Annotated in this window: 112 protein-coding genes and 1 pseudogene (2 of these 113 running past the window's edge); 57 read left to right on the top strand and 56 right to left on the bottom strand. The window is 60.4% G+C overall.

Features of this window, described 5'->3' with window-relative positions; genetic code table 11:
* Both J4E08_RS05980 and J4E08_RS05975 read right to left on the bottom strand, forming a co-directional pair.
* Positions 1-343 carry the 5' portion of a c-type cytochrome gene (locus tag J4E08_RS05980; protein ID WP_349537702.1) on the bottom strand. The gene continues 65 nt to the left of window position 1, outside the view, so 343 of the gene's 408 nt are visible here — the first part of the coding sequence; the start codon lies at positions 341-343; its stop codon lies beyond the left edge, outside the window.
* Between the two features lie 72 nt (positions 344-415).
* The gene (locus J4E08_RS05975) at positions 416-1,888 is read right to left on the bottom strand and encodes a bromoperoxidase (protein WP_349537701.1); all 1,473 of its coding nucleotides are present in this window, start codon (positions 1,886-1,888) and stop codon (positions 416-418) included.
* 258 nt (positions 1,889-2,146) lie between these two features.
* Here J4E08_RS05975 and J4E08_RS05970 point away from each other — a divergent pair, with 258 nt between their 5' ends.
* Positions 2,147-4,189, top strand: coding sequence for a S8/S53 family peptidase (locus J4E08_RS05970; protein WP_349537700.1), 2,043 nt, complete (start codon positions 2,147-2,149; stop codon positions 4,187-4,189).
* A gap of 66 nt (positions 4,190-4,255) precedes the next feature.
* Here the strand turns inward: J4E08_RS05970 and J4E08_RS05965 are convergent, their stop codons facing one another.
* Entirely contained in the window at positions 4,256-5,107 is an 852-nt protein-coding gene (locus J4E08_RS05965; RefSeq protein WP_349537699.1) for a phosphatase PAP2 family protein, read from the bottom strand.
* A gap of 132 nt (positions 5,108-5,239) precedes the next feature.
* On the opposite strand from J4E08_RS05965, the gene J4E08_RS05960 reads away from it, so the two are divergent.
* The 3 genes from J4E08_RS05960 to J4E08_RS05950 all read left to right on the top strand — a co-directional run bounded on the left by J4E08_RS05960 (position 5,240) and on the right by J4E08_RS05950 (position 10,191).
* The gene (locus J4E08_RS05960; RefSeq protein ID WP_349537698.1) at positions 5,240-5,416 is read left to right on the top strand and encodes a hypothetical protein; all 177 of its coding nucleotides are present in this window, start codon (positions 5,240-5,242) and stop codon (positions 5,414-5,416) included.
* A 274-nt stretch (positions 5,417-5,690) separates the two neighbouring features.
* Positions 5,691-7,160, top strand: a complete 1,470-nt coding sequence (locus J4E08_RS05955) for a transcriptional regulator (protein WP_349537697.1) — start codon at positions 5,691-5,693, stop codon at positions 7,158-7,160.
* A 241-nt stretch (positions 7,161-7,401) separates the two neighbouring features.
* Positions 7,402-10,191, top strand: coding sequence for a Hint domain-containing protein (locus J4E08_RS05950; protein WP_349537696.1), 2,790 nt, complete (start codon positions 7,402-7,404; stop codon positions 10,189-10,191).
* On the opposite strand, the gene J4E08_RS05945 is transcribed toward J4E08_RS05950, so the two are convergent.
* From J4E08_RS05945 to J4E08_RS05935, 3 genes are all read right to left on the bottom strand, one after another.
* A complete protein-coding gene (locus J4E08_RS05945) occupies positions 10,188-11,429 on the bottom strand; it encodes a lytic murein transglycosylase (protein ID WP_349537695.1) in 1,242 nt (413 codons plus the stop codon). The two genes, J4E08_RS05950 and J4E08_RS05945, sit on opposite strands and share 4 nt — an antisense overlap.
* Before the next feature lie 1,512 nt (positions 11,430-12,941).
* Positions 12,942-13,778, bottom strand: coding sequence for an efflux RND transporter periplasmic adaptor subunit (locus J4E08_RS05940; RefSeq protein WP_349537694.1), 837 nt, complete (start codon positions 13,776-13,778; stop codon positions 12,942-12,944).
* Positions 13,779-14,022: 244 nt separating this feature from the next.
* Positions 14,023-14,211, bottom strand: coding sequence for a PLD nuclease N-terminal domain-containing protein (locus J4E08_RS05935; protein ID WP_349537693.1), 189 nt, complete (start codon positions 14,209-14,211; stop codon positions 14,023-14,025).
* A 564-nt stretch (positions 14,212-14,775) separates the two neighbouring features.
* Here J4E08_RS05935 and J4E08_RS05930 point away from each other — a divergent pair.
* A complete protein-coding gene (locus tag J4E08_RS05930) occupies positions 14,776-15,549 on the top strand; it encodes a translocase (RefSeq protein ID WP_349537692.1) in 774 nt (257 codons plus the stop codon).
* A gap of 25 nt (positions 15,550-15,574) precedes the next feature.
* Positions 15,575-17,140 carry a phosphate ABC transporter substrate-binding/OmpA family protein gene (locus tag J4E08_RS05925; protein ID WP_349537691.1) on the top strand — a complete coding sequence of 522 codons (1,566 nt, stop codon included), beginning with the start codon at positions 15,575-15,577 and terminating at the stop codon, positions 17,138-17,140.
* Here the strand turns inward: J4E08_RS05925 and radC are convergent.
* The 4 genes from radC to dnaK form a co-directional block, all read right to left on the bottom strand.
* Entirely contained in the window at positions 17,137-17,901 is a 765-nt protein-coding gene (gene radC / locus J4E08_RS05920) for a RadC family protein (RefSeq protein ID WP_349537690.1), read from the bottom strand. The two genes, J4E08_RS05925 and radC, sit on opposite strands and share 4 nt — an antisense overlap.
* 35 nt (positions 17,902-17,936) lie before the next feature.
* On the bottom strand, positions 17,937-18,560 hold the full coding sequence (locus tag J4E08_RS05915; protein WP_349537689.1) for a DedA family protein: 624 nt from the start codon (positions 18,558-18,560) through the stop codon (positions 17,937-17,939).
* Positions 18,561-18,663: 103 nt separating this feature from the next.
* Positions 18,664-19,809, bottom strand: coding sequence for a molecular chaperone DnaJ (gene dnaJ / locus J4E08_RS05910; protein ID WP_349537688.1), 1,146 nt, complete (start codon positions 19,807-19,809; stop codon positions 18,664-18,666).
* Positions 19,810-19,906: 97 nt separating this feature from the next.
* Positions 19,907-21,832 (bottom strand): molecular chaperone DnaK, encoded by a 1,926-nt coding sequence (gene dnaK / locus J4E08_RS05905; RefSeq protein ID WP_183962619.1) that lies wholly within the window; start codon positions 21,830-21,832, stop codon positions 19,907-19,909.
* A 293-nt stretch (positions 21,833-22,125) separates the two neighbouring features.
* Between dnaK and J4E08_RS05900 the strand changes: the two genes are divergently transcribed.
* Positions 22,126-22,725: an alpha-ketoglutarate-dependent dioxygenase AlkB gene (locus J4E08_RS05900; RefSeq protein WP_349537687.1), complete on the top strand. Its 600-nt coding sequence runs from the start codon at positions 22,126-22,128 to the stop codon at positions 22,723-22,725.
* Here the strand turns inward: J4E08_RS05900 and J4E08_RS05895 are convergent.
* Together J4E08_RS05895 and J4E08_RS05890 are read right to left on the bottom strand one after the other, a co-directional pair.
* Positions 22,722-23,339, bottom strand: coding sequence for an SH3 domain-containing protein (locus J4E08_RS05895; protein WP_349537686.1), 618 nt, complete (start codon positions 23,337-23,339; stop codon positions 22,722-22,724). The genes J4E08_RS05900 and J4E08_RS05895 overlap by 4 nt on opposite strands.
* Positions 23,336-24,166: an ABC transporter permease gene (locus J4E08_RS05890; RefSeq protein ID WP_183962617.1), complete on the bottom strand. Its 831-nt coding sequence runs from the start codon at positions 24,164-24,166 to the stop codon at positions 23,336-23,338. Before J4E08_RS05890 ends, J4E08_RS05895 begins: the two co-directional genes overlap by 4 nt.
* A gap of 151 nt (positions 24,167-24,317) precedes the next feature.
* On the opposite strand from J4E08_RS05890, the gene cysQ reads away from it, so the two are divergent.
* The 8 genes from cysQ (at position 24,318) to J4E08_RS05850 (ending at position 34,137) form a co-directional block, all read left to right on the top strand.
* On the top strand, positions 24,318-25,115 hold the full coding sequence (gene cysQ, locus J4E08_RS05885; RefSeq protein WP_349537685.1) for a 3'(2'),5'-bisphosphate nucleotidase CysQ: 798 nt from the start codon (positions 24,318-24,320) through the stop codon (positions 25,113-25,115).
* Positions 25,115-26,362 (top strand): glycosyltransferase family 2 protein, encoded by a 1,248-nt coding sequence (locus tag J4E08_RS05880; RefSeq protein WP_349537684.1) that lies wholly within the window; start codon positions 25,115-25,117, stop codon positions 26,360-26,362. Before cysQ ends, J4E08_RS05880 begins: the two co-directional genes overlap by 1 nt.
* Positions 26,363-26,516: 154 nt before the next feature.
* Entirely contained in the window at positions 26,517-27,413 is an 897-nt protein-coding gene (gene galU / locus J4E08_RS05875) for a UTP--glucose-1-phosphate uridylyltransferase GalU (RefSeq protein ID WP_349537683.1), read from the top strand.
* 12 nt (positions 27,414-27,425) lie between these two features.
* Entirely contained in the window at positions 27,426-28,412 is a 987-nt protein-coding gene (gene galE / locus J4E08_RS05870) for a UDP-glucose 4-epimerase GalE (RefSeq protein ID WP_349537682.1), read from the top strand.
* A 372-nt stretch (positions 28,413-28,784) separates the two neighbouring features.
* A complete protein-coding gene (locus J4E08_RS05865; RefSeq protein WP_349537681.1) occupies positions 28,785-29,945 on the top strand; it encodes a glycosyltransferase in 1,161 nt (386 codons plus the stop codon).
* 51 nt (positions 29,946-29,996) lie between these two features.
* Positions 29,997-31,007 (top strand): glycosyltransferase family 2 protein, encoded by a 1,011-nt coding sequence (locus J4E08_RS05860; protein WP_349537680.1) that lies wholly within the window; start codon positions 29,997-29,999, stop codon positions 31,005-31,007.
* Complete coding sequence (locus tag J4E08_RS05855) at positions 31,004-32,704, top strand: DUF5927 domain-containing protein (protein WP_349537679.1); 1,701 nt, start codon at positions 31,004-31,006, stop codon at positions 32,702-32,704. The genes J4E08_RS05860 and J4E08_RS05855 overlap by 4 nt, the downstream gene beginning before the upstream one ends.
* A 5-nt stretch (positions 32,705-32,709) precedes the next feature.
* On the top strand, positions 32,710-34,137 hold the full coding sequence (locus J4E08_RS05850) for a sulfotransferase family 2 domain-containing protein (protein WP_349537678.1): 1,428 nt from the start codon (positions 32,710-32,712) through the stop codon (positions 34,135-34,137).
* Positions 34,138-34,319: 182 nt separating this feature from the next.
* Here J4E08_RS05850 and J4E08_RS05845 read toward each other — a convergent pair whose 3' ends face one another.
* From J4E08_RS05845 to J4E08_RS05820, 6 genes are all read right to left on the bottom strand, one after another.
* A complete protein-coding gene (locus tag J4E08_RS05845; protein WP_183962608.1) occupies positions 34,320-34,784 on the bottom strand; it encodes a PTS sugar transporter subunit IIA in 465 nt (154 codons plus the stop codon).
* A 54-nt stretch (positions 34,785-34,838) separates the two neighbouring features.
* The gene (gene hpf, locus J4E08_RS05840; protein WP_349537677.1) at positions 34,839-35,405 is read right to left on the bottom strand and encodes a ribosome hibernation-promoting factor, HPF/YfiA family; all 567 of its coding nucleotides are present in this window, start codon (positions 35,403-35,405) and stop codon (positions 34,839-34,841) included.
* Between the two features lie 290 nt (positions 35,406-35,695).
* Positions 35,696-36,454: an LPS export ABC transporter ATP-binding protein gene (gene lptB, locus J4E08_RS05835; RefSeq protein ID WP_183962606.1), complete on the bottom strand. Its 759-nt coding sequence runs from the start codon at positions 36,452-36,454 to the stop codon at positions 35,696-35,698.
* A complete protein-coding gene (lptA, locus tag J4E08_RS05830; protein ID WP_183962605.1) occupies positions 36,454-36,945 on the bottom strand; it encodes a lipopolysaccharide transport periplasmic protein LptA in 492 nt (163 codons plus the stop codon). Before lptA ends, lptB begins: the two co-directional genes overlap by 1 nt.
* Complete coding sequence (lptC, locus tag J4E08_RS05825; protein WP_349537676.1) at positions 36,942-37,556, bottom strand: LPS export ABC transporter periplasmic protein LptC; 615 nt, start codon at positions 37,554-37,556, stop codon at positions 36,942-36,944. Before lptC ends, lptA begins: the two co-directional genes overlap by 4 nt.
* A gap of 9 nt (positions 37,557-37,565) precedes the next feature.
* Positions 37,566-38,180: a ribonuclease D gene (locus tag J4E08_RS05820; RefSeq protein WP_349537973.1), complete on the bottom strand. Its 615-nt coding sequence runs from the start codon at positions 38,178-38,180 to the stop codon at positions 37,566-37,568.
* Positions 38,181-39,044: 864 nt separating this feature from the next.
* Here J4E08_RS05820 and J4E08_RS05815 point away from each other — a divergent pair.
* Positions 39,045-39,734 carry a sugar transferase gene (locus J4E08_RS05815; RefSeq protein ID WP_349537675.1) on the top strand — a complete coding sequence of 230 codons (690 nt, stop codon included), beginning with the start codon at positions 39,045-39,047 and terminating at the stop codon, positions 39,732-39,734.
* 382 nt (positions 39,735-40,116) lie between these two features.
* On the opposite strand, the gene J4E08_RS05810 is transcribed toward J4E08_RS05815, so the two are convergent.
* Both J4E08_RS05810 and J4E08_RS05805 read right to left on the bottom strand, forming a co-directional pair.
* Positions 40,117-40,668: an NADPH-dependent FMN reductase gene (locus J4E08_RS05810; RefSeq protein WP_349537674.1), complete on the bottom strand. Its 552-nt coding sequence runs from the start codon at positions 40,666-40,668 to the stop codon at positions 40,117-40,119.
* 93 nt (positions 40,669-40,761) lie between these two features.
* Positions 40,762-41,427 carry a YiaD family glycine zipper/OmpA-like lipoprotein gene (locus J4E08_RS05805; RefSeq protein ID WP_349537673.1) on the bottom strand — a complete coding sequence of 222 codons (666 nt, stop codon included), beginning with the start codon at positions 41,425-41,427 and terminating at the stop codon, positions 40,762-40,764.
* Positions 41,428-41,703: 276 nt separating this feature from the next.
* Between J4E08_RS05805 and J4E08_RS05800 the strand changes: the two genes are divergently transcribed.
* The 6 genes from J4E08_RS05800 to J4E08_RS05775 all read left to right on the top strand — a co-directional run bounded on the left by J4E08_RS05800 (position 41,704) and on the right by J4E08_RS05775 (position 47,691).
* Positions 41,704-42,003 (top strand): SH3 domain-containing protein, encoded by a 300-nt coding sequence (locus J4E08_RS05800; RefSeq protein ID WP_349537672.1) that lies wholly within the window; start codon positions 41,704-41,706, stop codon positions 42,001-42,003.
* A gap of 239 nt (positions 42,004-42,242) precedes the next feature.
* Complete coding sequence (locus J4E08_RS05795; RefSeq protein WP_349537671.1) at positions 42,243-44,735, top strand: TonB-dependent receptor; 2,493 nt, start codon at positions 42,243-42,245, stop codon at positions 44,733-44,735.
* 99 nt (positions 44,736-44,834) lie between these two features.
* Entirely contained in the window at positions 44,835-45,518 is a 684-nt protein-coding gene (locus tag J4E08_RS05790; RefSeq protein WP_349537670.1) for a Fe2+-dependent dioxygenase, read from the top strand.
* Positions 45,518-46,384: a tonB-system energizer ExbB gene (gene exbB, locus J4E08_RS05785; RefSeq protein ID WP_349537669.1), complete on the top strand. Its 867-nt coding sequence runs from the start codon at positions 45,518-45,520 to the stop codon at positions 46,382-46,384. Before J4E08_RS05790 ends, exbB begins: the two co-directional genes overlap by 1 nt.
* Positions 46,385-46,387: 3 nt before the next feature.
* Complete coding sequence (locus J4E08_RS05780; RefSeq protein WP_349537668.1) at positions 46,388-46,840, top strand: biopolymer transporter ExbD; 453 nt, start codon at positions 46,388-46,390, stop codon at positions 46,838-46,840.
* Positions 46,837-47,691: an energy transducer TonB gene (locus J4E08_RS05775; protein ID WP_349537667.1), complete on the top strand. Its 855-nt coding sequence runs from the start codon at positions 46,837-46,839 to the stop codon at positions 47,689-47,691. Before J4E08_RS05780 ends, J4E08_RS05775 begins: the two co-directional genes overlap by 4 nt.
* Here J4E08_RS05775 and J4E08_RS05770 read toward each other — a convergent pair.
* Entirely contained in the window at positions 47,684-48,766 is a 1,083-nt protein-coding gene (locus tag J4E08_RS05770) for an alpha-hydroxy acid oxidase (RefSeq protein ID WP_349537666.1), read from the bottom strand. The two genes, J4E08_RS05775 and J4E08_RS05770, sit on opposite strands and share 8 nt — an antisense overlap.
* Before the next feature lie 146 nt (positions 48,767-48,912).
* Complete coding sequence (locus tag J4E08_RS05765; RefSeq protein ID WP_349537665.1) at positions 48,913-49,752, bottom strand: methylated-DNA--[protein]-cysteine S-methyltransferase; 840 nt, start codon at positions 49,750-49,752, stop codon at positions 48,913-48,915.
* A gap of 306 nt (positions 49,753-50,058) precedes the next feature.
* Here J4E08_RS05765 and nth point away from each other — a divergent pair, with 306 nt between their 5' ends.
* The 3 genes from nth (at position 50,059) to J4E08_RS05750 (ending at position 53,033) form a co-directional block, all read left to right on the top strand.
* A complete protein-coding gene (nth, locus tag J4E08_RS05760; protein WP_183962594.1) occupies positions 50,059-50,703 on the top strand; it encodes an endonuclease III in 645 nt (214 codons plus the stop codon).
* The gene (locus tag J4E08_RS05755; RefSeq protein WP_349537664.1) at positions 50,700-51,689 is read left to right on the top strand and encodes an adenosine kinase; all 990 of its coding nucleotides are present in this window, start codon (positions 50,700-50,702) and stop codon (positions 51,687-51,689) included. The genes nth and J4E08_RS05755 overlap by 4 nt, the downstream gene beginning before the upstream one ends.
* A gap of 156 nt (positions 51,690-51,845) precedes the next feature.
* The gene (locus J4E08_RS05750; protein ID WP_349537663.1) at positions 51,846-53,033 is read left to right on the top strand and encodes a S8 family serine peptidase; all 1,188 of its coding nucleotides are present in this window, start codon (positions 51,846-51,848) and stop codon (positions 53,031-53,033) included.
* On the opposite strand, the gene J4E08_RS05745 is transcribed toward J4E08_RS05750, so the two are convergent.
* The 5 genes from J4E08_RS05745 to J4E08_RS05725 all read right to left on the bottom strand — a co-directional run bounded on the left by J4E08_RS05745 (position 53,030) and on the right by J4E08_RS05725 (position 58,275).
* Positions 53,030-53,623 (bottom strand): ferric reductase-like transmembrane domain-containing protein, encoded by a 594-nt coding sequence (locus J4E08_RS05745; RefSeq protein WP_349537662.1) that lies wholly within the window; start codon positions 53,621-53,623, stop codon positions 53,030-53,032. The genes J4E08_RS05750 and J4E08_RS05745 overlap by 4 nt on opposite strands.
* Positions 53,624-54,112 (bottom strand): twin-arginine translocation pathway signal, encoded by a 489-nt coding sequence (locus tag J4E08_RS05740; protein WP_502949245.1) that lies wholly within the window; start codon positions 54,110-54,112, stop codon positions 53,624-53,626.
* Between the two features lie 79 nt (positions 54,113-54,191).
* Positions 54,192-56,987, bottom strand: coding sequence for a DNA polymerase I (polA, locus tag J4E08_RS05735; RefSeq protein ID WP_349537661.1), 2,796 nt, complete (start codon positions 56,985-56,987; stop codon positions 54,192-54,194).
* A gap of 545 nt (positions 56,988-57,532) precedes the next feature.
* Positions 57,533-57,712, bottom strand: a complete 180-nt coding sequence (locus J4E08_RS05730; protein ID WP_183962588.1) for a zinc-finger domain-containing protein — start codon at positions 57,710-57,712, stop codon at positions 57,533-57,535.
* 194 nt (positions 57,713-57,906) lie between these two features.
* Positions 57,907-58,275: a histidine triad nucleotide-binding protein gene (locus J4E08_RS05725; RefSeq protein WP_183962587.1), complete on the bottom strand. Its 369-nt coding sequence runs from the start codon at positions 58,273-58,275 to the stop codon at positions 57,907-57,909.
* Between the two features lie 156 nt (positions 58,276-58,431).
* Between J4E08_RS05725 and J4E08_RS05720 the strand changes: the two genes are divergently transcribed.
* Positions 58,432-59,115, top strand: a complete 684-nt coding sequence (locus J4E08_RS05720) for a phosphatidylserine decarboxylase (protein ID WP_349537660.1) — start codon at positions 58,432-58,434, stop codon at positions 59,113-59,115.
* Positions 59,116-59,118: 3 nt separating this feature from the next.
* Entirely contained in the window at positions 59,119-59,883 is a 765-nt protein-coding gene (gene pssA / locus J4E08_RS05715) for a CDP-diacylglycerol--serine O-phosphatidyltransferase (RefSeq protein ID WP_183962585.1), read from the top strand.
* A 48-nt stretch (positions 59,884-59,931) separates the two neighbouring features.
* On the opposite strand, the gene J4E08_RS05710 is transcribed toward pssA, so the two are convergent.
* Complete coding sequence (locus J4E08_RS05710; protein ID WP_349537659.1) at positions 59,932-61,509, bottom strand: DUF5928 domain-containing protein; 1,578 nt, start codon at positions 61,507-61,509, stop codon at positions 59,932-59,934.
* A 161-nt stretch (positions 61,510-61,670) separates the two neighbouring features.
* On the opposite strand from J4E08_RS05710, the gene J4E08_RS05705 reads away from it, so the two are divergent.
* Positions 61,671-62,489 carry a sulfotransferase family protein gene (locus J4E08_RS05705; protein ID WP_349537658.1) on the top strand — a complete coding sequence of 273 codons (819 nt, stop codon included), beginning with the start codon at positions 61,671-61,673 and terminating at the stop codon, positions 62,487-62,489.
* A 101-nt stretch (positions 62,490-62,590) separates the two neighbouring features.
* Here J4E08_RS05705 and rpiB read toward each other — a convergent pair whose 3' ends face one another.
* From rpiB to J4E08_RS05690, 3 genes are all read right to left on the bottom strand, one after another.
* Positions 62,591-63,040 (bottom strand): ribose 5-phosphate isomerase B, encoded by a 450-nt coding sequence (rpiB, locus tag J4E08_RS05700; protein ID WP_349537657.1) that lies wholly within the window; start codon positions 63,038-63,040, stop codon positions 62,591-62,593.
* An 80-nt stretch (positions 63,041-63,120) separates the two neighbouring features.
* Complete coding sequence (locus tag J4E08_RS05695; protein WP_349537656.1) at positions 63,121-64,524, bottom strand: aspartate aminotransferase family protein; 1,404 nt, start codon at positions 64,522-64,524, stop codon at positions 63,121-63,123.
* 221 nt (positions 64,525-64,745) lie between these two features.
* Positions 64,746-65,405, bottom strand: coding sequence for a GntR family transcriptional regulator (locus J4E08_RS05690; protein WP_349537655.1), 660 nt, complete (start codon positions 65,403-65,405; stop codon positions 64,746-64,748).
* Between the two features lie 122 nt (positions 65,406-65,527).
* On the opposite strand from J4E08_RS05690, the gene J4E08_RS05685 reads away from it, so the two are divergent.
* From J4E08_RS05685 to J4E08_RS05655, 8 genes and pseudogenes are all read left to right on the top strand, one after another.
* Positions 65,528-66,613, top strand: coding sequence for a polyamine ABC transporter substrate-binding protein (locus J4E08_RS05685; RefSeq protein WP_349537654.1), 1,086 nt, complete (start codon positions 65,528-65,530; stop codon positions 66,611-66,613).
* Between the two features lie 206 nt (positions 66,614-66,819).
* Positions 66,820-67,005 carry a hypothetical protein gene (locus J4E08_RS05680; RefSeq protein ID WP_349537653.1) on the top strand — a complete coding sequence of 62 codons (186 nt, stop codon included), beginning with the start codon at positions 66,820-66,822 and terminating at the stop codon, positions 67,003-67,005.
* Positions 67,006-67,088: 83 nt separating this feature from the next.
* Positions 67,089-67,274: a hypothetical protein gene (locus J4E08_RS05675; protein ID WP_349537652.1), complete on the top strand. Its 186-nt coding sequence runs from the start codon at positions 67,089-67,091 to the stop codon at positions 67,272-67,274.
* A 613-nt stretch (positions 67,275-67,887) separates the two neighbouring features.
* Positions 67,888-68,664: pseudogene (locus J4E08_RS24485) on the top strand (ABC transporter ATP-binding protein); the annotation flags it as partial.
* Positions 68,665-68,802: 138 nt separating this feature from the next.
* Positions 68,803-69,306, top strand: coding sequence for a TOBE domain-containing protein (locus J4E08_RS24480; RefSeq protein ID WP_502949252.1), 504 nt, complete (start codon positions 68,803-68,805; stop codon positions 69,304-69,306).
* Between the two features lie 191 nt (positions 69,307-69,497).
* Positions 69,498-70,412: an ABC transporter permease subunit gene (locus tag J4E08_RS05665; protein ID WP_349537971.1), complete on the top strand. Its 915-nt coding sequence runs from the start codon at positions 69,498-69,500 to the stop codon at positions 70,410-70,412.
* A 61-nt stretch (positions 70,413-70,473) separates the two neighbouring features.
* Entirely contained in the window at positions 70,474-71,292 is an 819-nt protein-coding gene (locus tag J4E08_RS05660) for an ABC transporter permease (RefSeq protein ID WP_349537650.1), read from the top strand.
* Entirely contained in the window at positions 71,289-72,587 is a 1,299-nt protein-coding gene (locus J4E08_RS05655; protein WP_349537649.1) for an NAD(P)/FAD-dependent oxidoreductase, read from the top strand. The genes J4E08_RS05660 and J4E08_RS05655 overlap by 4 nt, the downstream gene beginning before the upstream one ends.
* A gap of 75 nt (positions 72,588-72,662) precedes the next feature.
* Here J4E08_RS05655 and J4E08_RS05650 read toward each other — a convergent pair whose 3' ends face one another.
* From J4E08_RS05650 to mbfA, 5 genes are all read right to left on the bottom strand, one after another.
* Positions 72,663-73,577, bottom strand: coding sequence for a DMT family transporter (locus J4E08_RS05650; RefSeq protein WP_349537648.1), 915 nt, complete (start codon positions 73,575-73,577; stop codon positions 72,663-72,665).
* Between the two features lie 358 nt (positions 73,578-73,935).
* The gene (locus tag J4E08_RS05645; protein WP_349537647.1) at positions 73,936-74,325 is read right to left on the bottom strand and encodes a hypothetical protein; all 390 of its coding nucleotides are present in this window, start codon (positions 74,323-74,325) and stop codon (positions 73,936-73,938) included.
* A gap of 28 nt (positions 74,326-74,353) precedes the next feature.
* Positions 74,354-75,130 (bottom strand): DUF6478 family protein, encoded by a 777-nt coding sequence (locus tag J4E08_RS05640; RefSeq protein WP_349537646.1) that lies wholly within the window; start codon positions 75,128-75,130, stop codon positions 74,354-74,356.
* A 109-nt stretch (positions 75,131-75,239) separates the two neighbouring features.
* Entirely contained in the window at positions 75,240-76,010 is a 771-nt protein-coding gene (locus tag J4E08_RS05635) for a dihydroxy-acid dehydratase (RefSeq protein ID WP_349537645.1), read from the bottom strand.
* Between the two features lie 123 nt (positions 76,011-76,133).
* The gene (gene mbfA, locus J4E08_RS05630; RefSeq protein WP_349537644.1) at positions 76,134-77,108 is read right to left on the bottom strand and encodes an iron exporter MbfA; all 975 of its coding nucleotides are present in this window, start codon (positions 77,106-77,108) and stop codon (positions 76,134-76,136) included.
* Positions 77,109-77,290: 182 nt separating this feature from the next.
* On the opposite strand from mbfA, the gene J4E08_RS05625 reads away from it, so the two are divergent.
* The 5 genes from J4E08_RS05625 (at position 77,291) to J4E08_RS05605 (ending at position 80,154) form a co-directional block, all read left to right on the top strand.
* Complete coding sequence (locus tag J4E08_RS05625; RefSeq protein ID WP_183962568.1) at positions 77,291-77,470, top strand: hypothetical protein; 180 nt, start codon at positions 77,291-77,293, stop codon at positions 77,468-77,470.
* A 79-nt stretch (positions 77,471-77,549) separates the two neighbouring features.
* A complete protein-coding gene (locus tag J4E08_RS05620) occupies positions 77,550-78,200 on the top strand; it encodes a TetR/AcrR family transcriptional regulator (RefSeq protein ID WP_349537643.1) in 651 nt (216 codons plus the stop codon).
* 48 nt (positions 78,201-78,248) lie between these two features.
* Positions 78,249-79,079, top strand: a complete 831-nt coding sequence (gene fghA, locus J4E08_RS05615; protein ID WP_349537642.1) for an S-formylglutathione hydrolase — start codon at positions 78,249-78,251, stop codon at positions 79,077-79,079.
* Positions 79,079-79,534, top strand: a complete 456-nt coding sequence (locus tag J4E08_RS05610; protein WP_183962565.1) for a YaiI/YqxD family protein — start codon at positions 79,079-79,081, stop codon at positions 79,532-79,534. Before fghA ends, J4E08_RS05610 begins: the two co-directional genes overlap by 1 nt.
* Entirely contained in the window at positions 79,534-80,154 is a 621-nt protein-coding gene (locus J4E08_RS05605) for an HAD family hydrolase (RefSeq protein WP_349537641.1), read from the top strand. The genes J4E08_RS05610 and J4E08_RS05605 overlap by 1 nt, the downstream gene beginning before the upstream one ends.
* A gap of 190 nt (positions 80,155-80,344) precedes the next feature.
* On the opposite strand, the gene J4E08_RS05600 is transcribed toward J4E08_RS05605, so the two are convergent.
* A complete protein-coding gene (locus J4E08_RS05600) occupies positions 80,345-81,592 on the bottom strand; it encodes an MFS transporter (protein WP_349537640.1) in 1,248 nt (415 codons plus the stop codon).
* 147 nt (positions 81,593-81,739) lie between these two features.
* On the opposite strand from J4E08_RS05600, the gene zapE reads away from it, so the two are divergent.
* On the top strand, positions 81,740-82,804 hold the full coding sequence (gene zapE / locus J4E08_RS05595; RefSeq protein WP_349537639.1) for a cell division protein ZapE: 1,065 nt from the start codon (positions 81,740-81,742) through the stop codon (positions 82,802-82,804).
* Between the two features lie 70 nt (positions 82,805-82,874).
* Here the strand turns inward: zapE and J4E08_RS05590 are convergent, their stop codons facing one another.
* From J4E08_RS05590 to accD, 6 genes are all read right to left on the bottom strand, one after another.
* On the bottom strand, positions 82,875-83,447 hold the full coding sequence (locus J4E08_RS05590) for a LysM peptidoglycan-binding domain-containing protein (protein WP_349537638.1): 573 nt from the start codon (positions 83,445-83,447) through the stop codon (positions 82,875-82,877).
* 210 nt (positions 83,448-83,657) lie between these two features.
* A complete protein-coding gene (locus J4E08_RS05585; protein ID WP_349537637.1) occupies positions 83,658-84,257 on the bottom strand; it encodes a LysM peptidoglycan-binding domain-containing protein in 600 nt (199 codons plus the stop codon).
* Between the two features lie 28 nt (positions 84,258-84,285).
* Positions 84,286-84,858 carry a rhodanese-like domain-containing protein gene (locus J4E08_RS05580; protein WP_349537636.1) on the bottom strand — a complete coding sequence of 191 codons (573 nt, stop codon included), beginning with the start codon at positions 84,856-84,858 and terminating at the stop codon, positions 84,286-84,288.
* Positions 84,859-84,988: 130 nt separating this feature from the next.
* Positions 84,989-85,363 (bottom strand): hypothetical protein, encoded by a 375-nt coding sequence (locus tag J4E08_RS05575; protein WP_344716577.1) that lies wholly within the window; start codon positions 85,361-85,363, stop codon positions 84,989-84,991.
* A 99-nt stretch (positions 85,364-85,462) separates the two neighbouring features.
* Entirely contained in the window at positions 85,463-86,737 is a 1,275-nt protein-coding gene (locus J4E08_RS05570; RefSeq protein WP_349537635.1) for a bifunctional folylpolyglutamate synthase/dihydrofolate synthase, read from the bottom strand.
* Positions 86,738-86,758: 21 nt separating this feature from the next.
* Positions 86,759-87,697: an acetyl-CoA carboxylase, carboxyltransferase subunit beta gene (gene accD / locus J4E08_RS05565; protein ID WP_349537634.1), complete on the bottom strand. Its 939-nt coding sequence runs from the start codon at positions 87,695-87,697 to the stop codon at positions 86,759-86,761.
* A gap of 233 nt (positions 87,698-87,930) precedes the next feature.
* Between accD and J4E08_RS05560 the strand changes: the two genes are divergently transcribed.
* On the top strand, positions 87,931-88,881 hold the full coding sequence (locus J4E08_RS05560; protein WP_349537633.1) for a hypothetical protein: 951 nt from the start codon (positions 87,931-87,933) through the stop codon (positions 88,879-88,881).
* Between the two features lie 60 nt (positions 88,882-88,941).
* Here the strand turns inward: J4E08_RS05560 and J4E08_RS05555 are convergent, their stop codons facing one another.
* Together J4E08_RS05555 and J4E08_RS05550 are read right to left on the bottom strand one after the other, a co-directional pair.
* Positions 88,942-89,841 carry a CPBP family intramembrane glutamic endopeptidase gene (locus tag J4E08_RS05555; RefSeq protein ID WP_349537632.1) on the bottom strand — a complete coding sequence of 300 codons (900 nt, stop codon included), beginning with the start codon at positions 89,839-89,841 and terminating at the stop codon, positions 88,942-88,944.
* Positions 89,838-90,797, bottom strand: a complete 960-nt coding sequence (locus J4E08_RS05550; protein ID WP_349537631.1) for a fatty acid desaturase family protein — start codon at positions 90,795-90,797, stop codon at positions 89,838-89,840. Before J4E08_RS05550 ends, J4E08_RS05555 begins: the two co-directional genes overlap by 4 nt.
* Positions 90,798-90,973: 176 nt before the next feature.
* Between J4E08_RS05550 and J4E08_RS05545 the strand changes: the two genes are divergently transcribed.
* Together J4E08_RS05545 and J4E08_RS05540 are read left to right on the top strand one after the other, a co-directional pair.
* Positions 90,974-91,459 carry a hypothetical protein gene (locus J4E08_RS05545; RefSeq protein WP_349537630.1) on the top strand — a complete coding sequence of 162 codons (486 nt, stop codon included), beginning with the start codon at positions 90,974-90,976 and terminating at the stop codon, positions 91,457-91,459.
* Between the two features lie 51 nt (positions 91,460-91,510).
* Positions 91,511-92,446: an AEC family transporter gene (locus J4E08_RS05540; protein ID WP_183962551.1), complete on the top strand. Its 936-nt coding sequence runs from the start codon at positions 91,511-91,513 to the stop codon at positions 92,444-92,446.
* 5 nt (positions 92,447-92,451) lie between these two features.
* Here the strand turns inward: J4E08_RS05540 and J4E08_RS05535 are convergent, their stop codons facing one another.
* Positions 92,452-94,107, bottom strand: a complete 1,656-nt coding sequence (locus tag J4E08_RS05535; RefSeq protein ID WP_349537629.1) for a Y-family DNA polymerase — start codon at positions 94,105-94,107, stop codon at positions 92,452-92,454.
* A 177-nt stretch (positions 94,108-94,284) separates the two neighbouring features.
* On the opposite strand from J4E08_RS05535, the gene J4E08_RS05530 reads away from it, so the two are divergent.
* A complete protein-coding gene (locus J4E08_RS05530) occupies positions 94,285-94,587 on the top strand; it encodes an I78 family peptidase inhibitor (RefSeq protein WP_349537628.1) in 303 nt (100 codons plus the stop codon).
* Between the two features lie 9 nt (positions 94,588-94,596).
* Here J4E08_RS05530 and J4E08_RS05525 read toward each other — a convergent pair whose 3' ends face one another.
* On the bottom strand, positions 94,597-95,040 hold the full coding sequence (locus tag J4E08_RS05525; RefSeq protein ID WP_349537627.1) for a hypothetical protein: 444 nt from the start codon (positions 95,038-95,040) through the stop codon (positions 94,597-94,599).
* A 179-nt stretch (positions 95,041-95,219) separates the two neighbouring features.
* On the opposite strand from J4E08_RS05525, the gene J4E08_RS05520 reads away from it, so the two are divergent.
* The 5 genes from J4E08_RS05520 (at position 95,220) to serB (ending at position 99,774) form a co-directional block, all read left to right on the top strand.
* Positions 95,220-96,347, top strand: coding sequence for an S-(hydroxymethyl)glutathione dehydrogenase/class III alcohol dehydrogenase (locus tag J4E08_RS05520; protein ID WP_183962548.1), 1,128 nt, complete (start codon positions 95,220-95,222; stop codon positions 96,345-96,347).
* A gap of 468 nt (positions 96,348-96,815) precedes the next feature.
* Entirely contained in the window at positions 96,816-97,577 is a 762-nt protein-coding gene (locus tag J4E08_RS05515) for a potassium channel family protein (protein ID WP_183962547.1), read from the top strand.
* Entirely contained in the window at positions 97,574-98,050 is a 477-nt protein-coding gene (locus J4E08_RS05510) for a GNAT family N-acetyltransferase (RefSeq protein ID WP_349537626.1), read from the top strand. Before J4E08_RS05515 ends, J4E08_RS05510 begins: the two co-directional genes overlap by 4 nt.
* Before the next feature lie 69 nt (positions 98,051-98,119).
* The gene (locus J4E08_RS05505; protein WP_183962545.1) at positions 98,120-98,821 is read left to right on the top strand and encodes an NYN domain-containing protein; all 702 of its coding nucleotides are present in this window, start codon (positions 98,120-98,122) and stop codon (positions 98,819-98,821) included.
* A gap of 98 nt (positions 98,822-98,919) precedes the next feature.
* Positions 98,920-99,774 carry a phosphoserine phosphatase SerB gene (gene serB, locus J4E08_RS05500; RefSeq protein WP_349537625.1) on the top strand — a complete coding sequence of 285 codons (855 nt, stop codon included), beginning with the start codon at positions 98,920-98,922 and terminating at the stop codon, positions 99,772-99,774.
* Between the two features lie 159 nt (positions 99,775-99,933).
* Here serB and J4E08_RS05495 read toward each other — a convergent pair whose 3' ends face one another.
* Positions 99,934-100,926, bottom strand: coding sequence for an asparaginase (locus J4E08_RS05495; protein ID WP_349537624.1), 993 nt, complete (start codon positions 100,924-100,926; stop codon positions 99,934-99,936).
* A 218-nt stretch (positions 100,927-101,144) separates the two neighbouring features.
* On the opposite strand from J4E08_RS05495, the gene J4E08_RS05490 reads away from it, so the two are divergent.
* The 4 genes from J4E08_RS05490 (at position 101,145) to J4E08_RS05475 (ending at position 104,695) form a co-directional block, all read left to right on the top strand.
* The gene (locus tag J4E08_RS05490; protein WP_183962543.1) at positions 101,145-101,672 is read left to right on the top strand and encodes an invasion associated locus B family protein; all 528 of its coding nucleotides are present in this window, start codon (positions 101,145-101,147) and stop codon (positions 101,670-101,672) included.
* Positions 101,673-101,678: 6 nt separating this feature from the next.
* Positions 101,679-102,566 (top strand): 2-dehydro-3-deoxygalactonokinase, encoded by an 888-nt coding sequence (locus J4E08_RS05485; RefSeq protein ID WP_349537623.1) that lies wholly within the window; start codon positions 101,679-101,681, stop codon positions 102,564-102,566.
* Between the two features lie 189 nt (positions 102,567-102,755).
* Entirely contained in the window at positions 102,756-103,430 is a 675-nt protein-coding gene (locus J4E08_RS05480; protein WP_349537622.1) for an ABC transporter ATP-binding protein, read from the top strand.
* The gene (locus J4E08_RS05475; protein WP_349537621.1) at positions 103,427-104,695 is read left to right on the top strand and encodes an FtsX-like permease family protein; all 1,269 of its coding nucleotides are present in this window, start codon (positions 103,427-103,429) and stop codon (positions 104,693-104,695) included. Before J4E08_RS05480 ends, J4E08_RS05475 begins: the two co-directional genes overlap by 4 nt.
* 376 nt (positions 104,696-105,071) lie before the next feature.
* Here J4E08_RS05475 and rlmN read toward each other — a convergent pair whose 3' ends face one another.
* The 7 genes from rlmN to J4E08_RS05440 form a co-directional block, all read right to left on the bottom strand.
* Positions 105,072-106,256 (bottom strand): dual-specificity RNA methyltransferase RlmN, encoded by a 1,185-nt coding sequence (rlmN, locus tag J4E08_RS05470; RefSeq protein ID WP_183962539.1) that lies wholly within the window; start codon positions 106,254-106,256, stop codon positions 105,072-105,074.
* Between the two features lie 102 nt (positions 106,257-106,358).
* Entirely contained in the window at positions 106,359-107,078 is a 720-nt protein-coding gene (locus J4E08_RS05465; RefSeq protein WP_349537620.1) for a gamma-glutamyl-gamma-aminobutyrate hydrolase family protein, read from the bottom strand.
* Entirely contained in the window at positions 107,075-108,010 is a 936-nt protein-coding gene (locus tag J4E08_RS05460; RefSeq protein ID WP_349537619.1) for an amidoligase family protein, read from the bottom strand. The genes J4E08_RS05465 and J4E08_RS05460 overlap by 4 nt, the downstream gene beginning before the upstream one ends.
* Positions 108,011-108,110: 100 nt before the next feature.
* On the bottom strand, positions 108,111-109,139 hold the full coding sequence (locus J4E08_RS05455) for an AI-2E family transporter (protein WP_183962536.1): 1,029 nt from the start codon (positions 109,137-109,139) through the stop codon (positions 108,111-108,113).
* Positions 109,140-109,142: 3 nt separating this feature from the next.
* On the bottom strand, positions 109,143-109,796 hold the full coding sequence (locus tag J4E08_RS05450; RefSeq protein WP_349537618.1) for a hypothetical protein: 654 nt from the start codon (positions 109,794-109,796) through the stop codon (positions 109,143-109,145).
* Positions 109,780-110,193: a phage holin family protein gene (locus tag J4E08_RS05445; RefSeq protein WP_349537617.1), complete on the bottom strand. Its 414-nt coding sequence runs from the start codon at positions 110,191-110,193 to the stop codon at positions 109,780-109,782. The genes J4E08_RS05450 and J4E08_RS05445 overlap by 17 nt, the downstream gene beginning before the upstream one ends.
* 89 nt (positions 110,194-110,282) lie before the next feature.
* Positions 110,283-110,591 carry a hypothetical protein gene (locus J4E08_RS05440; RefSeq protein ID WP_183962533.1) on the bottom strand — a complete coding sequence of 103 codons (309 nt, stop codon included), beginning with the start codon at positions 110,589-110,591 and terminating at the stop codon, positions 110,283-110,285.
* A gap of 179 nt (positions 110,592-110,770) precedes the next feature.
* Between J4E08_RS05440 and J4E08_RS05435 the strand changes: the two genes are divergently transcribed.
* Positions 110,771-110,941 (top strand): DUF1328 domain-containing protein, encoded by a 171-nt coding sequence (locus J4E08_RS05435; RefSeq protein WP_349537616.1) that lies wholly within the window; start codon positions 110,771-110,773, stop codon positions 110,939-110,941.
* A gap of 142 nt (positions 110,942-111,083) precedes the next feature.
* The gene (locus J4E08_RS05430; protein WP_349537615.1) at positions 111,084-112,247 is read left to right on the top strand and encodes an HWE histidine kinase domain-containing protein; all 1,164 of its coding nucleotides are present in this window, start codon (positions 111,084-111,086) and stop codon (positions 112,245-112,247) included.
* 69 nt (positions 112,248-112,316) lie between these two features.
* Here J4E08_RS05430 and J4E08_RS05425 read toward each other — a convergent pair whose 3' ends face one another.
* Positions 112,317-112,692 carry the 3' portion of a response regulator gene (locus J4E08_RS05425; RefSeq protein ID WP_349537614.1) on the bottom strand. Its footprint extends 434 nt past the window's final position, so the window shows 376 of its 810 coding nt (coding positions 435-810); its start codon lies off the right edge, out of view — the gene reads right to left on this strand; the stop codon is at positions 112,317-112,319.

Genomic DNA, 112,692 nt, shown 5'->3' with positions numbered 1-112,692 from the left:
CCACCCGGCCCGTTGGAGTTTTGATCGGGACGTCCAGAACGCCCTCGAAGTAGTCGCCATAGACCGGCATCGGAGAGCCGTGGCTGACAAGCGGATCACGCCCGTCGATCCGTTTCACCACACGCTCCAACGGAAATTTCCCACCGTTCTGAATTGTCAGTTCGGTCAGGTTCACAGGCTTTTGGATCAGCGCACCGGCCATGGGCCCGTTGCCCATACCCTCGAGCCCGTGACAGGTGGCGCAATGCGTCTGGTAATGCGCGCGTCCGAGATCCGCGTCCTGTGCAAGCACTGGTCCCGCGAGACACATGAACGCTGCGAAAAGTATTTTGAATGTTGGCATGGCATCCTCCTGTCGGGTGCCTGCTCGTTATTGCATGGACCAAGGCGTCAAACCCTGACCTGCATCAAGGTGTCAGACAATCGCCATCAGGTGCTTGGGCCCGCAAGCCTCCTGCTGCGACCACGGCAGCGGGCCGCTCTCTCCATAAAGCTTTGCCACCCCACGCCCGAACTGGCGCGGCTGTGCCACGATGTGCCGCGGCTTGCCGTCGAATGCAGTGAAGTCCAGCGTGGCAGGGCGATTGTCTGCCTCCAGCATGTCGCGCAGCAGGTGCAAGGCGATCATCTCACCCGCGCGAAGATCGCGCAGGTTTTCCACCGGGTGATAGCCCCCGGACACGACACGGGCGAGGCTCATATTGGCCACCAGCATGTCGGCCTCCTGCGCCAGGTCCATAGCGGAGCCTTGCGTGCCGACGCCCTCACAATGCACAGGGCGCGCGGTATCGAAAACGGCCTTCATCAGTGTCGCCATCGCCCCGGCAACGGCCAGATGCGGTGCACAATCGGACGCCATCATGTACTGACGGTCGGCTTCAACCAATGGCAGGAAGAGGCTGTTCTGAAAGCGTTGTTGCTTTTGTCGCAGAGAGGCATTCGTGCGACTGACCCAGTGCAACAGGTTGGGCGACGCCGCCGCCAATTCATCTGCCGCCGCCCGCACCGACGCGGAAGAGGGCGCATCACCCCGTTCCTCGCGGGCCAGCCAGACTGTCATCCGGGCGGCCGTGACGCCGGGTCTTGGCAACCTGCCGGGCGCGCGGGCCTGCATCAATGTGGCGCGGGTCGCCCGCCCCTCTGCCTGCGCCATCAGAGACATCAAGCGTCCGCCCCGCCACGGCGTATCCCCGTGACATAGGCCGCCATCAAAGGTCGCACCGTTTGCCAGCGCCGCAAGGGTCGCATTGTGAAAGGGCCGCGCGGGCTGCAAGTGGTGCAAACGTTCGGCCATATCGTCCAGGCTTTGCAAACGCGGTTCTGGCATGACGATATCCCCGGGCATGCAGAGCCCAGCGCCGCTGTGCCGGCCACACCACTCAAGCCATGCCGACATAGGCGCTTCGTTGTGGGGCGGGCGCTGCGCCGGGTCGCGGTCGGCCACCGCGTGATCGGCCTGCCACAGCGCCGAAAGACGCGCCGCGCCCATGGACGCCACACCACCACGAAACAGAGTGTTCAGCGTCAACTGCCCTTCGCCGTTCCACCGCAACGAACGGCGCTCCTGCGCAGTGGCAGACAAGTCCCGTGCCGGAAGCTGGCCTGCGTCGTACCAGGCAAGCGACCGCAACTCGCACAGCAGTTCGTGCAACGTAAAACTGATCGCCGCATCCACACGAACCTTGCAGTGCGGATCCTGCAAATCGGCCAGCCGCTGCTTGCGGAGCAACGACATGGCAAAAATCTCGGCCATCTCTGCCGCCAGCTCAGCGGCGGACATCTCCGGGACGGTCAGCGGCGCGAGGTCCACTTGCGGAACGGCGCAGGCGCCACCGCCTTCGATAACCCGGAAGGGGCGTTCGCTATCTGTCGTCTGCGTGCTGGTCATGTGATCCCCCAAAGGACGATTGCGCTATGCGCCTTGTGACGTTGCGTTAAAATTACATTGAGAGGCCTGCGTGATTGCAGCGTGATCAAAAGAGGGCTTCAGCGTGAATCCGTCTCATCGTGAGCAGGAACCGTCACCGCAAACGGTGCAAACTGCCGTGAATTCTGCGCAAATGGTCAAGACATCCCAGAGGCTTGCTTGACCGATGCCCTCGAACCGCCTTTGCTTGCCTTATTTTGTGACAACGGGGAATTACGCATGGCTTCCTACCCATATTTCAAGTGGACCGCCCCGCGCGCTGCACATTTCAAAGATTCCTACCTCGACTGGTCGCGCCTTCTCACAAAGCGCGCTGACGCCTTGCATCCAGCGCGGCCCGACGGCGGCACCGACTATGAACCGATCTTTATCCGGCTCTTGGGCGACACCCCGGAAGCTGCGCGCACAGCGTTCAAAGCAGCCGTGGCGCAGGACAGCACCCTGCTGATGGACCCCCACGAGGCACAGGCGCTGGACGCGCGCATTGACGACCCGAACATGCTGAGCGGCGTGCCGGACGAATACGCGCTTTACCGTCGTGTCGGGACACCGGACACGCAGCACGCCGCCTTGTTCGAGGTCTTGGACACCGGCGTGCCGATCCGCCTCGACGATACGCCCAGCGCCCCAGGCCCCAAGTCGTCGCCTCAGTCCGCCACACACAGCCCCGGCACGCCCATCGTGGCGATCATCGACGATGGCATCGGCTTTTTGAACCAGCGGTTTCGGCGCGGCACAGAGACGCGCTTTCACGCCATCTGGCTACAGGCACTGGAAAGCCGCAGCGCCGAGGGCGGCGTGCTTTCCGGTTTGGTCCTGAACGCCGACGATATCGAGCCGCTGCTGGCCGAGCGGGAAACCAAGGTCTACGGAGCCCTCGACACCTATCTCAACAGCCCCATTGGACGGGTCTCGCGCGCGCATGGCACCCATGTTCTGGACCTTGCCGCCGGGGCCGATCCGAACAGCGGCGACCCGGTCGCGGACTGGCCTTTGCTGGCGGTCCAACTCCCGGCGGAGACAGTGGATGACACCTCTGGCGTCTGGTTCGAAAGCTATGTTCTGCAAGGGCTTCGCTGGATTTTGCGTCAGGCGGCGAGCGTCGATCCCTCCGCGCCGGTCATCGTGAACCTGTCTTTGGGCGTGTCGGCGGGACCAAAAGATGGATCGCGCTTTGTCGAATGCCAATTGGCCCGCGAAGCCGAACGCTGGGAGGCCGCGACCGGCCAGCCCGTGCGCCTCGTCTGGTCCTTTGGCAACGGCTACCGCGCCGATCTGAATGCACGCTGGGAACTGCCCGGTTCGGCAGAGGTCACTGTGCGTGCCTTGCCCGACGACATGACGTCCAGTTACGTAGAACTGCATCTGCGGGACGCCGCGAGCAGTGCGTTAAGCTTGAACATCACCACGCCCGATGGCACCGCCTCTGGCCCGCTGAGCGTGGCGGAGGGGGAGGTCTGCTCCCTCGAAAATGCCCATGGGGACGTGGTAGCCCGCCTGTATCATCAGCCCTCTCGCGATCAGGGCGAAGGGGTGGTCGAAGCGGCACATTATGTCCTGGCCTTCGCACCGACGGTCGCCCGGAAAACAGGCGAACCCGTCGCACCTCCGGGCGCATGGACGATCGCGGCAGAGGCTGACGTGCCCGGCGAACTTCTGGTCCAAATCCAGCGCGACGACAGCCTGCCGGGCAGCGCGCTGCGCGGACGTCAGGCGCATTTCGACCATGCAGGGTCGTATGACTGGAACGCCTTCACGGCCGACTACACCCGCCCCGGTCCCAACGGCCCCGTCTGCCGCGACGGCAGTCACAACGCCTTGTGCACCGCGCAGGCGCGGCAAGTTGTGACGGTGGGTGCCGCGATGTACACCGGGCGTCTTGCAGGTCAGACGCCGGAAAACTACGAGCCCGCCGTTTATACCGCGCAAGGGGCAAGTTGGGGTCTGGTCGGGCCGACCGTCTCTGCCCCCGTTGAAATCGGCAGAGCCTCTGGCGGCATGGCTGCAACCGGATTGCTGTCTGGTCAGCGCGCGCGCATCGGCGGTACCAGTGCAGCCGCAGGCCGTGTGACCCGGGCCTTGGCCTTGTCCGCAGGGCGGCTGCAAGAAAACCTGTTCAAGTCAGAGAGCACACAACTGGACGATTTCGACCCTGACGTGCTCGATCTTTTTGCAGTGCCGGACACGCAGGCGGACCGGCTTGGCGCCTATGTCGTCGTCCCTCTGCCAGCCCGCAGCAAAGCGCAAACAGAGACCGCCTGAAGCGACAACCGGGGCGCCGTGCCTGCGCCCCGGTTTTTTTTTGCCGCGTTCAAACGGTGGTTGGATTCACCATTCGGCTTTGGCCTCTTGCCACATGTCACGCAGCCATGCCGGAACAAGATTGGGATCTAGCGAAACGGTGCTGGTTTCGATGACATTGGCATCCTTGAACGCATCCGACAGCAGGGCCAGGGTGAAATCGCCCTCATATGTGTCGCCGTGATACAGGCGTGCAGTTGTTTCCGTTTCACCGTCAAGCAAGCGGACCAATGCTTCGGCCAGTGTGACGCCCATCACCGCACCCGCCATGCTGTCGCTTGGGAAATGGACCCCGGCTATGGTGCGGTTCATGGCGATACGTTCTGCGTGGCGGAACAGTTCGTTGCCGTTGGCAATCTCTTCGGCGGGGTTGAAGCCTCGGTTATAGAACAGCCTTGTCAGCAAAGTGGCAGAGGCAAAGCTCTCGGTCGCGTGACCTGAGGGCCAAGTGCCGTGCGGCGGGGTCTGAATGATTGGCTGAACTTTGCAGGACATGGCAATCGGACGCGCCGCATCGAAGCCATGCTTTAACGGCATCTCCAGAGCGGTACACAGTCGGTAGATCGCCTGATTCAGGCAGAGTGTCCACTTTGTGGCATCCGGGGCCATGTAGCCGACCAACGCAAAGAAGCTCTGGACGTCGCCGGTCTGCATGATGATCTCGTTGAGCCGATCGGCACGCAGGTCAGCATAAGTGCGCAGCCACGGAAGTTGCTTTTCAGCAAGGAACGCGTTGGAGGGCTTTTTCAGCGTGACCACGGTTTGCCCGGCCACCGACACCCGCCCTTCGGTGTTTGCGGCTGTGCCGTCGTCGAGCGCGACACCGGAGAGGGTGTTCAGCACAGTGTCCAGAACGGCGCGCCGCTGCGAGGACCCCATGGCTTTCAAAGCGGACCAGCTTGACCGGTTGGCATTCATCGGTTCGCGGTCAGCGCTGCCATCCCAGAAGCCCACAGTCCCATCGCGCGCAGCTCCCAAAGCCGATCCGGAAAACCCGGTGTCGGGCCCGCCTTGGTGGTTCTCGGTGGACTGGTGGTTTTGGTGGTTCTGATGATTTTGGTGATTCTGATGGTTCTGATGGTTCTGATGGTTCTGATGGTTCTGATGGTTCTGATGGTTCTGATGGTTCTGGTGATTTTGATGGTTGTCGAGACCGAACAAACTCATGGCAAAAGTCCTTCCATATAAACGCTGCCATGTTGGCCAGCACCACAGTGTGCGTCAAAAGCTGTCGCTTGACGCTAAGACTATTTACGGAAAATTTACGCCTGTTGCGAGGTTGAAGGTCCGATGCTAGCTTCCTTAAGGTAATTCGGAGGTTGACATGGCGGGGTACAGGCAGAATCTGTTCAAGATTAACGTGCTCGGGCCGTTGCGGTTAACCTCAGTCACGGGTGTGGACCGGACCCCTAAGGGGGCGAAAAATCAGGCTCTCGTCGCGCTCCTTGCGCTCAGTCCCGGCATGGAACGTCCACGCCGCTGGCTGGAAGACAAGCTTTGGTCCAGCTTCGGTCCTGAACAAGCCAGCGCCAATCTGCGACAAGCCTTGTCAAAGCTTCGCACCGCTCTTGGCGAGGATGCCGACCTTTTGCAGACCGACCGTGCCAGTATCGGTCTGGATGAGGCTCGCCTCCGCGTCGATCTGCTTGAAGAAGTGGTGCCCGGGAACGAGCGTATCGAGCTGCTCGAAGGGCTGGATGCTCGAGATCCGGAATTCGAAGATTGGCTGAGACAGGAGCGCGCGCAGCTCCAGGCGATGATCGCGCGGGCCGGGCCAAAAGAGATTCGCGGTATTCTGATTACGTGTCGCGTGGATGAGACAGCGCCAGGTCGTGACCGCATGACCTGCGATGTGCTGTCCAATCAGATCGGCGAGAATATATCAGAGCAAGTCCGCGCATGGCGACAGGCCGATCCGGACATGATCGGCTCAACGGATGCGCCACAATCAGATGTCATGATCCAAAGCCAGCTGGTGCATGAAGGCAATGGCCACATGCTGTTCATCAAAGCCATTCACCAACCGACGGCCCGCATTTTGTATTCGAAATTGCAGCGTATCGACCGGCTTGAGGCGATCATGCAATCGGAAACCGAAATCGCGCGGACTGTGTTCGAGGCCGCAGATCAGATCGTCGGGAAATTGCCGCACGTGCTGGCCAAGGACCGGCCAGAGACGCGCTCGACCGCGCTGTCACGTCTGGGCCTTTATCGTATGTTCAGCTTTGATCAGGACGCGCTGCGCGAGGCCTATGGGCTGATGGATCAGGCCTTTCGTCATGATGAGAACGGTCTGTATCTGGCATGGAGCAGTCTGATTCGCCTGACGCAAATGATGGAATTGGCAGAGGCCGATCAGGCCGCGCTGATGGAAGAGGCGGTAGAGCTGTATTATCGCGCCATGGAGCTGGATGCCGACAACGGGCTTGTGCAGGCCATCGTGTCCAAGGTGCGCAGCACGGCCTTTGGAGACACTGCCGGGGTCATGGATTTGGCCCGCACATCGCTGGAGCGCAACCCGACCAGCGCCTATGCCCTGAAATCCATGTCGGAGGCCTATATGGGGTCCGGCGAGTTGCAAAAGGCTTTTGACACCTCAGCGCGGGCGTGCAGCGTGGCGCGGTCCTCCCCGTTCAAACACTACTGGGATACGGGGCATTGCTTCATCTCAATCGCGTGCAACCGCAATGACGAGGCGATCATCGCCGCAGAAGCGGCAACCCGCGCGGCGCCCCTGTCACGACCTGCGCATCGCTCTTTGCTCGCGCTGTACGCTGCGACGGGGGAGCTTCAAAAAGCGCAGAGCGTCGCCGAAAAGATGGCAAAGATCGAACCGGGATTTTCGCTAGATGCGATGGTAAATGACCCCGCGTATCCGGTACGTACGCTGCGCAACAAGGGACTTTTAGAACCGGTGCGCGGCTTGCTGTGATGCGCGCCTGACGAGACCTCGAAGATTCGTGATAATTTCCAGACAATGTTTGTGGTATCTCTAGATTACCCACTAAACAGCCTATTCTAGCCACATTCGCACTGTTTCTAGAGGCTGGAACAGAAGTTCCACGGAAATGAATTGTGCAATGACAGGAAATACGGTCCTCAGTCCTAAGCACTGAACCACTCACAGGCCCGATCGGGTCGTTTTCTGCATGCACAGGTGAAAGGCGCTAAGAATGGCGACGTATTTGGTCACGACGGGCAATTGGAACTCCTCGACCTTCTGGTCGGGGATTGATGCTGTGAACGGCGACACGCTGGACATGAGCGCGTTGGGCGCGGCCTTTTCCGTCGACTTTGACGCCGCCGGGGTCATGACGATCAGCGATGACGTCACGTCCTTCACCATTGGCGACGCGGGGGCCGTGGGCACAGATTCCACGCTGAATAGCGGAAGCCTTAGCGACTTCCAAACGCTGCAACTGAGCCAGGGTGATGATACGGTCACTGCCGACGGCGATGCGAACGTTATCATGGCCGGGGATGGCGACGATTCCATCGACAGCGGTGACGGCGATGACACCGTAGATGGCGGTGCGGGCGATGACACTCTTTCAGGCGGTAGCGGCAACGACAGTCTGACAGGTGGCGACGGCGATGACCTGTTCTTCCTTGAGGACAACTGGCACGACGATACGCTCATCGGTGGCGAGGCCGAGGAAACCGCTGGCGATCGGGTGGATTTCTCGGCGCTGACCAAGGGGGTCGAGGTCAGCTACAGCGCGGACGAGGCGGCGCGCTTCAGCGATGGCGTGGACAGCGGCACCTTTGCCGAGATTGAAAACGTCACGCTGACAGAGCATGCCGATACGCTAGACGCCTCTGCGACGGCAGCCCCGATCAACGCCGAAGGCCTTGGCGGCGATGACAGCATGATCGGGTCCACCGGGGCCGACAGTCTTGATGGCGGCGATGGCAATGACACGCTCCGCGGTGCCGAAGGCAACGATACGATCACCGGTGGGACAGGCGACGACAGCATCTACGGCAATGGGGGAGATGACATCCTCTTCGGCGGTGACGGCTCTGACAGCCTGTATGGCGAAACCGGCAATGATGAGGTCCACGGCGGTGCGGGCGACGACACCGTCGAGGGCAACGAAGGCGACGACACGCTGTATGGCGGCGACGGCAACGACTGGATGCGCGGGTCGTACGACAACGACATCCTGTATGGCGGCGCGGGCGATGATTATCTTTGGGGCGGCTGGGGCGACGATACCTTTGTTATCGAGAATGGCTTTGGCAATGACACCGTCGATGCTGAGGGCGTGGCGGAGACAGACGGCGACGTGCTGGATCTATCGGCTGTCACCGATGACCTGACAGTCGACCTGACCCATGTGAACCCGGAAATCGGCACGGTGACAGACGGCCAGGATACGCTGAACTTCAATGAGATCGAGACCATTCGGTTGGGTGGTGGCCGCGATACGCTGGTGCTGGCCGATGGTTCTGGTGCGGACCGTGTCACCGGATTCGACTTGACCGACAGCGGCGATGGCAGCACCAACGATCAGTTGGACGTCACCGGCCTGACCGACATCGACGGCGCACAGGTGAACACTGCGGACGTGACGGTCACGGATGACGGTGCAGGCAATGCTGTGCTGAGCTTCCCGAATGGCGAAAGCCTGACGCTTATGGGCGTGGCCCCGTCCTCGGTGGCCTCGCCTGCCGTTCTGGCAACCATGGGCATTCCAACCGCACGCGACGAGGTCGTCACCGGAACCTCTGGCGCGGATACCATTGACGCCAGCTACATGGGCGACCCCGAGGGTGATCGGGTGGACGCAGGCGACAATTCTGCGGGAAATGATGACGACAGCATCGAGGCTGGCGCAGGTGACGATTCCGTGGTCGCTGGCGCGGGGAATGACACCGTGCAGGCGGGGGATGGCAACGATACCGTGGAGGGCGGAGCCGGAGACGACAGCCTCGACGGGGGCGCAGGCGCGGACACGCTGCTGGGCGACGCGGGCGCGGATACGTTGATCGGCGGCGATGGCGATGACAGCCTGAGCGGTGGAGATGGGCGCGATACGCTGCTTGGCGGTGCGGGCGACGACGACCTCTCGGGTGGAGCCGGGGGCGACAGCCTGGATGGCGGCAGTGGTGCGGATACGCTTCAGGCAGGCTCCGGTGATACGGTGTTCGGCGGCGACGGGGACGACACGTTCAACACGGGTCCCGCACTGAACAACGGTGGCGCATTTTCCATCACCGGCGGCGAAGGGGATGAGACCCTCGGCGACACGCTGAACATCACCGGACCGGCGACGATCGCCATGATCGGGCCGAAATCGGGCACCGTAAAGTGGCTGGACGGGTCAAAGCTGACCTTTTCCGAGATTGAGAATATCAATTATGTGCCCTGCTTCACGCCCGGCACGAGGATCAAGACCGCCACAGGAGAAGCCGACGTGGCCGACATTCGTGTCGGTGATCGCGTCCTGACACGCGATAATGGATACCAGACGGTGCGCTGGTGTGGGTCAAAATCCCTGACGGGCCGGCAGCTGCACAACGATATCAGCCTTCAGCCTATCCGCATTCGCGCCAATGCCTTTGGGCAAGGAATGCCAGAGCGGGACATGCTGGTCTCTCCGCAGCACCGTGTGTCGCTGAATGGTGCCCTGGTGCAGCTGTTGACTGGCGAAGATGAAGTGCTGGCGGCCTCTGGCAGCCTGACCCACCGCGACCGCATCAAACGTGTCAGCCCGGGCAAGGGCGTGACCTACGTGCACTTCATGTTTGATCGGCATGAATTGGTGAATTCCGATGGCGCGTGGACCGAGAGCTTTCAGCCGGGGGACATGTCACTGGCCGGATTGGACAACCCGCAACGCGAAGAACTCTTCCGACTCTTCCCGGATCTGATCTGTGCCCGAGGGCAGAAACGATACGCCGCTGCCCGCCCGACACTCAAAGCGTATCAGGCGAAGCTGATGACCGAGGCAGTTTAGAGCCTGCGCAGCAAGTCGGGTGAAGGTGTGCCGGTCACGGTCATCCCCTTGGCCTGTTGATAAGCACGAATGGCCGCCTCGGTTTTGTTACCAAGCACGCCATCGGGCTTGCCTGCGTCGAACCCCGCTTGAGACAGGCCGCGCTGCAAATCCTTGCGTTGTTGCAGCGTCAGCCCGTATTGGTCCGCGCCAAATGTACCGACCAAGGGGCCTCCCCCGGCAAGCCGGTTGGCGAGGTAGCTGACGCCCAGCCCATAGTTCTCGGACGGATTGTAGCGCAGGATCGCCTCGAAGTTGCGGAACACCAGAAACGCCGGACGGCCCAAGCCCATTGGCGCAAGGATAGCCGCCGATCCACCAGAAGGCAGAGAGCCACGTGCCGCACGCACGCCCAGGCTTTGCCAGTCAGAGACGCTGCGCTTGCGCGCCTTGCCGATGCCTGCGGTGAACCCTTGCGGCAGGATCACCTCGACAGCCCAGGGCTGCCCGCTTTGCCAGCCAGAGCGTTTGAGGTAATTCGCTGTCGTGCCAAAGGCATCGATCGGGTTGTCACCCCAAACATCCCGACGCCCGTTGCCGTCAAAATCCACGGCAAAGTTTTGAAACGCGTTCGGCATCAGCTGAGTATGGCCTGACGCACCGGCCCAACTGCCCAGCAGTTCCGACGGGCGCGCATCGCCGGATTGGATCATCCGCAAAGCGTCCGTCAGGTTGGATTCAAAAAACGCTCCGCGCCGCCCTTCCCACGCGAGTGTGGTCGTGGAGGAAATCACCGGAATCTGACCGCGACGGGTGCCGAAATAGCTTTCCACACCCCAGATCGCGGCGAGAACATCCGCGCTGACCCCGTAGCGTGCGGCGACCGATTGTAGTGCGCTGTTTTGTTGCGCAACGGCCCGTTGACCGAATGCGACCTTTTCCTCTGGCGCGACAAGCGCGAGATAGTCCTCAAGCGAGCGGTTGAATTCCGTCTGGTTGCGGTCACGCTCCACAACGCCGGGCAGATAGCCCTGCCCACGAAAGGCGACGTCCAAGGTTCCGGCAGAAATCCCGCGCGCTTGTGCCCGCCCGCGAAATGCCTGTACCCAAGTGTCAAAGGAGGCGTTCGGCATCGGCCGGAACTCCGGGCCAAGCGCGGCTGGATCGCTCGGACCAACCCGCATAGCGCCACCGCTTCCGCAGGCCGCCAATCCCAGCGCCGAAGCACCCAGTATCATATTTCTACGAGTCAAGATCATAGTTTGTTCCGCCGCAGCACGTGTATAAGAAGCGCCACACTAGCGGTGTAATGGCATCGGCTGCAATGACAGAGAGATCAAGCGCTGCGCACTTCCCTCAGGTAATGCTTGCTTCGTAAATGACTAAGCCGATCAGCGCCAGAGCGCACAGGGTCAGCACCCAGAACCAGTATCGATTTCGTAACGGAGTTGGTCTGAAACAATAGGAGCAAACGGCTGCTCCCATAGCGAGCTCGTGATTACACCGGCACCGAAAAATGCGCAGTTTTTTCTCGGCCATAAAACGCCTTTCATTAGTTACCCTACCCCCGGCAGGAATATTCTCCGCATCAAACCCGCACGTAGAGCCTAATACACTTCTCTTTCGACGGACCTTGCCAGTATGGCGCTGGCCTCCGCCCTTCAGTCGTTCGCGCAGTCTTTCACAACTATACCGATATGTAACTTAAAAGCTCAAGGTTGACGCTACGATACATAAACGCATGAATTTTAAGATAGTTTCACAGATGGTGGGCATTTTCGGCAATCAAATGCGCCAATCTGCGTCTGCCCTCACATCATGGCTGTCTCTGATCGACGAAGACGGAAGAGCCCTCCGGAAGCCGAAACCCGCCATAGGCCTGTGGTCGGAAATGGTCGCCGCCATGACCCTGCCCCCTGCACGCAGCCGTTCGTCAAGACGCCACCCGTTTCAAATCGAGCAGCCCCCATCCACATCAAAGGTCTCGGCACACTCGTGATCAGGTCGCTCTGGACCGGCGGCGCGAACGCTCCTTTCGGCCGTGGGTATATGAGCAGTTTGATCGGTAAAGAGATACTTTCGCGCCTTACCTTCTGCTATGCAGATCTTGGCGTAAGATGCACCTACGGCACCCCTGATCCCTTTGTGCCCGCAAGAAAAGAACGACTAGGTAGACGCTTTGGCGCAAGGTAGATGCATCTGCATCCTAGGCGAAATTTCGTGGCCTTCGGTCGTTTTCATCACCCACCTTCGTTTGACGTGATCTCGTTCAGCGCGATACTCCTGCTCACATTCCGAAGACCATATTGAGAAACTGTGGAGCCAGCCCAATGCTTTGCGCCGCTTGTGGATGAGAAGCTGCCCGAGCATCGCCACGAAAATCATGTTTCTTGTGGCGATACGCGAAACAACCTTGGCTTATTGTGGTTAGCAAGGAATGCACTCGCGATGGACCTGACTTGGTTCGGCTGAAGTTTTGTCCGTTTCGAACATATCGGCCGATGCCCAAAAGTCGCCCTACCCTTTTCAGATAGGAACACAAGGCGGTGCGCTAATCCGCTTGAGGTGCGCAGCGGAAGCGGACCTCTAAATCGACGGCATCGCGCATTTGCGCGGCAAGGATATTGCGTCAGGACTGAACGGGATATCTTTCTTGCCAAGTCACTCGCGGGAAAGTCAATCTCAAATGGGCGTCCGCAACATCCTTGCACAAAGGTCACAAACACCCACAGGAACTGTCGTCCGATACCGCTTCACATTTTACGGACAGCTTAAGAGGGGTCCAAAAGGCCGTCGATCCGAAGGTCCTGCGCATTCACGACAAGTGACCGACCCGCGGCCCCAAACATGCGCACCACAAGATGATCGGACCCGCGCTCAATGATCTCCACCTCCAGAGGCTCGACGCCAAGACCGTCGGGTGAGATCAGGTATACGGCATTCCCCTCAAGAGCGCCGGCCGGAATGCGAAACACATCTGTCGCGCCCACCATCTCAACTTCGACGGCTTCATTGAGATACAAGCCAGGCGCGCAATCCTCAGAAAGGTCAATTGTGGTTTTGACATATTGGCTTTCAAGGTCCGCCTCCGTCTCGATCCAGGTAATGCGTCCCGCACAGCTTTCCCCGTTGCCGCGAACCACTTTTGCCTCCGTGCCACGCGCCACGGGAACACCGCCAGTCCCGGTCAGCCGCGAAATGAGAACATAAACATCCACGGCCTCGCGTTTGGGATCATAGTTTTCTGCGGCAAGCTCACCTTCGGAGACACAGGCACCGACACGCGGATCAAAGCCCAGCAAAACACCGTCGAACGGTGCGGCCAATCTCAATGCGGCACGCTCGATCTCCGCCGTCTTCAAATCCAATTCATCAATCTCTACGGCGATTTCGGCACGGGTGTAGGCCAATTGGGCACTGGCGATCGCCTCACGTGCCTGATCTGCGCCAAACCGTGCATCCAACATCCGGCGCTCCACCGCCTCCATGGTGGTTTTATTGATCAATCCCCGCCGAAACATGGTTCGGTTTCGGTCAAACTCCTTGGCCCCGAAGTCCGTCTCCTCAATACGACGGCGCTCCGCGGCCTTGGCCGATGAAACCGCCATTGCCTCCTCCGCCACTGCGGCGTTGAGATCGAAAGGCTTCGCAGGGCCAGACCTTGATATCACTCATTTTGCAGGCACCAAAAACAACATCCTCAGCATCGCGACGATGGTAATTTTTTTCGCGGGTCAGAAAAAGCGCCGGTCAGGCCCAGTTGCCGCAAGCCAATTTATCAACTCAATTCGAACCTGGCACAGAAAAGGCGACTTCAACAGAAGCCGCCTTTCTTCAAGACATTAAATCAGCTTATACGTGTACGCGAGTTCCGCCACGTGGGCCTGCAACCAACCAAGCGATAAAGCCGAGGACCGGCAGGATCAGAATGGCGAGCGTCCAGACAATCTTGGCAAGCGTCGATGCGCCTGAGGTCAGTGTCTGATAAATCGCGTAGATGTCCAGAACGAGGATGATGAGGCCGAAAATACCATATTCCATTTCAAGTGCTCCCGTGTTGCGTGTCCTGATCTAGAAACAAACAAAACGTAATTTAGTTCCCCCTTCTTGAACCTCGACAGTGCCAAAATCCTGATTTTTCATTTACGACAAGCGCCACCTGAAGGCGAAATCAACGCGTGATAATCTGCCTTTGCCCGCATATCGAAAGAGAAATGCCCTGATGAATCCGCGTGCACGCCCTAGATTCGTCACGTTTCGGCGCGATTTCTGACCATCAGTTAAAAGGTGCAGGAGTTCCAGATGTCAGATCAAAGCGTGCCTTCAAAAGATCGCAAGAGAACCATCACCCTCGGCGGTGTCACGCTGCTTTGCGCTTTGGGGACGGGCTATACGATGCAATATGGCGTCTCCCTGCCGGGCCAATCCGCGCCCGCTGTCGCGACCCAGGATCTGGAGCTCAGCGATATCAATCAGACTTCTTCCGCTCTGGTTGGTGCCCCTCGCGCGCCGTTGGTTTCGGCCACAGATGCACCTGTCGCTCTGGGCGCACATTCGCCCGAGGCACTTGTTATGCAATCACCTCAGACCGCGTCTGTCGCAACATTGCCGAGCTTCACCACTGCTCCCGCAAAGCTCACTTTGGCCGCCGTAGAAACGGACCTGCCGAAGCAGCCGAGCCAAGCGCCGGCCTTGCCCGTCTGCGACATCGTGATGACCGCGACAGCATCCGCCGGTGCAATGGTTGATATTGAGCTAACGGCTCCTTGCCACCCGTCGGAGCGCGTTACTTTGCATCACCACGGCATGATGTTCACCGAGGTCACGTCCGCCGAAGGTGCGCTGTCCGTTTCGGTCCCGGCGCTGTCGGACACCGCGCTGATCATTGCATCCTTCGCCACTGGTGACGGTGCAACAGCGATGGCTGACGTGCCGGCCCTACCATTCTACGACCGCGTCGCCGTGCAGTGGATTGGCAACACAGGCCTTGGTTTACACGCCCGCGAATTCGGCGCTGACTATTTCGCGCCCGGCCACATTCACGCCGATGCTGCAGGCGACCTCGCGGTCACCGCACGCGGCGAAGGCGGCTTTCTAACACCGCTGGGAAACCCAGCCATCCCTGATCCGCAACTGGCGGAGGTCTATTCCTTCCCAAAAAGCGTGGCGGCACGCAACGGCGACATCACCCTCACGGTTGAGGCTGAGATCTCCGACGCCAACTGCGACCGCACAATCGAAGCGCAAACACTTGAAATCCGTGACGGTGCCGGCCTGCGCACCCGCAACCTGACTCTGGACATGCCAAGCTGCGAGGCTACGGGTGACTTTCTTGTGTTGAAAAACCTCGTCGAAGACCTGACTATCGCCGCAAGATAAAATCAGGCGATCCACGAGGGGCACCATGACCATTCAACGTGCGGCGATCTTCGCCGCACTTTTCTGTGTGCAGATTTTGTGCCTTCCATTCTCGGCCCGCGCTCAGGATATCACTCTCAGCTCACGCGACGGATCGATCGAACTCAAAGGCACGCTTCTTGGGTTCGACGGCGAATTCTACCGCATCGACACCCGCTTTGGCATACTAACGGTCGACGGCTCTGGCGTGTCCTGCACTGGCATTGGTTGCCCATCTCTGATCGACTACGTGGCCGACCTCCAGATATCTGGCTCAGCCACGTTGGGCCGCGTCATGCTACCCGCCCTGATCGAAGCCTTCGCCATGCGCTCCGGCCTAGCCACCCATCGCGAGACCGAAGACGCCAACCAGTTCACCTACACGCTGACAAATATGCGCACGTCGAAACCCGTCGGGCGTTTTCATTTTCGTGTCTCAAACACGGACGACGGCTTTGTAGACCTTCTCAGCCGTGACGCCGATATCGTGATGGCCCTGCGTGAAATCCGCCCCGCAGAGGCGAAGCTTGCCCGCGAAGCCGGACTGGGTGACCTCACACTTGCAAACCGCTCGACTGTTTTGGCACTGGATGCGCTGGTGCCCGTGATCTCACCCAGCAATCCGGTGGACCGCCTATCCGTTTCGGAATTGGTTAAAATCCTCTCCGGTCAGGAAACCAATTGGAAAGCGTTCGGTGGACCTGACGCGCCGATCACGGTTCACATGCGTGACGCCGCCAGTGGGTTGGCGCAAAGTGTTGAGGATCGATTGCTCAAGCCAGGTCGTGCCACCCTTGGCCCGGTCACGCGGCACGCTTCGAACACTGAATTGTCAGACGCCGTCGCCCGCGACCCCTTCGGCATTGCTTTGGCAAGCTTTTCCGAGATCGGGAACACGAAGGCCTTGCCGGTGTCCGGGCCTTGCGGCTTCGACCTGCACGCTGCGCGCCGCACGGTAAAGACAGAGGACTATCCGCTGACCACCCCCGCCTTTCTTTATATGCCAGCGCGGCGACTGCCCGCTTTGGCCCGCGATTTCCTGAAGTTTACTCGCAGCACACAGGCGCAGATCGTCATTCGCCGCGCCGGTTTCGTCGATCAGTCAACGGAGGAGGTTCGTTCTGATCTGCAAGGAGACCGCCTCGCAAATGCGATCCTGGTGGCCGATGGAGTAGAGGGACTAAAGAACCTGCAACGGCTGACAAAAACCTTGTTACCAATGCGACGGCTCACCACCTCTTTTCGTTTCGAAACTGGCTCATCTCGGCTTGACGCTCAGTCGCGCTCCAACGTGTTGCAACTGGCACGCGCTTTGGAAAGCGGCACCTACGACGGGCGAAAAGTTCTTTTCGTCGGTTTTTCGGATGCGGTTGGTCCCGCCGAGGCAAATCTGAGCATTGCACACAAACGTGCCGAGGCCGTACGCATTGCGGTGGAACTTGCCGCTGAAACCGCCAATTTCGAGAGTGTTACGCTCTCTTCAGACGCCTTCGGCGAGGCGATGCCCATGGCATGTGACGACACCTCTTGGGGGCGCGAGGTGAACCGCAGGGTCGAAGTCTGGGTGCGTTAAAGCAATCCCTCAGCGCGAAAGCTCAATTCCCGCGACTTGCCGATCACCAGGTGATCGTGCAGCACAATCCCCAAAGCCTCCGCCGCCTGCTGGACCTGTTCGGTCACCACGATATCTGCCTCAGAAGGAGTCGGGTCGCCAGAGGGGTGATTGTGCACCAAGATCAACGCTGTGGCATTCAATTCAAGCGCGCGTTTCACTACCTCTCGGGGGTAGACCGGAACATGATCCACTGTGCCTTGCGCCTGTTGTTCATCCGCAATCAGCACGTTTTTGCGGTCAAGGTAAAGCACGCGGAATTGCTCGATATCGCCATGCGCCATGGCAGTCTGACAATACTCCAGCAAAGCGTTCCAACCACTTAGTATCGGTTTTTGTAGCACGCGCGATCTAGCCAACCTGTGCGCGGCCGCCTCGATGACCTTCAACTCGCAGATAACCGCGTCGCCAACACCTGAGACCTCCGACAGTCGATGTGTCGGAGCCGACAACACCCCATTGTAGTCGCCAAAGGTTTCTAGCAGCAGCCGCGCCAAAGGCTTCACATCCCGGCGTGGAATAGCTCGGAACAGCACAAGTTCCAGCATTTCATAATCTGGCAAGGCCTCTGGTCCGCCGATCAAGAAACGCTCGCGCAGGCGAGCGCGATGATCACGGATGTAGGAAGGCGACTTCTCTGCTCTAGGCGCGCCCTGCGGTGGCACCTCGTCATGCGCGAAAAGCGCCGCTTGGGAGTCAGAGAAATGCTGAGACCGTGTCATAAACACAGTCTCAACCGATCTTCATGAAAAACTGGTTAATGCGCTTTCTGGCCCGAGATCCCGTTGCGCTTGTTGTACGTGACGACACGCCAGAGATAGACGGCGAACAAGCCAACGACCACAACGGTGCTGACTGGGTCCAACCATGCACTCACGGTCTCGTATCCGCCCTCCAGCCAGTAGCCGGCCATCGTTAGGGCCGCAGTCCAAGCCACAGTGCCCAATGCACTGAAACCCAAGAACAAAGCACGGTTCATTCTGCGCACGCCGGCAGGCACTGATATCAACGTCCGCACCGTTGGGATCAGGCGCCCAATCAACACCGCGCCGCTGTCGTGGCGATCAAACCACGCGTTTGCACGGTCCAACTCATCAGGCGACACCCCCAACCAGCGACCGTGCTTGTGTGTCAAACGACAGACGCGGTCAAATCCGACCCGCCGCGCAAGCCAATACCAAAGGTACGCCCCCGCTAGGGATCCTGCGCTTCCCGAAAGGATCACCACCCATAGCGACATGTCTCCGCGGGCGGCGTTGAAACCGGCGAGCGGCATAATCAATTCTGACGGGATCGGAGGAAATACATTTTCAAGGAACATCAGGAACGCTACCCCGAGCGCGCCCATGGAATCGATCAGGCCTGTGATCCAGTCGAACATACGCAGTGCTTTCCATACAAAAGGGTTCGGGGATGAAACCCGAACCCTTGGTCTTTTGTTCCAATTAACTGGCAACGACCTGCGCGGGAAGCGCAACGTCGTTTTAGCCCTTCATTGAATCCCAGAAATGCTTCACAGAACTGAAGAAGCTCTTGCTCTCCGGGTTATTGTCTTCGCTCAGATCTTCGAACTCACGCAAGAGATCTTTCTGACGCGATGTCAGATTGACCGGCGTTTCGACTGCGAGCTCAATGAACATATCACCCGAGGAACCACCACGCAGCGCAGGCATACCCTTGCCCCGCAACCGCATCTGGCGACCCGATTGCGATCCCGACGGGATCTTCACTCGCGAGCGTCCACCATCGATAGTCGGAACTTCAATGTCACCGCCCAACGCCGCCGTTGCCATGGACACCGGCACCCGGCAATGCAGCTCGGTGGCTTCGCGCTCAAAGATCTTGTGCGGCTCGACCTCGATGAAGATGTACAGGTCACCCGGAGGGCCACCGCGCATCCCGGCCTCGCCCTCACCTGCAAGACGGATGCGCGTGCCCGTTTCCACCCCTGCAGGGATGTTCACCGACAGCGCGCGTTCCTTTTGAACGCGCCCCGCACCCTGGCAATTGTTGCAGGGATTCTTGATGATCTGTCCCATACCCGAACAGGTCGGACAGGTTCGTTCTACGGTAAAGAAGCCTTGCGTTGCGCGCACCTTCCCCATGCCCGAACACGTCGGACAAGTGGTCGGCTCTGTCCCGCCTTCTGAGCCGGAGCCATTGCAGACGTTACATTGCACCGAGGTCGGTACATTGATTGTCTTGGCCAAGCCGTTGAAGGCATCTTCAAGTGTTATGCGCAGGTTATAACGCAGGTCTGCGCCACGCGCGGCACGGCGACCGCCACCTTGACGCCCGCCCATGAAGTCGCCGAACAAATCGTCGAACACGTCGGAAAAGGCACTGGCGAAATCCGGGTTGCCAGCTTGTCCGCCGGGACGGCCTCCGCCGCCACCCATGCCACCTTCAAAGGCCGCATGACCAAACCGGTCGTAGGCCGCCTTTTTCTCCGCGTCCTTCAGAACGTCGTAGGCTTCGTTTGCTTCCTTGAATTGGTTCTCGGCCTCGGGGTTATCCGAGTTGCGGTCCGGGTGAAGTTCCTTGGCCTTCTTGCGATAGGCTTTCTTGATCTCATCCGCCGAAGACCCCTTCGCCACACCGAGCACATCGTAATAATCACGCTTGGACATATGTCCTCCTCTCGGCCCGAATTGACTGACACACGGTCAGAAGAAAGGGCCGGCCCGGAGTCCGGACCGGCCCCTCTCGGTTTTCCGGGCGCGTGCCTTAGGCCCGCTTGTCGTTGTCCAGATCCTCGAAGTCAGCATCGACGATTGTGTCGTCGTCCGCGTTCCCCTGCGACTCATCAGCGGCTTGCGGGCCATCCGAGTCACTTTCGGCGGCGGACGCCTTGTAGATCGCCTCACCCAGACGCATGGACGCCTCGGTGACGTTCTGGATGCCGGACTTGAGCTTCTCGGCGGACACATCGTCCTTTTCGAGATCGTCCTTCAGAGCAGCCACAGCTAATTCGATTGCTTCGACGGTCGATGGATCGACCTTGTCGCCGTGCTCCTCGACGTGCTTCTCGGTCTGGTGGATCAGGCTCTCTGCCTGGTTCTTCGCTTCCACCAGCTCTTTGCGGTCCTTGTCCGCGTCGGCGTTCTCTTCCGCCTCGCGCACCATACGCTCGATATCTTCTTCGGTCAGACCGCCGGACGCCTGGATCGTGATCTTCTGCTCTTTGTTGGTGCCTTTGTCTTTGGCCCCAACCGACACGATGCCGTTGGCGTCGATGTCAAAGGTCACTTCGATCTGCGGCATGCCGCGCGGTGCCGGCGGGATGTCCTCCAGGTTGAACTGGCCGAGCATCTTGTTGTCCGCCGCCATCTCGCGCTCACCTTGGAACACCCGGATCGTCACAGCGTTCTGGTTGTCCTCGGCGGTGGAGAAAACCTGAGACTTCTTCGTCGGGATCGTGGTGTTGCGGTCGATAAGACGCGTGAACACGCCACCCAGCGTTTCGATGCCCAAGCTCAGCGGTGTCACGTCGAGCAGGACCACGTCCTTGACGTCGCCTTGCAGAACACCAGCCTGAATGGCGGCGCCCATGGCAACAACTTCGTCAGGGTTCACACCCTTGTGCGGCTCCTTGCCGAAGAACTTCGTCACCTCTTCGATGACTTTCGGCATACGTGTCTGACCACCGACCAAGACGATCTCGTCGATATCGGATGTGGACAGGCCCGCGTCCTTGAGAGCAGCCTGACATGGCTTGATCGACGCTTTGATCAGATCGCCAACAAGGCTTTCCAGCTTGGCGCGGGTCAGCTTCATCACGAGGTGCAGCGGCGTGCCGCCGGAGCCCATCGAAATGAACGGCTGGTTGATCTCGGTTTGCGTGGCCGAGGACAGTTCGATCTTGGCTTTCTCGGCGGCCTCTTTGAGGCGCTGCAGAGCCATCTTGTCCTTGGTCAGGTCGACCTGATGCTCTTTCTTGAACTGGTCCGCGAGGTAGTTCACGATCCGCATGTCAAAGTCTTCACCACCAAGGAACGTGTCACCGTTGGTGGATTTAACTTCGAACAGACCATCGTCGATTTCGAGGATGGTCACGTCGAACGTGCCGCCACCAAGGTCATAGACCGCGATGGTGCGGGTTTCTTTCTTGTCGAGACCATAGGCCAGCGCAGCCGCCGTCGGCTCGTTGATGATGCGCAGAACTTCGAGGCCGGCAATCTTGCCCGCGTCCTTGGTCGCCTGACGCTGGGCGTCGTTGAAGTACGCCGGAACGGTGATAACCGCCTGCGTCACTTCTTCACCAAGATAGCTCTCGGCGGTTTCTTTCATCTTCTGCAGCGTGAAGGCAGAGATCTGCGAGGGAGAGAATTTCTCGCCACGAATCTCGACCCAGGCGTCGCCGTTTCCACCGTCCACGATCTTGTACGGAACGATGTCCTTGTCCTTGGTCACTTCGGCGTCGGTGGTGCGACGGCCGATCAGACGCTTGACAGCAAATACGGTGTTTTCCGGGTTGGTCACAGCCTGACGTTTTGCTGGCTGGCCCACCAAACGTTCATCTTCGGTGAAACCGACGATGGAGGGCGTTGTACGTGCCCCTTCGGCGTTCTCGATAACACGTGCCTGCGAACCATCCATGATAGCGACGCAGGAGTTCGTGGTCCCGAGGTCGATGCCAATCACTTTACCCATGATTTCGATCCCTTTCTGTCTCAAGGCGATACAACGAGGCGATGGACCCATTTTGGCGACCACACCCCGCATTCATTTACGCTGGCAGAGGACCTGCCACCGCGTTCGGAGGGTATATAAGGAGCGCCCCGCGCTTTGCCAAGCATTCGGACCCTCGCAAATCTTCGGATTCTTGCTGCAACAGGCAACTGGCCCCGTTTGACGTCGCGGGAACCGCCCATTTTGGCGAGAATTTCAGGCGCTATAGCGTGAAATCCTTGGCAACTGGTTTCAAACGGGCCAGTTTTCCCGACATGACAGAGCTAAAGATCAAAGGGTTTCGCATTTTTCCCGGCGCTTTGGACCGCGCGGCCCAGCTAGCCGTCGTGGACGATGTCCGCGAGGTGCTGCGCGCAGCGCCTCTGGTCCGACCTCGCACCCGACGCGGACCGATGTCCGTGCGCATGTCTGCGGCGGGCGAATTTGGCTGGATCAGCGACACGCGCGGCTACCGCTACGAAAAACACCATCCGGACGGACAGGCATGGCCCCCGATTCCCGCCAGCATTCTTGCGCTTTGGGACCGGTTTGCCGACTGCGAGCGCGCACCAGAATGCTGCCTGATCAACTGGTACGCCGAGGACGCCCGTATGGGCCTGCATCAGGACAAAGACGAGCAGGACTACGATTGCCCGGTGCTGTCTGTCTCTCTGGGGGACGACGCCCTGTTTCGCATGGGCGGAGAGGACCGCAAAGACAGCACCCAATCTCACTGGCTGACGTCTGGCGACGTGGTGCTGCTGACCGGCACATCGCGGCGCGCCTTTCACGGCGTAGACCGCGTACGTCCCGGCTCATCGACGCTCTTTTCAGAAGGCGGGCGATTGAACCTGACATTGCGCGTCGTGACCTAGTCCGTCAGGGAACAACAGCCACCATAAGTCGGCCCCTGCGATCCGGTCACAAAGACCGTCGCGTCCAACCCGTAGATACGGTCCGACATGCCGTCGGTGCAGGTGCCCGGCGTGATCACCACCGCAATTTCGCGCGCGGCGCCGACGCCGCGCATGGCATATTTTTCTACCTCGGCTGGTAGCCTGCCCAGGGCTCCGATCTGGAACACATCCACCAGCGGAGTATCGAGACGGCGGAGCTGCGCAGTCTCTTCCGGCACGATTTCCAGATCCCAGAACGGCTCTGTCCCGGAGCATCGCAGCCCTTGGGCATTGGCGACACTTTCATCCGCCCGGCGCTCAAGGAAGCGCAAAGATGCCCAGCCCACCCCTTCATCCAGATTGAAACGCGCCCAATTGCCTTGGATTGCCGTCACCTCGACCCGGGTTTCATCGTGGTTCAATGACCCGATCACAGGATTGCCGACCCCTGGCCCGCTGCGCACGTTCAAAACGTCGTCCGTCCGCACACCCGTTACATCATACATCGCCGGAAGCTCCTGCGCATGAACAGCTTCACCGAGCAAAGCCGCAAAGATCATCACAAGACGCATGAGGTACGCGCGCGCAATCATTGACGCGCACTCCACGACGCAGAGGCATGCTTTCGCGTGTAAAATTCGCCCATCAGGCCAATCATGATCAACACCAGAGACAGGTACAGTGGATATTCCCAGTTCGAGTTGTGCGGATTGTAATCCTTGAACGCATATCCACGAGACTGGTCAATCGTGTGGAACAACGGGTTCCAGTCGAACATGACAACCATGTATCCTGGCAGCGTGTTGGCCACGAACATCTTGCCCGAGGCAATCATGTTTGCCCGCTGGTAAATTGTCGAAATGATCCCAACAGGCGAAGGCGCCCAAGGCTTGACCGCCAGAAACACCAGCCCGATCGCAGCCCCGGAGAACCAGGACAATATGACCATTAACATGCATCCAATCGGGTCGTGGATCTCCTGCAGAACGAACGGATTGAAAGCCACATCGTACACAAACAGGACCAAGATCAGCGATAGCATCTGGATGTATAGCGAAGACACCATCCCGGACAGGATAGCGATCATCGTGTTCATCGGGGCGTGTTGCATCATCGGGCTGGCCGGCCCCTCTGACCCGGCAACGGCGCCCATTGTCTTGCTGTGCGTCAGGTATAGAAAAACACCCGTCATGATGTAGACCATGAAATCGCCGCGCAACGCCGCGCCCTTCATGCCCATGATCGAAAACATCGCGTAAAATGCGAGCACAAAAATGATCGTTTGCAGCAGATTGATAAAAATCGCCATAAAGGCGTTTTCATGCGTTTTGCGCACCGCCCGGACAGAATTGTGGTAGATCAGCTCACATATGTTGAGCGCCGACTCCAACTTGGATTTCGGGCGGTACGTCTGAAACATTGACCACTCCACTGCCACGGCATTTTCGCCGCTGCCTGCCTATTTATAGGGCGAATTTGGTTGACTTGCCGTTTATCGTTATAGCGACCATAAGACGAACATAGAGCCAAATCAACAAACCGCGCACCGTGGTGTCCCAAGGAGATTTCGCATGAACTATTCCGATCTGATGACGGTGCTGCGACGCCTGTCGATCGAGGCCGGCGACAAGATCATGGAGATCTACAACGCCGACGATTTCGAAGTGAAAACCAAGTCCGACGAATCGCCCGTGACAGAGGCTGACGAAGCGGCTGACGCATTGATTTCCGCAGGCCTGCGCGAGGCCTTCCCCGATGTGCCCCTGGTAACCGAAGAGCAGGCTGCCTCCCACAGCATCGACGCGCGCACATTCCTGATCGTCGATCCATTGGACGGCACAAAGGAGTTCATCAACCGCCGGGGCGATTTCACTGTGAACATCGCACTGGTGGAAGACGGCGTGCCGACTCGTGGCGTGGTCTATGCCCCGGCGCGCGAGCGCATGTTCTACACCAATTCCGTCGGCCACTCGGTCGAGGAAACCGGCCCGTTCAAAGTCGATACAAAGGGCGAGACCAAGGACATCCGCGTCACAGAGCCCGACAATGAAGCTCTGATGGTCGTTGCATCCAAATCGCACCGAGATCAGGCCACTGACGATTACATCAGCAAATACAATGTGAAGGACATGCGCTCTGCCGGATCTTCGCTCAAGTTCTGTCTTGTGGCGACTGGGGAGGCAGACATCTACCCGCGCCTGGGCCGCACAATGGAATGGGACACTGCCGCCGGGCACGCCGTGCTCGCTGGCGCTGGGGGACAGGTCGTGCGTTTCGACGACCACACACCGCTGGCTTACGGCAAAGACGGCTTCGCAAACTGTTTCTTCATCGCCTACGCACCCGGCGTGGATCTGAAGCAAGGCTGATGCCTCTCCAGGTGAGCATCGTGGTGGTCAGCCGGCATCGTCCGGCGGCGTTGCTCCGATGCCTGGCCGGGATTGCACAACTTGATTACCAGAACTTCGAAGTGGTCATCGTAGCCTGCCCCGCAGGTCAGGATGCGGTCAAGGCGACCGATCATGCGCCCCATTTGAAGACCATATCTTTCGATCAACCCAACATTTCTGTGGCCCGCAATCTTGGCATTGCCCAAGCTGCAGGAGAGGTCATCGCCTTCATCGACGACGATGCCGTGCCGGAGCCGCTCTGGCTGCACCACCTCGCTGCACCCTTCGAAACCGGGGATATCGCCGCGGCGGGGGGCTTCGTCATCGGGCGCAACGGCATTTCGTTTCAGTGGCGCGCCCGCACCGTGGACACAACAGGCGAGACCACACCGCTCGACGTGTCGGACACCCATCCCACCGTTTTACAGCCCGCCCACGGCAGTGCGATCAAAACCGAAGGCACCAATATGGCGCTGCGCCGCGATGTACTTTCGGAAATTGGCGGCTTCGATCCGGCATTTCACTTTTTCCTCGATGAAACAGATATGAACATGCGTCTTGCCCAAGCGGGCCACGCCACCGCCGTCGTGCCGCTTGCGCAGGTGCACCATGGGTTCGAGGCATCCGACCGTCGCGCGTCCGACCGCACACCGCGCGACCTCACGCAGATCGGCGCGTCGCAACAGGCCTTTTTGCGCAAACATTGCCGCAGCGCTGCGCGCGCACCTGCATGGCAGGTGTTCCGGAACGGACAACGCAATCGTCTGCTGCGCGCGATGCAGCGTGGTTCACTGGACCCGCTTGACGTGAGCCGCCTCATGCGCGGCTTGGATCAAGGCGCGCGCGACGGCCTGAAACGCTCACTGAACGAAACGCCCTCCATCGCGCGTGCCGCTTCGGAATTTCTTGCTTTCCCCGGTCGCCCCGGCGCAAGCCGCCACACCCTTACAGGTCGAATTTGGCAAGCCGCCAAGCTCCGCGCCGAGGCTGCCCGCAGCGCAGCTAATGGCAACATCACCACGCTGATTTTGCTTGATCCCACAGCTCGTTATCACCGCCTGCGCTTTACACAGGACGGTGTTTGGGAGCAGACCGGAGGCCTCTGGGGACGCAGCCAGCGGGACGCGCCCCTAATACAACCTTGGCGTTTTGCGCGCAGATGTGACGCTGAACAGCGTCGCACGGCAAGAGTTCGCGGGCCAAATGGCTTCTCGATATGCGAATAGGCTCTTTTCTGCTATTATATGGAACCAAGCACTGGCCATTTTCGATTATAAAGGCAAAGGTCACGCCGACGGCAAGATGCTGCGACGCAGCGTCCCCGTACGTCGACAAAACGTCGAAATTTTATTTGATTTAATAGAGAGAAGGAGCAAGCGGATGCGTAAAAAGGTCACGAAGGCGATTTTCCCGGTCGCAGGCCTTGGAACCCGCTTTCTTCCGGCGACCAAATCGGTCCCGAAGGAGATCATGACACTGGTGGACCGCCCACTGGTTCAATACGCCATTGATGAATGCCGCGCTGCTGGCATCAAGGAGTTCATTTTCGTTACCTCGCGCGGCAAAGGCGCCCTCGAAGATTACTTCGACGTGGCCCCGACGCTGGAGCAGGAACTTCAGAAAAAAGACAAAACCGAACTGCTGGAGATCCTGAAGGCCACCAACATGGACTCCGGTGAGATCGCCTACATCCGGCAACACAAGGCACTTGGCCTTGGACATGCCATCTGGTGTGCGCGCCGCCTTGTGGGCGACGAACCCTTTGCCGTTGTGCTTCCAGACGATGTGATCGCCGCCGAAAAGCCGTGTTTGCAGCAGATGGTCGAAGCCTATGAGGAAACCGGCGGCAACATGGTTGCCGCTATGGAAGTGCCGACGGAAAAGACCAAATCCTACGGTGTGCTCGACGTGGACGAAGACATGGGCTCCATCGTCAAGGTCAAAGGCATGGTCGAGAAGCCGGAGCCCGAAGACGCACCATCCAACCTTGCAGTGATCGGTCGCTACATACTGTCGCCACAGATCTTCAAGAATCTGAACCAGAAAAAGACCGGTGCGGGCGGCGAGATCCAGTTGACCGACGCCATCGCTGAAGAAATCGGCAAGGACGATGGCGGCGTTTACGGCTTCCGTTTCCGTGGCCAGCGCTTCGACTGCGGGTCCAAGTCCGGTTTTCTTCAGGCCACCGTGGCATTCGGCCTTGCACGCGACGAACTGCGTGACGATCTCGAAGGATACCTGACCGAACTGATGGCCTCGCGCAAAGCCGCCGAATAACGGAAGCGACACGTGACACAATACGTACTTGTTACAGGCGGGGCTGGCTACATCGGCAGTCACGCCTGTAAAGCACTGAAGGTGGCCGGGTTCACTCCGGTCACCTTCGACAATCTCGTAACAGGCTGGCAAGACGCGGTAAAATTCGGCCCCTTCGAACAGGGTGACCTTATGGATCGCGCCCGACTGGATGAGGTCTTTGCCAAATATCAGCCCATCGCCGTCATGCACTTCGCCGCGCTCAGCCAGGTAGGTGAGGCAATGGCCAAGCCTGGCATGTACTGGCGCAACAACGTCTGTGGCTCACTCACCCTGATCGAAGCCGCCGTCGACGCCGGATGTCTTGATTTTGTCTTCTCCTCCACCTGTGCCACTTACGGCGAACATGACAACGTCGTGCTGGACGAGAACACGCCCCAAGAGCCGCTGAACGCCTACGGCGCGTCCAAGCGTGCCGTTGAAAACATCCTGCGCGACTTTGAGGCCTCCGACGGCCTGCGCTCTGTGATCTTTCGCTACTTCAACGTGGCCGGCGGCGATCCGGAGGGCGAGGTCGGTGAACACCACCGCCCCGAGACTCACCTGATTCCTGTCATGCTCGAAGCGGTGGACGGCCAGCGCGCTGCCCTGACCATTCACGGCACAGATTACGACACCCAGGACGGCACCTGCATCCGCGATTATGTGCATGTCTGCGACCTCGTGGACGCACATATCCTCGGTCTGAAATGGTTGCAGGACGGCAAGGGCAGCCGGGTGTTCAACCTCGGCACGGGCGACGGCTTTTCTGTGCGCGAGGTCATCACCTCCGCCGCGACGGTCACAAATGCCGAAGTGCCCCATTCCGAAGGTCCGCGCCGCGCAGGCGACGCAACCAAGCTGGTCTCAGGCTCCACCCGTGCCGGCGCCGAGCTGGGCTGGAATCCGGACCGCTCCACCATGCCGCAAATGATCGCGGACGCGTGGCGATGGCATAAGAACGGCCATTACGAGAAATGAACAATGGGCGGCCCACGGCTCACTGCACGTCGTCGTGTACAGTTGGGCCGCCTCCTTTGACGCTGCGACGCATGTCGAGGAAAGGCACCTGAAATCCTGAAAGCCGCATGCAAGAGCTTCAAGCTCAGATCTGAGTCTTCATCGGGCGGCTAAAGCTCCAGCCTTTGCAGAGCAGTGGGCGAGCTGAGGTTTCGTTCGCTGTAGTTTTCGGCGTAGATGCAGAAAACTTGGTCCTGAAACCGAAGGACACGCAGTGGCGTTTTCGCCCTGGCATCCTTCCCCCATGCCGTGAAGTGCCCGCAGCTGGCTACAACACAATTCCCGTTACATTCCGGACTGGCCCCAAACAGCCATGCGATATAGCATTCTGTCATGACCCGCCTCCTCGACCTGTCTCGCCTCGTCAGCCGTGCCGGACGCCCGCTGACCGGCGTGGATCGGGTGGAATTTGCTTGGCTCGATCATCTTCTGACACTGGACGGCCCGCTTTACGGGCTGGTGCGATCCGCGTTTGGCTACATGCTTTTGGACCGCCACGGCTGCGCCGTTCTACGGGAGCGCATCCTCCATGGCGGATGGGCGGCACCAGACAGGTTGTCACGCTTGAAACGCAACATGGACCCGTTGCGCGCAGGGGCAGAAGCCGAGCTGCGACAACAGGCCCTTGACCGTTGCCTCCCGCCGGGTCTGCCTCGGATGCTTCGCAACCATCTGCCGAAGGGCGTGAGGTACATCAACCTTGGCCACACGAACTTCACCCGTCGCCTGATCCGCGCCCTGGCCTCTTTGGATGCGCAGAAAGCTGTGCTTATCCACGACACCATACCGCTCGATCACCCAGAGTATCAACGCCCGGGCACAGTCGAGACCTTTCGCAGTTTCCTGCAGCGCGTCGGGCAACACGCCGATCTGATCCTATGCAATTCCATCCAGACAGAGACCGATCTTCATCGGCATGTGCACCACGTTCCGAGCACGCTGGTCACGCCGCTGGGTGTCGATCTGGCCGCCCCAGGCACGGCACCCGACGGCCCGTGGCGCTCCCCCTATTTCGTCACGCTCGGCACCATCGAGCCACGGAAGAACCACGCCTTGCTGCTGGATGTGTGGGAGAAAGGTGTCGATGCAGATCTGTTGATCCTCGGTCACCGCGGCTGGGAAAATCACGCCACCTTCGCCCGACTCGATGCGCGGCCGCACCGCGTACACGAGCTGTCTGGCCTAACCGATCCGCAGGTCACGGCGCTGATCGCAGGGGCCGCCGGTTTTCTCTTTCCGAGCCTCGCCGAAGGTTACGGTCTGCCTCCCATGGAGGCCGCTGGGCTGGGTGTGCCTGTCTTGTGTCACAATCTCCCGATTTACGAAGAGACATTGCGGAACATTCCAGTTTACGCAGATGCAGGCAGCATCTATCTGTGGCATGATACAATTCAGAAAATGGCAGACGATTACCGGGCCAATCGGAAACAATGCTTGAAATATAGCCCCCCCACATGGGCCGCACATTTCAAGACAGCCTTAACCCGCATCTGATAGCCGCATGAGACGCGCTCGTCCCCACGCGAGCAGAGGGCAGAACACACTTTGGGTGCATGGCAGTCATACAGCCTCAGGCTTCAACGCAGGCGCTGGCGCATCCGCGCCTTTCGCAAACGGCGCGACCTGCGCCCGATCGCCAACCGTACCGACCAGATCCGCCCCTCTGATCTGCTGCTGTTCTCGACCCAGCGCAATGAGGGCATCCGCCTGCCGTGGTTCCTGAAATACTACCGCGACATGGGCGTGAACCATTTCTTCTTCGTGGACAACGACAGCTCTGACGGCTCGCTCGACTACCTGGCGCGGCAAGCAGACGTATCGGTCTGGACCACCCGGCAAAGCTATAAACGCTCCCGCTTTGGCGTGGACTGGATGAATTGGCTGTTGATGAAATACGGCCACGATCACTGGTGCCTGACCGTCGACCCGGATGAGCTGTTCCTTTACCCGTTTTGCGACACACGCCCACTGCGCGCGCTGACAGACTGGCTTGATGCGTCCTCAATAAAATCATTCTCGGCAATGCTCTTGGACATGTACCCCAAAGGTCCGCTTGATCAACATCCCTATACCGCAGGTCAGGATCCGCTGGAGGTGACAAGCTGGTTCGATGCCGGGAACTATACGATCAGGAAGAACCCTAAGTTAGGCAACCTCTGGATTCAGGGCGGCCCCCGCGCCCGCATGTTCTTTGCCGACCAGCCCGAACTGGCCCCAGCGCTGAACAAGGTGCCACTGGTGCGCTGGGATCGGCGCTATGCCTATGTGTCCTCGACCCACAACCTGCTGCCGCGCGGCTTGAACCAGGTTTACGACGAGTGGGGCGGCGAAAAGGCATCCGGCGCGCTGCTGCACACCAAGTTCCTTTCGACATTCACCGAAAAGGCCGCCGAAGAGGTGGACCGACGCCAGCACTACGGTGCCTCCCGCGAATACATCGCCTACGCCGAAGGGGTAAAGGAGAACCCTGACCTTTGGTGCAAATGGTCGGAAAAATACATAAACTGGCGCCAGCTTGAAATCCTCGGCATCATGTCCAAAGGCAACTGGGCATGAGCGTCGGCATTATCATGTTGGTACACACGGCCTTTAACCGGGCGGAAGACGTGGCACGGCATTGGGCGCGCGGCGGTTGCCCTGTGGTGATCCACGTTGACAGTGCTGTTCCTCGCGCCCACTTTGAAGATCTTCGACAACGGTTATCCGACTTTCCGGACGTTTTGTTTTCCAAACGCCACCGCTGCGAATGGGGCACATGGGGACTGGTTGCCGCCACTCAAGACGCCGCCGAGCTCATGCTCAAGAGCTTCAAGGATGTGCGCCACGTCTACCTCGCCTCAGGGGCCTGCCTGCCGCTTCGCCCGGTCGAGGAATTGACCAGCTACCTCGCCGAACGCCCCCGCACCGACTTCATCGAAAGCGCGACAACAGCCGACGTTCCATGGACCGTCGGTGGCCTGGAACACGAACGCTTCACGCTGCATTTCCCGTTTTCATGGCGCAACAGCCGGTTCCTGTTTGACAAATTCGTCGAATTGCAGCGCCGCGTTGGCTACAAACGCCATATCCCCAAAGGCATCACCCCACACATGGGCAGCCAATGGTGGTGCCTGACGCGCCAAACCCTATCGGCCATCCTCGACGACCCGGAACGTCCCCGCTACGACACTTATTTCAAACACGTCTGGATACCTGACGAGAGCTACTTTCAGACGCTCGCGCGACTTTACTCCACACAGGTCGAAAGCCGCTCTCTGACCCTGTCGAAATTCGATTTCCAAGGCAAACCTCACATCTTTTACGATGACCATCTCCAGCTTCTGCGCCGCTCGGACTGCTTTGTTGCGCGCAAGATCTGGCCGCACGCGGATCGCCTGTATGACGCCTTTTTGACCGATCCGAACCGCGTCATGTCCCGGCAGGAACCCAACCCGGGCAAGATAGACCGTATATTTGCCAAGGCTGTAGACCGCCGGACGCGTGGCCGCCCCGGCCTTTACATGCAAAGCCGTTATCCAAATGAGGGCTGGGAAAATGGCGTGACGGCAGGAAAATACTCCGTTTTTCAAGGATTTTCGGAGCTCTTCGTTGGTTTCGAACAATGGTTGAGCCGCGCCACGGGTGCGCAGGTGCACGGCCACCTTTATGCACCCAAGCGGGCTGAATTCACCTCCGGACAGACCCTGATCAATGGCGCTCTCTCCGACAACGCCGCCCTTCGTGACGCCAATCCCAAAGCCTTCCTGACCAATCTCGTGTGGAACACCCGCGGTGAGCGGCAGTGCTTTCAATACGGGCCTTACGACAACCCAAAGATCCTTTCGCCCATGTCCCGTGATCCCAACGCGCAAATCTCGGTGATTTCCGGCGCTTGGGCTGTGCCGCTTTTCAAATCGAACTCCAACTTTTCAGACATTCGTGCCGAGGCCGCCCGTCTGCAAAAGATCGAAAGCCGAATGCTCGACATCTTGCGCAGCCCCGAGACCAAGGCCCGCATCCGCATCTGGTCCATGGCGGAATTCATAGAGAACCCGATGGAACCCTTGCAGATCATAATCGATGAAATCGGCCAGAAAAGCCTGCGTCGTCTCGCCGAAGCGCCAACACTCGAAGACCTCACTGGGTTTGGCCAATTCCTGCAAAACCTGAAAAACCAAGGGATGCACCCCTATCTCATGGGCGACTTCCCCGTTGACCCCAGTCCGCGAAACACGCGATCTGGTGGACGTAAGCCCTATCTTGTCAAAAAGTGACGCCTATGCCCCAATTTGACTGCTTCGTGATCTTTGCCGAAATGCGCACCGGCTCGAATTTCCTCGAAGCGAACATCAACGGCTTTGATGGGCTGAGCTGCTTTGGCGAGGCGTTTAACCCGCATTTTATTGGCTATCCGCAATCCGAGGACATCCTTGGTGTCACGCAGGCTGAACGTGACCTCGACCCCACGCGCCTTTTGCAACAAATTCGGCTGGCCACGCCGGGCGGATTGGGCGGCTTTCGCTATTTCCATAACCACGATCCGCGCGTGCTGGACACGCTGCTGACCGACCGGAAGATCGGTAAGATCGTGCTGACCCGCAATCCGGTGGACAGCTACGTCAGCTGGAAGATCGCTCGCGCCACCGGCCAGTGGAAGCTGACCAACGTCAAGCGCCGCAAGGAGGCAAAAGCCCTCTTCGACGCTCGTGAATTCGAAGAGCATGTGGCAGATCTGCAGGCCTTCCAGCTCCGGATCATGAACACTCTGCAATCCACCGCGCAAACGGGTTTTTATGTGGATTACGACGATCTCCATGACCTCGGGGTCATGAATGGTCTGGCCCGCTGGCTTGGTGCAACTCACCAAAAGGACGGCCTCAATACCGCGTTGAAACGTCAAAACCCGGAGCCGATCGCAGACAAAGTTGAAAACTTCGACGAGATGCAGCGCGCGCTGGCGCGACAGGACACATTCAACCTGACGCGTACCCCCAATTTCGAACCGCGCCGCGGCCCCGTGGTGCCCGGCTACGTCGCCGCCCGCGACACACCGCTTTTATACATGCCGATCCGCTCGGGTCCCGAAAGCATGGTCAAGCAGTGGCTGGCCGACTTGGACGGTGCCAGCGCCAACCAACTGATACGCGACTTCACCCAAGGCACGCTCCGCGCGTGGAAGAAAGAGCGCCCCGGCCACCGCAGTTTCACTGTGATCCGACACCCGCTGGCCCGCGCGCATGAGGCATTTTGCTCCAAGATTCTCTCGACGGAAAAGGGCAGCTTCAAGGGCATCCGGCAGACACTGCGCCGCGCCCACAGCCTCCCCATCCCTGAAGCTGCGCCCGGTCCCGACTATGACGAAACTGCACACCGCGAGGCTTTCACTGCGTGGCTTCTCTGGGTCAAAGCAAACCTCTCTGGTCAAACTGCGGTGCGCGTTGACGGCCACTGGGCCACGCAAGCGCAATGCTTACAGGGCATGGGTGATTTCACCCTGCCTGACATGATCATCCGCGAAAGCGAAGTCGCAACCTACATGCCTGCACTCGCGATGCAGGTCGGACACCCCGCCCCGCCTGATCCTGCACCGCACCCGACCTCGGCCCCCTTCAGCCTAGCACAGATTTACGACGATCAGATTGAACACCTCGCCCGCGAAGCCTATCAACGAGACTATCTCATGTTTGGCTTCGAAGACTGGGGATGAAGGCGCACTCTGTTTTGCGAACGCACGCCTTCAGACAGAACCGTTGGACATATACGTCCAAAAGAACCCGAAGAGACTTCCAAAAACCTGCAGCCGAAAAGCTCCGCACGTCACATGCGCAGGGGTAGGGTCGGTGGGCGGGCGAATTGCCTTGGCAAGAGTCCCGCGCCCGACCGAAGAACTCAGGCGGCCTTGACTGCCTCGGCCTCGGTCAGAATTGTGTAGAGCGTTGCGGCATCACGGTTGGCCCGCAGCTTGGTACACAAAGCAGGATCGCGCAACGTCCGAGACACCAATGCCAGCGCCTTCAGGTGCTCAACGCCCGCTTCTTCTGGCGCCAAAAGCGCAAAGACCAAGTCCACCGGCTGCCGGTCCACCGCATCGAAATCGATTGGTTTTTCGAGCAGCAGGAACACACCGAGCACCTCTTCCAGACCAGCAATCCGGGCATGCGGCAACGCCACCCCGTGGCCGACTCCCGTCGGCCCCAGGGTTTCGCGCTCCAAAAGGGCTTCCACGACTGTCGATGCGTTCAGGTCATGCGCGCTCCCCGCGAGATCAGCGATGTCATGCATCAACCGCTTCTTCGAGGAACACGAAGCCATGGCCTTGACGGCCTGTGGTTTCAACAGATGGACAAATTTCATGTGCAAGCCCTGAGGGTATAAAGGATCAACGCGCCGCGCGATCCATGAGAAATCTCACGGATCAATCCAGCCGATGTTGCCGTCCTCGCGTCGATACACGACGTTCACCCCATCCTTTTTCTCGTTCCGGAACACAAGCACGGGTGCCCCGGCCAGTTCCATCTGCATCACGGCCTCGCCCACGGACAGCGACGGGATCTGGGTCTCCATCTCTGCGACGATGATCGGCTGAAGCGACTCGGGCTCGGTTTCTTCCGAGCCATCCTTTTGATTGGCGAGGATATACGAGGCGCCGCCGATAAATTCAACGGGTTCCGTACGGTCCTTGTGATGGTCCTTCAGTCGACGCTTGTAACGGCGGAGTTGCTTGTCCATCTTTTCGATGCAGGCATCGAAAGCAGCATATATTTCCGTCGCGTGCCCCTTGGCCGCAGCGTTCAGGCCGCTGGACAGGTGAATGGTGGCTTCGCAGACAAATTCATGCCCGGACTTGGAAAAAACCACGGTCGCGTCTGTCGGGCGTTGGGAATACTTATCCAAAATCGCGCCAAGCTCTGTCTGCACATGTGTCTGCAGCGCTTCGCCAATGTCGATATGTTTGCCCGTGATCTGGTAACGCATGTTCCGTCCTTCTCTTATTGCACCGACAATAGGGCCGGGGCGATAAGCCCCGGTGGTGGGTTCATCGGTTCAGGAAAAGTGCTTTGCACAGACCGAATCGAAACACTCCCCAAACTGGGGAAACGTGCCGGTCAGCCATGCCGCGATACAAAGCACCATACCACCATTTGAGTGTGAAACGCCTCTGCCTGTCAATCGAAACCGATATGTCTGGGGGGTCACAAAGTGGAAAAACCGCCCTTGATTTATATCACAGATGAACAGGTTGAGAGCGTCGGTTAACGTACAGGTCAGGCGAGACGAAAGTTGTCGCCAAGGTAGACACGGCGCACATTCTCGTTCTGCACCACCTCTTCGGGGGAGCCCGACATAAGCACCGCACCGTCGTGCAAGATGTAGGCCCGATCCACCAACGCCAGCGTTTCGGCCACGTTATGATCGGTGATCAGCACGCCAAGCCCGCGGGTTTTCAGGTCGGCTACCAGATGGCGAATGTCCCCCACGCTGATCGGGTCGACCCCCGCGAACGGTTCATCAAGCAACAGATATTTCGGATCTGCCGCCAGACAGCGCGCAATCTCCACCCGACGGCGTTCGCCCCCAGACAGCGCCAGCGCAGGCGCGCGGCGCAGATGTTCGATGGAAAATTCGCCCAACAGTTCTTCAAGCCGCTCACGCCGCCGGGTCGCGTCATGTTCGGCAATGTCGAGTACGGCGCCAATATTGTCCTCGACCGACAGGCCGCGAAAGATGCTCATTTCCTGCGGCAGATAGCCGATCCCCATCCGCGCCCGACGGTACATCGGCAGATACGTCGCATCCCGACCGTCTATCATCACTTGACCGGCGTCCGGATTCACCAATCCTGCGATAGCGTAAAACGATGTGGTCTTGCCCGACCCGTTTGGCCCGAGCAGCGCAACCACTTCCCCCCGGTCCAGCCGCATTGTCACGTCACGGATCACCACCCGCTTGCGATAGCTTTTGCGCAGATGCGTCACGCGCAGGCCGCTGTCGCCCTCCGTCACCGTCAATTCCGGCTTGACCATTATTCGCCACCGGACGGTTGCAGCACCGTTTTGACCCGGCCGCCCATCTCGGCGGTGCCCGTTTCCAGATTGACCGTCATGCGTTGCGCGGTCAGCGCACTGGTGCCTTGGGTCAGCAGCACGTCGCCGCTCATGACCACGGTTCCGGCCTCTATATCATAGTCGGCGCGCTCGGCCTCGGCGGCTTCCTCGCCGCTGACCAGTGTGACACCGCCGGTGGCCTCCAGCCGTTGAATACTGCTGGCTTGCTCGGAATAGACCACAAGAACGCGAGGCGCGGCGAGGCGCATGTCGCCCTGCGCAATCACCACATTTCCGCTATACATTGCCGTGCCATCCGCTTGGTTGACCGACAGCGAATCCGCCGTCACCTCCACCGGGGCGCGGGTGTCCTGCTGCATCCCTCCAAACGCCACCTGCTGTGCCGTTGCCGCGCCAGGGGCCGTCATCGGCAAAAGCGTCACAAGGATCGCGGCGAGCGTTCGTGTCATGGAGTGTCATCCTTTTCTGGCGGCTGGTATACCAGCTTTACGCCGTCGGTGAAGTGCATTTGCACAGCACCATTTTCATTCGCCGGGACGATTTTCATCCGTCCGGCGTCGAGGGTGCCCAACGGCCCGGTGCCTGTGACGTGTCCTTCAGTTTCTCCTTCGACACGATCGGTGCGCGCTATCATGGCGTCTGTTTGCAAGACATAGCCCTGACTGCTCTGGATGGTCACCCCGCCGCCCAGGGTCAGCGCATTATCGCTGTCACTGACCTGTGCCATCTGTGCGATCAGCGTCAACGTGCTGCCGTCGCTCAGATGCACCCGTGCCTCCAACATATCTGTTTCGATATCCCCGCCCGCCAGAGGCCTTGCACGACGCGCGGTCATTGTCAGAAGTTCGCCGTCGTCCGTCATGCCCGAGTAATATGGCGCAGACACGCCCGGCGTCGCCACATCACCTTGGTTCAACGCATCGGCGAAGGGCACGTTTTCCAGCGTGTCACGGCTGTCAGACAGCAGGAACAGCGTCGACAACAGGGCCAGCGCGGCAAGCGGCAGCAAAATCTTCAGCCAGGCGATGACGCGGGAATAGGCCCCGCCAGCACGTGCCATATCGGTTCCTCAACTGTGCGCGAAGATATCGGTGTCGGGCCAACCCGCAAGGTCAAGCATGGACCGCGTCGGAAGAAAGTCGAAACAGGCCTGCGCGACCTCTGTCCGCCCTTCCCGCTCCAGCATTTTGTCGAGAACCTCTCGCAGCCGATGCAGGTGCAACACGTCAGAGGCCGCGTACTCAATTTGCGCACGGGTCAGCGTCTCTGCGCCCCAATCGCTTGATTGCTGCTGCTTGGAGATATCGACACCGATGAGTTCCTGCGTCAGCGACTTCAGCCCATGCCGGTCGGTGTAGGTCCTCACAAGACGGCTAGCGATCTTCGTACAGTAGACTGGCGCCGCCAGCGCGCCAAAGGCATGGTACATCGCCGCAATGTCGAACCGTCCGTAATGAAATAGCTTCAGGACCGTCGGATCGGTCAGCAGTCGCTCAAGGTTCGGCGCGCGGTCCTGCCCCTTGGCCACCTGCACGAGATGCGCATTCCCGTCGCCAGCCGACAGCTGAACGACACACAGGCGGTCCCGATGCGGATGCAAGCCCATTGTTTCGCAGTCAATGGCCACGGATGTCCCCAGGTCCAGCCCGTCCGGCAGATCACCTGTGTGCAGATGGTTGGCCATGTCGCGTCCTCCGATGTGCACCGCTTGAAGGGACATATCCGGGGGCCCGCATGCTTTCAACTGCAGCACGCGCCCCACTTCGACACATTTCGCTCAACGACGCCCAAATGCGGCAGAGGTCCGGCAGATTAGGGCGCAGATAAGGTAATTGCAGGCCGTGATTCGGGCGGGATATCACGCAATGTTTCAATTTGTTACAACCCGTGAGCGCTTTTAGTCGCCTGAAACGTGCTAAGAACGCAGTGTTTCGTCTGCCGCGACGAATTCAAATCCCCCAGTTCCGCCTGAAGTGATTCCACCTGGAGCAATACAATTTTGACGGGATCATCATTCCCAACACCCTCACTTTAAGCGCAAGTTTACGTGTTTTTAGCTTCGGTAATCCAGCTTTAATTCAGTTTTGGAAACAGATGCTCCCGAGAAAAAGCCCCTCTTCAATCTCGACCAACCGAGAAACGGCCATGGAAACACCCCTCAAAGCCGCCTCGCAGACCGCCAGCCAAGAGCTGATTTCACCTTACTTCACGAAGTGTCAACTTGGTGACATAACGAAGCTTTCAACCTAAAGGTGTGCACTCGAGACGTTATTGACGGAATTGTGGCAGCGCGACATAAGAGCCTTGTCGAGTGGACCTGCCGCACTTCTGCCACGGTCCACATTTCCGGCACTTGGGGGTTGGTGCTTCCACTACGGGAGTCTTTGGGTATGTCTGCTGCGTTGTGCCCGGAAATTTGAACATGACAGCTGTAGGGCCGATACGTCCCTGCATGATTGGACCAGCGTGTCTGGACCATTGCTGAGCTTCTTCAAAAATCCGTTCGCGAAGATTTGCCGCCCGTCGCGCATGAGTAAGGATTGTCATCTTGACACTGCATATTCGCCAGCCGCTGGCGCAAGCTGTAATAGAGACGCTGATCGAAGATACGATCTTCGCCGCACCGCGCTACGCGCCTTACCGTCACGCGATGAAACGCGCGCTCGATATGGCTATTGTATTGTTTGTCGCTCCGCCAATTATCTTGGTGACACTGCTCTTCGCCGCGCTGGTTGCACTTGACGGTCACAACCCGTTCTACACTCAGCTGCGCGTCGGGCGGAACGATCGCGCCTTCCGGATGTGGAAACTGCGCTCCATGGTGCCCGACGCCGACCGCCTTCTGGCCCGTCATTTGGCTGAAAACCCGGCAGCTCGCATGGAATGGAACCACGCGCAAAAATTGCGTCACGATCCGCGCATCACGCCCATCGGTCGCCTGATCCGCAAGAGCTCTATTGACGAACTGCCACAGCTTTGGAACGTTTTCATCGGCGACATGTCCCTCGTAGGTCCGCGTCCGATGATGATGGACCAAAAAGACATCTACCCCGGCACCGCTTATTACGCACTCCGCCCCGGCATCACCGGCTTTTGGCAGACTTCAGTGCGCAACGAGAGCAGCTTTGCCGAGCGCGCAGAGTTCGACAGCGCCTACCTGTCTCAGTTGTCGTTTATCACTGACTTGAAAGTACTGATGAAAACCATCCGCGTCGTCATCCACGGCACCGGCTGCTAATCCAAACGGTCAGAACATCGCCCGCAGCCCGCATGAAAAGACCCCGCCACAGTATCGTGAGCGGGGTCTTTTCATATTTAGCCCAAAGAGCGCCTCGCCCTTCAAACGCAGCGTCGGATCAAAGCAGGCGGTTTCGGCTTCACCCACGCCCGGCGATATGGACTGTGGCACTTCTGGATCAGGGTGACTACGGCAAGCAGGTCTTGCATCTCTCGCAGACACAGCTCGCCGTATTGCCAAAATTCAGCCTGCAAGGTCACGAACGCGGCGTCGCGACAGGTGCTTGCGCGGGCTCTATCCATCACACCGGCTCACACAACGATGTGAACTAAGATCTTCTGCCATATGCGCTTCACTCTTCGGTCTCGAAGGAGATGGCAGTTCATGCCCGCGCCTCTGCCACCTTCCGTAGGTCGGCCATCAATTCGCTCAGTAGCTTGACGCCCATCTCGTTGGTCAGACGCCCATTGTCATCCCACTGCTGCGCGGTCTGGCCGATCATGACCTCCGGTCCCGGCAGCAAGGTGGGGCGAAACGCCGTCAGACACAGGCGCGTCATCGCCTGGGACCGCGGCCCGCCCGCAGCACCCGCCGCAGCTGAGACCAGCGCCACCGGCTTGTCCCGCCAGCAGTTGCCCTGCGTCCGACTGATCCAATCGAGCGCATTCTTCAACGCGCCGCTGATGCCCTTGTTGTACTCAGGTGTGGCAATAATCACCGCATCCGCCCCGGCGATCATGTCAGCAGCGTGCTGAACCGCATCGGGAATGCCAGGGCCCGTTTCTGTGTCCTCATCATACAGCGGAAAGAGGATATCGATTTCGGTATAGGCCGCATCCTCGCCAAAGCGCCGCGCGGCTTCATTCAGCAACAAACGATTGGTTGAGGCGGCGCGCAAAGATCCGCACAGGCCGACAACGGAAAGGGTGCTCATTAGGATATGCTCCTGAAAAGGTCTTCAGGACTATCTAAATGAAAAAGCGCCGCGGCAAGGCCACGGCGCTCGTCCTTTAGTCTGTTATCGCAATCAAGTGTTGGGCAGGATCACGATTTCCACGCGGCGGTTCTGACGCTTGCCTTCCGGCGTCAGGTTGGACGCGATGGGCTGGTCTTCGCCACGGCCAATGACCTGAATGCGGCCCGATGGCACCCCTTCGGAGGTCAGCACGTTTGCCACAGCCTGCGCGCGGCGTTGCGACAGGTTCAAGTTATACGCGGCGGCACCGTCCGAGTCGGTGTGGCCGATGACCTGGGTGGTGGTGTTCGGGTAGGCCAGGATCGAGCGGCCCACGTCGCGGATGTCGCCGGTAAGATTGCCTTGCAGCGTGGCGCTGTCAGTGGCGAACAGGATATCCTGCGGCATGGTCACAATCAGGCGGTCGCCGGTGTTGCGGATGTCGACCTGGTTACCAAGCTGCTGGCGCAGTTCAGCTTCCTGCTTGTCGAGCTGGTTGCCAATTGCGGCACCAGCAGCGGCACCGACCAGAGCACCGGCCACGGTGGCGCGGTTGCGCTCACCCTTGTCGTCGCCACCGGCCAGACGGCCCGCGATGGCGCCTGTGGCAGCACCAACCAGCGCGCCGGTCTTGGCTTGGCGGTTGGGGTCGTTTTGGTCAAAGCCAACACTACCGGTGGTGCAGGCGCTGAGGCCCAGTGCGGCGATGGTGGAAAGCATAAGGGAAGAGCGGATCATGGTGTCTCAGTGCCTCTCGTCGTGAATTGAATGGCCCACCTGCGCGGGCGCGTTGTTATCCTGCACGCTTAATGCCACAGCCGCGACTTAGGTTCCCGTGAAAAACCCCTTCAGGTACTCGCCTTGGCGGCAAATTGCCCACTTTGCAGACCTCTTGCAAAAATGCCTATACCATACAGGCACTTAACCTTTTCACGGTTATCACGTCTCTGATCGTTTCCTTTATCCTCCGTGCCGGATAGACTGGAAAAAAACAAAATCGAGCAGGAGAAACGCATGCGCAAAGTGACGGCGACCGCCTTGGGACTCGCTATGATGGCCGCGGTTCTGTCCAGTCCGGCAGACGCCGCCTGGCGTGATCTGGCGGAAGTTTCAGGCGTGGACGCCGACGATATGTTGAAAATGCGCGCCGGGCCCGGAACTGGGTTCCTGGTGATTGTTGGTCTGCCAAATGGCACGCTTGTCCGGGTCCACAACTGCCAACGCACCGGGGCAACACGGTGGTGTGATGTTGCGCTGGACCAAGCGCCGGGGCTGCGCGGCTTTGTCTCTGACGCCTATCTGACCCACAAATGAGAGTGCCTGCCTGCTTGGATGCTGGGTTAACCAAGGGGCCACCCTTAGGTGTTGCGCAGATACACCATTAACGCGCATTTCTGCCACAGCGTCGACGAAAATTCTGTACCTGATTAATTTACTCGGCAATCAGGGCGCACCAAACGCGCCAGCCTAGTGTGCCTCGAAAGAGACCATCGCCAGCTCTTCCATAACATCTTGATTCGACTTGCTGGTCGATCTCATTTGGGGACAGTCACATGACACAGTCGCTTCGTGGGCGACGTGCGCAGTGCCGCACGCAAACCGCTTTGACTCCGTTGGACCGCGCGTCCGACCGCCGTACGACCCTAGCTGCCGCATGCGCAGTGGCGCTGATGGGTACGCAGGTGGCCGCGCAGGACACAGCTGACGCTGACAGCGTCATCCTGCTGCCCACCGTGGACATTCAAACCGCCGAAGAACCGACACCCGCACCGCGCCCGGCGGCCTCTGCCCCGCGCCGCACCGCTGCCGCACCGGCACGCCGCGCCGCGCCGCAGGTTTGCACCCCGGCCCTGGCGGGCACACCGGTCTGTGCCGAGCAGGAAGCCGCCGAAGCGGCAGCCGCAGCGCAGGTCGCAGCCGAGGCCGCCGCCGTAGAAGCCGCGCGTCAGGCCCGCGCGGGCACAAACCCGAACGCAGATCCCAATGCTCCGTTCAAGGCCAACACGCTGACCAACTCCAAGCTGCAAGGCGATATCGCGGATATGCCGCGCACGGTCACGGCCATCACCAAAGAGACGCTCGAGGCCACGCACACAACATCCGTGCGTGAAATCGCGCGCCAGACACCGGGCGTCAGCCTTGGCTTTGGTGAAGGTGGCAATGCCTTTGGCGACAACATCTATATCCGTGGGTTCAAGGCGAACAACGACGTCTACGTGGACGGCGTGCGCGATCCCGGCACCTCTGTCCGCGAAACATTCGACACCGAACAGGTCGAGATCCTGAAAGGCCCATCCGGGTCGGTCGGCGGGCGGGGTGCCACCGGCGGCACCATCAACATCGCCACCAAGCAACCGCAAGACGTGGATTTCACGCATCTGAGTGTGGAGGCGACCTCTGCCGGGACGCTGCGCACCACAGTCGACCAGAACATGGCCACAAACGAGCGCGTCCAGCTGCGTTTCAACGGCCTGTATCAGAACGGCGAAGTGGCCGGACGTGACGGGGTCGAGGATGACCGCTATGGCGCGGCCGCCGCGATCAAATACAAGCTGACCGACAATGTGACCTTGGATGGCTCCTACAGCTTTACCAAGTTTGACGGAACGCCGGACTGGGGCGTGCCCTACACCACCGGAGCGCCAAATGGCGACAAAGGCCCGGTGACTGAATTCGGTGTCGACCGTGATACATTCTACGGCATCGAAGACCGCGATTTCCAGGAAGCAACCCGCAACGTGGCCACAGGCCGCCTGACGTGGGAGATGGACAGCGGCTTGACCCTGACCAACACCTTCCGCGCGGCGCGCACGATCAACGACTACATTCTGACGGCGCCGGGTTCGGTAGACGAGAACGGGTCCAACGATCCCGACGACTGGACAACGGGCGTCCGGGACAAATCCCGATACCAGATCACCGATGTCTATTCCAACACCACGGAACTGGCTGGCGAAGCCGACTGGGGCGGACTGGGCCATAGCTATGTCACCGGCGTAACGCTGCAAAAGGAGTGGGTGCGCGCCGACAGCTACCCTGGCTCGACCGAGGATTTCCCGGTGGGCACAAGCGGCTGTACTGTCGATGTGGTCGATCCCGACACCAGCGTTTGCTGGAACGGTGATATGCCAGAGCGCCGGGACACCCCAACCAAGACCGAGGTCAAGACGATCTCCGCCTATTTTGTGGATCGGATCGACCTGAACGAGCAGTGGAGCGTCGATGCCGGCCTGCGTATCGATCACTACGACATTTCACGTAAATCGAGCGGTGGGGATACGCTGTCGCGTACCGACACCATGTGGAACGGCAACCTTGGCGTCACTTACAAACCATCTGATGCGCTGACGCTGTATGGCGCGGCCTCCACATCCACCACTCCGATGGGGTCGGAGATCGCGGCGGGCGGCGGTTTCTACGGTGGTCTCGACACCGGTGGCGAAGATCTTGAGCCAGAGCGCAACACGGCCTTTGAGCTGGGTGCGAAATACGAGGTCACGCCGGGCCTGCTGCTGACCGCAGCGTTGTTCCAGACCACGAAGGAGAACGCACGGGAAACGCAGGGCCGTGGGTCCAGCGCTGTGACGACAGATGAACTGGAATACCGTCTGCGCGGCATCGAGCTGGGCGTTGCGGGCAAGGTCGACCGGGTCGGCCTGTACGGTGGCGCGGTGTTCATGGAAAGCGAGATCCTCGAAAGCGCCAGCAGCGACGACGTGGGCAAAGAAGTGGCGACCATCGCGCACCAACAGTTCAACCTGCTGGCCACCTATGACGTCACCAATGAGTTGATGCTGGGCGTGCAGTCCAACTGGAAGGGCGAGGTCAAGCTGGGGTCTCTTGCAGTGAACGACAACAGCCTGCCGTCCTACTGGTCCTTTGATCTGGTGGGGTCCTACAACATCAACGACCGTGCGGACGTGCGGTTTGGTGTCAAAAACGTGGGTGACGAGGCCTACTACGACACGGCCTATCGCTCCGGGGAGCCGTTCACCTACATAGCGCCGGGTCGTGAGATCTGGGCTGCGGTGGACATGAAGTTCTGATCCTTTGAGATCAGTCCCTCGGAGGCAGGCGACGAGCGGGTCGCCTGCCTTCACTCTTTTCCTGGCACAGTTTCCAAAGCCCAGACCGAGGAGCAGCCCATGCTGATCACCATTCCCGACGTTCTGACCAAGGACGAGGTCGCCGAATTCCGCCACCTGCTGGACGCTGCGGATTGGGACGACGGCAAGACGACTGCCGGCGCGCAATCGGCTCGCGTGAAGCATAATCAACAGCTGCCGCCCACCGGCGATCTGGCGCAGGCATTGGGGCAACGGATCCTGCAGGCGATTTCCGCCGCGCCTTTGTTCCTGTCCGCGGCGCTGCCGCTCAAGATCCTGCCCCCGATGTTCAATCGCTACGAGGTGGGCGAGACATTCGGGATGCATGTGGACAATGCGATCCGGGTCAACCCGCTGACGCAGGAACGGCTGCGCACGGATTTGTCGATGACACTGTTCCTGTCCGAACCGGAGGATTACGAGGGCGGCACGCTGGTCGTCGAGGATCACTACGGCACGCAGGAGGTGAAGCTTCCCGCCGGACATATGGTGCTGTACCCGTCGACCTCGCTGCACGAGGTGACGCCGGTGACGCGCGGCGCGCGTGTCTCGTCGTTCTTCTGGCTGCAAAGCATGATCCGGTCGAACGAACACCGGACGATCCTGTTCGACCTCGACCAGACCATTCAGGACCTTGCGGCCCGCGCTGGCGCCGACGATCCGGAAGTCGTTCGCCTGACCGGCATCTATCACAACCTCATTCGCATGTGGGCGGACAGCTGATGAAACCGATCCTTATCGCAACAGGGCTGGCGCTGCTGCCCTCCTACGCCATGGCGCAAGACGTTGAGACCATGACCGGCATGATGGACCTTTGGTCCGGCATCTGGGGCCATTATGCGCAGATGAAGGCCACGCTGATGACCGCGCTGGAGCATGGCGCAGAGGATCACATGTCGCCCGTGGGCATGTTCATGGCCGCCGATTGGGTGGTGAAAGGGGTCATGCTGTCGCTGGCTTTTGCCTCGGTCGTCACATGGGCGATCTTTGCGGCAAAGATGGTGTCGCTGGCGCTGCGGCGTCAGGCCATCGCACGACAGTACCGCACCCTCGACCGCGCCGGCAGCCTGCAAGGTCTGTCCAAACGCATGGCCAAGGGCAAAGGCATTGTCGGCCGCATGGCGCGTGCCGCCCTGGACGAGTGGGATCGCAGCGGCTCGGCCCCCTCCCTGCATGCGGGCATCAAGGAGCGCACTGGATCGACCCTTGGTCGGATCGAGGTCGGCGCGGCCCGGCGCATGGGCGCAGGCACCGGAATCTTGGCCAATATCGGATCGACCGCGCCCTTCGTTGGCCTGTTCGGCACCGTTTGGGGCATCATGAACAGCTTCGTCTCCATCGCGGAAAGCAACACTACAAACCTCGCCGTGGTCGCCCCCGGCATCGCAGAGGCGCTGCTGGCCACGGCCATCGGCCTTGTGGCGGCGATCCCTGCGGTGATCTTCTACAACCTGATTTCGCGGGGCCTGGGCGGCTACAAAGTCATGCTGGGCGACGCAGCAGCCTTGGTGGAACGCACCTTGTCGCGCGATCTTGACCTGTCGCCGCACGAGGCGCCCAACCTGACCCTTGCTGCGGCGGCGGAGTGAACCATGGCCGGACGTCTTTCCGACAGTGATGACTTCGAGGAAAACCACGACATCAACATCACGCCCTTTATCGACGTGATGTTGGTGCTGCTCATCATCTTTATGGTGGCCGCGCCCCTGTCCACCGTGGACATCCCCGTCGAGTTGCCCGTCGCTGTGGCAGATGCCCCGCAGCGCCCGTCAGAGCCTGTCTTTGTTACCATCACCGAGGACCTGTCGCTAGCCGTCGGTGAGATCGAAACCGACGCAGCGGGCCTGCCGATGGAGATTGGCATCGCCACAAGTTTGAACCGCGATACACGTCTCTACATTCGTGCAGACAAATCAGTGCCGTATGGCGAGCTGATTTCCGTCATGAACGTTCTGCGGGGCGAGGGCTATCTGAAGGTCGGCCTCGTGGGATTGGACCAAAGCGCAGCCCCGCCGGAGGATCTCGGCGCGGAGGCTACGGAATGAGCCTGACCTACCAACCGGGCGGCGGCCTTTGGCGGGGCGTGGCTTGGACCGGACTGGCGCTTGCCGTCAGCGCGGGGCTGCACGCGACCCCCGTGGCGCATATGCTGGCGCAGCCCCCCGCGACGGAGCCGCCCGCGCAGGCGCAAGTCGGGGCCACGGGCGCAATCCTGTTCGATTTGTCCGACATCATCACCGCGCCGTCGGACGCTGGCGAAGACAGCGCGGAGGTGGCGGAGTCGGTGGCCGCACCCACAGTGACCGAAAGCGCCGAGGCTGTGGATCCGGCCAAGGCTGCAGACGAGCCGCCCTTGCAACAAATCCCCTACGAGGTTGAGGATGATGAGCTGAAATTCGGTGTCGCCTCCCCCGATCCGGTGGAGGAGGTCGAGGAAACTGCCCACGAGACCGCCACGGAATATGACGAGGAGAAGGTCGACGCCGAAACCCAGATGGGTGCGGAGGACCGTGCGGCCTCGCAGGCGTCGGTGTCCGGTGTGTCTGCCGATCAGACGTCGGACACAGCACAGGCGCAGGACGAAGGGCTGACTGCCGAGCAGATGGCCCAGGTGACGGAATGGCAAAAAGACATCGTGGTGCGCATATCCAAGGCCAAGCGCTATCCCAAGCTGGCGCGCAGTCGTCGGATCGAAGGTGAGGTGCTGGTGCGGTTTACCGTCGATCGGTACGGCGCAGTGCTGGCCCGCACATTGGAGAAAAGCAGCGGCTGGCCGGTGCTGGATCAGGCGGCGCTGGAGGTGTTTGACGCGATCGGCAAGTTGCCCACGCCGCCCAATCACCTTGAAGGTGCCGAGTTCACTTTGATGGTGCCGTTGCGCTATTCGTTCAAGTAGGGCCGACGCGGTCTGCGGTGATCTCATCCAGCATGCGGCAGCCGGTGAGGGCCATCGCGACCTCCAGCTCATCGCGCAGCAGGCGCAGAACATGGCTGACGCCCAAGGCTCCGGCAACGGTCAGACCGTGGATGACGGGTCTGCCAATAAGAACTGCCTGTGCGCCCAGCGCGAGTGCCTTGAACACATCCGCGCCGCGTCGCAGGCCGCCGTCCATCAGCACGGGCAGATCTGCGCCGACGGCTGCGACGACCTCTGGCAGGACGGAGATGCTGGACGGCGCCCCATCCAGAACGCGCCCGCCGTGGTTCGAAACGATCACCCCGGCGGCGCCGGCGGCCACGGCGGCGCGGGCATCCTCGGCGCAGAGCACGCCTTTGATCAGGATCGGCAGCGGGCTGGACCTACACAAGGCTGCCACATCTTCCCAGCGGGGCAGAATGTGGGCGATGCGGTCAAAGATCATCGACTCGCCCGGTGTCAACGGGGCAAAGCGCGGATGCGGCAGGCCAGTCAGGTTCACTGGTGCGACACCCTCTGGCAGATGGAAGCCCGCTAGGATTTCCGCATCGCGGATGCCGTTCACTGGCGCGTCAATAGTAAGCACCAAAGCCTCGAACCCGGCGTCGGCGGCGCGATTGGCAAGGGTCACCGTGCCGTCCAGCGTGGCCTGCCAGTACAGCTGAAACCAGCGGCAGGTGCCACCGGCGGCGCGCACATCCTGCATGGGTTCGCTGCTTTGCGCGCTGAGGATCATCGTGGCCTGCTGCGCCTCTGCGCCCTGCGCTGTGGCGCATTCGCCGTCCGGTGAGAGCAGCGATTGATACGCAAAGGGCGCGACGAGGATCGGGTGCGGCAGCTTACGACCCAGCAAGGTGGTTTGCGTATGCCCTCCGCGCAGATCGCGCAAAGCGCGGGGGCGAAGGGTGAGCGCCGCGAGATCCGCTTCGTTGGCACGCAGGGTGGCCTCGTTTCCCGCACCGGACAGAAAGTACGCGCGATTGACGTCCGACATCATGGCCTGCGCGCGGGCGGCGTAGTCAGGCAGAACGGCGGGTAGATCCGAAGCGGACATGTGGGCGTCTCCTTCCAGCTTTCGGATCCGGCTAAAGCAGTTCGGCACAAGTTTGAAGATAAGTTGACAAATTAAATCAGATACACTGGCGCGGCTGGTCAGACGACTCGACGGTCGCGGCCCTCAGGAGCTTTTGATTGCCAGGTTCACGCCTCGATCCGCGCGGATTCCCACGCCAGAAGCGCGCGTTTTACAGGCAGGCCCCAGTGATACCCGCCAAGCCCGCCGGATTTACGCAGGGCGCGATGGCAGGGGATGAGGTAGCTGATCGGGTTCCGGCCCACTGCGGTGCCCACAGCACGCACGGCCTTGGGCGCGCCGATGGCCTGTGCAATCTCAGAATAGGTGGTCACGTGGCCGGAGGGGATGCGCATCAGAGCCTCCCAAACCTTGATCTGGAACGGCGCGCCGATGAGATACAGCGGCACCTCGCCCTGCTGCCCGCCAAAGGCGCTGGCGACCCAAGGGCGCAGGGCCTCCGGGTCCTCGACATAGTGCGCGTCGGGCCATCGGCGGCTGAGATCGTGCATTGCTTCTGCCTCGGTACAATCGGCGGTGAAGCCTATGCCGCAGATGCCCTTGCCCGTGCCCATGACCAAGGCCGGGCCAAAGGGGCTGTCGAACCAGCCGTAGCGGATGGTCAGACCCGCGCCCGCGCGGGCGAAGTCGCCGGGGCTCATGGCCTCCCACCGCAAAAAGAGATCGTGCAGACGACTGGAGCCGGACAAACCAGACGCGTGCGCGGTGTCGAGCGTGGTGAAGCGCTCCGCCAGCAGCACCTTGGCATGGCCAAGCGTCAGATATTGCTGCAGCCGCTTGGGCGAGACACCGGCCCACTGGCTGAACATGCGCTGGAAATGTGCCGGCGACATGGACATCTCAGTTGCGAGTTGATCCAGCGTCGCCTTCGGGCCAAGCCGGTCCACCGCCTCGATCGCGCGGGCCATGACGTGATAGTGGTAGCGGTCGGGGGCATCGTTGGGCATGGCGCGTCTCCTTTGCCGGAAGAATACCCACACAGCGCTTCAAAGCGACCCGTTTCCTGCGCCTAAAGCGCCGCGCGCCCAGCCAAATCCGGGCGATCTTGCGCCCGGTCAACGCGTCAATGCCACCGACTCGCATGCCGTCTCTTTCCGACGCAGCAAGGTCGGACAGGCCAAACCATGGGCGCGCCCTCCGGTCAAAAAGTACTGAAACAATGAATGGAGCGTATCATATTCGCCGGATTTTTCAATTTCAGATTGGGTGCGCTTATCTTGTCAGACCTGTCAAAACCGGGCAGAACCCCGCGCATGGCCAAGCAAATGGATTATCACACGCTGCGCGAGGTGTTCACCCGCTTTCAAGCGTCAGAACCCGAACCGCAGGGAGAGCTTAACCACGTCAACGCTTACACGCTGGTGGTGGCTGTGGCGCTTTCGGCGCAAGCCACAGATGCGGGTGTGAACAAGGCGACGGACAAGCTGTTCCAGATTGCGGACACGCCGGAAAAGATGCTCGCGCTGGGCGAAGAGGGTGTGATCGAACACATCAAGTCGATTGGCCTGTATCGCAACAAGGCCAAGAACGTCATCAAACTGTCGAAGATTTTGGTGGAGCAATACAACTCCGAGGTGCCCTGTTCGCGAGCCGCCTTGGAAAGCCTGCCGGGCGTGGGGCGCAAGACGGCAAACGTCGTGCTGAACATGTGGTGGAATTACCCGGCGCAGGCGGTGGATACGCATATCTTTCGCGTCGGCAACCGGGCGGGCATCTGTCCGGGCAAGGATGTGGTGGCTGTCGAACGCGCCATCGAAGATCATATCCCCGTCGATTTTCAACAACACGCACACCACTGGCTGATCTTGCACGGTCGCTACATTTGCGTGGCACGCAAACCGAAATGCGGGGCCTGTATCATCAAGGACCTGTGCCAATTCGAGGACAAGACCGAATGAAGAAATACCAGCTCGCCGGGATCGGCAACGCCGTGGTAGACGTGATTTCGCGCTCCGATGACAGCTTTCTTGACCATATGGGGATCGAGAAAGGCATCATGCAACTGATCGAACGGGAACGCGGCGAGACGCTGTATGCGGCCATGGGAAACCGGGTGCAGACGCCGGGCGGATCGCTGGCGAACACCGTGGCGGGCGCAGGCGCGCTGGGTCTGAAAACCGCGTTTATCGGCCGGGTGAAGAATGACACACTGGGCAAATTCTACGCCGATGCCATGACCAACGAGGGCATCGCCTTTGTGAACACGCCGGTGGACGGCGGGGAGCTGCCGACCTCGCGCTGCATGATCTTTGTGACGCCGGATGGCGAGAGGTCGATGAACACCTACCTCGGCATTTCCTCGGAGCTGGGTCCGGACGATGTGGACGAGGACGTCTGCGCCGAGGCGGAAGTGATTTTCCTCGAAGGCTATCTGTTCGACAAGGACAAGGGCAAGCAGGCGTTTATGAAAGCCGCACGCGCCTGCAAGGCAGCCGGTGGCATAGCCGGCATCGCCATTTCCGACCCGTTCTGCGTGGAACGGCACCGCGCAGATTTCCTGAAGCTGATCGAAGAAGAGATGGATTTCGTCATCGGCAACGAGGCGGAGATCTGTTCGCTCTATCAAAACGGGGATCTGGAGGCGGATCTGGCTGCTGTGGGCGCGATCTGTCCGCTGGTGGTCTGCACGCGCTCCGGCGATGGCGTGACCATCCTGCGCGATGGAGTGCGCACCGATGTGTCCGTGAAAAAGGTGGTTCCGGTGGACGCCACTGGCGCGGGCGATCAGTTCGCTGCCGGGTTCCTTTACGCCTTGGTCAAAGGCCACGACATGGAAACCTGCGGCAAGATGGGCACCATTGCGGCGAGCGAGGTCATCAGCCACATGGGTCCACGTCCGGAGGCCGACGTAAAAACGCTGTTCGAGGCCGCCGGCCTCTCCTGAAACAATGGCCCCCGATGCGGAGAAGATGCCCGACGGGGGCTCCCTGTCGCAAACACATCAGAGCCGGACGATTTCACGCGAATTTCACGCGGTCCAGCTTTGCCTCATGTCGGGCCACGGTTAGCTTTGGATTAGGTATTTTGGTCCGGAGCATTGATGACCCGCTTTATTGTTCTGCGTGACAGGACCGACAATTGGCGTCGGACTGCTGTGCCGCTGGCCTCCAGCGTGTCGCCTGTGACACCGGACGCGCCCGCAGATCCCGTCATCGACGTGCTGGATCTGTCCCCTGAGGCTTTGCGCGATATAGTGCGTGACCGGTCTTGTCTGACCATTGCGCCCGCCATGCCAACCCGCATCGTGAATCCCGAACCGCTGGATGATCTGCGCAGCGATGATGTGGAGCCGGGGTGGGGCCTGCGTGCGGTGGGGGCGGACCGTACAGACCGGTCGGGCAAAGGGGTAACGCTTGCACTGCTGGACACAGGCATCGACCAGACCCACCCGGCGTTCAACGGTGTAACGCTGGAAACCTGCGATTTTGTCGGCACCGGTGTCAGTGACGCCAACGGGCACGGTACCCATATGGCTGCGACCATGATCGGGCGCGATCTCGACGGCACGCGGATCGGCGTGGCGCGCGGGGTGAAAAAGCTGTTGGTGGGCAAGGCGATTTCGGACAAGGGACTGGGAAGCACAGGCGGGTTTTTCCAAGCCGTGTTGTGGGCAATGGCGCAAAGGGCCGACATCATTGCCTTTGCCGTGAGCTTTGACATCGCCGCGCAGGTGGAGGCGCTGACAGCGGCAGGCTACCCGCTGGTGCAGGCCAATACGGCGGCAGTGAACGCCTATCGCGGCAACCTGCGGATCTTTGAGCTGATGATGGAGATGTCCTGCGCGCAAGCAGGGCCTCTGTTGATCGGTGCGATCGGCAATGACAGCCTGCGCGTGATCTCGCCAGAGTTTGAAACCGGCCCCTCTGCCCCGGCGGCAGCACGGCATGTGCTGGCTATCGGGGCTTGCGGGACGGAAGGGGATTGGCTGGAACCGGCCGTATTTTCCAATATTGGCCCAGCGGTGATTGCGCCGGGGGTCGGGATCGTCTCTGCCGGTGTAGGTGGCGGGCTGCGGACGCTGAACGGCACCTCCATGGCGGCAGCGCATGTGGCAGGGGTGGCTGCGCTATGGGCGGAGCACATGCGCGAGGAGGGTGAGGATGCGAACTCTGCGACGCTGGCCGCGCGGCTCGTCAGCACCGCAACACGGATGAATATTCATGAGGGGCAGACAGTGTTGGATGTCGGCCACGGGCTGGTGCAGGCCCCAAAGGGGCAACAGGGCTAGCGCCGCTTGAGCATCCGCCATGGTTTGCGTTTGACCAGCGCGCTTGCGGTGGCGCAAAGCACCAGCGCGCAGAGCATCCACTTGGAGGCTGTGCCCATGGTGCCGTCGACCCGCACCGCATGCAGGATGCTGGTGATGACCACCAGGACGACCGCCACGCTGTGGGCGGGGCGAAACACACGAGGGCCCAACCTGTCGCGCCAGAGGGTCAACAGCGCCGCCGCCAGCAGCGCCCACATGGCCGCCACTCCCCATGCCGAGAAGGGCGTCGCAGACCTATAGAGCAGCGCGTCTACCACATCCGGAGGGCTGGTGATCCACAGGCCGACAACATGAAGAACGACGCAAGCAATCAGCCCCCAGCCGATCCAGCGGTGCACCTGTCTGGCGCGGGACGGGACTACACCGGGCAGCGCGCCTGTCAGCAACATAGGCTGCATCAGTAACGCGCCCAGTGCCAGGACACCTGCCAAACCTGCGACGATGTAGATCGGCTGGCGCCACTCCAATAGCGGGCTGGTGGCCGCCACCACCAAAGGCCCGCCAATGGCCGTGATCAAGGCCAGCCAGATCAGAAACCGCTGCTGCATTCAGGCCGGTTGCAGAACGAAGTCGGCACGCAAGGTCGTGTCTTTGGGATTACGCATTACAGGACGCAGAAATACAGTTTCGAAGTCAGCGCTGTCGTAGGCGAGGTGCCCATGCGCCTGACCAAAGGCCGGCACGATCTGCGGCATCTCCAGTCGAAACTCTCCATTGGCGTCGGTCAGCGTTGCGCCGTGGCTGTGTGGGTCGCGTTCGTGCCCTTCCGTGGTGTGCGCCCAGATCTGAATGCGTTGGCCCGGCAAAGGGGCACCGTCACCCGCGCGTCGCACAGTGCCCGTCATCCAAAAGCCACCATTGCCAATGCGGTCAACGAGGGGCGCGCCGGGACGGTAGTTGTTCGCACCACCGCGCATGGTCGGGGTTGGCGCCACGCCAGCGGCGCGGGCGGGCGCCATCAGCCCGGAGGCTCCGGTGAGAAAGGCGGTCCCAAGGGCGACAAGGCCAGTGGTCACGAAGGTGCGGCGCGTTTGCATGGCTGATCTCCTGCGGTTCAGATCAGAGGATAGCCGGAGAACCATGCGATGCGAAGATGCCGCACGGCATCGTGAGGCCTCAGTGCGCCTCTGCCCAGTTGGCGCCCTGCCCCGCATCCACCACCAGCGGCACATCCAGTTTGACCACCGGATCGCAGGCATTTTCCATTACGCCCTTGGCCACGCCAATCAGGTCATCCACTGCACCGTTTTCGACCTCGAAGATCAGTTCGTCATGCACCTGCAACAGCATCCGCACCGGCAGCTTGGCAATTGCATCGGGCATGCGGATCATGGCGCGGCGAATGATATCTGCCGCCGTGCCCTGGATCGGGGCGTTGATCGCGGCGCGTTGGGCAAAGCCGGCACGCGGACCCTTGGCGGCAATCTCCGGCGTATGGATCTGGCGCCCAAACAGAGTTTCGACACGCTTGTGTTCCTTGGCAAAGGCCTTGGTGTCATCCATGTACTTACGGATGCCGGGGAAGCGTTCGAAGTAGCGGTCGATAAAGCCCTGCGCCTCGGCGCGCGGAATGCGCAGGTTGCGCGCAAGGCCAAAGCCCGAGATGCCGTAGATCACGCCAAAGTTGATCGCCTTGGCCTGACGGCGGATATCAGGGGTCATATCCTCCATTGAGACATTGAACATTTCCGACGCGGTCATGGCGTGGATGTCCTGACCGTCGCGAAAGGCCTGCTTCAGCGCGTCGATGTCGGCCATATGGGCGAGGATACGCAGCTCGATCTGAGAATAGTCGAGGGAAACCAGCGTCTTGCCCTCCGGCGCGACGAATGCTTCGCGGATGCGGCGGCCTTCCTCAGAGCGGACGGGGATGTTTTGCAGGTTCGGGTCGTTCGACGCCAGACGGCCGGTGTTGGCGCCCGCGATGGAATAAGACGTATGCACCCGCCCCGTGTCCGGGTTGATGTGTTCCTGCAGGGCGTCGGTATAGGTGGATTTGAGTTTCGACAGCTGCCGCCAGTCCAGAACGCGCCCAGGCAGATCGTGTTCGGTGGCGAGGTCTTCGAGCACATCGGCGGGGGTCGAATACTTGCCCGTCTTGCCTTTTTTGCCGCCGGGCAGGCTCATCTTTTCGAACAGGATCTCCCCCAGCTGCGCGGGGGAGCCCACGTTGAACTTTTCGCCTGCGAGGTCGTGAATCTCCTCCTCCAGCATGGCCATTTTCTGACTGAAGGCGTTGGACATGCGCGACAGAACGTCCCGGTCCACGGCAATGCCGGTCATTTCCATCTGCTTGAGCACAGGCACCAGTGGGCGTTCCATTGTCTCGTAGACCCGCGTCACGCCCGCCCGATGCAGCTGCGGCTTGAAGGTCAGCGCAAGGCGCAGCGTCACGTCCGCATCCTCGGCGGCATAGCCGGTGGCCTTGTCGATGGGCACGCGGTCAAACGTGATCATGCTCTTGCCGGAGCCGAGCAAGTCCTTGATCGGAATACAGGTGTGGGCAAGATAGCGTTCCGCCAGCGTGTCCATGCCATGCCCGTGTTCGCCTGCGTGCATGGCGTAGGACATCAGCATGGTGTCGTCGATGGGCGCGATTTCGATGCCATAGCGGCTCAGCACCTTAGCGTCGTATTTCATGTTCTGGCCGATCTTCATGACCGACGGATCTTGTAGCAGCGGCTTTAGCGCGTCGAGCGCCGCCTGCATGCGGATCTGCCCATCGGCCAAATCGTCGGCGCCGAACAGGTCGTCCCCGCCCTCGGCCCGGTGGGCGAGCGGGATGTAGCAGGCCTCGCCCGGTGCGACCGCCAACGAAACACCGACCAGTTCACAGCGCATGTCGTTCAGGCCGGTGGTTTCCGTGTCCACGGCGACAGTGCCGACCTGCTGCGCGCGGTCGATCCATGCGTGCAGCGTTTCGAGGTCGCGCACGCAGGTGTAGGTCGCGACGTCGATGGCGGGCCAGTCCGGCGCGGCCTCCTCTGTCACGGCGGCGGTGGCTTCCGGGATGACAGGCGCCTCTGCGCCCAAACGGTCGGCCACACGTTTGGTCAGGGTGCGGAATTCCATATCGGTGAGAAACCCGAGCAGAATTTCGGGATCAGGATCACGCACCTCTAGGTCGTCCAGCGAGAAGGGCAGGTCCATGCCTTCGTCCAGCTGCACCAGCTTCTTGGACAGCTCAATCTGCGCGCGGTTGTCGATCAGGGTCTGGCGCCGTTTGGGTTGCTTGATCTCTTCGGCACGGTCGAGCAGCTCCTCCAACGAGCCGAACTCGTTGATCAACAGCGCGGCTGTCTTGATGCCGATGCCGGGGGCGCCCGGCACGTTGTCGACGGAATCCCCTGCCAGCGCCTGAACGTCCACCACACGTTCTGGCCCAACGCCGAATTTTTCCTCGACGCCCTCGCGGTCGATGCGCTTGTTCTTCATCGGGTCAAGCATTTCGACGCCGTCACCCACAAGCTGCATCAGGTCTTTGTCGGACGACAGAATCGTGACACGCCCCCCCGCGCGACGTGCCTGACAGGCCAGTGTCGCCATTATGTCGTCGGCCTCGAAACCTTCGATTTCCTTACAGGCGATGTTGAACGCTTCGGTCGCGGTGCGGGTCAGCGGGATCTGCGGGCGCAGATCCTCTGGCATGGCCTCTCGGTTGGCCTTGTACTGGTCGTACATGTCGTTGCGGAAGGTGTGCGAGCCCTTGTCAAAGATCACCGCCACATGGGTCGGCGCATCGGGGCCGGCGTTTTCCTCTACGTAGCGCTGCAACATGTTGCAAAACCCGCTGACCGCCCCGATGGGCAGCCCGTCGGATTTGCGCGTCAGCGGCGGCAGCGCGTGAAACGCACGAAAGATATAAGCCGATCCGTCGATCAGATGCAGGTGACAACCCTTGCCGAAAGCCATGGCGCGCGCTCCTCTAAGTCCAGTTCATGATGTGCCATGCAACGCGCTGCGCTGCCAGAGCGGAATGGCCGGTCAGGGACTTTCCGCCAAGCACCTTGGCGCGATGTTCTGAATCGGCAGCTTGGTTTTCAGCCCGAAGATCACCGCACGTTCTGCCAGTTGCGTCGCTCGCCTCACGCTCCGCCTGCCCAACGGCTCCTGATGCCCGCCGTCGCAATAACCATGCGGTGCGCAGCGCATCACCCCGTTGCAGAACCTCCCGGCAGAGCGGGAAATCGAGGGTGCCTGAAAGGAAGCTTACGACCTGAAAAAGTGACATCCATGATCCGGACGTGCCCTGGAAGCGGCCCCCTTGGCATGCCATCAAAAGCTGTGGGTCTGCGCTTAGCCCGCGCCATTGGCACGGTACATCTCGTTTGGCAGCGCAGCACTTTCGCAGTCCTCAAGGCTGACCGGCACACCCGTGGCGGGTCCGAAAGACGGCACCTCCACGTTCAACATCGCAAAGGCCGTCCATGACAACCGACAAGCCTTGCGCGCCAGTCTCAGACCTTGCCTTCGAAATCCTTGTGGACGAGCTTTGCGTCACAGTAGGGGCATTCGACAAACCCCTTATCTTCGGGGATCTGCAACCAGACGCGGGGGTGGCCCAGTGCCACGCCGCCACCGTCGCAAGGAATGCGATAGGCCTGAACGATCCGGGTTTCGGGGGCCTCGATGGTCATGAATGTCCCTTTCGCAATGCTCTGACGCCTATATGCGCCAAGCCCGCAACCGAGGCAAGCCCACAGAACCGCACGGAACCTTCAGGTTTCCTTGCTTTGAAAGTACCCGCCGCGCGTAGCGTTTTGAAAGGCGCCGGCACCAGCCAGCGACAAGAGGCGAAGCACGCGCACAGCGCGCTCCGCTGAATGTTCCGTCAGGCGGGTTGCAGCATTCTGCCCAGACGGCGGCCCGCCAGAACATGCACGTGTAAATGGGGTACCTCCTGCACGCCATGCGCCCCGGCGTTGGAAATCAGGCGCCAACCATCTTCTTCCAGCCCTTCCATCCGGCAAACCTCGCCCACGGCTCGGACGTAGTCGACGATCTCCGCATCCGACGCCTCCTGCGCGAAGTGATCAAAGCAAACGTAAGGGCCTTTCGGGATAACCAGCACATGCAGGGGGGCCTGTGGCTGGATGTCGCGAAACGCCAGCGTGTGTTCTGTTTCCAGCACGGTATCGTTGGGAATGTCGCCGCGCAGGATCTTGGCAAAGATATTCTGGTCGTCGTAGCTATGCGCCATGGGGGTCTCCCTCTTGGATTTGCGCGCATGAAGGCGCAAATTCACCCCCAGTGCAAGCACGCGACGGCATCTGAACCTTTCCGCTGCTCAAAGGTTTGCTTTGCATCCGGCGCGTCAGCCTCTAGGTACAACCCCAACCAATGCAAAGGCCTGCCCATGTCCGTTTCCATGATGTCCACCTTCGTCAAGCCGATGCACCCTGAGGGGCGCAAGTTCGTGGCCATTGCCGCCGCGATCACACTGGTTCTGTTTTTGATCTGGGAGCCGCTGGGCTGGATCGGGGTCGGCCTGACGGTCTGGGTCTACTACTTCTTCCGCGACCCGGAGCGCGCGACACCCATGCGTGATGATGTTATGGTCTCCCCGGCCGACGGCCATGTGTCTTTGCTGGAACCTGCGGTGCCACCTGCGGAACTGGGTCTGGGCGATCAGCCTCTGACACGCATCTCCGTGTTCATGTCGGTTTTCAACTGCCACGTGAACCGCATGCCCACAGCTGGTACCGTGGAAACCATCGCCTACCGCAAAGGCAAGTTTCTGAATGCTTCGCTCGACAAGGCGTCCGCTGATAACGAGCGCAACGGCCTGACCGTCGCCCTGCCCGATGGTCGCCGTTATGGCGTTGTGCAAATCGCGGGCCTTGTGGCGCGTCGTATCATGTGTTGGACCAAAGAGGGCGACGTGTTGACCCGCGGCGAACGCTTTGGCCTGATCCGCTTCGGCTCCCGTCTTGATGTTTACCTGCCCGCAGGCGTCACGCCCACGGTGCGCATCGGTCAGACCATGGTCGCTGGCGAAACCGTCATCGCCGACCTCACTGGCACCCAGTCCGAAGGATAACCCATGATCGACCCGACAGAGCCAGAGCAGGACACATCCGGCGGACGTGATGTCAGCCTGATCCTGTTGATCCCCAACATGGTTACCCTGATGGGGTTGTCCTTTGGCCTGACAGGCATCCGCTTTGCCATGGAGGGCTATTTCACATGGGCCGTAATCCTGATCATGCTCTCGGCCCTGGCAGATCTGTTTGACGGGCTGTTGGCCCGCCGTCTGGGCGCACAGTCCGAAATGGGCGCACAGCTTGACAGTTTGTCGGATTTCCTGTGCTTCGGCGTCGCGCCCGCGATCCTGGTTTACGAAGTGCATCTGGGCGATTTTGGCGGGCTTGGATGGATCTTTGCCCTGATCTTTGCAGTTTCCGCCTGCCTGCGTCTGGCGCGGTTCAACGTGATGTCGGGCCAAGCCGAACCCGGTGAAGCGCCCAAGCGTTATTTTGTTGGCGTTCCGGCGCCGGCTGGTGCGTTTCTCGGCCTTTTCCCGGTCTTTCTGTCAAACCTTGGCCTGATTGATCCGGGCAGTGCGCCGCTTTTGGTTTGCGTCTGGCTGGCTGTTGTCGGGGCGTTGATGATTTCCAACCTCAAGACACCGTCGCCGAAAGGTGTCAAAGTCCCCCGTCGGATGGTCGCCGTTCTGTTCTTTGCGACGGTGATTGCCATGGGCCTGATCTTTACCCGGCCATGGCTGCTGCTGGTGATTATGGACGCGGCCTATCTGGCGGTGATTATGGTGGCCTTGGTGCGTGCAAAAGGTCGGTTGTTCGGCTGATACCTGACAACAGCGCCCCGCGACTGTAGCGGGGCGCTTTGCAGTCAGTCAGTCTGCGAACAACTGGTCCACGTTCAGGATGGCTTCTGCCGTGGCGCTTGGCACAGTGAGGAAATCGGCGACCGCGCGAGCACCGACTTCACTCGGGTCTATTTCGCGCAGATGGTGATGGTTCTCGAACTCCGCATCGCGCATCTGATCGCTTTCATGGATCATGTCGTTGCGCACTGTGGGCAACAGGCGCTCGACCTTCTCGCGCGGGGTACACGCCCCTGCCAACCCGGCGCGCACGATATGATCGATCAGATACTCGTCGGAGAACTGACACTCGATTTCAAGCAATCTTGTGGTTGAGCGGTCGCGTGCGAAATCCTCCAGCAGGTCCAGATTGGCCGGATCCATGCAAACGACCAGTCGGTCGGTTTTGTAATAATCGAACAGCATCCGCATAAGCGCACGTCGGTGGCGATGCCGCTTGCCCATGGTTGATTGAATCCCACCAAGGTCCGGCAGGTGGCAGGCTTCGTCGTTGAACAGGTATTCGACACAGGGGATGTTCGTCATCTGGCGGATACGTTCGACCATGCGCTTAGCGACATGCCACTTCTTGCATACAATGATCAGCAACTCGCGCTCCCGGCCAAGGGAGCTTTCTTTTTCCCAAAAGCGCGGCGCGAATCTGCGCCCGATCCGGCCCTTGTTGGACAGGAAATTGAACAGAGTGCGCCCTTCGTTGGAGATCTGGAACGTTACCCCTTCTGTCGAAAACAGCACGCCAAGGCGGCGTTTCAATTCCAACGCCTCCGGGCTGATCTTACGCGCAAAGAGAAAGTCCTGAGACAGCAAAAGATCGTAGTGGTCGTTGTAGAAAACCACGGGCATCCCGTATTCGGTGAACATCAGAAAGGTCAGTGTGCGACTCTCGATCTCTTGTTCGGGAACGAGATGGCGCACGAGCGTCTGAAAAAACGTCTCGTCGGGAATCCATGTGGTGGCAAAGAAGCGCATCACATCGCGGCGCTTCTTGGAAAAGTCGATGATCTCCTCAATGGTCTGCCTGCGCAAACACCACCATTGCGAGCCGATCATGACATCAATGTCATGCGGAATTTCTCGCGTCAGCCCCAACCGCTTTTGCAGTTCGAACATAGCGTAAAAGCGCTTCTTTTGAGTGCGTTCATTAAACCAGTGACGGTAGATCAACCGCTCTTCTTTCCACCCGGTCTTGATCCAGTCAGAATTGAGGTAATCGTAGCTTTCGATAAAGTCGCGGTCATGGCGGTTAAGGTAATCGTGCGCGTATTCGGCCGATTTAATTGCCATGCAATCGCCTGACAGCATGTAGAAATGCGTGGCGCGCGGGAAAGCATCAATGGCCGCTTCGACCGCATTTAGCGTGGCGGCGACAAGGGACCATTCCCCCCAGCCGCATTTGATGCGCTTCTTGGCAAAGGTGACGTTTGGGTTGTCCCGCAATGCCTCGCGGATCCGGTCGTAATGTTCAGACTTGGCCGAGGCGTCGAAGTGGATGGACATGCAATCGCCCGCCGCGGTCAAGCTTTGCGCCTGGCGGATGATGGCTTCTGGGTCTTTATGACACAGCAGGATGAAGGCAATTTTCGCCATTCAGGAAACGGTTCGCCCCATTTTCGCCCTATTGTTTACGGTATTAGAGGTGAACGGGCGTTGAATAAACCACAATTCTTTGGTTTTTTGACCCGGTTGCGTTGTTGCGCTTAACAGACAGGCGCAGCCATCACGAGGCCAGCAGCCAGAGGCAGAATTTCATGGGGTTTCCCGGAACTTGGATGACCGAAAGCGAGAGCGTGGTATATCGGGTTGTCCCGAAATGCGCTTGCTCGACCATCGGGCAAATCATGTACTATTCCGATCACGGCAAATTTTTCGACGGCGACATCCACGACGCCACCAGCGGTCTGCACAAATGGGGCATCGAGGAAAGCCAGCCGAAGATCAAGGCAAACGTCAAGACACGGACCTCCTACACGTTTACCTGCGTGCGCAATCCGTACACACGAATCCTGTCCTCATTCTTTGACAAGATCTGTGGAATTCAGCGGAATGGGCGTCGTTATCGAGGCAATCTGGTGCCGCTCCTGACGCAGAAATACGGCATCGAGGTGGGCGGCGATGACGGTAAAGACCAGTTCGACCAGATTCGCAGCTTTCGCCGGTTTTTGCTGTTCACGCGCGACACGATCCGCTGGCGGCGACCGATGGACCCGGATATCCACTGGTCGGCCATGTCGGGCCATGTGAGCACGTTCATCGTTAACGGCGGGCGCTACAACAAGATTTTCTGGACCGAACAGTTCAACGACGGGATGCAGCAAGTGCTGAACGCCATCGACACGCCGTACGCCGTTGATCTAGGCACGATCCCTCGGTTCAATGAAAGCGAGGGGCATGGACCCAAGCGCGCGCACCCTGTGGAAGATTACTTTGACGATATGTCGATGCATTTGATGTACGAGATCTACAAACGCGACTTCGACCTGTTCAAATACGATTTCGAGAACCCAGCCAACAAGATGCCAATCGCCGAAATCGATCTGGACGAAGTGCACGCCAAGCTGGGCGATTGAGGCGTACGAGGGGCTGGCCCCTCGCGCTCCCCGGAGACTTTGGAAAGCAAAGAAGCAAGCGCGCAGCCTGCTTCACTTGTTGGCCTCTCAGACTGGAAATCTCAGTCTTCCAGCGCCTTGATCATATCGACCCGAGTGCCGTGACGCCCACCTTCAAATTCCGTGTCCAAGAAAGCGTCCACAATGGCAAGTGCGAGGCCCGGACCCACAACACGTTCGCCGATGGACAGGATCTGGGCGTCATTGTGCGCGCGGATCATACGCGCAGAAAACTCGTCAGCACAGACACCGCAGCGAATGCCTTTTACCTTGTTGGCCGCCATCATGATGCCCTGTCCCGTGCCGCACAGGATGATGCCGAAGCGGCAGTCGCCCGAGGCGACCTGACGCGCAGCGGCTTCGCCGTGTTCGGGGTAATGCGTGCTTTCAGGGGTGATGGGGCCGATGTCGACCGCTTCCCAGCCCTTCGTTTCGATATGCTTGGCGATCTGCTGGCGCAGCTCGATCGCTGCATGGTCGCTGGACAGGACGATTCGCTTGTTGTCAGACATGGGCGGTCTCCGCAAAAAAAGGGGCGTCGCGGTGCCTGTACCACGACGCCCCTGCGATTTCCTAGTGCCGGATTTCGCGCTTAAACTGTGGGGATAGCCACCATCAGGCCCTGCTCCTGGAGTTGCGCATGGGCCTCATCGAGGCTGCGCCGCGCCCGCTCGATCAGCGTGTCGATTTCCTCCTTGGAGATCACCAGAGGCGGCGAGATGATCATACGGTCCCCGACGTGGCGCATGATCAAGTTGTTGGCAAAGCAGCGTTCGCGGGTGATGAAACCAGCGGTTCCCGCCTCTCCGGCGAAGCGTGCGCGCGAGGCTTTGTCCGGGGTCAGCGCGATGGAGCCCATGTGGCCGACGATCTTTGCTTCACCCACCAACGGATGGTCCGCAAGCGTTTCGAACTGCGCCTTGAGGTAGGGTCCCGTCTCATCCCGTGCACGTGTGACGATGCCTTCCTCATCCAGAAGACGCAGGTTTTCAAGCGCGACCGCGCAGGCGACCGGGTGACCCGAATAGGTGTACCCATGATTGAACTCGACGCCATCGATGACTTTTGCCACGCCATCAGACACGATTGAGGCCCCGATGGGCTGGTAGCCGGAGGACAGTCCCTTTGCCACGGTCATGATATCGGGCCGGATGTTCATGGTCTGCGAACCGAACCATTCGCCGGTGCGCCCGAAGCCGCAAATCACCTCATCGGCGATCAGGAGAATGCCGTATTTGTCCACGATGCGCTGGATTTCGGGCCAATAGGTTGCCGGCGGGACGATCACGCCGCCCGCCCCCTGGATTGGTTCGGCTATGAAGGCGGCCACGTTGTCGGCACCCAGTTCGAGGATCTTCTCCTCCAGCAGTTGCGCGCGCGCGAGGCCGAAGTCGTCCTCGCTCATATTGCCACCTTCGAGATACCAATAGGGCTGATCAATATGGTGAATGCCTGGGATCGGCATGCCGCCCTGCGCGTGCATCCCCTTCATCCCGCCCAGAGAGCCGGAGCCGACGCTGGATCCGTGATAGCCATTCCAGCGGGAGATGACGTGCTGGCGCTGCGGCTGCCCCTTCTCCTGCCAGTAAGTGCGCACCATCCGCAGATTGGTGTCATTCGCTTCTGAACCGGAGTTGGCAAAAAAGACGTGGTTCAGATCGCCCGGCGCCAGCTCTGCCAGCCGCGCGGCGAGATTGATCGCAGGCACATGGGAGGTCTGGAAGAACGTGTTGTAAAAGGGCAGTTCGCGCATCTGGCGGGCGGCGGCCTCGGCCAGCTCTTCGCGACCGTAGCCGATGTTCACGCACCACAGTCCCGCCATAGCATCAAGGATGCGATTGCCGTCACTGTCATTGAGCCAGCAGCCTTCGGCACGGGTGATGATCCGCGCGCCCTTCTCGCCAAGGCCCGCGCCGTGGGTAAAGGGATGCATGTGGTGCGCGGCGTCCAGCGCCTGCAGTTCAGCAGTGGGGGAATTCGGGGTCAGGATAGTCATAAAAGGCGCCTCCGTCAGGTTGGCGCCAGAATATGATCAAATTATGCGAAGTCAATCAGACCGTCTTACAACTCCTTCTTTGGGCGGCAAACATGCAGGAAAGCGCGAGATGCTGTGCTGCTCTCAGGGTTTTGGCAAATAGGGTCGAGGGGCCCTTGACGGGATCGCATCGGGCGGGCGGGGCGCTTTTGCCTCTGGCAAACAGCTCCGCGCCGCCCGTGTCAGACCGCCGCTGCAATCATTTCCATGCCCTGGCGGACGTCACCGGAAATGGCTGAGGACGCAGCCTCGGCATCGCCATCGTGCAACGCCTCCAACAGCTCCTTGTGCAAATCGCGTAGCGCCCGCGTGCCTTCCTGCCCGCAGACCACACGCAACGACGGCCCGAATCGCAACCAGAGACTCTCGGTCAAAGACGTCAGGATAGGCGCTGCCGCCCAGCTATTCAGCGCAGCGTGAAAGGCATGGTTCTCTCGCAAATAGGTCTCCACGTCGCCCCGCGCAATGCCGCGGTCGAGCCGGGCATCGATCTTACGCAGGTCGGCAACGGCTTGCGCCGTCACCCGTTCCGCTGCGCGCGCTGCAAGACGTGGTTCAATCGCCAGACGCGCCTCAGTCAGGTCCTCTACCGCCGGCGCATCCAGCACAGGCACCACGATGCGCCGATTTCCCAACGATTCCAACGCCCCTTCTGCAGTCAAGCGGCGCAGCGCCTCGCGTACCGGGGTCATGCCCGCGCCAAGCCTGTCCACCACACCCTGTATTGTCACCGGTTCGCCCGGCGCCAGCACGCCAAACAACACCAGTTCACGCAGATCACGGTAGACCTGCTCGTGTACCGGCACCCCGGCCCCCACGGTCACTGCCTCGGTTTTCACCATCTGACTTTCACTTTCGCCCCCAAGCCCTGAAGAAATCATCGCCGAAGTTGCCTCCGCTTGCAACTTATGATCAAAATTCTGACACTGGGCCGACAGAGCCCCGCGACCAACGGGAGACCCCAATGACCAAGACACTGATGACACTGACCGCCTCGATGGCGCTGATGGCCGGCATGGCCACCGCCGAAGAGGTGCGAGTCTACAACTGGTCCGATTACATCGACGAATCCTTGCTGGAGAAGTTCGAGAATGAGACCGGGATCGACCTGATCTATGACGTCTTTGATTCCAACGAGTTGCTGGAGACAAAGATGCTCGCTGGCGGATCTGGATATGATGTGGTTGTGCCCACCGGCACATTCCTGCAACGCCAGATTTCGGCCGGCGCGTTCCAGCCGCTGGACAAATCCGAGCTGCCGAACATCGACAACATGTGGGATGTGATTTCCGACCGTACCGCGAAATATGACCCCGATAATGCCCATGCCATCAACTATATGTGGGGCACCACGGGCATTGGTGTGAACCTTCCGAAGGTGAAGGAACTGCTGGGCGAGGACGCGCCGCTCAACAGCTGGGATCTGGTTTTTGATCCCGCCAACATGGAAAAACTGGCTGAATGTGGCGTGCAATTCCTTGATGCGCCGGCTGAAATGTTGCCCGCCGCGCTCAACTACATCGGCGAAGATCCCGACAGCCACGATCCCGACGTGATCGCAAAGGCCGAAGCCGTCTACATGCCGATCCGCCCCTACATCCAGAAATTCCACAGCTCGGAATACATTAACGCACTGGCCAACGGTGATATCTGCGTGGCAGTCGGCTGGTCCGGCGACATTCTTCAGGCCCGCGACCGTGCGGCCGAGGCAGACAACGGCGTCGAGGTGGCGTATATCATCCCCAGTGAGGGGGCGCAGATGTGGTTCGACCAGATGGCGATTCCGGTCGATGCCCCGAACCCTGAAGGAGCGCACAAGTTTCTCAACTTCATCATGAACGCCGAGAACATGGCTGCCGCGTCGAACTATGTCTATTACGCCAACGGCAACAAAGCCTCGCAGGAATACCTCAACGAGGATGTGATCGGCGATCCTGCGGTCTATCCGGATGATGAAACCATGAACAACACCTACACGACCACGCCCTACCCGCCGAAGGTGCAGCGTGTGGTGACCCGCCTGTGGACCAAGATCAAGTCTGGCACCTGAATTTTAAGGCGCCTCAACAGAACACCAGGGGCGCGCCATTTTGGCGTGCCCTTTCAATTTCGGCATCACCTTTTGGCGGGCATCATCTAGCGGCAACTTTCTGCCAGCACACAGATTATTGTGCCGTTGTCGCCGTGAGCGTTAAATCAAACTTAACCCATATGATTCAAAACCATCTTATAAAATTAACAAAAGATGAGGCGGAGATGACTGAACAGTTGAGAGACATGGACCTGGCGCAACGCGCGTCTGAGGCCGCCATGGAATGCGAGACATTGGGGTTCAGCGCCACGGCACGGGCGCTGCGGCTTTTGGCGGACCAATATCGAATGTCTTCGTCCCGGCATGGCTTTCCAACGGAACAACACTCGTATTTCTGCGCGACAGGCTGACCGATACGACAGGTGTGTTCACGACCTGTTAACCAAATTTAGGCTTACTCCCGTGAAATCGAAGCTGCCTTGGGAGACTCGCCGTGAACACCACCTACGACAAAGTCATGTGCCTGCTGACAGATATGGCCAGCCACGCCCAATCAACTTCGGGCACGGGTCCGACACGAAAGCAGATCGCTGCCGCCAGATCACTGGCGGACCAAGAGCTTGGCTCTGTGAATGGTTCAATGCACAAATCCCGTTACGCGGGTGCTGAGCACACCTGAACCGCAGCGTCGCACCTGTCCGACCGCTGCCACGGCGCGATAGATGTGGCGCTATCAAATGGACCCAAAAGGCCCCGCCAATCGGCGGGGCCTTTTCGTTGGTCATATAACAGAATCAAAGCTTGTGGCGTTCCGACCGGCGCGCCTAGCAGGGCTTTCAGTCCTCCGCCGAGCAGCAGCCCGATGCAAACAAGCCCCTCGAATGGGCACCAGAAAACTCGCTGCACCCCAGACGCGTCGAGCTCACCGTGGTTGTGGTTATCATGTGCCGAAGGTTGTCTTGCTCGACCTAATGTTCAGTGTCAAAGTCCATCAGCCTTAATTCGGCCTCTTGACCCTCGTTGCCTTCGATGGATGAGATGGTCGTCTGTGTTCCTTGGGTCTTCTGACTTCTCTAACACCGCAGAATGCGACGCAAAATTCATTTACAGGAAAACACATACCCCTCCACGTTTCTTTGCTTGCCGGCAGTCAACGACTTCCTTTCAAAGATCACCAAGCTGTCCAAAGAGCGCCCAGAGATCACGCACCGCCAGTCGCATCCGCGAAAAAACCCAACGCGCTCATCAATCGACATATTGCCTTTTTTTAACCCCGTGTTGAGGATGGCGCTATGAGCCAGAATGTATTCGCCCCGTGGGCCGACCCGACCGAAAAGCCCCTGATCCAGTTCAAGGGCGTGACCAAACGCTTTGGCGACTTCACCGCCATCGACGACCTGACACAGGACATTTACGCCAAGGAGTTTTTCGCGCTGCTTGGCCCGTCCGGCTGTGGCAAGACAACTTTGATGCGGATGCTGGCCGGGTTCGAAAAACCCACCGAGGGGCAGATCCTGCTCGGCGGGCAGGACCTGTCGCAAATCCCGGCGAACCAGCGCAGCGTGAACATGATGTTCCAAAGCTACGCGCTGTTCCCGCACCTGACGGTCTGGGACAACATCGCCTTTGGCCTGAAACGCGCCAAGCAGCCCAAGGATAAGATAGAGGCCCGCGTGCAGGAAATGCTGCGCCTCACCCGGCTGGAACAATTCGCCAAACGCAAGCCGCACCAGATTTCAGGCGGTCAGCGGCAGCGTGTGGCTTTGGCGCGGTCTCTTGCCCGTGCCCCGAAGTTGCTTTTGCTCGACGAACCGCTCGGCGCCCTGGACAAGAAGCTGCGCGAAGAAACCCAGTTCGAGCTGATGGACATCCAGGAGAAGACCGGGACCACATTCATCATCGTGACCCACGACCAGGAGGAAGCGATGACAGTCGCGTCCCGTGTGGCGGTCATGAATCACGGCCAGATCGTACAGGTCGATACGCCGGACCGCATCTACGAGGCGCCCAATTCGGTCTACGTGGCCGGTTTCATCGGCGATGTGAACCTGTTCCGTGGCACGGCGCAAGCCCGTGACACCACGCCTCCGCCTGCCATCGACCCGGTGGCTCAACCTCTCCCGGAACCCACCTCCCCCGAGGCCGAAAAAGCGTTGAACGACCAAGCCACCAGGGACGCGCGCACACCTCAGCCCAATGCGTTGGGGATGAAACTGCATGACAAGCTCTTTGCCCCGGTATTCGGCAAATGGATCGATGAACCAAAAGCGCTGCCCATGCCCGATCCGATCGAAAAGGCGAAGGCCGAAGCGGCCCGTGCCCCCGCGCCGACCCCGCCCGCCTCCAAGGTTCCGCAGGGCGGGCTGGACATCACTTGGGCCGAGGGGCTGCCGCCTTTGATCGCTGCAAATGGGCCGGAAACGCTGTCCGGGCAAAAGGTCGTGCTCTCGCTGCGCCCAGAGAAGGTCTCTATCTGGAAGGAACGGCCCACCAACCAGCCCAATGCAGCCAACATTCTGCAAGGTGAGGTGATCGACATCGCCTATCTTGGCAACATGTCCACCTATCATGTGAAACTCGCCGACGGCACGATGGTCAAGGCGCAGGCATCCAACACCCGCCGGATCGCAAATCGGGGCATCACATGGGAGGATAAGGTCTGGCTGTCCTTTACCGCCACCGCAGGCGTGGTGCTGGAGGACGAGGCGTGAGCGACACCCCCTCCCTTCGTGCCATGAACTTTGCGCTGGGTTTCATGTTGCTGGCGCTGGCGGCCTTTGCCGCGCGGCTGGCAGTATTGTTCGCCTCTGATGGCTGGGACGCGACCTCTGCGACCGGGTTTCCCCTGACGCTGGCCATCTTCATCGCGCTGGCGGCTGGCACTCTGTCAGCCATGAGCAAGATGGATCAGGACCGGCGCACCGGGTTTCTCGGCGCGACGGTGATCGGCCTGCCCTACGTCTGGCTGCTGGCGCTGTTCCTTGTGCCCTTTCTTATCGTGTTGAAGATTTCGCTATCGGATGTGGCGTTGGCCCGCCCGCCCTACATGCCGCAACTCGACCTGTCCGAGGGCTGGAGCAATCTGACCACGTTCCTGTCGGATCTGGATTTCGAGAATTACACCTTTCTCACCTCCGATGACCTGTATTGGAAAGCCTACCTCAGCTCGTTGCAAATCGCGTTTGTGGCAACGGTCTGCACGCTGCTGATGGCCTATCCGGTGGCCTATGGCATGGCGCGCGCACCGCAGGAATGGCACGCCACGCTGCTGATGCTGGTGATCTTGCCCTTCTGGACCTCCTTTCTGATCCGCGTTTATTCGTTGATGGGGATCTTGAGCAACGACGGTGTTCTGAACCAATTTTTGCTGTGGACCGGGCTGATCGGTGAACCGCTTCAGATCCTGAACACCAAGCTCGCCGTCTATATTGGCATCGTCTATACCTACCTGCCTTTCATGATCCTGCCGATCTACGCGTCTTTGGAGAAGCTTGACGAAAGCCTCTTGGAAGCCGCCGAAGACCTCGGCTGTTCCCGCTTTCAAGCCTTTTGGCTGGTGACGTTCCCCTTGTCCAAAGGCGGCATCATCGCGGGCTGTTTCCTTGTCTTCATCCCTACGATTGGCGAATTCGTCATTCCCTCGCTACTCGGCGGCTCTGGCACGCTGATGATTGGCAAGGTGCTTTGGGAAGAGTTCTTCAACAATCGCGACTGGCCCGTGGCCTCTGCAGTGGCGGTGATCCTACTGCTGATCCTCATCATTCCCATCGTGCTGTTCCAGCGGTCCGAGGAAAAATCCCGCGAGGCTGGCCAATGATCCGCGTCAAGATTGCCCCGACCCCGATGTGCCACGCGTCCACACTCAAGGGAGGCCGCGCATGAAACGTCTGTCATGGTTCAACGTCACGGCGCTGACACTCGGGTTTGCGTTCCTTTACCTGCCGATGGTCATTCTGATCGTCTACTCCTTCAACGAAAGCCGTTTGGTGACCGTCTGGGCGGGGTTCTCGACCAAATGGTATGGCGAGCTATTGCAGGACCAGGAATTCCTGGATGCCGCTTGGGTGACTGTGCAGGTGGCGTTCCTGTCCTCGACCATCGCGACGGTACTGGGCACAATGGCGGCGCATGTGATCATCAACGCCGGACGGTTTCCGGGCCGCACGCTGTTTTCCGGAATGATTTACGCGCCGCTCGTAATGCCAGAGGTCATCACCGGCCTGTCGCTCCTTTTGCTGTTCATCGGCCTGAACATCGACCGGGGCATCATGACGGTGGTGCTGGCGCATACGACGTTCGCGATGTGCTATGTCTCTGTCGTGGTGTCGTCGCGGCTGGCCACCTTCGACACCGCACTGGAGGAAGCGGCCCGGGATCTGGGGGCCACACCCTTTCAGGCGTTCCGTTTGGTGACCCTGCCGATCATCCTGCCGGCGGTGATTTCTGGCTGGCTGCTGGCCTTCACCCTGTCGCTGGACGATCTTGTGATAGCATCCTTCACCACGGGTCCGGGGGCGACAACCTTGCCGATCAAGATCTTCTCGGCGGTGCGCCTGGGCGTCAGCCCGCAAATCAACGCGCTATCGACGCTTATGATCGTCGTGGTGACAATCGGGGTGATCACCGCCTCCCTGGTGACCAAACGCAATGCCGTGCGCCGCGCCGAGGAAGAACGTGCCGGAGCTGCCAGCGCGTGAAACGACTGTACGAGGCGCAGGCCTACGCGGCGGATGCCGGGGCATTCTGGAAAGACACCACTCCACCGCTGGAGTGGCCGGTGGCTGAGGACGCCAACTGCGATGTGGCGATCATCGGCGCAGGCTTCACCGGGCTGAACGCGGCGATCACGCTTGCGCGCGCGGGACGGGACGTGCGCGTGCTGGATGCGGAGCACCCCGGCTGGGGGGCATCTGGCCGCAACGGAGGCTTCTGCTGCATCGGAGGCGCGCTGGTTGGCGACTCAACCCTCGCCCGCCGCCATGGCGCAGCACAAGCCGCGTCCTGGCAGGCGACACAACAGGCGGCCATCGACCACGTAGATGCCTTCCTGTCGCACACCGAGGCCAAGGTCGATCGGCATTCCCACGGAGAGACCGTGCTGGCCCATACCCCCCGCGCCTTCAAATCGCTGAGGGCCGAAGCCGAGGACCATATCGGTGCGCGTCTGCTGTCGCCCGAGGACCTGCGGACCGAAGGTCTGGGCACAACGTGGCATGGTGGGCTGCACATTCCGACAGGCTTTGCCCTGAACCCGCGCAAATATCATAGCGCGCTGGCACAAGCGGCCCTCGACGCGGGCGCGATCCTCCACGCGTACAGCCCGGTCACCAAACTTTACCGAGACGGACTTTGGCATTTGCAGACGCCCAAGGGCACCATCCGCGCCCGACAGGTCATCCTCGCCACCAATGGCTATTCGTCCGAGGACCTGCCCGCGTGGCTGCGCGCGCGCACCCTGCCAGTGCAAAGCTCGGTCATCGTCACGCGCCCTCTGACTGACGCGGAATTGGCGGAGGCCAACTGGACCTCCGATCAGATGGCCTATGACACACGCCAATTGCTGCACTACTTTCGCAAATTTCCCGACAATCGGTTCCTGTTCGGAATGCGTGGTGGCCTGACCGCAAGACCGGCGGAACAGATGCGCATTTCGCAGCACATACGGCGAGATTTCAACGCGGCCTTTCCAGCTTGGCGCGATGTTGAAATCACCCATGAATGGTCAGGCCTTGTGTGCCTGATGGCGTCCGGTCACCCCTTTTGCGGGGCTGTGCCACAACACGAAGGGCTGTTTGCGTCGCTCGGCTATCACGGCAATGGCGTCGCAATGGGCAGTTACCTTGGGCATGGACTGGCTCAGCAGATGATCGGCGACGCAGACCCGGCTTTGCCCGCCTTCCTGTCCAAGCCACCCAAACGCTTTCCGTTCGGGGCATACCGCCGCCAATTGCTGCGGCCAGCTTATATGTTTGCGGAAACCTTCGATCTGTAGACTCGTGCTTCGCCGACCGGCGCTCCAACCCGGCGGGTGGTCCGCCGGATCCTTCATCGAATCGCAAATCGGCGCTCACCCCTGCGGTGTCATATTGGGACGCGCTTTGCCGCGTTTCAGTCCCAACTGCCGTTCGCGCAGGATAATCCCGATCCCGGCGACAATCACGATCCCCGCGCCCGCCAGCACGTTTACTGTCGGCACCTCGCCGAAGAACATATAGCCAAAAATTATGGCAAAAAGGATCGAGGCATATTCGAACGGGGCCAGAACCGCCGCACCCGCAAAGCGATAGGAGGAGGTCAGAAAGATCTGCGCGACGCCCCCGATCAGCCCGGAGGCCACAAGCATTCCAAGCACCGGCAGTTCCGGCCAACTCCAGCCAAACGGCAGCGTCAGCAGCGAAAACATCGTGGCCGTGAGCGAGAAATAGAAGACGATGGCCGATGTTTCCTCCACCGCGACCATACGCCGGATCTGGATTTGCGCCAGTGCGCGCATAACCGCGGACACCAAGATCAGCACCACGCCCCAGAATGCTGCATCGCTCAAGTCATTGAAGGCCAACCGGGGCCACATCACCACCGCCACACCTGCCAATCCCAGCAGCACGGCGGTCATGCGAAACAGCCGCAGCCGCTCCCCCAACATCACCGCCGCCAGCAGCACCGTCAGCATTGGCGCGGCGTAGCCCAGCACTGTCACCTCTGGCAAAGGCAACAGGCCCAGCGCAGCAAAATTGCAGCCCATCGCCGACACGCCGATCAATCCGCGCCAGCCGTGCATGAGGGGGCGCTTGGCCCTCAACCCTGTTTTCAGATCACCGCGCATGGCCAACCATGCGATGATCACAGGCATCGCCAGCGCCGAGCGAAAGAACACCGCCTCGCCTGCGGGAACAAAGGCTGAGGCCGCCTTGATCAGTGAAGCCATGATGGTGAATAAAAAGACGGACGCCAATTTCAGCGCAATGCCGCGCATCGGAGACATAACAAAAGACCCTTTCGTTAGAGCGCCACCGTGAACCGATCCCTGATAAAGGTCAATCACACTGCCCTGTTGAATGACGCACAAATTGCAGGTCACCGAAATCGTCAATGAACGCTCGTCAATCGCCAGGCCGACGAAAGGCTCTCATTCATCCGCAGTCAAACCGGCTTCGTTGAGTCGCGAAATCGGCCGGGCGACGCTTCATGAATTTGGCCTTGATTACCCGGGATGGCGCAGCCCCACGTGCTCAGGGCTGTGAAACGGTTGCATGGGCCCGCACCGGGCTTAGAATCTATGGAAGCTCGACAAGACACCGATCCAAAGGGATAAATTCCGTTATCGTCGGCGATGGACCGTCTTAGGCCGTTTCCAGACAATGCCGGCGGAAAGCACGTTTGAGCATGTCCAACTCGGCGCGCAGCAGTTCGACTTCTGCGCGGATGTCGTCGCCCAAAGCCTCCCCGGCGACGAGTGTAAAGCTGCCAAGCGACGTGTCTGCGCCCGCGTCGGTGATCAGAAACGTTTGCACGCCGTCGCCGACAGCCTCTGGCGGGACTGGGATGCTGACCAACCAGTGCCGACCGGGGTTTGAGGCGTCCGGCGCCACCTCTGTCACCGTCACGCCGGCCACCGGCAAATCGCGCAGCGAGACCTGCACATCCGGCACGGCGGAGGCGTTCTGCGTGGTCAACATGCCTTCCCAGACGCCTTCGACAAAGCGGGTCTTGGTCAATGTGAATTCGCTCATCCCTGCAGTTTCCCTTTGCTGGCGTCCATTAAAAAGGCGCGCGCTTGCGGCGGCTGAAGGTCAGATCGCGCAGCACCACCTGGTTCATTTCAGGCCCCTCAAAGATCAGATCCAGCCACATCTTCTCGACGCGCTTTTCGTTCAGCTTGGTGTAGGCAAGATCAAACTCCACGTGAATTCCCTCCGCGTTTAATGGCAGTTCACGGACGATCTGTTCTGTGTTTGGCCCGTGCTTGATGTTCAGACGGGCGAAAATCTCAAGCGGTTTTTCCATCTCGACGATGGTTTCGATACGGATCAGGTGGTTACGCTTGAGACCGTTCGACGCCTCCTCGGGCAGGTCGATGGCCAGCGACAGATAGGAGCCGTCAAAGCGAAACACATCCAACCGCAAGCCATAGGCGGCGAGATCAGCCTCGCGCATGTTGCGAATCTGGCGAAGGGTCAGTTCGGAATGGGCGCAGTCATGAAACACTGTGGCCTCGCCCCCCAACGTGGATTTGGATTGCACCGTCGACATGCCCTGCACCGGCAGCGGGCCACACCACACTTCAGGGCGCCACGCCCAATCCGCATCCTCCGGGCGCGGAAAGGCCTGATTTCCGATCGCAGGCAAGGCCAAGCGCTTCTCTGCGACGTGGATCAGTCTATCGAGCTGCGTGCGCAGGCGGCGGGCGCGGGTACGGTGCTCACGAAGCGCCGCAAGGTCCATACTGTCAGAGCGGCGCGCCATTGCAGACCACCGTCGAAGCACTGCGAGAAAGACCGCCCTGTCCAACCACCCGTTCCGTTGTCCAACTGCCATCCCGCTCCCCGCCCCTATGCCTCTGAGGAGCGGCCTGTTTTCAGCACGTTTCGCCCCATAATCTCGATTCCGACCATATTTTTCGGATTCGGAAGTAGTATGGCAAACACTACCCGCCGAATAAACGTGAAAGCGAATTGTTCGTGGCTGGTTTTGTCGGAGCGGTGGCCGTGGTCAGGGTTGTGACCGACCCGCCTTCGCTGGCGTGGCGTATGCTGTCGCGGACGCTGACCAACATGGCGGCACCCCGTTTGCCCGCCAAAGCGTCGCCGTCAGGTGCATACAGTGCAAGTCCAACCACGCGATCGCCTTGCAGGAACGCGCCGCGCCAGTAGCGGGTATCGCCCCCATCCAGGACGCTGGCGCCGCCTGCCCCGAGGTGCGCCATGACCAAACCGTCTTCTTGCCCAGCGGCAAGCAACGGCGCTTCGGCTGCCGCGGCGAGTGCCTTGCCATCCGGGAGGTCGCTGGCGGTGCCCCGCGGGCCGACCGTGACCGTGACCATGACCGGGGCAACATTCTCGCCCACCTGTCCGCCGGACAAGATCATGCACGAGGCGATGACGGCAAAGCCACGCCCGGCTGCGGACTTTGACGTTTCCGGATCGAGGCAATAGCCACTCGGCCCCGCGACGATTACCTCCCCGCCCGCGAGTGAGACCTTGGCGAGTGGCGGCGGGCGCGTTGCCGCGGACGAGATCAACGCCTTTTTCCCTCCACCCTTTGCCGGGGGCACTGCCTCGCAACCGATCAGCGAGACAGCGACACCGCCGGCCAATATCATCGCGGCGCACCGACGAACGGCACAGCGGGCCACCAGTGCCGCCAACCGGTCACGAAAGGGCGGGATGGTCAGCTTGTCTTGTCCGTTATTGAACACGCGCCTCTTCCTCCCAAAGACTTGTCCAAAGGAATACCCTGAGGGCGACAAGGGGCGCAAGCGCGCCGGACGGGACGGTGGGCGGGGCGATGTTGCCGCAGGCGACGAGCGCCGGTCCCGGCCCTAGCCCGCGCCGATCAATGCGCCCGCGCCAAACACCAATGCGCCCCCCAGAACCACCTGGAAGGCCGCGCGCAAGAAGGGGGTGTCCATGAACTTGTTCTGGATCCATGCGATGGCCCAAAGCTCCACGAACACAACGACGCAAGCAATGATCGTCGCGGTCCAGAAATGTGGGATCAAGTAGGGCAGAGCATGCCCCAGGCCGCCCAGCGTCGTCATCACGCCGGAGGCGATACCGCGTTTGACAGGGGAGCCGCGCCCGGACAGCTGACCGTCATCCGACGCGGCCTCGGTAAAGCCCATGGAGATACCGGCGCCGACAGATGCCGCCAACCCCACAAGGAAGGTGGTCCAAGTGTTTTGCGTTGCAAAGGCCGTGGCAAAGATCGGGGCGAGGGTCGAGACAGACCCATCCATCAGCCCTGCCAGTCCCGGTTGCACCCAGGTCAACAGGAACTGACGCTTCTCACTGTCCGCCTCGCTCTCGCGGGCGGCTTCGTCCAGGTTGGCCTGTTCCAGCCCTTCTGCGGCCTTCTGGTGACCCGCTTCGGCGGCAGCCAGAAAGCCAAGCAGTTTGCGCGTGCCTGCATCCGTGGTGCGCTGCGCCGCGGCGAGATAAAAACGTTCGGCATCCCGTTCCATCGCCTCAGCCTCGGCGCGGATGCGCTCCAGCGACAGGTTTTCCACCAGCCACACCGGCTTTCGCGCGTAAAAACCCGCGACGTGCTCACGACGGATCAGAGGAATGACCTCACCAAAACGCTTTTGGTGCAGCTCAATCAGGGAGGCGCGATGCCCATCCTCTTCCTTGGCCATGCCATCGAACACCTTGGCCGTGTCAGGATAATCGGCGCGCAGACGTTCCGCATAACTACGATAAATTCGTCCATCGTCCTCTTCGGAGGAGATCGCAAGAGCAAGCACTTCTTGTTCGGAAAGATCGTCAAACCTGCGGCGCTGCATCAAAAATCGCATATGGATCACCTCCGGGATCACGATCGTTTAGAATGGTTCTAAAGTACGCAGCATCACCCGTATTGCAAGGGTAAAAAAGTTGAGACTGCCAAAATTGCCGCACCGCAGCGCTTGACAAATCAGACTCATCGGTCCAAATAAGTGAACTATACGGTTCAGTTTGATTCATGAAGGAGATCCCGATGACCCGCTTCCTCGCCCCGCTTGCCCTGTCCCTGATGGCACTTGCCCCCTCTATTGCCAGCGCCACCCCTGTTTTTCTTCCGGAGCTGACCTTCCCCGCACCGGTGCAGCAGCCCGACGTTTCGACCCAAGGCTGCGTCGCACCGACGCATGATGTCTGCCAGTATCCTGCGCAATAACTCGCACGACGCACGGGCAATGCTTGCCCGGACTGAACTGTACGGTTTATACAGGCCTCCTACTCGTGGGAGAGCGCGCATGACCGCCGACAAAGCATCCCTTGCCGACGCAGGCCCCGCGGCCCGTGACGTCCGCAAGGGACGCAAATACGATCAAGTGATCGCGGGCGCCCAGGAGGTGTTCATGCGAGACGGCTTTGAAGGCGCGTCTGTCGACGAGATTGCGCGCAATGCCGGTGTCTCCAAAGCGACGCTCTACAGCTACTTCCCCGACAAGCGCTTGTTGTTCATGGAATGCGCCTGCGCCCAGTGCAACGCACAGGCGGACGAGGCGCTGCTGTCCATCGACTTTGCCCGCCCCCCTGAGCAGGTGCTCTCCATCGCGGGCCACAAGCTGCTGGGTTTCATGCTGTCAGACAACGGGCAGAATATCTTCCGCATCTGCGTGGCCGAGGCCGACCGCTTCCCCGAACTGGGCCGCCGTTTCTATGAAAGCGGGCCGATGATGGTCCGCCGCGCGCTTGGCAGTTATCTCGAAGTGGCGCGTCAACGGGGCGAGGTCGTCGCCGATGACCTCACTCTGGCCGCCGACCAGTTCGCCGAGCTGTGCAAAGCGGACCTATGGGTAAAGCTGATGTTCGGCATTCAGACGGAATTCTCCCCCGAGGAACGTAGCCGAATTGTTGATGGCGCCTTGCAAACCTTCATGGCACGGTACGGCGCAAAGTGACATCGCGTGACCCGTGTTGGTGGCGCAAAAGACCTTAGGGAGAGACCCATGAAAACGATATCCGAGAACCGCTGTTTCGGCGGCACACAAGGTGTGTACAGCCACGACAGCGCGGCCACGAACTGCGAAATGACCTTTGGCCTGTTCCTGCCCGAAGAAGCCAAGCACATTCCGGTGCCCGTGCTGTGGTATCTGTCGGGCCTGACCTGCACCCACGAAAACGCCATGACCAAGGCGGGCGCACAGGCCTGGGCCGCGGAATATGGCGTCGCGCTGGTGTTCCCCGACACGTCGCCGCGCGGCGACGGCGTGGCCAATGACGAAGCATACGATCTGGGCCAGGGCGCAGGGTTTTATGTAAACGCCACGCAAGACCCCTGGGCGCCGCATTTCAAGATGTGGGACTATGTGGCCGAAGAACTGCCTGCACTTTTGGGCGACAACTTTGCGCTGGATATGGAGAGGCAGGCGATCACCGGGCACTCCATGGGCGGTCATGGCGCGTTGACGCTGGCGATGAACCTGCCGGGGCGCTTCACCTCGGTGTCTGCCTTTGCGCCGATCGCCAACCCCACGGAGTCCGATTGGGGACAGAAGCAGCTTGGCGCTTACCTCGGGTCGGACCAGTCCACATGGGCCAAGCACGACGCGACGTTGCTGATGCGGGAAAAGGGCTTTGACGGCCCGGTTCTGATCGACCAGGGCGGATCGGACAACTTCCTTGACCTCCTCAAGCCCGAAGCACTGGCCGAAGCGATGATGGCCAAGCGGCAGGACGGAATCTTCCGGATGCAGCAAGGTTACGATCACAGCTACTTCTTCGTGTCATCCTTTATGGAGGACCACGTGTCCTTTCACGCGGAATACCTGTTCGCCTGATGACCACGCTGTACATCGACGGTGACGCCTGCCCCGTCAAAGACGAGGCTGAGCGGGTCACCACCCGGCACAAGATCCCGATGAAACTGGTATCCAACGGTGGGCTGCGCCCGTCGCGCAATCCGCTGGTGGAGATCGTCGTGGTCGATGCCGGGCCGGATGTGGCCGATATGTGGATCGCGGATCGCGCTGGCACAGGGGATGTGGTAGTCACCAACGACATTCCCCTCGCCGCAAAATGTGTCGAGGCCGGCGCCTTGGTCCTGCGTCACGACGGGTCCGCGCTGACGCAGGCCAACATCGGACAACAACTGGCGATGCGCGATCTGATGACGGATCTTCGTGCCGCCGACCCCTTTCGCCAAGGCGGCGGCAAGGGGTTCTCCAAGGCCGACCGGAGCCGTTTCCTTGACTCGTTGGATCGGGTGATGCGGCAAGCTGCGAGGGCTGTGTGATGGCGGTCGAGGCCGTGGTGTTCGACGTTGGCAACGTGCTGATCGAATGGCAGCCAGAGCGGTATTACGATCCGCGTATCGGGGCCGACCGTCGCCGCGCCATGTTCGCCGAGGTCGATCTGCACGGCATGAACGACGACATCGACCGTGGCGGTGATTTTCAGGCGGTGGTCTATGCCTGGGCCGAAAAATACCCCGAATGGCGCGAAGAGATCAGGATGTGGCACGACGATTGGCTGGAGATGGCAAAGCCCGAGATCCCGCAGTCTGTTCGCCTGTTGCGGGCGCTGAACAAAGCGGGCGTGCGGACACTGGCGCTGACCAACTTCGGCATCGGCACATGGGCCATCGCAACGCCGGTCTATGCATTCCTCAACGAATTCTCGAAGGCCTATGTGTCCGGTCATATGGGCGTGATCAAGCCTGAGGCAGAAATCTATCGCCAAGTCGAAGCGGACAGCGGCATCGCGCCGGAGCGGCTGTTGTTCACCGATGACCGGATCGACAACATCAACGCCGCGCAGGCGCGTGGCTGGCAAACACATGCGTTCGACGGACCACAAGGATGGGCGGACCGGTTGGTCGCCGAGCGTCTGCTGAGCGCCGAGCAGGCGCGGTGAGCCTCTGGCCGGTGGCGTCAGGCATTGATCAAAATCGGGATGCGTGGCGCGCTCCTGCTACATGTACACATACGACGAGATTGCTCAGGCACAGACACGCTAGCTGAGCGGTTTCCCAGCCCTTACGACGAGCGGATGAGGACGCTGCTCCCTCACCCGCCGAGTGATTTCAAAGCAAAGTAGGCACGCGTCAGGCGGCCAGCGGGCTTGCAGGCGGCGCCGATCGATTTTCACGGATCGGCAGGTGGACAAGCGCGCTGAACGCACCGACGCCCACGCCAAACCACCAGACAAGGGTGTAATCCCCGTACACGTCATACATGCGCCCGCCCAGCCAGACGCCCAAGAAGCCTCCGATCTGGTGGCTCAGGAAGACAATACCGTAAAGCGTGCCCATATAGCGCAGCCCGTAGAGATGCGCTATCAGGCCGGAGGTCAGCGGCACAGTTGCCAGCCACAGCCCGCCCATCACCGCAGAGAAAATCAACACGGAGGTGGGCGTAATCGGCAGCAAGATGAAAGCACCCGCGGCGATGGTACGCGCCGTATAGATGCCTGCGAGAAGATACTTCTTAGGCAACCGCTTGCCAAAATAGCCAGCCGTCAGCGTGCCCACAATATTGAACAGGCCGATGAGCGAGATGGCGATGGCGCCGAGGGCTGAGGTCGTGGTGATGCCAATGTTCGACAACAGGCTTCCCGCCATAATGGGGGAGCAGAGTTCAGTGACGAAGGCCGGGAAATGCGCCGTGATGAAGGCCAGCTGATAACCACAGGAGAAGAAGCCAAGGAACAGCAGAGTGAACGAAGGGTCACGGAAGGCGCGATTGAGGATGGTCCCCATGCTTTCCTCGATCTCAGTCTTGCTGGCCACCGGCGCGCGCATCAGCGGCAGCGCGGCCAAGACGGCGATGATTGTCCCGGCGAAGACGACGAAAACACCTTGCCAAGACATGATGGAGAGCAGCGCCTCGGCCACCGGTGCACCGAACACTTGTCCGGCGGAGCCTGCGGCCGTGGCGATGGCCAACGACATGGAGCGGTTCTCGGCGCTTGAGGCTCGGCCAACGACCGCCAGGATCACCCCAAAGCCAGTGCCTGCAATGCCGAAGCCCACCAGCACCTCCCACGCCTGCATGGCGAAAGGGGTTTCCGAAACGGAGGACAGCACCAGACCGGCCGCATAGATCAATGCGCCACCAATGATGGCCTTCCGGTCACCGATCTTTTCCGCCAACGCGCCAAACAGCGGCTGCCCGATGCCCCACGCGAGGTTCTGAATCGCGATGGCAAGGGAAAACTCCGACCGCGCCCAGCCAAATTCCGCTGCGATTGGGATCTGAAAGACACCGAAACTGGCGCGGATCGCAAAGCTGATCATGATGATGACGCAACCAACGATCAGCACCGGGGTCATGATTGGGGCAGGTTTGTCCATCGTACGGTCCTCGCGCTATTGGCCCCTGCATCGGGCCTGATGCGCCGTTGGTCAATAGTCCGTGATGTGATGCATGCCATAAGCATCTGCCATATGTTGTTCGAAGGCCCCTACACAACCAAAGTGAGCCGGGCTATCTGATCGCGCATGAAGACTGTTCAGGACCACTACGAGGCGCGCGTCGCCTCTGGCCGGATCAAACCGGACCCCGCACAGCGCGAGGCCTTGCCCGCGTTCGAACGCATCCGCGCCGCCCTGGCCGAGCCGCCCAAGCGCGGATTGTTCCGCAAGGCGCCTGAGCCGCCGAAGGGCTTGTATATGTGGGGCGGCGTCGGGCGCGGCAAATCCATGCTGATGGATCTGTTCGTTGACACGTTGAACGTTCCGGCCCGGCGTGCGCACTTCCACGCCTTCATGCAGGAAATCCACTCCGAAATGCACCGTCTGCGCGGCGAAGGCGTGGCTGATCCCATCAAACCGGTGGCCAAAGCTGTTTCTGACAGCGTAAAGGTTCTGGCCTTTGACGAGATGCAGATCACCGACATCACCGATGCGATGATCGTGGGTCGCCTGTTCGAGCACCTGTTCGAGGCCGGGACCGTTCTGGTCACCACATCGAACAGGGTCCCGGATGACCTTTATAAGGATGGATTGAACAGGCAGCTGTTTGTGCCCTTCATCGAGCTGATAAAGGACAGGCTGGAGGTGCGTGAACTCGCCTCCGAGACCGACTATAGACAAGATCGGCTGGCCGGGGCGCAGGTGTTCTTTACCCCTGCAAACGCGGAGTCCCGCAAGCAGATAGACGCCATCTGGGAAGAACTGACCCATGGCAGCGAAGAGACGCTGACCCTGCACGTGAAGGGGCGGAAGCTGGAGCTTCCGCGCTATCACAATGCCATGGCTCGGGCGTCGTTTTACGATCTTTGCGGCAAGATGCTGGGCCCTGCGGATTACCTTGCATTGGCGGACGCGCTGCGCGTGCTGGTGATCGAGGGCATCCCCGCACTGTCGCGCCACAATTTCAACGAGGCCAAACGCTTCGTGACCTTGGTCGACGCGCTGTACGAGGCAAAGGTGCGCCTGATCGCCTCCGCCGCAGCGCAACCGGAGTCGCTTTATCTAGAAGGCGCCGGCAGTTTCGAATTCGAGCGCACGGCGTCGCGCCTGCGGGAAATGCAAGCCGCGGAGTGGGGCGCAAACGAGGGCTGAAACGGGCGGCAGGGCTCCGAAGAGCCCTGCTTGGTCTTTGCTCGATATAGGTTCTTCTGCCTAATCTAATTTAGTCTGGAATGGTCAGCACCATGCCGGCGCGCAACGCGGCCGGATCACGTACCACGTCCTTGTTCGCGTCGAGGATCTGCAAATAAGCGACTGTGGTGCCATAAAACCGAAAGGCGATGCCGGGCAGACTATCTCCGGGTTTGACAGTATAGCTGCGCGCTGCGCTGATCGGTTCTACAGAGTTTACAGGTACTACAACGGCAACCTCTTGTGGCTGTACCCGAGCCGGCGTGCGGCTTGACGGCTTTTTGAGCTCTTCGAGAATACCGTAGCCCATGGCTTCGATGACGTTGTCGATTTGTGGCGCGACAGACACCTGGGTCGCATTTTGAACAGGAAGCGGCTGGCGAAGATCCGGCCGCGCCATGGGACGGACATCGGAGAGCGCAGCCTGTTCGGTATAGCCGGCCTCGGCCGTAGCTGATGTAGCAGGCTGAAGGCCCATGACGTCCGGTGTGGCGCGGCTGACTTGATCGGTGGGGGCCTTGCGCTCGGTCAGATCACCAACCGTCCACAGCAGCGCAAAGGTGCAGGCAGCGAATCCGACGGCCAGGAGAATGGCCCTGATCATGGGGCGAAGCTCGCAACAAGCCCGACACCGGCCAGAAGACCGGACAATTCGCAGCGCGAAATCATGGTAAACATCCCTCGAAATCCACGCGACGGTTGGCAGTCCGCATGGTTTCAAACAGCATAGGCGAATCGCCCTCTATGCGTCAACATATAGATGCAAGTTCTAAATGTGCTCAATTACGCATCACGCTGATCGAAGGGTAGAGCCTTAGCGCTTCGGCAACACCAAGGTCTGACCTGCACGCAGGTCATCGGGACGAGACAGAATCGCTTGATTGGCGGCGAACAGCGGGCCGGTCATGTTGACGTCACCATAGATCCGCTCCGCTATCGACACGAGGCTATCCCCCGACTGGACCACGTAAACACCGGTCTCCGCGGTGCTGCCCTTGGCAGATGTTCCGTCGAGCGAGCGACGCACGATCGTGTGCAGGAGGCTGCCCGGCTGGCCCGGAGCGCTGTCACGCCCCGTAGCCTGGTTCAGACTGGACAGCGTTTCCCATGTCATGCGCCGCAGTTCCTGATCATCCACCGGCACGACGGCGGAGGGGAGCGGACGGCGCGTGGCGGGCGCAACACGAGCGACTTCTGGCTCTGGCGCGGAGTCTACTATTCCCTGCCGTGTCAAAGCAGCGGCGACAGCGTCCTCAAGGTCAGTCTCTACAGCCGTCAACGCCGGTTGCGCGCGTGTGACCGCAACCTGACCAGACGTCGGATCATTCGCGGATTTCTGCGCGCCCGGCTGCAGAACGAGCAATGTTAACGTGATTGCCAAAAACCCCAGTGCGAAAAGGACCATACGGATCATGCCTGCTTCCCCCGTCCCGACCGTGACTTCATTGGCCCGTCGCCAGGTCCAGACCCAGCCCTCGCCATGCGGCAACGCCACCCCTGTAGTACTTCAACTTGGTCTCTGGATAGCCAGCCTCCAGCAAGGCGCGCACCGCTTCGGGGGCCTGCGCATCGTCCGGACCACCGGCAAGGATCACAAGATCGAAAGCACTGGAGAAGTCCCCACTGCGCACGCCCAGCGCGCTGAGCAGATCCTCCCGGTAAGGGTTGTCTGACCGCAGCGTCGCTTCCGGCACATTGACCGCACCCGGAACGGTCCCAGACGCAAATCCATCCGGGAAACGCACGTCCACCAACAGGCCTTGCCCCGAGGAGACAAACAGATCGAGGAAATCCAACACTTCGAGTTCGGCGACAGTCACAACGCCTGAGGCCGCCTGCATTGGCTGCACACAGGACGGCGGGCAGGCCGCCCCATTTCGCTGAACACGCAAGGTTTGACCATTCATCGATGTCTCGAAATCGGCCATGTCCTGCGTGATACGACTGGATTGACCATAGGCGGGCAGCGCCAAGACCATGGCGGCACAAACGGTCGGAAAAAGACCTTTCACCATTACTGCTCGTCCTCTGCGGGCCCTTGGCAGGCCACTAACCCTTGTATTTGTCCACAGATATAGGCCAAAGTACGGGATTCAGTCAACATACACACCATTTGATGATGCCTACCGCCTGCCTCCGCCGACCTCAAATGGAAACGATGTCGAAATCCGGGGAAACACCAAGCCATGTGAGCGCGACGGCCAGGTCGTCAAACACACGGGCGGTCAGCGCCGGAGCGCGCGACAAATCAGCGGCGTAGTTGAGAAGTTCGGAAAGAAAACGCACATCCCGGACGACGAAGGCGGTCATGCATGGAATGACTCTGCTGGCGCTGTCCTGGCGCACCACATCCGCCAACATCATCAGCCCGTCTCGAAACACGGCCAGATCCTCGACGCTGCGCAAATCCTGCAGATGCTTGGTAACGTGGTCGACCTCGGGATGTTGCCGGTAGGCATCGTAGCCTCGCGCCAGATCGCCAACGGTGACACGACCATCCCAGTGCGTAACGAGCATCATGGCGTCTGAGAAACAAGCAAGGCGGAACGGCATTTCGGTACGATCCCTTGCTTAGTTCAGTAAATACGTATTTCTGGCTATTGTATCACCCTTGATGTGTCAACCGTTACGCCTCAGCACTTGCCCGGCTAGATAAAGCGAGCCGCAAATCACCACACGCGCATAAGGCGAAACACCGGAAATATGCGCCAAAGCACTGTTTACGCTTTCTGAAATCGTAGCGTCAAAACCAACCTCGGCGGCGATTGCAGCCGTGTCATCCGCCGAAAGTGTGTTTGCTTCGCCGGGGATCGAAACGGCGAACAGCCCCTCTGCCTGTAGGGAGACTGGCCGCAGAAATCCGCGCGCATCCTTTGTATTCAGCATACCGCAGATCAAATAGGTCGGGCGTTTTTTCAGCGTTGCGAGATGGCGGGCCATCGCCTCTCCCGCGGCTGGGTTGTGCCCGCCGTCAAGCCAAAGCTCTATATTCGGGGCGGCCTCAGACAAAGGCCCGTGGCGCAAGCGTTGCATTCGGGCAGGCCACTTCGCATCCGTCACGGCCCCTTCAAAGGCCGCCTCGCCCACGTTCAGATGGCGCAGAACGGCCAGCGCGGCGCCCGCGTTTTCGATCTGATGCGCGCCGGGCAGCGAGGGCAAAGGCAGGTCCAGCAGTCCGGTTTCGTCTTGATAGATCAGGCGGCCACGCTCTTCGAACGCGTGCCAGTGCTGGCCATGCGCCAACAGCGGCGCACCGAGCCGCGCCGCTTGCGCCTCGATCACTTCGAGCGCCTCATCGGGTTGCGGTCCAACCACGCAAGGAACGCCGCGCTTGATGATGCCGGCCTTTTCGCCTGCGATCTTGGCCAGCGTATCACCAAGGAATTGCTCATGGTCCATCGAGATCGGTGTCAGAACTGTCATGGCGGGCTGGGCCACCACGTTGGTCGCGTCCAACCGCCCACCAAGCCCTGTTTCCAACAGCGTGTAATCGGCAGGCACGCGCGACATGGCCAGCAACCCGGCGCAAGTGGTGATCTCGAAATACGTGATCGACGCACCACCGTTGGCCGCCTCGCATTCGTCCAGCGCGGCCATCAGCGCATCTTCGGAAATCAAATCGCCCGCCAGACGAATGCGCTCGTGAAAGCGCACCAGATGCGGCGAGGTATAGGCATGCACACGCTGACCTGCGGCTTCCAACCCGGCTCGGATCATCGCTTGGGTCGACCCCTTGCCATTGGTGCCTGCGAGGTGGATCACCGGGGGCAGCTTGCGCTCCGGGTGATCCAGCGCCTCAAGCAGGCGCCAGACACGGTCAAGCACAAGGTCAATGACTTTGGGATGCAGCGTCATCAGACGCTCGAGGATCAGGTCAGACCCTTGGGTGTCCATCTCTGGAAATCCTTGACGATATCAGGCCTTCGGGGCGGAGTCCGGCGCGATATTGGCCTCTGGGGACAGCTCTTCCGAGCCGGGTTTGGGCAAGTCACCCCATGTGGGCGGCGGCATCTTCATCAGTTGCCGGCACAGAACGATCAGCTCCTTGCGCATCTCGCGACGGTCGGTGACGCGGTCAAGCATTCCGTGCTCCAGCAGATATTCCGCACGCTGAAAGCCCTCGGGCAGCTTTTCACGGATAGTCTGTTCGATCACACGCGGCCCGGCAAAGCAGATAAGCGCGTTTGGCTCTGCAATCTGAACGTCGCCCAGCATCGCGTAAGACGCCGTCACCCCACCCGTCGTCGGATGTGTCAGCACCACGATGTAGGGCAAACCGGCCTCGCGCAGCATCTGAACGGCCACGGTGGTGCGCGGCATCTGCATCAGGGACAAGATCCCCTCCTGCATCCGCGCGCCGCCAGCGGCAGAAAACAAGATCAACGGACGGCGCAACTTTACAGCCTCTTGCGCTGCGGCAACGATCGCGTTGCCGACATACATGCCCATTGACCCGGCCATGAAGCTGAAATCCTGCGCGGCACAGACAACGGGCGTGCGCCCGATTTCCCCGGCGGCGACCAGCATGGCCTCTTTCTCGCCAGTGGATTTTTGCGCGGCACGCATCCGGTCGGGGTACTTTTTGGAATCTCGGAACTGCAACGGGTCGGCGACAGGCTCCGGCACCGCGACCTCTGCGAAGACACCGCCGTCGAACAGCGACAGGAAACGGTCGCGCGGCGTTATGTTCATGTGATGTGAACAATTCGTGCAGACGTTCAGATTATCGCTGATCTCGCGATGGAACAGCATCGTGCCGCAGTTGTCGCACTTCGACCACAGGTTTTCTGGTATCTCTCGACGGGAAAAAATCGAGTTGATGCGCGGACGGACGTAGTTGGTGATCCAGTTCATGGAGACCCCGATGGTTCAGCTTGGCCCCGCATGTATGCCTGCCTGCGACAAAATGCAATTCGCACATATCGAACACGCGTTTACCCGCCGGAAATTAAATCGCGCCCTATTTGCCACACCAAGAGCGGCCTGACCTGCACCGCCCCCCAAAATCTCTTCCGCACGCCCCCTCAGGGATCTAGAGGCCCGCGATACAGCGCATCCAACGTTCACTTGCGCATGGAGTACGACTAATGAAATCTGTTTACATTCTTTTGGCCGCGACGGCACTTGGCACCACAGCAGCGTCCGCCCAAGAGTTGACCTTTGGTGAGTTCGAAGCCTCTTACGGCGAATTCCGGAACGACGACGCGGGCGATTTCGGCCTGACGACGGTTCATGGTGAAGTCGGTATCGGCTTTGGCGCCGCCGACGCCTGGGTGTCCGGCACCAGCCTGACCATCGACCCCGAAGATGCCAATGGCTCCTTGTCGCTGAAGTTCGGTCAGATCGGCGCAGGCTACACCTTTGGCTCCGCGTTCCGTGCCGACCTGTCGCAAGCAAATGCGTCCATCAGCCTCGGCGGCGTTGGTCTCGATTTGGGCGCACAGGAACTGGGCGTCGCATATGACAACGGCACCTATTTCGGTCGCCTGAGCTACACCCGCCTGGACAACAACGACACCCTTGGCATCGACAGCCTGACCGGTCTGCATGTCGGCTACGTCAGCACCTACGGCGTGACCGCTTCTCTTTCGACTCATATCGTGAACGAAGACCTCAACGTCGACTTCGATCCCCTGACGATCCTTTCGGTGTCCTACGACGCATCGAACTGGTCTGCGAACCTTGATGCTGCGCACATGTCGATCGAAGACGTCGACCTGTCGGCACTCAGCCTCTCTGGCGATTATGCGTTCAACACGCAGTGGATGGCCTACGGTTCCGCGTCCAAGCTCGAAGCTGACGGCATCGGCGCGCCCGTGACGGCGAAATCGCTGCGTGTCGGCGGTGCCTACTCCGTTGGTGCAAATGCAAAACTGTTCGCCGACCTTGGCACGATCAACGTCGAAGGCCTGGGTGACAACGTGAACAACATGCGCGTGGGCATCAACATGAGCATCGGCAACAAGGCCGCCTCGCGCGAAACCACGGTTGACCGCCTGACCGGCGTGTTCGAGCCGGTTGTCGGCTACGACTTCTGATTTCGACAATGTTCGGATCAAACAGACGCGGGGCAGTTCGGCTGCCCCGCGTTTTTCGTTTCAGAGCCTCAGCGCCAGCCGCGCGGCCAGCCAGCTTGCCAGCATCATGGCAAGATCCACGGGCAGGATCGCGGCGACCGCGGCCTCATCCGGTGGCCCGAATGGCAGCCTCGCCAGTGCCAACCCCGACATGTCGCCTTGCATCGAAACCACTGCAATGGCGCCGAAGTTGTTCACCAAGTGCAACGCCATGGCAGGCCCCAAGCTGCCGGAGCGTGCTGTCAGATCCGCTGCGGCCAGCCCGAAAACAAACGCCCAGCCTGTGATCAGCCACGCATTGCTGCCGTAAGTCTCCGGCGCGTGGTGGCCCAATGCGAACAGCAACGAGGGCACGGTCAGCCAGATAACCGGATGGCTGAATCGCGCCGCCAGTTGGCTTTGCAGGTAACCTCGAAACAGCAACTCTTCGGAGCCAGTCTGAACCAGAAGCGCAAGCATCGTCAGCGGAAGTAGTACCACCCACCTCCCCAAAGGCACGCCCGGTGTCGTATCCGAATAGTATGCCCACGGCGGCAGCAGGGCGACCACGACATTCAACACGATCAGCGCGACCGCGACACGCAGGAACTGTGGCCAGAACAGGCCAAGCGGACCGAACAAGCTGGCGGCAGAGCGACGGTTCACCACCTCTGTCGCAACGATGGTGCCAAGGCCCATGGCCCCCATCAGGAAGAGCAGCGCCAAAAGGCCGAAGGGCGTGTCAGAGGTCTCGATCGCCGTGGCAAGCGCGAACGCTGCATCGGGACTGAGAACAACGCCGACCACCGCCATCACCCCACGGGCCAGGCCAAACATTACCACAGCCGCCAGCACAAAGCCCAAAGCAAGACGCCACAACGCGCGGGACGGGCGCGCCGGTGCGGTCAGAATGGCATATCGAGAATAACGCTGGTGGTTCATGCGGGTGGCGCAGGCTTGCTGGCGCTCGCCTGACGCAATACGTCGATATATCCCGGTGCAACAGTCATACGCGTGCTCAGCCCCTTTTGCTGCAAGATGCGATGCAGGCGCGGCAAACGATAGGCAGGCACATGCATGAGTAGATGATGCTCCAGATGATAGTTCACCCAATAAGGCGCGACCAGCAACCTCTCCAAGGGATTGGCCAAAGTGGTGCGCGTGTTCCGAAAAGGATCGTCCGAGGCCTCTACCGCGCCATGTTCGGCGATGTTGCGCACGCGCAGCACCAGCTGGAACCACGTAAGCAAGGGCAACAGCCAGAAGGCCAGCCAGTACCACCATGCCTCCATCGCCCAAAACAGTGCAAACAGGCCGACGTTCACCATCAACGCGCGCCCCAGAACAGGGCCGGAGAACGCCTGCGCAAGATCCTGGCTCGACACGCCGTCCGTTTCCCCCACCAGCCTGAAGGCAAAGGCGATCTGGGCGGCACGTTGTTTGACCCCCGTTTGTCCAGTGAGATCACGGATCAGTTTTCGCCGCAGGGATGCGCGCGTGGTGGGAAAGGGCCTGGACAGTTTCAGGTCCGGGTCGCGGTCCGTTTGCGTGTGGCGGTGATGTTGCAGATGGTAGTGCCGGTAGCTTGCCAGATCCGCAAGGATCGGTCGCCCACAGACCCACGCGCCGACCTGTTCGTTCCAGCGCCGCGTGCGAAACAGGGCGTTATGCGCCGCCTCGTGCATCAAGATCGCCAGCCCTAGCTGCCGCGACCCAATCACCAAGACCGCCAATGCAAAGGTCAACACGCTCGGCCACAGGGTAAACATCCACACGGACCCAAGGATCAGTCCCCAGGCATGAAAAACAAGCCATACGCCCCACAGATCAGAGCGTTGCGACAAAGCACGAATTTCCCCGCGAGATAGCAGGTCGGTGGCGGCTGGCTGTCGGGTCATGGCGGGTCCTCCACCGGGAATGATCCAGAGCGGGCGGCGGCCTGTCAATCTTTGCGTGTATTGACGCGAGGTCGGTGTCTGCGACCATGGCAGTATTGCATTCAAAACCGCGAATCTGATTTTCTTGCCTGATTTACGAGGGCCCCGATGTACTGGGACTTAGAGAAGGGCGAAGAATGCATACACCGGACGTCCGCCCCTCGACCCTGCCCATGGCCTTGCGTAATCTCTATTTCCAATGGCGCGAACTTCAGATCGACGGCCGCTCACCCAAGATGACCGAGTTACAGGTTCATCACCTCGTAGGGTCAGAGCATAGCACAATCCTGACCGAAGCCATTTTCGACGCGGATGGCGCAATCAGCGACTTTATATTTTTGTTCCTCGACACGCATCTGCGCAATGGGCGAACGCAACAGATCCCCGGCAAGGGACTCGCACAGTTGCCGGGCAAAGGTCCCGGCTCCCGCATCTGGGGCGCGCTTGCAGCCTGCATCACCGATGGCGTGCCCCTGCGAGCCAGCTTTCCCTACGTTGGGCCAGACCCTGCGTACGACAAAACATGTGACGTGCTCCTGCCTGTCGCGGATGACACCGGGCGGCATCGCTATGTGCTGACCGGCGTGATCTTTCTGCCCTCATCCGCCCCCAGCATCATCTGAGCCCGCGCGGCGCGCATTGACGCCGCCCTCCCCCATGCTATCGACGTATCCATGTTGGCGATTTTCCTCAAGACACTGCCTTTTTTTGGCCTGATCGGGCTGGGCTACGGCGCGGCGCGCACACGCTTTTTCAGCCCGGAGGCCACGGCTCACCTGACGAAGTTCGTGTTTTATTTCGCCCTGTCGGCCATGCTTTTCAGGTTTTCCGCCAATCTGACCATCGACGAGATCTTTGACCCTAAACTGGCCAGCGCCTACCTCTGGGGCACGACCTTTGCCTATGCCATAGGGATGGGCGTTGCGTTCTGGCGGCGACAAGACGCCTGCACTGCCGCGATCGAGGCACAGTGTGCGGCCATCGGCAACACCGGCTTTCTTGGCGTGCCCATGCTGGCGCTTTTGTTGGGACAAGAGGCCGTCGGCCCCATCATCCTGGTGCTATCCATCGACCTGATCGTGTTTTCCTCGGCGCTGACGCTGATCGTCACCGGCGCACGCGAAGGCACCATGTCCCTGCGGGTCTTTCGCAATCTCGGCATTGGCCTGCTGAAGAACCCGATGGTTGTCTCGATTGCACTGGGGCTGGGCGTGTCGGCGACGGGGCTGGGGTTACATGATGTGCTGGACAGCTTCTTTGCCACGCTGGGCGCCGCCGCTACGCCGGGCGCGCTGTTCGCGATAGGAGCCTCGCTTGCGGGAAAAAGCGCGGAAAAGCTGCAAGTTGCCGCCTGGCTGTCCTTTGCCAAGCTGATCCTGCACCCGCTGTTCGTGGCCATCGGCGTCTACATCCTGTTCCCGGTGGATGCGTATCGCGCCTCGGTTCTGATCGCCGCCGCTTCGCTGCCGGTGGCGGGGAATGTGTTCATCCTCGCCCAGCATTATGGTGTCGCGCCGCAGCGCGTGTCTGCCTCCATTCTGATCTCCACCGCCGCCAGCATCGTGACGGTCAGCGCCATCATCGCCGCTGTCGCGGTGCAGGCGCCCTGACCCGCTCAGGCAAAAGCGCCCTGACAGAACCAGCCCGACGACAGTGCCCCGCCATGGGCGTAGAATAGCCAAAGCCGATCGCCGCGAGTCGTGATCACATCCCAGTAGTCGCGCGGACCCGACCGCCAATCAGGGTCCTCCAGCCACCATTCCGGAGCGATGCGCTCAGGGCCACGCGCAGTGGCCGCCTGCCAGTCTCGTCCCCGCCAGCGAAACTGCTCTGAAATATGCGGACTGTCCGGGGCGGTCACAGGCTCTGGCCGCCACATCAGCAACGGCCGCGGGCGGTCATCCTCCGGCCAGTCCTCTGTCGGATCCGTCCACGCGGCAGGCACGATTTTCCACATCTTTTCGGGAATTTGGCTGTCAGCCGGGTGATGGCGTGTAATCGCCTCCATCCCCAGACGTGCACCAAGGCGGCCAATCAGATCCTCGATCCCCCGCGTGCCATCGCGACGGTGCATAGCCTGCGCGGTGGCCTCGGCGTGACCTGCCACCGTGCGCGCATGGATCCGTTCGGTCTGCACCGCCTCCAGCCGCAGCATGTCGATGCCGGGCCCGGCCTCCAGCTCCGGGATCTTGAGTTGGATCAGCGGCATGATCCGGTCCGACGACTGCACGGCATTGGCCAGCGTCAGCCCCTGCCAATGCATCGTGTGATCACAACGATAGACTTCCAGCCGCAGGACGCGCACGCCGCGCCCTCGCACTGTCAGCCGCGCGCATAGACGGTCGACCATTCGGGCAAAACCTTCGGTCACATCCGCCTCCAACCCGATGGGATCAGGAAAGGACAGCCGAAAGGTGAACCGCTCCGCTGGGGCAGCCGGGGTGATCGGCTCAGGCGCGCTGCCGACGGCCTGATCCAAACGTTCCAGAAGCCCCCGGCCAAAGCGCCGCGCGAGGCTGGCGCGCGGCTGTTTCAGCAAATCTCCGATCTGACGCAGGCCCACACGGATCAACCCCTCCTGCATATGCGGGGACAGGCGCAATGCGGCAACGGGCAAGGGGGCCAACGCCGACCAAGCGGCGCCAGATCCGGCAATGCGCGTATCTCCCGCAGGGCGCGCGGTCAGGCCCGGCAGGGTGCCGCCCCGCTCCCAATGGCGTCGTTTTCCAGCCTTGGCACGGGTGGCCGGGGCCTCTTGGTCGATGGCATCTCCGCTACGTGCATGGCTTTGATCCCCCTTGGAAAATCGCGCCAAGGCCCAGGCCGCTCCCAGCGTATCCGCCAGCCCGGTGCGCACCGTCAGCCCCATATCCCTACACTCCTGCGTGACCTGATCGCACAGTTGCACCTCGTCACCGAACAGATGCGTGCAGCCGGTGAGGTCGATCACCAGCGCATCTGGGGGCTGCGCCGCCACCCAAGGCGAGAACTTGCCGGCCCAGCGATGCAGCGCGCTAAGAAAGGCCTCTTCACTATGCGGACAGGCGGGGCGCGTGAGCAGCCCGGCACAGACCGCGTGAGCATCCCGCAACGGCTGGCCCGGATAGAGCCCCGCCGAACTGGCAACCTCATTCAGCGCCCCCACGGTCTGGGCGTTGCCCTCATGCATAATTGTAGCGAGCGGCACCGCGCGCAGATGAGGCTCCGACCGCTGCCAGCGCTCGGCACCAAGGCGGGGAAACCAGAGCGAAAGGATACGACGTTCAGACATGGCGGCAGCAATTTGTTCCCTATTTGTTCTATACGGATTCGCGCTTACGAGTCGAGTCCCGGCCGTAGCACCCCGTTCTGGTGTGAGCGTACAACAGGCAAACTCCTGCCAAGATGAACCGCGCAGCTTGGCAAGCTAACCAAACCAGCGCATTTCTTTTTCCAAAGGAGAAACGAGATGATCCATAGCTTGGCTGCCGTTCTGATTGGCGCAACCCTTCTGCCGAACCTTGGTGCCCCGAATGGCAAGAACGTGCTGCCCGTTATGGGTGCTCAGCAAAGCGAAAAGCTGCCAGATGCCACCTGCCCTGCCGGCAATTTTTCCGACCTTGTCGGGCAACCCGCCAGCGCCGCCGAGGACATCCCCGATCCGAAGCGCATCCTGCCGCGCGGCGCTATGAAGACAGAGGATTTCCGCCCACACCGCACCAACGTGTTTCTTGATGAGAATGACCTGATCGAACGATTGAACTGCGGTTAAATGCCCCAATCAGGCCGAGCGACGTGTCATGCCAGATAGACTGTCGCGCAACGCGGCCTCTTCTGCATGGCGGTCAGACAGATCATCAATCTCTTGCGAAAGCTGCTGACGCCCGGATTTAGCCGCGTGACGCATCGCATCGGCCAACTGCCTGGATAGCACGTCGCTGGCCTGCCGTGCCTGCATGCTGAAGTGCAATTCCGCATGATCAAGCGCCAACATGGCCTCCCGTCGCCGGGCAATTCGGGCGTATAGACGTTCCTCTGGCCCGCAATCGAACATCAGCAACGCGTAAAGCACTCCCAAACGCGCAGCGTCATCGCAATGCGCAGCGACATCCTCACGCAGTGTATCAGGTCGATTGGCCACGGAAAGCCGCTGGGCCAGATGGACGGCCGCCTCTTCTGAACAGGTATGCGCGCTGTCAACAGGAATACGGGATGAAACGGTCATGGCGCCTCCGGCACTGGTTGCCCTTCGACACTCCTCGGCAAGTTCAAAGATTCGGTTAATGGTCTCGGGCGCAGCAAGCGGGCATGCCGGAAAGAACCCCACAGAGGTCGGTCAACCGGTTGCGACTGCCAGTCCGGTGACGCATTGTCCGCCCGAAAGAATGTGACAGGAGAAATCGCATGCGTACACGCGCCGCCGTGGCCCTGGAGGCCGGCAAACCGCTTGAGGTTATGGAAGTTGAACTGGATGGCCCGAAGGCGGGCGAGGTTCTGGTTGAGATCAAGGCCACCGGCCTGTGCCACACCGACGAATTCACCCGCTCGGGCGACGATCCGGAGGGCATCTTTCCGGCGATTCTGGGCCATGAAGGCGCAGGCGTCGTGCTTGAGGTCGGCGAGGGCGTCACCACGCTGAAGCCGGGAGATCACGTAATCCCGCTGTACACTCCGGAATGCCGCGAATGCGCCTCCTGCCTGTCGGGCAAGACCAACCTGTGTACCGCCATCCGCAACACGCAAGGCAAGGGCCTGATGCCCGACGGCACCACGCGCTTCAAGATGTTGGATGGTACGCCAATTCATCACTACATGGGCTGTTCCACCTTCGCCAATCACACGGTGATGCCGGAAATCGCCCTGGCAAAGGTGCGCGAGGACGCTCCCTTCGACAAGATCTGCTACATCGGCTGCGGCGTCACCACCGGCATCGGTGCGGTGATTAACACGGCGGGTGTTGAGATTGGGTCAACGGCGGCGGTCTTTGGCCTCGGCGGGATCGGTCTGAACGTCATCCAGGGCCTGCGCATGGCGGGCTGTGACAAGATCATCGGCGTCGATCTGAACGACGACAAGGCTGAAATGGCGAAGAAATTCGGCATGACGCATTTTGTTAACCCCTCCAAGGTAGACAACACGGTGCAGGCCATCGTCGACCTCACCAAGACGGAGAAAGACCACCTAGGCGGCGTCGATTACTCCTTCGATGCGACCGGCAACGTGAAGGTCATGCGTGACGCGCTGGAATGCTCGCACCGCGGATGGGGCGTGTCGGTCATCATCGGCGTGGCCCCGGCGGGTGCGGAGATTTCGACCCGTCCGTTCCAGCTGGTCACCGGCCGCGTCTGGAAGGGTACAGCCTTTGGCGGCGCCAAGGGCCGGACCGATGTGCCGAAATTCGTCGACTGGTACATGGACGGCAAGATCGAGATCGACTCAATGATCACCCACAAGCTGACATTGGACGAGATCAACCACGGCTTCGAACTGATGCACAAAGGCGAATCCATCCGCGCCGTCGTCGAGTTCTGAGGACACCTGCACGTTTGGGGGAGGGCAACCTGCCCCAAACACAACGGCTGTAGGTTTAAGCCGCCGGCCATTCCCGACGTGATACCCCCAGCACCCTCCATCGGGTCACGACCAGTTGCCCCAATCCGGCAAAGGCAGGCGCGTGAGGATGAAGGGCTTCGCCGATATTCGCAGCAGGTTTGGGACACATATCCCGACGCTGTTGCCCAGCTGAGCACCTATGCGCAGGGTCCGAAACACAATGGAAACGTACCAACACCAACTTAGAGTGCCTGACACATAGCTCAAATCTCGGGCCCGCTGACGGCACACATTGGCGAAGCGCCGTTGGACCGTACGTATGATCCGGCCAGTCAGCTTTCGGGCGACCGAGTGGTCATGCCACTGCGCGCCCGGCAGAAGCGCATTGAAACCTGCCGCAGGACCAACCAAAGTTCGGGCCGCGCGCCATCAGGACCGGAGGACCACATGAGAAACAAGATTCGCGCCCTCTATATGGGGGAAAGCGATGCGGCCCACCGTTTCCGATACGCGCTGCTTGCCTTCGATATTCTCACGATACTCTTCGTGATCGCCACATCCTTTAGCCAGCATGGACCCGTCGTGGAGGCAATCGACGTCATTTTCGGCCTGCTGATCCTATCCGAATTTGGCCTGCGGGTCTGGATTTCGAGAAACCGGATGCGGCTGTTCACACGGTTGACCACCCTGGCAGACATCATAGCGATCGGCTCTTTTCTTGCACCACTGGCAGGGGAGGGCCTGGGCTTCCTGCGCGTGCTGCGCACCCTGCGGCTGCTGCACACCTACCATTTGGGCGAACAGCTGCGCCGAGATATTCCCTACATTCGAAGACATGCTGACGTGGCGTTGGCTGTCACCAACCTTGGGGTGTTCATCTTTGTCATGACAGGTCTGGTCTACGCCACGCAGTACCGGGTAAATCCGGAGATCGAAAACTACGCCGACGCATTGTATTTCACGGTCACCGCGCTGACGACCACCGGATTTGGCGACATCACCTTGCCCGGCACGGTGGGTCGGATGATTTCTGTCCTGGTCATGCTGTTCGGGATCACCTTGTTCTTGCGGCTGGTGCAGGTGCTGTTCCGCCCCAACAAGGTGCGCTGCGAATGCGAGAACTGCGGGCTGATCCTGCATGACGCCGACGCAGTTCACTGCAAACACTGCGGAGAGATCATGAACATCAAGACCGAGGGGGTCGTATGATCCGCGCAGCAACCACCGCGGACCGCGATGTCGTCTGGTCCATTCTCGAACCCGTGTTTCGCGCGGGCGACACCTATGCGGTCGACCCTGACATCAGTCGCGAAGACGCGCTGAGCTATTGGTTCGGACCGGAACGGCGTGTTTTCGTCTATGATGACGGGGACATCCTCGGCACATATTACATCGTCAGGAATCAGAAGGGCGGCGGTTCGCATGTTTGCAACTGTGGGTATGTCACCGCAGACGCGGCGCGGGGCAAAGGCATTGCCCGAGCAATGCTGGCCCATTCGCTGGAGATCGCGGCGCAGCTGGGCTTCCGCGCGATGCAGTACAACTTCGTGCTGGAAAGCAACAAACGCGCTGTCGAAACGTGGCTGCGCGCCGGCTTCGAGACTGTGGGCCGCCTGCCCGGCGCCTTCGCACATCCAACCCAGGGCGACATAGACGCGCTCGTGATGTACCGCCGATTATAACAACACCAGTTCGCTAATCCCCGTGGACGTGCTACCTGCCCGATTGACACGACACCCAACGGAGGCTTCATGCCCAAAGATACCAGACTGCTGGCCGTTCTGATTGATGGCGACAATGCTTCGCCGAAATACGCCAAGTCGCTTTTCGAAGAGATCGCCTCCATGGGGGAAGCCTCGGTCCGGCGGGTTTACGGCGATTTTGCCAGCCAGCAGATGAACGGGTGGAGCCGGGTTGCCGCAGAATATGGCCTCGTGCCTCTGCACTCACCTGCCAACACGGTCGGGAAGAACGCCTCTGACATCGCTTTGGTGATTGATGCAATGGACCTGATGCACACCGGGCGCTTTGACGGTTTTGTGCTCGTGAGCTCGGACAGCGATTTCACCCGTCTGGCGAGCCGCATCCGGGAACAAGGGCTCGATGTCTTCGGTATGGGTATGCAGAAAACGCCCGACGCGTTCCGCAAGGCGTGCAAACGCTTCATCTACTTGGAAAACATCGACAACACGCCCGAGGAAGCCAAGGAAAAGACGACCGACAAGCGCCCGCTGACAGAAGCGCGCGACCTGATCTTTCGGGCCATGGACAGCATAGACGGCGACGATGAATGGTACCGTCTGGGCGACATCGGGCAGGTGATTACGGCGGCCAACCCGGACTTCGACACGCGCACCTATGGTAAGCGCAAGCTGTCGGATCTGGTCAAGGCGCTCAAGGTGTTTGAGACGCGCACCGAGCACAGCCAGTTGCTTTTGCGTCGGGTCGACTGACCGGGACCGCAACATGCTGCGTCACGCGACAATGACCGCCTCTGGCCCTTTGTCGCGTTCTGTGCTTGATGCGGCGCAAACGCCTCATGGAGTCCGTCATGTTCATTGCCTCGCTGATCGCCAAACCCGGAACACTTGACCCCGCGCTGGTGGAAAGCTTGCGCAATGCTTTTGGCGGGGCCGATGTGGTCTGGCTGGCGCCGGACGAGGCGGCGGAATTTGCCCTGCCTGCGCGTCCTTCGAACTTTGACGAGGTGCGCGACAGCGTTGCGGCTCAGGCCGATCTGAACATCGTGCCCATCGAAAATCGCGCCAAGAAGATGCTGCTGGCGGACATGGATTCCACCATGATCCAACAGGAGTGCATCGACGAACTGGCCGAGGAAGCGGGCGTCGGCGCGCATGTCAAAGACATCACCGCGCGCGCCATGAACGGCGAACTGGATTTCGAGGGCGCGCTGATCGAACGTGTCGCCCTGCTGAAGGGCCTGCCCGAAAGCGTGATCGACAAGGTTGTCGCCGACCGCATCACTCTCATGCCCGGCGGCAAGGAATTGATCGCGCAGATGCATGCAAACGGCGGCCACGCGGCGTTGGTGTCTGGCGGCTTCACAGCCTTTACACAGAGGGTTTCCGCACTGTTGGGGTTTGACGAAAACCGCGCCAACACGTTGGTCATCGCGGACGGCGAGTTGACGGGCGAGGTCGGACGCCCGATCCTGGGCAAACAGGCCAAGGTCGATGCGCTGGAGCAGATAACCGAACGGCTAGAAATCACCGAGGCCGACGTGATCGCGGTGGGGGACGGGGCCAATGACCTTGGCATGTTGAACCGTGCGGGCATGGGTGTCGCCCTGCACGCAAAACCTTCGGTTCAGGCGAAATGCGATCTGCGCATCAATCACGGCGATCTCACCGCGCTGCTTTACCTCCAAGGCTACGCAAAACCTTAACGTCGGACCGCCGCGATTGAACAAAGCGCCTCACGGGTGTCAGCAAAGCACTCCCGTGATCCAAGGCGTGCCATGAGACCTCTCCCGACCAAGGGACCCTACGGCTTATTGCGCCTTAGGCAATAAAACATATCCGATTGTCCGGCTTGGCTGACGCAGTCAGAACACATCAGCCTTGGGGCGGATCTCGCCGGTTACGGTCTTGGCAAAATTGCGGATCTCGGGGTTCATGAAGCGCTTCACATCCGGATGGTCGGCGTCCAGCACACCAAGGCGAACCAGCAGCGCCGCAATGGCGCAGTCAGAAGCGCGCGTTGCGCCATCGACAATCTTCAGCGAAATGCCAAGCCCGCGCTCTGGCAGGATGGCAATGAAATAGCCCTCGGCACCGGTCTTGATCGCCACAGGCTCTTTGGCCGCCTGCATCAAATGGGTGCAGGCGCGCCCTTGGCCCGCCACAAGCACCGGATGCGCAATCATCGCCTGCGTCAGCCGCGAGGCCGCGCGCGACAGAACATCCCCGCGCGTCCCGGCGCTGGCAAAGAACGCCATCGCGCGCGCCATGCCATGCATCGTGGTGGCGAAATTCGGCGCCGAGCAGCCGTCTATGCCGTAACCCGGTGTTTCCTGCCCTGTAACCTCCTCGAACACCGATTTGATTGCACGCTGTACAGCTTGGTCCGGGCAGCAATAGTCAGGTCCGGCGCCCAAATGCTTGGCCAGCGTCAGGAAACCCGCGTGCTTGCCGGAGCAGTTGTTCATCAGGCGACGCGGCGCTTCGTCGCGCCGGATCATGCCGAGACGCAAATCCTTGTCGCGGGAAGGTTCCGCACCACAGATCAGATCCTCTTCGCTGCGGCCAATGTCGGAAAGCCACGCGGCCACGGCGTCATTGTGCAGCGGTGCGCCCTGGTGGGACGCACATGACAGGGCCAGCCGTTCGGTCGACAGTCCGTGCGCATCCGCTGCGCCTGACGCCACCAAAGGCAACGCCTGCAACATCTTGGCCGAACTGCGCGGCAGGATCTGCTGGTCGGGATCGCCCCACGACTCGACCACCTCGCCGCTGGCGTCGCAAATCACCGCATGGCCGAAATGCCGGCTTTCGGCCAATGGTCCCCGGACGACCTCTACCATCTCCACTGCGCTCATGATCTGCCCCTTTTTTCCGAGTGCGCCCCCATATCCGGGGGACAAAGGATGCACCTTAGAACCCTGAGCGAGTTTCTGCCAACAGGGCTTTCTCATTTCCGTTTTTTCAGGCTAAAGTCCCGCCGTCGAGAGAATATACCGCCACAGTGTCGGACAAGGTCGGGACAGGGCCAGGCACGCGGTTGGTTTGGGGCTAAAGACAGCTGGAGGCTGCACGAATGAAATCTCACTTTGGTCGGATGGTTGCTGCGGCTGCTTTGACGCTGGTCGCTTCTTTTGCGCAGGCACAGGAAAGCAGCACGAACCGCGTTGACGCCATGACCGACTGGTCGGTGTTCGAAGGACAAGACCCACGCGAATGCTGGGCCGTGACCACCTACAAGGAAATGCTCAACACCAAGGATGGCCGCGAGGTCGCCGTGACGCGGGGCGAAATCCTGTTGATGGTGTTCTATCGCCCCGGCGCTGATGTGCAGGGACAGGTGGCCTTTACCGGCGGCTATCCCTTTGCACCGGGATCGACTGTGAACGTCAAAGTCGATGACAGCGAATTCGAAATGTACACAGAGGGCGAATGGGCCTGGCCTGCGACACCGCAAGACGACTCAAAGCTCATCACGCAGATGAAGCGCGGCGCATCTGCCGTTCTCACCGCCGTGTCGGCGCGTGGGACCAAGACGCAGGACACCTTCTCTCTGCTCGGTTTCACCGCCGCAGTTGAAGACGCCGAAAAACGCTGCAGCTGACACGACATGACCGCGCCAGAGTGGATCGCCGTCGATTGGGGCACCTCGCATGTGCGGGTCTGGGCCATGAATGGCGCGACCGTTCTGGCCCGGCGCGACAGCGATCAGGGCATGGGCCGCCTGCACGCCTCTGAGTTCGAGGCCGCATTACTTTCCCTGCTCGGCGATTGGCTGGACACCGCGCCCGCGCCTTTGCCTGTCGTGATTTGCGGCATGGCCGGGGCACGTCAGGGCTGGCATGAAGCGCCATACATCCCCGTCCCATGCGAAGTGCCGGTTCATGGCGTGGCGGTCCCCACCAAGGATGCGCGCCTGAACGTGCGCATTCTGCCGGGTCTGTCACAAGCCAAGCCCGCCGATGTGATGCGCGGCGAAGAAACCCAGATCGGCGGTTTTCTGGCCAGTCACGCGGACTTCGACGGTGTGCTTTGCCTCCCCGGCACGCACACCAAATGGGCGCATATCAGCGCGCGCGAGGTTGTCTCCTTCCGGACCTTCATGACGGGAGAGATGTTTGCCCTGCTGTCACAGCAATCGGTGCTGCGGTTTTCCACGGCCGATGGCTGGAATGAGGCCGCGTTTCTTGATGGCGTGGCCGACGGCATGGGCCGCCCTGCGGGGTTCGCGGCGGAGCTGTTCAGCCTTCGCGCCCGCGACTTGCTGGAAGACCCCCCAAAGGGCCACGCCCGAGCCCGCTTGTCCGGTCTTTTGATCGGGCTGGAGCTGGCCGGATCCCGCCCCTACTGGCTGGGCCAGGACGTTGTCGTGCTGAGCGACGATTCGTTGGGGCAAGCCTATGTCGCAGCTTTGGACGCGCAGGGTGCAGTGGTGCGCAGTGCGGCCACCGAGGGCGTGACATTGGCCGGTTTGGTCACCGCTTTCAAAGCAGGCTGAACTTCGCCGCTCGGGGACATCACCTCGCTTGCGGCGCGTTATGAAATAACAGTACATGTCGTCCATGATTTGGGCGCTGAACGGATCGTCCGACCGCTTTCGTCGCGTTGTTCCCATTCAATACTGCGGCAACGCGACAAGCGGGCGACCGGTTTGCAGCCGCCCCTGAATGAGACAAAAGGATATCCGATGACACTCGGACTAACTCTGACCGACCTCTGCGTGAATGGCTCCGGTGGCCGTGTCCTGGTCCAGGCCGCGGACCTGAATGTGCCACCGGGCACCTTACTCGGGATCACCGGCGCATCCGGGGCGGGAAAGACAACGCTGCTGCATGCAATTGCCGGGATTGTGCCGTCGGAAGGCAGCATTCGTTGGGGCGAGACAGATTTTTCCAAACTATCCGACCACGCCCGCACCGCCTTTCGGGCACGCAACATGGGCATGGTGTTTCAAGATTTCCTGCTGTTCGACGACCTCTCTGCCCACGACAACGCCCGTCTCGCGGCCATGTTCGCGCCGCACACCGAACGCGCAGAGATCACCGACCGGGCAAAACAGCACCTGAGTGAACTTGGCCTGACCGACCCGGAACGCCACGTCGCCAGCTACTCTGGTGGAGAACGGCAACGCGTCGCTCTCGCACGCGCCTTGGCAGCAGATCCCGCTGTCGTTCTGGCCGATGAACCCACCGCCGCACTGGACCGCAGTGCTGCGGACCGCGTCATCCACGACCTAGTCGCGGCGTGTCGCGAAAGGGGGCGCACACTGATCGCCATCAGTCATGACACGCATCTGCTCGACGCGATGGACAGGGTTGTGCATGTGACAGATGGGCACCTGGCGGCACAGGTTCCGGCATGATTGTCCTGCTGCTGACGCCTATTGTTCTGGTCGCCGTTCTGCTCTGCCGCGGGTATGCGCCGGGTCCCTTGGTTCGCGCGCTGCTGTGGCGGTATCGGTTGGTGAACTGCCTGTTTGGCGGGCTGATTGCCGTGGCTCTGGCCATGGGCATTGCCGTGTTGGCGCAAGAGCGCGGCCTCCGCGAAGGCAGCGCACAGGCCGCAGACGGCTTTGATCTGGTGGTCGGCACGCCGGGCTCGGAAATGGATCTGATGCTGGCGAGCGTATACCTTCAACCCTCCCGCGTGGGGCTGCTGGACGGCGACCGCTTTGCCAGTATTGCCGAAGATCCACGGGCCCAACTGGCCGCGCCGCTGGCTTTTGGCGACAGCCATGACGGCGCCCCCGTCGTTGGCACGGTGGCGGATTTCGTGACCCACCTTGCGCACGGCGCGGTGCAAGGACGCCTGTTCGCCAACACGTCTGAGGCCGTCGTGGGCGCAAGATCCGACCTGCACATCGGTGACCATTTTCACCCCAGCCACGGGCACGGCCACGGCGCAGACCACGATGCACATGAAGGCGTTGAATTCGAGGTGGTCGGTCGTCTCCCCCTCACCGGAACGCCGTGGGACCAAGCCGTCATCGTGCCTATCGAAGCCGTGTGGGAGACACATGGCCTTGCAAATGGACACGGGGCCGAGGAAGGCACGCGCATCGGAGCGCCGTTTGATCCCGCGCTGTTCCCCGGCACACCCGCTGTGGTGGTGGTGCCGCGCGGCATGGGCGCGGCCTACGGCCTGCGCACCACGCTGAACCAAGCTGACGACATGATGGCAATCCTGCCCGGCGCGGTACAGGCAGAATTGTACCGACTGATGGGGGACGCGCGGCAGGCCGTGACCGTTCTGACCAGCGTGACCCAAGGCTTGGTTGTCCTTGCAGTGCTGGTCAGCCTGATGATTCTGTCGCGACTGTTCCAGCGCCAGCTGGCAATGCTGCGCGCGGTGGGGGCGCCCATGCGCTTTGTTCTAAGCGTCGTCTGGGGGCATGCCGCTGTGCTTCTGAGCATCGGCACCGTGCTGGGCGTTCTGCTGGGCTACGGCGCGGCGGCAGTGTTGAGCAGCGTACTCACGGCACACACCGGGGTGCACGTGCCCGCGACCCTGGGCGTGACCGAGTTGCGCCTTGCGGCCGGTTTTCTGTCCGCCGCCGCAGTGGCTGCGCTGATTCCCGCGTGGTGGGCTGCACGCACGCCAGTCGCCGAGGCACTGCGTCGCAATTGAACTGCGCAAGGGCGCGGCGGGCGAACAATCGGCGCCCCGCCGCGCCCTTTGCGACCCTTGATCGCGCGTATTGTGCGGCCGCGCGGTCGATGCCGCACCCCCACCACGCACCCCGACAAAGGGAGAGGTGCCGCGTCCGCCATCAAGCGACCGGCACAGCAGGGAGCAAAAGCCGATGCATTCTTCGTTCCGTGAGGCCGCAGATTAAAACAAAGGCCGGTCATGACACCCACGGCGTCAAGCACTGAAACCGAACAGTGCAGCCGCCGCAGGTCATGCCCGCCCATTCGAAGCACATATCGCTGATAAACGGCCTCATCGCTTTAGGACGAAATACCCGTCCACAAAGGATCAAAGGCAGCAATCAGGGACAAGATCAGGCAGTGCCTGTCTCTGCTGCGATTTGCTTGCGGGATTTGCGCTCCCGCTCTGTGGCGGACTTCAATTGACCACAGGCGGCCATGATGTCCTCGCCGCGCGGTGTGCGGATCGGAGACGCGTAGCCCGCCTTGTAAATGATATCAGCGAACTTCTCGATCCGTTCCCAATCCGACCGCTGGTAGGGCGAGCCTGGCCATTCGTTGAAGGGGATCAAGTTGATTTTGGCCGGGATGCCCTGGATCAATCGCACCAACCGGCGCGCATCAGCATCACTGTCGTTCACGTCCTTGAGCATCACATACTCAAAGGTGATGCGTTCCGAATTCGACAACCGCGGGTATTCCCGAAGCGTGTCCAGCAACGTCTCAATGTTCCAGCGCTTGTTGATCGGCACCAGCTTGTCGCGCACCTCGTCTGTGGTTGCGTGAAAAGACACCGCCATCAGGCAGCCGATCTCTTCGGCGCATTTGGTGATCTCCGGCACGACGCCAGAGGTGGACAGCGTGATGCGGCGTCGGGACAGGGCGATGCCCTCATTGTCCATGGCGATCTTCATCGCGTCGCGCACATTGTCGAAGTTGTACAATGGTTCGCCCATGCCCATCAGCACGACGTTGGACAACAGGCGCGGCCCCTGATCTCCGGTGCCCATGCCGTGCTCGGGCCATTCGCCCAAGTCGTCACGCGCCATCATGATCTGGCCGACGATCTCGCCCGCCGTCAGGTTGCGCACCAGCTTCTGCGTGCCCGTGTGGCAGAAGGAACAGGTCAGCGTGCACCCGACCTGAGACGAAATGCACAGCGTTCCACGATCCGTCTCGGGGATGTAGACGACCTCGACCTCATGCCCGCCTGCGATCCGAACCAGATATTTGCGCGTGCCGTCGGCGCTGACCTGCTTGGACACCATCTCAGGCAACTGAATAATGAATGCTGCGTCAAGTTGCTCGCGATACCCTTTGGCAAGGTTGGTCATCTCGGCAAAATCACGCACGCCCCAGAAATAGACCCACTGCCAGATCTGGTTCACCCGCATCTTGGCCTGTTTTTCCGGCGTGCCCATGGCAATCAGCGCGTCGCGCAGGGCGACACGGGTCAGGCCGATGATGTTTTGCTTGCCGCCTTCGGGCTGCTTGCGCGGGATCGTCAACACGTCCTGTGTGATGGGAGCGTCGGTCATAAGAGCCATCCTCTGGGAGAAGAAGGGGTTCATATACAGGATTCGACGCGGATTTCCACGCCGAATTCCAAAGGATCACAGGGATGTGGCCGCCAGGCGCTCTTACGCCAGCCGCGCCTCCGCCCGAGCGGCCTCGTTCTGGCCGCGACGCTCCCGCCGCGCACGCGCCGCAGCGACCAAAGCGTGAAAGATCGCGCGTTGCCGATGGGCGTAAAACAGATGCTCCGGATGCCACTGGACGCCGATCGCAAACGGGTCCGAGGTCCGTTCGATCGCTTGCACCATGCCGGCCGTGTCCCGCGCGCAGACTTGCAGCCCCTCGCCCAGTTCCTTCACCGCTTGGGTGTGTAAGGCGTTGACCTTCATCGGTTCCGGTCCAGTGTGTTTGGCCAGCAGCGTATCATTGTCCACGCAGATTTCGCGTTTTGGCAGGATCGTCTTGATCTTGTTGTCCATGCCAAAGGTTTGCCACGCGTTCTGGTCCAGCGTGCCGCCGAGCGCCACGTTCAGCATCTGGGCGCCACGGCAAATGCCCAGAACCGGCATGTTCAGATCCGCGGCCTGCTCTGCCAGCGAGCGTTCCAACTCATCGCGGTCGTGGTCCAAACGCGCAGATACCCCAAGCGTGCCGCCGTATAGCTCCGGGCCGATATCGTCGCCGCCACCGATGACGATACCGTCGACCTTGGACAAATCGCAGTCCCGCTTGGCCCCCCAACGCACGCCACGGGCACCCGCCAGCCAGAGGTTCAGATTGATAAGCGGAAAGATACGCCAACCGCTGCGGTCAGAGACGGTCACACCGATGATAGGTCGCGTCATTGTACAGCCTCGACGCCATGATCCCTCATCATACGGTCAACTTTATCAGACCAGCGCTTGTCCGCACCCGGTGCCGTGTGCATGTGGTCGATCCACGCCTTGCGCAACGAGTCCAGCAACGCGCCATTCTGCGCCACGTCCTCGACAGTCCACCACAGCTTCCACGCTTGCGCCAATGACCAATCGGCCTCGTCGATGCGGCAGTCGGGCAAACGAAAGTGAAACGTCGGGCGCGCCGCGGTCTTGTCCGGTTCCGGAAACATGCGGTTGTAAAGGCTCTCGTTCGCGTGCGCAAAAAGCGGAAACAGGTCCAGCCCGTGGTTGCGCGATTGCACGTGCCGCGCCATCACAACCATCAAATCCGCAAGCGACGACGGTCGCGACCGCGCCAATTCCGTAACGAAGGCCGATGGCCATTGGTTCACAAACGGCATCAGCCGCCGTGTCACATCCAGATCTTCCTGACGCCGCAACCAAGGTTCCAACAGTCCATAGGCAAGGATCGTCTGCATGGTATGCGGATCGTCCAGCGACACCACCTCCGGATTCAGATGCACGCCAAATCCCAGCAGGAGTCCGTCGCGCGTGCCTGTCGCACCCGCCTGACGCAAAGCATCGGTCAAGGCGTCCAGCCGCGCGACCTTCTCGCGGGTCAAGGGCCCTGTGATGATCTCCACCGGGACAAGGCCCGTGGCCAAGTCCAATCCCATCTGCAAAAGCGGAATGTTCTTTTTCTTCCGCAGAACCGTGTCCAGTTCGACCCGGATGTCGCCAATCACGGTCCCGATCACGGTCAGTTCGTGGCTTTCCCCTTCTTCGATGTGCCCACCGAAGGTCTGGAACACCACATCCGCCGCCTGGACCTCATTCAGACCGGCAAATTCGATCTCGACACCCGTTCGGCGCGGCTCTCCTTCGGCAGTTTCGGTCAAAGCAAGGGGTCGATAGTGCGATGTCATTCGGCGACCTTTCGTCAGTCCCGGAGGCGATCCGATGTTCAAGACAGCACAAATGCTCCCCTAGTGCGATGCGTTATACAGCATCCGGCAGAGGGTCGGGCGCAGGCTCTTCGCTGGCCTCGGTCTTGTGACCACTGAACACCAGCACCCAGACCAAGATCGGCAAGGAGACGATACCGCCTACCGGCCCCCAAAGCCACAAGCCAAACAGGATCGCCAGAAAGACCAGCAGCGGGTTCAGGTGCAGGCGCTGACCGACCAAGGAAGGTGTGACGAACTGTGCCTCAATCATGTTAAGACAGAGGAAACCCACCAATGGCACCACGACCATCGCCCCGGTGAAATGCATCGCGCCGCCGACCAGCAAGGCTGCCATCATCATGACCGGCCCTAGGTAAAGCACGAAATTCAGGATAAAGGCCGCACCGCCCCAAAGCATCGCATTGGGCAAGCCAATCAGGGTCATCACACCAAAGGTCCCAAGGCCAAGGCACGCATTGATGAACGTAACGGTCACAAAGTAGTGCGAAACCGCGCGGTCCGCGTCCCGAAGTGCGGCAGCGCGCGTCGGGATGAACTTGTAGATTTCGTCAGCCGTCAGAACAAAGAAGAACAACGTCCCGGCAAAGATCAGCGCCTGTGCAGCAAAGTTCGGTGCCATCCAAAGCGCGTCGATCAATGTCGGCACGGCAGCTTTCACAGCCTCATCACCGCCTTCGGCAATGGTTTCCTCGATCTCACGCCCCAGGGCCTCTGCCCCGCGAACCATGCGGACAATCTCATCGACCCAGTCACGGATTTCGCTCTGGATTTTCGGGATTTCCTCCATCAGCCCGGACATGACCGGGCCAAGAGCGGAAATAAACAGAAGCAAGAGAACAACAGCCAAGAACAACGCAACCGAGGCGCTGACCGCGCGCGGTACACCGAGCCTGCCAAGTCGGTTTACGAAGGGCGCCAACACGACGCCCACAACAAGACCAAGTGCAACGGGCGCAACGAGATCTCCGGCCAATTTCATGGCCGCGATTGTTGCGAGCGCTGCAATCAAAATCAACGCCTGCGCCGCAATTCGGGTCTCGCGATTGGTGAGCCGCCACATATATCAGATCCTGTCGTGTAAATCGTGTTGAGCAGCGGGTTTCGCAGCGGGGTTCGTGCCCGGAAAGGGCTGAGTGCGCGCCTCTTCAACCTGAAGCTGGGCTTCGGCGGCGCGCATGTGTTGGTCGCGTTTTTCTTGGGCTTTCAAACCCTTGCTCGGCCAAAGCTTTGCCGCCGCAAGGCCGATGCCCGCAATGGCCAGGAAGGCCACCATCTTGTGTTCCTTGATGACGCCCAAGGGATCGGTCGGACGTTTTTCCACCTCTTCCTGAGCTTCCATCGCCTCGATCCGCTTACGAATGACGCGTTTGCGGGCCTCTGGCGGCAAATGCCCCAGCCCCTCGTGCAACGTCAGCCGCATTGCTTCAGCGGATGGCGACGTATCCGGCGTCGGGGCCTTGGTCCCGGCCTCTGCCGCCGTGGGCGGTTTCGCCTGACCGCTCTTGGCGATCAGCATGGCAAGGCCAACGCCCATCAGGGCCGCGCCAAGCGGGTTGCGTTTGGCAGTCTTCAATGCCGTTTGAGCCACCGTCTGCGCAATGTCCGTGCCCATCAAGGCCGCAGGTTGTGCATTTTGAGTAAGTCCGGCCAGGGCCGCAGCCAAGCCGGCGCGGTGTACGGCAGCCTGGGCTTCCAGTTCATCAATACGGTTTGGCATGAGGGGCCTCCGTCGTTGCCGACAGATCGGCCCGTAAATTGGCCATGGCTCGATGCGGAACCAATGCGCCTGGCTTGATCCTGTGAGCGCCGACCAGCGCTAAAATCACCGCCAGACCCAGCGCGGAAAAGCCGACGGTCAAAACCGACCACATCAGCGTCCAGCCCAGCACCTCGTACAAGGCGATCACGGCGGCGGCCGACAGCACCATCAAAGCCACGAACATGAAGATCGCGGCAACAACCAACATCACGGCGCCCAAAGCCATGCGCGCCGCGCCGCGCGACATTTCAGCCTTCGCCAGCGCAAGCTCGACCCGAACAAGAGAACGCAGCTCCTCCATGAGGGCCACGATATAGGCCGGAATTCCGGCGGCAGATGGATTGTGATGTGTCATTCGGGTGCGTTTCCCCTTTTGCCGTTAGCGGTCTGTTATCAAAGGGTTGCGCCGCAGACCGCGTCAGCGGTCCACGGCGAGAGCCAAACTCAGCGACGCGCTTTCAACGCCAGGCCGACGAGCAAGCCGACACCGGCCGCGCCAAGCAACGCCGTGGTCGGGTTGTTGCGCACCATGGTTTCAAGCTGACCGTGCGCATCTCGCACAGCGAGCGCGCTCTCTTCATATGCAGCCTCGACGCTTTCACTTGCAGCGTCGAATGCACGTGCGGCGTGCTCACGGGCCTCTGTGTAGCCGCCCTCGAGCGACTCACGTGCACTGTCAACAGCGTCGCGGGCATGTGCGGTGGCTTTTTCCATGCCAGAGCCATTGCGAATAGGGTTTTTCGAAGCACTCATGATGTATCTCCTTTTCATCTGCTCAACACCGCTAGGGCGAAAAGGTTCCGCGACCACTTGCAAACGACAAAGACCGAACTCCGCTGCGCTCCGGTCTCTTCGCGTCACGTTGAAGGGAACTTCCACGACCCGAAAAAGGTTGAACGATCACAACGCATCAACAGAAGGTAGAGAAAGATATGCTGTATTGGACAATAATGTTTTTCGTGGTCGCCGTGATCGCGGGGATCTTTGGGTTTGGCGGTATCGCCTCTGCTTCGGCAGGCGTGGCCCAAATTCTATTCGTCTTGTTTTTGATTCTTTTCGTCGGTGCATTGATCATGCGCGCCGTGCGAGGACGTTCAAGCTGACCTACAACAGGTTGCCAGAGACGGAGCTGAAAGCAAGCAACTAGACCCGGGGCTTAACTGTTCCGGATCTTTTTTCTTTTTTACTGCGAATTTAGCTATAGATAAGGTCGCCTACATGTTTTTAGGACCGGGGCCTAGGTGAATGACGGAAATGCGACTTGGCAGCGGACTGCATCAACAAGCCGAAACCTCCGACCATGTGCTGAAATTGAGCGATCCTGTTCGTCTGGATGTGCTGAAGGCCAGCGGGCTGATGGCCGGCGGGCCGGACAAACCCCACGATCGCTGCGTCCGTCTGGCCAGCCGGATCCTCGGGGCACCCGTCAGTCTTGTCTCTTACGTCGACACCGAGCGCCAGCACTTCAAGGCGCATATCGGCCTTGAAGGCAAAGCATTGGAAGATCAGGGAACACCGCTGACGCACTCCTTTTGTCAATATGTCGTCAGCTCCGGAAAGCCTCTGATGATCGCTGACTCACGCCTCGATCCTGTGCTGTCGGACAATGGCGCAGTGCACGATTTGAATGTGATCGCCTACCTCGGTGTCCCGATTCATGCTCCGGGCGGCGAGGTGCTTGGCTCTTTTTGTGTTATCGATGGCAAGCCCCGCGACTGGACGCAGGACGATCTGGACGCTTTGAATGACCTAGTCGCCATGCTGGAAACCGATCTTGCGCTGCGACAGACCGTCAGCGAACGCGACGTGGTATTGCAGGAAATGAACCACCGCGTGCGCAACCTGTTTTCGCTGATCAATGGCATGGTGCGCATGGATCGGCGCACCGCGACAAGTGTAGATGAGCTGGCTGAAAGCATCGCAAAACGCCTCAGCGCCCTGAACGCGGCGCACTCCATGATCGTCCCCGTGGTGGAGGCCAGCGACACCAAGGCCGACGCCGAAGGCGCTCAAATCGACGGCCTGCTGGAAAAACTGCTGGCGCCCTACTCTGGCACAGCGCGACTGGATATCTCCGGACCGGACGTGTGGATCGGACCAAAAGCAGCCGTTTACCTGGCGCTCACGGTGCATGAACTTGCAACGAATGCAGCGAAGTACGGTGCGTTGTCCGTCGAGGGCGGGCATCTCTGCGTGCAATGGCAGGTCAAGAATGAACGGCTGGAGATCGACTGGACGGAGACGGGCCAATGCTGGGAGGACGTGACCCAGACAAAGGGCAGCGGCTTTGGCTCGCAACTGCTGAGCATCTCCGTCGAATCTCAATTGTCGGGCACTATCGTGACAGACGTGACGCCGGACACCTTTTCCCATCACATCAGCCTGCCGATGGAGCGTCTGGCGCGTTAATCGTTCGCCTGATGTCAAAAAAACCGGGCGCACTCCTGAGTGGCCCGGTCTTCTTTTGGAGGCGTACCCTTACGCCTGAAGCGTCTCTGTTGATGAGAAGAACATCGCTTGGCTCACTGCCGAGCGCACCTGTTCTTCGGTGTACGGCTTGGCAATCAGGAACGCCGGTTCAGGGCTTTCACCCGTCAGCAAACGCTCCGGGAAAGCGGTGATGAAGATCACCGGAATATCCGAATTGTCGCCAAGGATCTTGTTCACCGCGTCTACGCCGCTGGACAGGTCAGCCAGCTGAATGTCCGAGAGGATCAGATCCGGAGCCTGCTGCTCATAAAGCGCCAGCGCCTCTGTCTCCGTCTTGGCAATGCCTGTGACCTGATGGCCCATCTCGCCAACAATGCTCTCAAGGTCCATGGCGATGATCGCCTCATCCTCGATGATCATGACC

The sequence above is a fragment of the Sagittula sp. NFXS13 genome, from assembly GCF_040148795.1.
Classification (GTDB): domain Bacteria; phylum Pseudomonadota; class Alphaproteobacteria; order Rhodobacterales; family Rhodobacteraceae; genus Sagittula; species Sagittula marina.
Note: the sequence above shows the minus strand (reverse complement) of the source record. Positions and strands in the feature narration are given on the sequence as shown.

What these genes read in the sequence shown, in the direction of transcription:
- J4E08_RS05975 (WP_349537701.1), bottom strand. Translation starts at nt 1,888, where the DNA reads ATGACCAGCACGCAGACGACAGATAGCGAACGCCCCTTCCGGGTTATC.
- J4E08_RS05970 (WP_349537700.1), top strand. Translation starts at nt 2,147, where the DNA reads ATGGCTTCCTACCCATATTTCAAGTGGACCGCCCCGCGCGCTGCACAT.
- J4E08_RS05965 (WP_349537699.1), bottom strand. Translation starts at nt 5,107, where the DNA reads ATGGGGTCCTCGCAGCGGCGCGCCGTTCTGGACACTGTGCTGAACACC.
- J4E08_RS05955 (WP_349537697.1), top strand. Translation starts at nt 5,691, where the DNA reads ATGGAACGTCCACGCCGCTGGCTGGAAGACAAGCTTTGGTCCAGCTTC.
- J4E08_RS05950 (WP_349537696.1), top strand. Translation starts at nt 7,402, where the DNA reads ATGGCGACGTATTTGGTCACGACGGGCAATTGGAACTCCTCGACCTTC.
- J4E08_RS05945 (WP_349537695.1), bottom strand. Translation starts at nt 11,429, where the DNA reads ATGATCTTGACTCGTAGAAATATGATACTGGGTGCTTCGGCGCTGGGA.
- J4E08_RS05940 (WP_349537694.1), bottom strand. Translation starts at nt 13,778, where the DNA reads ATGGCGGTTTCATCGGCCAAGGCCGCGGAGCGCCGTCGTATTGAGGAG.
- J4E08_RS05935 (WP_349537693.1), bottom strand. Translation starts at nt 14,211, where the DNA reads ATGGAATATGGTATTTTCGGCCTCATCATCCTCGTTCTGGACATCTAC.
- J4E08_RS05925 (WP_349537691.1), top strand. Translation starts at nt 15,575, where the DNA reads ATGACCATTCAACGTGCGGCGATCTTCGCCGCACTTTTCTGTGTGCAG.
- radC (WP_349537690.1), bottom strand. Translation starts at nt 17,901, where the DNA reads ATGACACGGTCTCAGCATTTCTCTGACTCCCAAGCGGCGCTTTTCGCG.
- J4E08_RS05915 (WP_349537689.1), bottom strand. Translation starts at nt 18,560, where the DNA reads ATGTTCGACTGGATCACAGGCCTGATCGATTCCATGGGCGCGCTCGGG.
- dnaJ (WP_349537688.1), bottom strand. Translation starts at nt 19,809, where the DNA reads ATGTCCAAGCGTGATTATTACGATGTGCTCGGTGTGGCGAAGGGGTCT.
- dnaK (WP_183962619.1), bottom strand. Translation starts at nt 21,832, where the DNA reads ATGGGTAAAGTGATTGGCATCGACCTCGGGACCACGAACTCCTGCGTC.
- J4E08_RS05900 (WP_349537687.1), top strand. Translation starts at nt 22,126, where the DNA reads ATGACAGAGCTAAAGATCAAAGGGTTTCGCATTTTTCCCGGCGCTTTG.
- J4E08_RS05895 (WP_349537686.1), bottom strand. Translation starts at nt 23,339, where the DNA reads ATGATTGCGCGCGCGTACCTCATGCGTCTTGTGATGATCTTTGCGGCT.
- J4E08_RS05890 (WP_183962617.1), bottom strand. Translation starts at nt 24,166, where the DNA reads ATGTTTCAGACGTACCGCCCGAAATCCAAGTTGGAGTCGGCGCTCAAC.
- cysQ (WP_349537685.1), top strand. Translation starts at nt 24,318, where the DNA reads ATGAACTATTCCGATCTGATGACGGTGCTGCGACGCCTGTCGATCGAG.
- J4E08_RS05880 (WP_349537684.1), top strand. Translation starts at nt 25,115, where the DNA reads ATGCCTCTCCAGGTGAGCATCGTGGTGGTCAGCCGGCATCGTCCGGCG.
- galU (WP_349537683.1), top strand. Translation starts at nt 26,517, where the DNA reads ATGCGTAAAAAGGTCACGAAGGCGATTTTCCCGGTCGCAGGCCTTGGA.
- J4E08_RS05865 (WP_349537681.1), top strand. Translation starts at nt 28,785, where the DNA reads ATGACCCGCCTCCTCGACCTGTCTCGCCTCGTCAGCCGTGCCGGACGC.
- J4E08_RS05855 (WP_349537679.1), top strand. Translation starts at nt 31,004, where the DNA reads ATGAGCGTCGGCATTATCATGTTGGTACACACGGCCTTTAACCGGGCG.
- J4E08_RS05850 (WP_349537678.1), top strand. Translation starts at nt 32,710, where the DNA reads ATGCCCCAATTTGACTGCTTCGTGATCTTTGCCGAAATGCGCACCGGC.
- J4E08_RS05845 (WP_183962608.1), bottom strand. Translation starts at nt 34,784, where the DNA reads ATGAAATTTGTCCATCTGTTGAAACCACAGGCCGTCAAGGCCATGGCT.
- hpf (WP_349537677.1), bottom strand. Translation starts at nt 35,405, where the DNA reads ATGCGTTACCAGATCACGGGCAAACATATCGACATTGGCGAAGCGCTG.
- lptB (WP_183962606.1), bottom strand. Translation starts at nt 36,454, where the DNA reads ATGGTCAAGCCGGAATTGACGGTGACGGAGGGCGACAGCGGCCTGCGC.
- lptA (WP_183962605.1), bottom strand. Translation starts at nt 36,945, where the DNA reads ATGACACGAACGCTCGCCGCGATCCTTGTGACGCTTTTGCCGATGACG.
- lptC (WP_349537676.1), bottom strand. Translation starts at nt 37,556, where the DNA reads ATGGCACGTGCTGGCGGGGCCTATTCCCGCGTCATCGCCTGGCTGAAG.
- J4E08_RS05820 (WP_349537973.1), bottom strand. Translation starts at nt 38,180, where the DNA reads ATGGCCAACCATCTGCACACAGGTGATCTGCCGGACGGGCTGGACCTG.
- J4E08_RS05810 (WP_349537674.1), bottom strand. Translation starts at nt 40,668, where the DNA reads ATGAGCACCCTTTCCGTTGTCGGCCTGTGCGGATCTTTGCGCGCCGCC.
- J4E08_RS05805 (WP_349537673.1), bottom strand. Translation starts at nt 41,427, where the DNA reads ATGATCCGCTCTTCCCTTATGCTTTCCACCATCGCCGCACTGGGCCTC.
- J4E08_RS05800 (WP_349537672.1), top strand. Translation starts at nt 41,704, where the DNA reads ATGCGCAAAGTGACGGCGACCGCCTTGGGACTCGCTATGATGGCCGCG.
- J4E08_RS05795 (WP_349537671.1), top strand. Translation starts at nt 42,243, where the DNA reads ATGACACAGTCGCTTCGTGGGCGACGTGCGCAGTGCCGCACGCAAACC.
- J4E08_RS05790 (WP_349537670.1), top strand. Translation starts at nt 44,835, where the DNA reads ATGCTGATCACCATTCCCGACGTTCTGACCAAGGACGAGGTCGCCGAA.
- exbB (WP_349537669.1), top strand. Translation starts at nt 45,518, where the DNA reads ATGAAACCGATCCTTATCGCAACAGGGCTGGCGCTGCTGCCCTCCTAC.
- J4E08_RS05780 (WP_349537668.1), top strand. Translation starts at nt 46,388, where the DNA reads ATGGCCGGACGTCTTTCCGACAGTGATGACTTCGAGGAAAACCACGAC.
- J4E08_RS05775 (WP_349537667.1), top strand. Translation starts at nt 46,837, where the DNA reads ATGAGCCTGACCTACCAACCGGGCGGCGGCCTTTGGCGGGGCGTGGCT.
- J4E08_RS05770 (WP_349537666.1), bottom strand. Translation starts at nt 48,766, where the DNA reads ATGTCCGCTTCGGATCTACCCGCCGTTCTGCCTGACTACGCCGCCCGC.
- J4E08_RS05765 (WP_349537665.1), bottom strand. Translation starts at nt 49,752, where the DNA reads ATGCCCAACGATGCCCCCGACCGCTACCACTATCACGTCATGGCCCGC.
- nth (WP_183962594.1), top strand. Translation starts at nt 50,059, where the DNA reads ATGGCCAAGCAAATGGATTATCACACGCTGCGCGAGGTGTTCACCCGC.
- J4E08_RS05755 (WP_349537664.1), top strand. Translation starts at nt 50,700, where the DNA reads ATGAAGAAATACCAGCTCGCCGGGATCGGCAACGCCGTGGTAGACGTG.
- J4E08_RS05750 (WP_349537663.1), top strand. Translation starts at nt 51,846, where the DNA reads ATGACCCGCTTTATTGTTCTGCGTGACAGGACCGACAATTGGCGTCGG.
- J4E08_RS05745 (WP_349537662.1), bottom strand. Translation starts at nt 53,623, where the DNA reads ATGCAGCAGCGGTTTCTGATCTGGCTGGCCTTGATCACGGCCATTGGC.
- J4E08_RS05740 (WP_502949245.1), bottom strand. Translation starts at nt 54,112, where the DNA reads ATGCAAACGCGCCGCACCTTCGTGACCACTGGCCTTGTCGCCCTTGGG.
- polA (WP_349537661.1), bottom strand. Translation starts at nt 56,987, where the DNA reads ATGGCTTTCGGCAAGGGTTGTCACCTGCATCTGATCGACGGATCGGCT.
- J4E08_RS05730 (WP_183962588.1), bottom strand. Translation starts at nt 57,712, where the DNA reads ATGACCATCGAGGCCCCCGAAACCCGGATCGTTCAGGCCTATCGCATT.
- J4E08_RS05725 (WP_183962587.1), bottom strand. Translation starts at nt 58,275, where the DNA reads ATGGCGCATAGCTACGACGACCAGAATATCTTTGCCAAGATCCTGCGC.
- J4E08_RS05720 (WP_349537660.1), top strand. Translation starts at nt 58,432, where the DNA reads ATGTCCGTTTCCATGATGTCCACCTTCGTCAAGCCGATGCACCCTGAG.
- pssA (WP_183962585.1), top strand. Translation starts at nt 59,119, where the DNA reads ATGATCGACCCGACAGAGCCAGAGCAGGACACATCCGGCGGACGTGAT.
- J4E08_RS05710 (WP_349537659.1), bottom strand. Translation starts at nt 61,509, where the DNA reads ATGGCGAAAATTGCCTTCATCCTGCTGTGTCATAAAGACCCAGAAGCC.
- J4E08_RS05705 (WP_349537658.1), top strand. Translation starts at nt 61,671, where the DNA reads ATGGGGTTTCCCGGAACTTGGATGACCGAAAGCGAGAGCGTGGTATAT.
- rpiB (WP_349537657.1), bottom strand. Translation starts at nt 63,040, where the DNA reads ATGTCTGACAACAAGCGAATCGTCCTGTCCAGCGACCATGCAGCGATC.
- J4E08_RS05695 (WP_349537656.1), bottom strand. Translation starts at nt 64,524, where the DNA reads ATGACTATCCTGACCCCGAATTCCCCCACTGCTGAACTGCAGGCGCTG.
- J4E08_RS05690 (WP_349537655.1), bottom strand. Translation starts at nt 65,405, where the DNA reads ATGGTGAAAACCGAGGCAGTGACCGTGGGGGCCGGGGTGCCGGTACAC.
- J4E08_RS05685 (WP_349537654.1), top strand. Translation starts at nt 65,528, where the DNA reads ATGACCAAGACACTGATGACACTGACCGCCTCGATGGCGCTGATGGCC.
- J4E08_RS05680 (WP_349537653.1), top strand. Translation starts at nt 66,820, where the DNA reads ATGACTGAACAGTTGAGAGACATGGACCTGGCGCAACGCGCGTCTGAG.
- J4E08_RS24480 (WP_502949252.1), top strand. Translation starts at nt 68,803, where the DNA reads ATGAAACTGCATGACAAGCTCTTTGCCCCGGTATTCGGCAAATGGATC.
- J4E08_RS05665 (WP_349537971.1), top strand. Translation starts at nt 69,498, where the DNA reads ATGGATCAGGACCGGCGCACCGGGTTTCTCGGCGCGACGGTGATCGGC.
- J4E08_RS05660 (WP_349537650.1), top strand. Translation starts at nt 70,474, where the DNA reads ATGAAACGTCTGTCATGGTTCAACGTCACGGCGCTGACACTCGGGTTT.
- J4E08_RS05650 (WP_349537648.1), bottom strand. Translation starts at nt 73,577, where the DNA reads ATGTCTCCGATGCGCGGCATTGCGCTGAAATTGGCGTCCGTCTTTTTA.
- J4E08_RS05645 (WP_349537647.1), bottom strand. Translation starts at nt 74,325, where the DNA reads ATGAGCGAATTCACATTGACCAAGACCCGCTTTGTCGAAGGCGTCTGG.
- J4E08_RS05640 (WP_349537646.1), bottom strand. Translation starts at nt 75,130, where the DNA reads ATGGCAGTTGGACAACGGAACGGGTGGTTGGACAGGGCGGTCTTTCTC.
- mbfA (WP_349537644.1), bottom strand. Translation starts at nt 77,108, where the DNA reads ATGCGATTTTTGATGCAGCGCCGCAGGTTTGACGATCTTTCCGAACAA.
- J4E08_RS05625 (WP_183962568.1), top strand. Translation starts at nt 77,291, where the DNA reads ATGACCCGCTTCCTCGCCCCGCTTGCCCTGTCCCTGATGGCACTTGCC.
- J4E08_RS05620 (WP_349537643.1), top strand. Translation starts at nt 77,550, where the DNA reads ATGACCGCCGACAAAGCATCCCTTGCCGACGCAGGCCCCGCGGCCCGT.
- fghA (WP_349537642.1), top strand. Translation starts at nt 78,249, where the DNA reads ATGAAAACGATATCCGAGAACCGCTGTTTCGGCGGCACACAAGGTGTG.
- J4E08_RS05610 (WP_183962565.1), top strand. Translation starts at nt 79,079, where the DNA reads ATGACCACGCTGTACATCGACGGTGACGCCTGCCCCGTCAAAGACGAG.
- J4E08_RS05605 (WP_349537641.1), top strand. Translation starts at nt 79,534, where the DNA reads ATGGCGGTCGAGGCCGTGGTGTTCGACGTTGGCAACGTGCTGATCGAA.
- J4E08_RS05600 (WP_349537640.1), bottom strand. Translation starts at nt 81,592, where the DNA reads ATGGACAAACCTGCCCCAATCATGACCCCGGTGCTGATCGTTGGTTGC.
- zapE (WP_349537639.1), top strand. Translation starts at nt 81,740, where the DNA reads ATGAAGACTGTTCAGGACCACTACGAGGCGCGCGTCGCCTCTGGCCGG.
- J4E08_RS05590 (WP_349537638.1), bottom strand. Translation starts at nt 83,447, where the DNA reads ATGATCAGGGCCATTCTCCTGGCCGTCGGATTCGCTGCCTGCACCTTT.
- J4E08_RS05585 (WP_349537637.1), bottom strand. Translation starts at nt 84,257, where the DNA reads ATGATCCGTATGGTCCTTTTCGCACTGGGGTTTTTGGCAATCACGTTA.
- J4E08_RS05580 (WP_349537636.1), bottom strand. Translation starts at nt 84,858, where the DNA reads ATGGTGAAAGGTCTTTTTCCGACCGTTTGTGCCGCCATGGTCTTGGCG.
- J4E08_RS05575 (WP_344716577.1), bottom strand. Translation starts at nt 85,363, where the DNA reads ATGATGCTCGTTACGCACTGGGATGGTCGTGTCACCGTTGGCGATCTG.
- J4E08_RS05570 (WP_349537635.1), bottom strand. Translation starts at nt 86,737, where the DNA reads ATGGACACCCAAGGGTCTGACCTGATCCTCGAGCGTCTGATGACGCTG.
- accD (WP_349537634.1), bottom strand. Translation starts at nt 87,697, where the DNA reads ATGAACTGGATCACCAACTACGTCCGTCCGCGCATCAACTCGATTTTT.
- J4E08_RS05560 (WP_349537633.1), top strand. Translation starts at nt 87,931, where the DNA reads ATGAAATCTGTTTACATTCTTTTGGCCGCGACGGCACTTGGCACCACA.
- J4E08_RS05555 (WP_349537632.1), bottom strand. Translation starts at nt 89,841, where the DNA reads ATGAACCACCAGCGTTATTCTCGATATGCCATTCTGACCGCACCGGCG.
- J4E08_RS05550 (WP_349537631.1), bottom strand. Translation starts at nt 90,797, where the DNA reads ATGACCCGACAGCCAGCCGCCACCGACCTGCTATCTCGCGGGGAAATT.
- J4E08_RS05545 (WP_349537630.1), top strand. Translation starts at nt 90,974, where the DNA reads ATGCATACACCGGACGTCCGCCCCTCGACCCTGCCCATGGCCTTGCGT.
- J4E08_RS05540 (WP_183962551.1), top strand. Translation starts at nt 91,511, where the DNA reads ATGTTGGCGATTTTCCTCAAGACACTGCCTTTTTTTGGCCTGATCGGG.
- J4E08_RS05535 (WP_349537629.1), bottom strand. Translation starts at nt 94,107, where the DNA reads ATGTCTGAACGTCGTATCCTTTCGCTCTGGTTTCCCCGCCTTGGTGCC.
- J4E08_RS05530 (WP_349537628.1), top strand. Translation starts at nt 94,285, where the DNA reads ATGATCCATAGCTTGGCTGCCGTTCTGATTGGCGCAACCCTTCTGCCG.
- J4E08_RS05525 (WP_349537627.1), bottom strand. Translation starts at nt 95,040, where the DNA reads ATGACCGTTTCATCCCGTATTCCTGTTGACAGCGCGCATACCTGTTCA.
- J4E08_RS05520 (WP_183962548.1), top strand. Translation starts at nt 95,220, where the DNA reads ATGCGTACACGCGCCGCCGTGGCCCTGGAGGCCGGCAAACCGCTTGAG.
- J4E08_RS05515 (WP_183962547.1), top strand. Translation starts at nt 96,816, where the DNA reads ATGAGAAACAAGATTCGCGCCCTCTATATGGGGGAAAGCGATGCGGCC.
- J4E08_RS05510 (WP_349537626.1), top strand. Translation starts at nt 97,574, where the DNA reads ATGATCCGCGCAGCAACCACCGCGGACCGCGATGTCGTCTGGTCCATT.
- J4E08_RS05505 (WP_183962545.1), top strand. Translation starts at nt 98,120, where the DNA reads ATGCCCAAAGATACCAGACTGCTGGCCGTTCTGATTGATGGCGACAAT.
- serB (WP_349537625.1), top strand. Translation starts at nt 98,920, where the DNA reads ATGTTCATTGCCTCGCTGATCGCCAAACCCGGAACACTTGACCCCGCG.
- J4E08_RS05495 (WP_349537624.1), bottom strand. Translation starts at nt 100,926, where the DNA reads ATGAGCGCAGTGGAGATGGTAGAGGTCGTCCGGGGACCATTGGCCGAA.
- J4E08_RS05490 (WP_183962543.1), top strand. Translation starts at nt 101,145, where the DNA reads ATGAAATCTCACTTTGGTCGGATGGTTGCTGCGGCTGCTTTGACGCTG.
- J4E08_RS05485 (WP_349537623.1), top strand. Translation starts at nt 101,679, where the DNA reads ATGACCGCGCCAGAGTGGATCGCCGTCGATTGGGGCACCTCGCATGTG.
- J4E08_RS05480 (WP_349537622.1), top strand. Translation starts at nt 102,756, where the DNA reads ATGACACTCGGACTAACTCTGACCGACCTCTGCGTGAATGGCTCCGGT.
- J4E08_RS05475 (WP_349537621.1), top strand. Translation starts at nt 103,427, where the DNA reads ATGATTGTCCTGCTGCTGACGCCTATTGTTCTGGTCGCCGTTCTGCTC.
- rlmN (WP_183962539.1), bottom strand. Translation starts at nt 106,256, where the DNA reads ATGACCGACGCTCCCATCACACAGGACGTGTTGACGATCCCGCGCAAG.
- J4E08_RS05465 (WP_349537620.1), bottom strand. Translation starts at nt 107,078, where the DNA reads ATGACGCGACCTATCATCGGTGTGACCGTCTCTGACCGCAGCGGTTGG.
- J4E08_RS05455 (WP_183962536.1), bottom strand. Translation starts at nt 109,139, where the DNA reads ATGTGGCGGCTCACCAATCGCGAGACCCGAATTGCGGCGCAGGCGTTG.
- J4E08_RS05450 (WP_349537618.1), bottom strand. Translation starts at nt 109,796, where the DNA reads ATGCCAAACCGTATTGATGAACTGGAAGCCCAGGCTGCCGTACACCGC.
- J4E08_RS05445 (WP_349537617.1), bottom strand. Translation starts at nt 110,193, where the DNA reads ATGACACATCACAATCCATCTGCCGCCGGAATTCCGGCCTATATCGTG.
- J4E08_RS05440 (WP_183962533.1), bottom strand. Translation starts at nt 110,591, where the DNA reads ATGAGTGCTTCGAAAAACCCTATTCGCAATGGCTCTGGCATGGAAAAA.
- J4E08_RS05435 (WP_349537616.1), top strand. Translation starts at nt 110,771, where the DNA reads ATGCTGTATTGGACAATAATGTTTTTCGTGGTCGCCGTGATCGCGGGG.
- J4E08_RS05430 (WP_349537615.1), top strand. Translation starts at nt 111,084, where the DNA reads ATGACGGAAATGCGACTTGGCAGCGGACTGCATCAACAAGCCGAAACC.